Annotated in this window: 74 protein-coding genes and 2 pseudogenes (1 of these 76 running past the window's edge); 29 read left to right on the top strand and 47 right to left on the bottom strand. The window is 63.6% G+C overall.

Annotated features, from left to right (window positions below; all coding sequences use genetic code 11):
- The coding region (locus EX20_RS26040; RefSeq protein WP_231572299.1) for a LysR family transcriptional regulator at positions 1–872 on the bottom strand (872 nt) is incomplete at its 3' end.
- Positions 873–997: 125 nt separating this feature from the next.
- Between EX20_RS26040 and EX20_RS26035 the strand changes: the two genes are divergently transcribed.
- Positions 998–1,996, top strand: coding sequence for a quinone oxidoreductase family protein (locus EX20_RS26035; protein ID WP_034195218.1), 999 nt, complete (start codon positions 998–1,000; stop codon positions 1,994–1,996).
- Positions 1,997–2,354: 358 nt separating this feature from the next.
- Here EX20_RS26035 and EX20_RS26030 read toward each other — a convergent pair whose 3' ends face one another.
- Positions 2,355–3,869: an MDR family MFS transporter gene (locus EX20_RS26030; protein WP_034195217.1), complete on the bottom strand. Its 1,515-nt coding sequence runs from the start codon at positions 3,867–3,869 to the stop codon at positions 2,355–2,357.
- A gap of 233 nt (positions 3,870–4,102) precedes the next feature.
- On the opposite strand from EX20_RS26030, the gene EX20_RS26025 reads away from it, so the two are divergent.
- A complete protein-coding gene (locus EX20_RS26025) occupies positions 4,103–5,662 on the top strand; it encodes a methyl-accepting chemotaxis protein (protein WP_034195279.1) in 1,560 nt (519 codons plus the stop codon).
- 87 nt (positions 5,663–5,749) lie between these two features.
- Here the strand turns inward: EX20_RS26025 and EX20_RS26020 are convergent, their stop codons facing one another.
- The gene (locus EX20_RS26020) at positions 5,750–7,417 is read right to left on the bottom strand and encodes an ATP-binding domain-containing protein (RefSeq protein WP_034195216.1); all 1,668 of its coding nucleotides are present in this window, start codon (positions 7,415–7,417) and stop codon (positions 5,750–5,752) included.
- 111 nt (positions 7,418–7,528) lie between these two features.
- Positions 7,529–8,383: a helix-turn-helix domain-containing protein gene (locus tag EX20_RS26015; protein WP_011882463.1), complete on the bottom strand. Its 855-nt coding sequence runs from the start codon at positions 8,381–8,383 to the stop codon at positions 7,529–7,531.
- Positions 8,384–8,768: 385 nt separating this feature from the next.
- Between EX20_RS26015 and EX20_RS26010 the strand changes: the two genes are divergently transcribed.
- Together EX20_RS26010 and EX20_RS26005 are read left to right on the top strand one after the other, a co-directional pair.
- The gene (locus tag EX20_RS26010) at positions 8,769–8,978 is read left to right on the top strand and encodes a hypothetical protein (protein ID WP_034195215.1); all 210 of its coding nucleotides are present in this window, start codon (positions 8,769–8,771) and stop codon (positions 8,976–8,978) included.
- A gap of 238 nt (positions 8,979–9,216) precedes the next feature.
- Positions 9,217–9,498, top strand: coding sequence for a hypothetical protein (locus EX20_RS26005; protein WP_034195214.1), 282 nt, complete (start codon positions 9,217–9,219; stop codon positions 9,496–9,498).
- A 104-nt stretch (positions 9,499–9,602) separates the two neighbouring features.
- Here EX20_RS26005 and EX20_RS26000 read toward each other — a convergent pair whose 3' ends face one another.
- Positions 9,603–9,932 (bottom strand): hypothetical protein, encoded by a 330-nt coding sequence (locus tag EX20_RS26000; RefSeq protein WP_034195213.1) that lies wholly within the window; start codon positions 9,930–9,932, stop codon positions 9,603–9,605.
- Between the two features lie 201 nt (positions 9,933–10,133).
- On the opposite strand from EX20_RS26000, the pseudogene EX20_RS25995 reads away from it, so the two are divergent.
- The 4 genes and pseudogenes from EX20_RS25995 (at position 10,134) to EX20_RS25980 (ending at position 13,345) form a co-directional block, all read left to right on the top strand.
- A pseudogene (locus EX20_RS25995) lies at positions 10,134–10,784 on the top strand (diguanylate cyclase).
- 165 nt (positions 10,785–10,949) lie between these two features.
- Complete coding sequence (locus EX20_RS25990; RefSeq protein WP_034195278.1) at positions 10,950–11,267, top strand: co-chaperone GroES; 318 nt, start codon at positions 10,950–10,952, stop codon at positions 11,265–11,267.
- Between the two features lie 80 nt (positions 11,268–11,347).
- Complete coding sequence (gene groL, locus EX20_RS25985; protein WP_034195211.1) at positions 11,348–12,970, top strand: chaperonin GroEL; 1,623 nt, start codon at positions 11,348–11,350, stop codon at positions 12,968–12,970.
- 96 nt (positions 12,971–13,066) lie between these two features.
- A complete protein-coding gene (locus EX20_RS25980; RefSeq protein ID WP_034195210.1) occupies positions 13,067–13,345 on the top strand; it encodes a hypothetical protein in 279 nt (92 codons plus the stop codon).
- A gap of 18 nt (positions 13,346–13,363) precedes the next feature.
- On the opposite strand, the gene EX20_RS25975 is transcribed toward EX20_RS25980, so the two are convergent.
- The 4 genes from EX20_RS25975 to EX20_RS25960 form a co-directional block, all read right to left on the bottom strand.
- Positions 13,364–13,882 (bottom strand): ferritin-like domain-containing protein, encoded by a 519-nt coding sequence (locus EX20_RS25975; protein WP_011882455.1) that lies wholly within the window; start codon positions 13,880–13,882, stop codon positions 13,364–13,366.
- 68 nt (positions 13,883–13,950) lie between these two features.
- Positions 13,951–14,856, bottom strand: coding sequence for a manganese catalase family protein (locus tag EX20_RS25970; RefSeq protein WP_011882454.1), 906 nt, complete (start codon positions 14,854–14,856; stop codon positions 13,951–13,953).
- 518 nt (positions 14,857–15,374) lie between these two features.
- Entirely contained in the window at positions 15,375–15,659 is a 285-nt protein-coding gene (locus EX20_RS25965; RefSeq protein WP_014725235.1) for a hypothetical protein, read from the bottom strand.
- 373 nt (positions 15,660–16,032) lie between these two features.
- Entirely contained in the window at positions 16,033–16,680 is a 648-nt protein-coding gene (locus tag EX20_RS25960; protein WP_034195209.1) for a hypothetical protein, read from the bottom strand.
- Between the two features lie 194 nt (positions 16,681–16,874).
- On the opposite strand from EX20_RS25960, the gene EX20_RS25955 reads away from it, so the two are divergent.
- From EX20_RS25955 to EX20_RS25940, 4 genes are all read left to right on the top strand, one after another.
- A complete protein-coding gene (locus tag EX20_RS25955) occupies positions 16,875–18,209 on the top strand; it encodes an NAD(P)/FAD-dependent oxidoreductase (RefSeq protein ID WP_034195208.1) in 1,335 nt (444 codons plus the stop codon).
- Positions 18,210–18,290: 81 nt separating this feature from the next.
- Positions 18,291–19,385, top strand: a complete 1,095-nt coding sequence (locus EX20_RS25950) for a potassium channel family protein (RefSeq protein WP_011882450.1) — start codon at positions 18,291–18,293, stop codon at positions 19,383–19,385.
- Positions 19,386–19,582: 197 nt separating this feature from the next.
- A complete protein-coding gene (locus tag EX20_RS25945; RefSeq protein WP_034195207.1) occupies positions 19,583–34,057 on the top strand; it encodes a LysM peptidoglycan-binding domain-containing protein in 14,475 nt (4,824 codons plus the stop codon).
- A 29-nt stretch (positions 34,058–34,086) separates the two neighbouring features.
- On the top strand, positions 34,087–34,407 hold the full coding sequence (locus EX20_RS25940) for a hypothetical protein (protein ID WP_131929056.1): 321 nt from the start codon (positions 34,087–34,089) through the stop codon (positions 34,405–34,407).
- Between the two features lie 64 nt (positions 34,408–34,471).
- On the opposite strand, the gene EX20_RS25935 is transcribed toward EX20_RS25940, so the two are convergent.
- The 32 genes and pseudogenes from EX20_RS25935 to EX20_RS33060 all read right to left on the bottom strand — a co-directional run.
- Complete coding sequence (locus tag EX20_RS25935) at positions 34,472–34,684, bottom strand: hypothetical protein (RefSeq protein WP_034195205.1); 213 nt, start codon at positions 34,682–34,684, stop codon at positions 34,472–34,474.
- A gap of 216 nt (positions 34,685–34,900) precedes the next feature.
- Entirely contained in the window at positions 34,901–35,287 is a 387-nt protein-coding gene (gene tnpA, locus EX20_RS25930; protein WP_165927441.1) for an IS66-like element accessory protein TnpA, read from the bottom strand.
- A gap of 174 nt (positions 35,288–35,461) precedes the next feature.
- Positions 35,462–36,892 (bottom strand): glycosyltransferase family 9 protein, encoded by a 1,431-nt coding sequence (locus EX20_RS31420; RefSeq protein ID WP_081350618.1) that lies wholly within the window; start codon positions 36,890–36,892, stop codon positions 35,462–35,464.
- 27 nt (positions 36,893–36,919) lie between these two features.
- Complete coding sequence (locus EX20_RS25920; RefSeq protein WP_034195202.1) at positions 36,920–37,282, bottom strand: hypothetical protein; 363 nt, start codon at positions 37,280–37,282, stop codon at positions 36,920–36,922.
- Positions 37,283–37,299: 17 nt separating this feature from the next.
- Positions 37,300–37,872 carry a tetratricopeptide repeat protein gene (locus tag EX20_RS25915; protein ID WP_131929057.1) on the bottom strand — a complete coding sequence of 191 codons (573 nt, stop codon included), beginning with the start codon at positions 37,870–37,872 and terminating at the stop codon, positions 37,300–37,302.
- Between the two features lie 6 nt (positions 37,873–37,878).
- Positions 37,879–38,643, bottom strand: a complete 765-nt coding sequence (locus EX20_RS25910; RefSeq protein WP_231572298.1) for a sigma-70 family RNA polymerase sigma factor — start codon at positions 38,641–38,643, stop codon at positions 37,879–37,881.
- Positions 38,640–39,413 carry a flagellar type III secretion system pore protein FliP gene (fliP, locus tag EX20_RS25905; RefSeq protein ID WP_231572297.1) on the bottom strand — a complete coding sequence of 258 codons (774 nt, stop codon included), beginning with the start codon at positions 39,411–39,413 and terminating at the stop codon, positions 38,640–38,642. Before fliP ends, EX20_RS25910 begins: the two co-directional genes overlap by 4 nt.
- 1 nt (position 39,414) lies before the next feature.
- On the bottom strand, positions 39,415–39,762 hold the full coding sequence (locus EX20_RS25900; protein ID WP_034195201.1) for a hypothetical protein: 348 nt from the start codon (positions 39,760–39,762) through the stop codon (positions 39,415–39,417).
- Complete coding sequence (locus EX20_RS25895) at positions 39,759–40,091, bottom strand: FliM/FliN family flagellar motor switch protein (RefSeq protein WP_051974500.1); 333 nt, start codon at positions 40,089–40,091, stop codon at positions 39,759–39,761. Before EX20_RS25895 ends, EX20_RS25900 begins: the two co-directional genes overlap by 4 nt.
- The gene (locus EX20_RS25890) at positions 40,088–40,909 is read right to left on the bottom strand and encodes a FliM/FliN family flagellar motor C-terminal domain-containing protein (protein ID WP_034195200.1); all 822 of its coding nucleotides are present in this window, start codon (positions 40,907–40,909) and stop codon (positions 40,088–40,090) included. The genes EX20_RS25895 and EX20_RS25890 overlap by 4 nt, the downstream gene beginning before the upstream one ends.
- Positions 40,906–42,099, bottom strand: a complete 1,194-nt coding sequence (locus EX20_RS25885; protein ID WP_034195199.1) for a flagellar hook protein FlgE — start codon at positions 42,097–42,099, stop codon at positions 40,906–40,908. Before EX20_RS25885 ends, EX20_RS25890 begins: the two co-directional genes overlap by 4 nt.
- A 22-nt stretch (positions 42,100–42,121) precedes the next feature.
- A complete protein-coding gene (locus EX20_RS25880; RefSeq protein ID WP_034195198.1) occupies positions 42,122–42,529 on the bottom strand; it encodes a flagellar hook capping FlgD N-terminal domain-containing protein in 408 nt (135 codons plus the stop codon).
- Positions 42,519–43,232: a hypothetical protein gene (locus EX20_RS25875; protein ID WP_034195197.1), complete on the bottom strand. Its 714-nt coding sequence runs from the start codon at positions 43,230–43,232 to the stop codon at positions 42,519–42,521. The genes EX20_RS25880 and EX20_RS25875 overlap by 11 nt, the downstream gene beginning before the upstream one ends.
- Positions 43,229–43,678, bottom strand: coding sequence for a hypothetical protein (locus EX20_RS25870; protein ID WP_034195196.1), 450 nt, complete (start codon positions 43,676–43,678; stop codon positions 43,229–43,231). The genes EX20_RS25875 and EX20_RS25870 overlap by 4 nt, the downstream gene beginning before the upstream one ends.
- Complete coding sequence (locus tag EX20_RS25865) at positions 43,675–45,003, bottom strand: FliI/YscN family ATPase (protein WP_231572296.1); 1,329 nt, start codon at positions 45,001–45,003, stop codon at positions 43,675–43,677. Before EX20_RS25865 ends, EX20_RS25870 begins: the two co-directional genes overlap by 4 nt.
- Positions 44,990–45,709: a FliH/SctL family protein gene (locus EX20_RS25860; RefSeq protein WP_034195195.1), complete on the bottom strand. Its 720-nt coding sequence runs from the start codon at positions 45,707–45,709 to the stop codon at positions 44,990–44,992. Before EX20_RS25860 ends, EX20_RS25865 begins: the two co-directional genes overlap by 14 nt.
- Complete coding sequence (locus tag EX20_RS25855) at positions 45,706–46,230, bottom strand: hypothetical protein (RefSeq protein ID WP_074469645.1); 525 nt, start codon at positions 46,228–46,230, stop codon at positions 45,706–45,708. The genes EX20_RS25860 and EX20_RS25855 overlap by 4 nt, the downstream gene beginning before the upstream one ends.
- A complete protein-coding gene (gene fliF, locus EX20_RS25850; protein WP_034195193.1) occupies positions 46,220–47,689 on the bottom strand; it encodes a flagellar basal-body MS-ring/collar protein FliF in 1,470 nt (489 codons plus the stop codon). Before fliF ends, EX20_RS25855 begins: the two co-directional genes overlap by 11 nt.
- Positions 47,690–47,692: 3 nt before the next feature.
- Positions 47,693–47,998, bottom strand: a complete 306-nt coding sequence (gene fliE, locus EX20_RS25845) for a flagellar hook-basal body complex protein FliE (protein WP_034195192.1) — start codon at positions 47,996–47,998, stop codon at positions 47,693–47,695.
- Positions 47,995–48,384, bottom strand: a complete 390-nt coding sequence (locus EX20_RS25840) for a flagellar basal body rod protein FlgC (protein WP_231572294.1) — start codon at positions 48,382–48,384, stop codon at positions 47,995–47,997. Before EX20_RS25840 ends, fliE begins: the two co-directional genes overlap by 4 nt.
- Positions 48,385–48,444: 60 nt before the next feature.
- Positions 48,445–48,810 (bottom strand): flagellar basal body rod protein FlgB, encoded by a 366-nt coding sequence (locus tag EX20_RS25835; RefSeq protein ID WP_034195190.1) that lies wholly within the window; start codon positions 48,808–48,810, stop codon positions 48,445–48,447.
- Positions 48,811–48,822: 12 nt separating this feature from the next.
- Entirely contained in the window at positions 48,823–49,944 is a 1,122-nt protein-coding gene (locus EX20_RS25830; RefSeq protein ID WP_034195189.1) for a flagellar basal body P-ring protein FlgI, read from the bottom strand.
- Positions 49,938–50,528, bottom strand: a complete 591-nt coding sequence (locus EX20_RS25825) for a flagellar basal body L-ring protein FlgH (RefSeq protein ID WP_034195188.1) — start codon at positions 50,526–50,528, stop codon at positions 49,938–49,940. The genes EX20_RS25830 and EX20_RS25825 overlap by 7 nt, the downstream gene beginning before the upstream one ends.
- A 1-nt stretch (position 50,529) precedes the next feature.
- Positions 50,530–51,189, bottom strand: a complete 660-nt coding sequence (locus tag EX20_RS25820; protein ID WP_131929058.1) for a hypothetical protein — start codon at positions 51,187–51,189, stop codon at positions 50,530–50,532.
- A 104-nt stretch (positions 51,190–51,293) separates the two neighbouring features.
- Complete coding sequence (locus tag EX20_RS25815) at positions 51,294–52,067, bottom strand: flagellar hook-basal body protein (RefSeq protein ID WP_034195186.1); 774 nt, start codon at positions 52,065–52,067, stop codon at positions 51,294–51,296.
- A gap of 2 nt (positions 52,068–52,069) precedes the next feature.
- Positions 52,070–52,774 (bottom strand): flagellar hook-basal body protein, encoded by a 705-nt coding sequence (locus tag EX20_RS25810; RefSeq protein WP_231572293.1) that lies wholly within the window; start codon positions 52,772–52,774, stop codon positions 52,070–52,072.
- A 47-nt stretch (positions 52,775–52,821) separates the two neighbouring features.
- Entirely contained in the window at positions 52,822–54,885 is a 2,064-nt protein-coding gene (locus EX20_RS25805; protein ID WP_034195184.1) for a flagellar biosynthesis protein FlhA, read from the bottom strand.
- The gene (locus tag EX20_RS29980; protein WP_072465313.1) at positions 54,882–55,949 is read right to left on the bottom strand and encodes an EscU/YscU/HrcU family type III secretion system export apparatus switch protein; all 1,068 of its coding nucleotides are present in this window, start codon (positions 55,947–55,949) and stop codon (positions 54,882–54,884) included. Before EX20_RS29980 ends, EX20_RS25805 begins: the two co-directional genes overlap by 4 nt.
- Entirely contained in the window at positions 55,942–56,703 is a 762-nt protein-coding gene (locus tag EX20_RS25795; RefSeq protein WP_034195183.1) for a flagellar biosynthetic protein FliR, read from the bottom strand. Before EX20_RS25795 ends, EX20_RS29980 begins: the two co-directional genes overlap by 8 nt.
- Before the next feature lie 2 nt (positions 56,704–56,705).
- Positions 56,706–56,972 (bottom strand): flagellar biosynthesis protein FliQ, encoded by a 267-nt coding sequence (fliQ, locus tag EX20_RS25790; protein WP_034195182.1) that lies wholly within the window; start codon positions 56,970–56,972, stop codon positions 56,706–56,708.
- 365 nt (positions 56,973–57,337) lie between these two features.
- Positions 57,338–58,483 carry a tetratricopeptide repeat protein gene (locus tag EX20_RS29975; protein WP_051974498.1) on the bottom strand — a complete coding sequence of 382 codons (1,146 nt, stop codon included), beginning with the start codon at positions 58,481–58,483 and terminating at the stop codon, positions 57,338–57,340.
- 396 nt (positions 58,484–58,879) lie between these two features.
- Positions 58,880–59,491, bottom strand: a pseudogene (locus EX20_RS33060) (transposase); the annotation flags it as partial.
- A 462-nt stretch (positions 59,492–59,953) separates the two neighbouring features.
- On the opposite strand from EX20_RS33060, the gene EX20_RS25775 reads away from it, so the two are divergent.
- The 3 genes from EX20_RS25775 (at position 59,954) to EX20_RS25765 (ending at position 64,582) form a co-directional block, all read left to right on the top strand.
- Positions 59,954–61,144 (top strand): EAL and HDOD domain-containing protein, encoded by a 1,191-nt coding sequence (locus tag EX20_RS25775; protein WP_011882448.1) that lies wholly within the window; start codon positions 59,954–59,956, stop codon positions 61,142–61,144.
- A gap of 211 nt (positions 61,145–61,355) precedes the next feature.
- On the top strand, positions 61,356–63,053 hold the full coding sequence (locus EX20_RS25770) for a methyl-accepting chemotaxis protein (RefSeq protein ID WP_034195179.1): 1,698 nt from the start codon (positions 61,356–61,358) through the stop codon (positions 63,051–63,053).
- A gap of 653 nt (positions 63,054–63,706) precedes the next feature.
- Entirely contained in the window at positions 63,707–64,582 is an 876-nt protein-coding gene (locus tag EX20_RS25765) for a helix-turn-helix transcriptional regulator (protein ID WP_034195178.1), read from the top strand.
- 11 nt (positions 64,583–64,593) lie between these two features.
- Here the strand turns inward: EX20_RS25765 and EX20_RS25760 are convergent, their stop codons facing one another.
- The 6 genes from EX20_RS25760 to EX20_RS25735 form a co-directional block, all read right to left on the bottom strand.
- Positions 64,594–65,502: a D-aminoacyl-tRNA deacylase gene (locus EX20_RS25760; protein ID WP_231572292.1), complete on the bottom strand. Its 909-nt coding sequence runs from the start codon at positions 65,500–65,502 to the stop codon at positions 64,594–64,596.
- A gap of 79 nt (positions 65,503–65,581) precedes the next feature.
- A complete protein-coding gene (locus EX20_RS25755; protein ID WP_011882443.1) occupies positions 65,582–66,184 on the bottom strand; it encodes a LysE family translocator in 603 nt (200 codons plus the stop codon).
- Positions 66,185–66,997 (bottom strand): formyl transferase, encoded by an 813-nt coding sequence (locus EX20_RS25750; RefSeq protein ID WP_034195176.1) that lies wholly within the window; start codon positions 66,995–66,997, stop codon positions 66,185–66,187. It lies immediately after the preceding gene.
- Positions 66,994–69,576, bottom strand: a complete 2,583-nt coding sequence (locus tag EX20_RS25745; RefSeq protein WP_034195175.1) for a lyase family protein — start codon at positions 69,574–69,576, stop codon at positions 66,994–66,996. Before EX20_RS25745 ends, EX20_RS25750 begins: the two co-directional genes overlap by 4 nt.
- Before the next feature lie 3 nt (positions 69,577–69,579).
- On the bottom strand, positions 69,580–70,494 hold the full coding sequence (locus EX20_RS25740) for a PLP-dependent cysteine synthase family protein (protein ID WP_231572303.1): 915 nt from the start codon (positions 70,492–70,494) through the stop codon (positions 69,580–69,582).
- A 99-nt stretch (positions 70,495–70,593) separates the two neighbouring features.
- Complete coding sequence (locus EX20_RS25735) at positions 70,594–71,496, bottom strand: GHMP family kinase ATP-binding protein (protein WP_011882439.1); 903 nt, start codon at positions 71,494–71,496, stop codon at positions 70,594–70,596.
- A gap of 600 nt (positions 71,497–72,096) precedes the next feature.
- Between EX20_RS25735 and EX20_RS25730 the strand changes: the two genes are divergently transcribed.
- The 14 genes from EX20_RS25730 to EX20_RS25665 all read left to right on the top strand — a co-directional run.
- Entirely contained in the window at positions 72,097–72,906 is an 810-nt protein-coding gene (locus tag EX20_RS25730; protein WP_034195173.1) for a hypothetical protein, read from the top strand.
- 69 nt (positions 72,907–72,975) lie between these two features.
- Positions 72,976–73,812 carry an alpha/beta fold hydrolase gene (locus EX20_RS25725; RefSeq protein ID WP_034195172.1) on the top strand — a complete coding sequence of 279 codons (837 nt, stop codon included), beginning with the start codon at positions 72,976–72,978 and terminating at the stop codon, positions 73,810–73,812.
- Positions 73,813–73,894: 82 nt separating this feature from the next.
- Positions 73,895–75,490 carry an amino acid adenylation domain-containing protein gene (locus EX20_RS25720; protein WP_034195171.1) on the top strand — a complete coding sequence of 532 codons (1,596 nt, stop codon included), beginning with the start codon at positions 73,895–73,897 and terminating at the stop codon, positions 75,488–75,490.
- A complete protein-coding gene (locus EX20_RS25715; protein ID WP_034195170.1) occupies positions 75,423–75,680 on the top strand; it encodes an acyl carrier protein in 258 nt (85 codons plus the stop codon). Before EX20_RS25720 ends, EX20_RS25715 begins: the two co-directional genes overlap by 68 nt.
- Positions 75,681–75,709: 29 nt before the next feature.
- Positions 75,710–76,633, top strand: a complete 924-nt coding sequence (locus EX20_RS25710) for a chlorinating enzyme (protein WP_011882434.1) — start codon at positions 75,710–75,712, stop codon at positions 76,631–76,633.
- An 89-nt stretch (positions 76,634–76,722) separates the two neighbouring features.
- Entirely contained in the window at positions 76,723–76,959 is a 237-nt protein-coding gene (locus EX20_RS25705; protein WP_011882433.1) for a phosphopantetheine-binding protein, read from the top strand.
- Positions 76,956–77,861 (top strand): alpha/beta fold hydrolase, encoded by a 906-nt coding sequence (locus EX20_RS25700; RefSeq protein WP_034195169.1) that lies wholly within the window; start codon positions 76,956–76,958, stop codon positions 77,859–77,861. Before EX20_RS25705 ends, EX20_RS25700 begins: the two co-directional genes overlap by 4 nt.
- A gap of 104 nt (positions 77,862–77,965) precedes the next feature.
- A complete protein-coding gene (locus tag EX20_RS25695) occupies positions 77,966–78,436 on the top strand; it encodes a GNAT family N-acetyltransferase (protein ID WP_231572291.1) in 471 nt (156 codons plus the stop codon).
- A 65-nt stretch (positions 78,437–78,501) separates the two neighbouring features.
- A complete protein-coding gene (locus tag EX20_RS25690; protein ID WP_011882430.1) occupies positions 78,502–79,125 on the top strand; it encodes a LysE family translocator in 624 nt (207 codons plus the stop codon).
- A 21-nt stretch (positions 79,126–79,146) separates the two neighbouring features.
- A complete protein-coding gene (locus EX20_RS25685) occupies positions 79,147–79,974 on the top strand; it encodes a thioesterase II family protein (RefSeq protein WP_231572290.1) in 828 nt (275 codons plus the stop codon).
- Positions 79,941–81,545, top strand: coding sequence for a gamma-glutamyltransferase family protein (locus tag EX20_RS25680; protein WP_226111919.1), 1,605 nt, complete (start codon positions 79,941–79,943; stop codon positions 81,543–81,545). Before EX20_RS25685 ends, EX20_RS25680 begins: the two co-directional genes overlap by 34 nt.
- A 34-nt stretch (positions 81,546–81,579) precedes the next feature.
- Positions 81,580–83,103, top strand: a complete 1,524-nt coding sequence (gene ilvA / locus EX20_RS25675; RefSeq protein ID WP_014725216.1) for a threonine ammonia-lyase, biosynthetic — start codon at positions 81,580–81,582, stop codon at positions 83,101–83,103.
- A 49-nt stretch (positions 83,104–83,152) separates the two neighbouring features.
- Positions 83,153–83,731 (top strand): LysE family translocator, encoded by a 579-nt coding sequence (locus EX20_RS25670; protein WP_034195165.1) that lies wholly within the window; start codon positions 83,153–83,155, stop codon positions 83,729–83,731.
- A 363-nt stretch (positions 83,732–84,094) separates the two neighbouring features.
- Positions 84,095–84,627: the 5' portion of a transporter substrate-binding domain-containing protein gene (locus EX20_RS25665; protein WP_034195164.1), read on the top strand. 271 nt of this gene lie beyond the right edge of the window; only the first 533 of its 804 coding nucleotides appear in the window; it begins with the start codon at positions 84,095–84,097; the stop codon falls past the right edge of the window.

Genomic DNA, 84,627 nt, shown 5'->3' with positions numbered 1-84,627 from the left:
GCACCCGAAGCACCCGAAGCACCCGAAGCACCCGAAGCACCCGATGCACCCGATGCGCTCGATGCGCTCGATGCGCTCGAAGTGGTCGAGGCGGGCGGCGCAGTCGAAGTGATCAAAGTGCCAGGCGCACCCAAAATGCCCGAAGCGACCGAACCCGCCTCCATCCCCGGCAAATCGACGAGAAACCGCGGCAGCAGCGCGATGCCCGCGCCCGCCACACACGCGCGATGCAGCGCGGCGAGATCGTTCGAGATGAAAGCGAAACGGCGCCCGTCCGCGAAGCGTTCGAGCCACTGCTGCTGCGGCATTTGCGCGAGCGCGTCGTCGTAACCGACGAACGCCCACGTATCGGGCGGCGCGGCGGCCCAGTCGGGCGACGCGCACAGCGCGAAGCGCATCGTGCCGAGCCGGCGGGCGGCCAGGCCCGGCTCGCTCGGCCGCGACAGGCGCACCGCGAGGTCGGCTTCGCGCGCGTACAGGTTGGCCGCATGCATGTCGCCGATCAGGTCGATCCGTAGCGCCGGCCACGCGCGCTGCGCGCGGGCGAGCCGCGGTGCGAGGAAATGACTCGCGAACACCGGCGACGCCGACACGCGCACGACGCCGTCGAGCGTCGCCGCGCCCTGCGCGGCGCGCGCGAACGCATGCACGTCGGCCTCGACGCGCGCCGCATGCTCGGCCAGATGCAGACCTTCGTCGGTCGGCGGCCAGCCGCGCGGCAGCCGGTCGAACAGCCGGATGCCCAGCGCCGACTCCAGCGCGTCGATGCGCCGCGCGACCGTCGAATGCTGGACCTGCAGCGCGCGTGCGGCGGCGGACAAGCTGCCGCCGCGCATCACCGCGAGGAAGTAACGCAGATCGTCCCAGCTCATCGCCGGCTCGGAACCGGTTGGCAGATCGGTCGAATTTTGCACAGTGGATGGGTGAAAAACGAGAATTCCGCTCGATTATGCACGATGGGATGATCGCGTCACTTCATACGAACGCGAGGAATGCCATGACCCGAACTGAAACCGCGATCCGCATCGGAATCGACCGCTACGGCGACGCCGGTGCGCTGCGCCGCGTCGATGCGCCCGTCGCGCCGCCTGGCCCCGGCGAAGTGCGGATTCGCCAGACCGCCGTCGGCGTGAATTTCGTCGACATCTATTTCAGGACGGGCGCGCATCCGTTGCCGGCGCTGCCGGCTGCGCTGGGCGTCGAGGCCGTCGGCGTGGTGGACGCGGTCGGGCCGGGCGTGGACGCCGTCGTCGCCGGCCAGCGGGTCGCCTATGCGGGGTTGCCGACCGGCAGCTACGCGAGCCTGCGCACGCTGCCCGCCGAGCGCGTGGTGCCGGTGCCAGACGGCGTGAGCGACGAAACGGTGGCCGGCGGCCTGTTGAAGGGGATCACCGTCTACATGCTGTTGCACCGCGTGCGGCAGGTGGCGGCCGGCGATAGCGTGCTCGTCCACGCGGCAGCGGGCGGCGTCGGCCTGCTGGCGACGCAGTGGGCGCACGCGCTCGGCGCGCGCGTGATCGGCACGGTCGGCTCGGCGGCCAAGGCCGCGCTGGTGCGCGCGCATGGCGCGCAGGCGGTGGTCGATTACCGTGACGAGGATTTCGTCGCGGCCGCCCGCGCATTCGGCGGCGGCGCGGGCGTCGACTACGCGATCGACGGGATCGGCGGCGACGTGCTGACCCGCACGCTCGGCGCCATCCGCCCGTTCGGGATGGTGGCGAGCATCGGGCAGGTGGCCGCGATCGGCGCGCGACAGACGATCGATCTCGACGAGCTCGGCCCGGCGCGCTCGATCGCATTGGCGCGGCCGAGCGTGCTGGGCTTCATCGCGCGCGACGTGGCCGGCTATCGGGACGCGGCGCACGCGACGCTCGAGTGGTTCGCGCGCGGGATGCACGTGGAGGTCGGCGCGCGGCTGCCGCTAGAACAGGCTGCCGATGCGCACCGCCTGCTTGAATCGAGGCAGACGACCGGCGGCGTGGTGCTGCTGCCGTGAGCGCGGGCGGGCAGGGCTGCCGCTCGAGCAGGCCGCCGCCGCGCATCGCTTGCTCGAATCGAAGCAGACGACCGACGGCGTAGTGATGCTGCCGTGAGCGCGTGCGGCGCGACTGCCGCTCGACCAGGCCGCCGCCGCGCACCGCTTGCTCGAAATGCAGCAGACGACCGGCGGCATGGCCCTGATGCCGTGAGCGCGGCAGGCGCGGTTACCGCTCGACCAAGCCGCCGACGCGCACTGCTTGCTCGAATCGAGGCAGACGACCAGCGGCGTGGTGCTGCCGCCTCGCGCACTTTCCCGCCTCGCGCGACTGCGCCCGGCCGACAGCGCTGCCGCCTCGCGCGCCGCCACCGCCAATTCAACGCCGCGTCCGCAGCGGCGCGCGCTCGACGAACCACGCGAGCACGAACGCGATCGCGATCACGCCCGTCGCCGCGAGGTACACACCGTGCAGCGAGCCGGCGAACGCATGCAGGTACGCGTCGCGCACCGCGGCCGGCAACTGCTGGACGGCCGTCGGCCCGAGCGCGGCCGGCAGCGTCACGTTGGCCGGCAGCGCTTGCTCGAGCCGCGACTGCAGCCCGTGCGAGAACAGCGCGCCGAACGCGGCCACGCCGAGCGAGCCGCCGATCGAGCGGAACAGCGTCGCACCGGAGGTCGCGACGCCCATGTGCTGGAATTCGACGGCGTTCTGCACGGCGAGCGTCAGCACCGGCATCACCATGCCGAGCCCGATGCCGAGCAGCGCCATGTACGCGTAGATCGTATGCAGCGACGTGTCGAGCGACAGCGTCGACAGCAGCGCCATCGCGACACCGCCGAGCAGCGTTCCGGCGATCGGAAACGGCCGATAGGTGCCGAACCGCGCGATCAGCCGGCCGCTCGCCACCGACATCGTCAGCATCCCGCCCATCATCGGCAGCAGCTGCAAGCCGGCCTGCGACGGCGTCGAGCCCTTGACGACCTGCAGATAGAGCGGAATGAACGTGACGGAGCCGAACAGCGCGATGCCGACGACAAAGCCGATCAGGCTCATCAGCACGAAGGTGCGCTGACGGAACAACTCGAGCGGCATGATCGGCTCGGCCGCGAGCCGCTCCTCGTAGACGAAGCCGCCGATCGCGACCGCGCCGAGCACGAGCGTCAGCCACAGTTGCGGCGACGACCACGGCAGCAGCGAACCGCCTTCGCTGGTGAACAGGATCACGCAGGTGAGCGCCGTCGCGAGGAACGCGGCGCCCATGTAGTCGATCCGGTGCTTGACGGGCGCCGCCTGCGGGCGGAACGCGACGCCGATCACCGCGAGCGCGAGCGCGCCGAGCGGCAGGTTGATCGTGAAGATCCAGCGCCACGACAGGTGCTCGACGAGGAAGCCGCCGAGCAGCGGCCCGACGATGGTGGCGAGGCCGTAGACGCCGCCGAACATCCCCTGGTAGCGCGCACGGCGATCGGGCGGCGCCAGGTCGCCGATCGCCGCCATCGTGACGACCATCAGCCCGCCGCCGCCGAGCCCTTGCAGCGCGCGCAGCACGATCAGCTGCGGCATGTCCTGCGCGATGCCGCATAGCGCGGAGCCTGCGAGGAACAGCGCGATCGCGGCCTGCAGCACGACTTTGCGGCCGTAGAGGTCGCCGAGCTTGCCGTACAGCGGCAGCACGACCGTCGACGACAGCAGGTACGCGGTGACGACCCACGACAGCCGGTCGAGGCCGCCGAGCTCGCCGACGATGGTCGGCAGTGCGGTCGACACGATCGTCTGGTCGAGCGCGGACAGCAGCATGACGAGCAGCAGCGCGGCGACGATCGGCCCGCTCGGCGCGTCGCGGCCGGCCGCGGCGGTGGGCGGGACAGCAACGAGAGTATTGGTTTCCATTGAAATATCTGCCTTGGCAGTGAATCGGTCGAAATATAGGCGTATTCCGTTGTCCGATCAATGATCGTCGTGGCTCGAATTGTGGCAGCGGTAACGGGAGATTTCAGGTCAGATGAATTGACCGAGATCAGTGTGCAAGCACACTTCGCACTCAAGTTTTTTGCAGGGAAACCGTAATAAAGAATGCCGCGGTCCGATTGCCGCGGCATTTTTCATCGCTCACTCCCGACATGATGAACCTGAACGCCCTGTTTTCCCGCTTTTCGATCCGTACGCGGATCTTTTCCACGCTCGGCCTGGTGGCCGTGCTGCTCGTCGTGTCGGGCCTGATCGGCCTTGCCGGGATGCAGAGTTCGAACCGCGCGCTCGACGAGGCCTATACGCGTCAGCTGGTCGCGAAGACGGCGCTGTCCGCGGCGAACCTGAACCTGACGATCGTGCGCACCACGCTCGACCGCGCGCTCATGCACCCGGACGCGCCCGAGGTGCCCGAGCTCGTCGGCAAGGCCGAAGGTTATCTCGCGAAAGCCGACGCGGCGTGGCGCACCTACGCGGCGATGCCGCACGACGGCGACGAAGCTCCGCTCGCGAGCCGGCTCGACGCCGCCCGCCAGGCGCTGATCGGGCAGGCGCTGAAGCCGATGATCGACGCGATGCGCGGCGGCCGCCGCGACGACGCCGACCGGCTGCTGATGACGGTCGCGCCGCCGCTGTCGGTCGCGCTCGCGCAGGCGACCGATGCGCTGGACGCATACCAGGCGGCGCGCGGCAAGGACGTCTACGACACCGCGCAGACCTATTACGGCTGGATGCGCATCGGCGCGCTCGCCGGCATCGCGTTCGGGCTGGCCGCCTGCTTCGGCTGCGCGGTCGGGCTGCATTTCGCGATCACGCAGCCGGTGAACCGGCTGCTCGCGCATTTCCGCCGCCTGTCGGACGGCGATCTGACGGCCGAGCTGCACTGGTCGTCGCGCGACGAGATGGCCGAGCTGGTCAAGGGCGTGACGGGGATGCAGCGTAGTCTCGCCGATACGGTGCGCCAGGTCAGCCGCGGCTCCGAATCGATCTCGACCGCCACGCACCAGATCGCGGCCGGCAACACGGACCTGTCGCAGCGCACCGAGGAGCAGGCGTCGGCGTTGCAGCAGACGGCCGCGAGCATGGAACAACTGACGGCCACCGTGAAGCAGAACGCCGATCACGCGGTCGAGGCGCAGGCATGTGCGGACAACGCGAGCGAGATCGCGACGCGCGGCGCGACGGTCGTCGGCGAGGTGATCGGCACGATGAACGAGATCGACCAGAGCTCGCAGAAGGTCGCCGACATCATCGGCACCATCGAAGGCATTGCGTTCCAGACCAACATTCTCGCGCTGAACGCGGCGGTCGAAGCCGCGCGGGCGGGCGAGCAGGGCCGCGGCTTCGCCGTGGTCGCGGGCGAGGTGCGCACGCTCGCGCAGCGCTCGGCGTCGGCCGCGAAGGAAATCCGCACGCTGATCGGCGAGTCGGTCGAGCGCGTCTCGACGGGCTCGAAACTGGTCGGCGTGGCCGGTGCGACGATGCAGGACATCCAGCAGGCGATCGGCCGCGTGACCGGCATCATGACCGAGATCGCGGCAGCGTCGAACGAGCAGCGCGACGGCATCGAGCAGGTGAACCGCGCGGTGTCGCAGATGGACGAGGTGTCGCAGCAGAACGCGGCGCTGGTCGAGCAGGCCGCGGCCGCCGCGGCGTCGCTCGAAGAGCAGGCGGAAGGTCTGCGTCGGGCGGTGGGGACGTTCCGGGTCGCGTGACGCATCGGGCGCCGGCGCATGCAGCGGCCGGCGCGGCTGCCGGCGTGCCGTTGTTGGCGTCGCCGGGGTCGCCGGGGCAGCCGTGCGTCAAGCGGCCGGCAGTTGCGCAGCCGCGCGCGCCGACGCGACGAGCAGCAGCTTCATCGTCGCGCGGGTCGCGCCGACGAACAGCTTGCGGGCCGCGCGCGCATCGAGCGTGTCGAAGTCGACCTCGGTGAGGATCACGCAGGGCGCCGATTGCCCCTTGAACCGGTAGATCGAATCGAGGAGCACGTCGCCTTCGCGGTATTCAGGGTTGCCGAACAGGTCGTACTTCCCCGTGAACCGTTTCAGCCGGTGCGGGCCGAGCTGGTCGAGCCGCGCCAGCACCGAGCTCTCGCGGCCGCGATACGACAGCACGGCGATGTCCTGCTTGCGAAAGCCGAGCGACAGCGCGTGCGTGATCGCGCGCTTGGTCGCGTCGATGCACGCGTCGGCGAGCGCGTCGTCGGACGCGCCGGCTTCCCCGTATGACGACACGGCCGGATCGGAACCGTCGAACGGGCTGCCGGAGCGCAGCTCGGCCGCGAGTGGCTCCACCCGGCCGACGACGTCGCGCACGAATTCGAGCAGGTCGCGCGGGCTGCGATAGTTGGTCAACGCCTTCAGCGTGACCCAGCCCGGCAGCGCGACGGGCTCGCGCAGATACAGGTTCTGCAGCGGATCTTCCAGCCACCACCAGGCGCCGTTCGGCGCGAGCAGGCGCTCGAGGGCCGTCGCCCATGGCGCGTGGAAATCCTGACCTTCGTCGACGATCAGCACGTCGAAGCGCCAGCGCTCCGTCACGGGCGTTTCGGCGAAGCGCGCCTCGAGCCGTTCGAACGCGCCGGGCGCGTCGAAGTCGGGCGTATAGCCGCCGTCGCGGGCGACCCAGTCGCACAGCTGATGGTAGTTCGCGATCGTCGCGCCGGGCGGCGCGATGCGTGCGATGTAGTCGGCGAGCGGCCGGTTGAAGCACACGTAGAGCACGCGCTTGCCGGCCGCGAGCGCGTCGCGCATCGCCTGCACCGCGAGCTGGGTCTTGCCCGAACCGGCCGTGCCCGTCACGCGCAATCGGAACGGCGTGAACTCGAGCTGGCGCGCCCATGCGGCGAGCCCGCCCGACAGCCGCGTGACCAGCGTGCCGGCCTGGCCGACGAGCGCGCTGGTATCGGGTGTGAGCGCGAGCTCGTCCGCGAAGAAGTGATGCAGCTTCGCGGCGTTCGGCAACGGCGCGTCGTCGTCGGGGAGAATCTGCTGGATGACCTGCGCGAGCTGCGCCTTGCGCGAGGCATCGACGATGCGGTCCGCCGGGACGCCGGCGATCGCCGTGTCGCGGATCGCGTAGTCGGGGCAGTACAGCAGCGCATCGACGCCGTAGACGCCCGCGCCGAGCGCGGCCGTCAGCCGCCGGTGCAGCGTTTCCTGCGTGCACGCGAGCTGGATCGGGACGTTGCGCTCCTTCTGCAGGTAGACCTTGACGAGGCCCTTCGGCGTTTCGCGCAGGAAGCCTGCCTTCTGCTCGATCAGCAGCACGCGGCCCGCTGCGCTGACGACCACGAAGGCCGCTTCGCCGAACACCGAGAAGCCCTGGTCGGCGCGCGTCCAGTGGACGCCGTGATAGACGGTGTAGGTGTCCGGCAGCGCGTGTTCGAGCGCGGCGAGCGTCTCGCGCTCGCGTTCGGCCGCGCCGGTGGCGGCAAGGCTTTTCCAGTCGTCGGGAATCAGGCGGGCCATGAAGTCGGGCGGCGAAGGCCGGTCGTGAACGGAATCCGGCCATTGTACTGACGAACCCGTGCGCCACCGCCGAGCGGCCTGCGCCGGCTGCCCGTCAGCGCAGGCCGGCGCTCAACTGCGGGCCAGCCGCTTCGCGAGATCGGCGCTGAGAATCGCCATGCGCGCGGGCTTTTCGTAGCAGACGACGTCGAACGCGCGGATCACTTCGCTGATGTCCGCTTCGCTCGCGCGACCGGTCAGCAGGTCGCCGGTCAGCACGAAGATCGGGGCGCCTGGATTGTCGGACGTGCGCACCGCCTTGATCGCGGTGGCGGCCGTGCCGTCGTCGAACCGCCATTCGGTGACGACCGCATCGAACGCCTGGCCCTGCAGCGCGTCGACGAACGGCGCGAGGCCGTCGAACGCGGCGGTGGCGAAGCCTTGCCGTTCGAGATAGCGGCACAGTTCGGTCGCGCTGACGCGGTCGGGATCGATCACCGCGACGATCAGCTTGTCGCTTTCGGCGCGGCGCGGATATATCTCGATCTTGTGCACGTCGTACGCGTTTTGATACAGCACGCCGGTGTGGCGCAGCACGCGCCAGCGGCCGTTCTGTTCGTAGGCGACGAATTCGGGGCGGGCGCCCGCTTCGAGCGGCGCGCCGATCCACGCGGTGCATGGAATTTCGGCGACGCCCGCATAGAGCACGGCTTCCTGTGAACAGGCGCCGACCATGCCGGGGTCGAGCGTTTGCGCGCCGAACAGTTGGGCGGCGGGCTCGCCATAGGCTTCGGCGACTTTCTTGATCTGCGAGAGCGTCCAGGGGCTGCTGCCGCGCAGTTTGCGGTGACCCTGCGAAAAACTCAGGTCGAGGATGCGGCACAGCTCGGTGGTCTGCTGGCGCTTGCCGATGCCGTTGCGGGTCATCAACTCGCGCACGCGCTCGGCAACCGCGAGGGAATCCGTGGTGATTGCTTCAGTGGTCATGCTACGGGAACGGATCGTGACGTTCAGAACGACGCCTTGCGGCAGTCTCGGCGGACAGTCTTGAGGACGTCCAGGGGCGAGCCGACCGGCCACGCGCGGAAACGATAACTTTACCGCAAAACTGCGGCCATTCCGTGGCCGAAAAGATGGGTTTCTGTGAAAGGTGTGTCACGACGTTACGCGATGCGCACCGCTTCGGGGCATGCATAACGGTCGGCGCCGGGCCCGGGTGCGCCGCGTAGGCCTCGGCGCGCAGCGGCGCAGCATGCGGCCCTTTTTCGATGAAATCCTCTAGCGCAACCGATGAAGTTACAGTTGCCGGGCGCTGCGTGCACGAGCCGCACGCCATGCTACGATTTCGCTCGTCTCAAAACAGATCGAAGCGATGCAGAAAAAGTTTGTGATGCGCGGGTATGAGATGAACTGCGAGCCGCGCGTGACCGAGAACGGCAAATATGCCGCGCAAGTCGAGGTGACGAAGCTGGGTTTCAGCCGCGAGGCCGCATTCCGCAAGCTGGGCGAATTCGACACCGAAGCCGAAGCCGTCGCCTACGCGAAGAAATTCTCGGAAGAATGGTTAAGCCGCTACGCATAGCGCGCCGACGGGTTGCGGAACCCTCGGGCAGTACGCTCTCCTGACAGCCGAACGCGTTCAACGAAGCCAGCCATGCCAGGCGTGCCACGTGCGTCACCGACGCGCGCCCGCCGTATCACGCGATCGCCTTGATTCATTCCATATGGTTGCGAATGGCGACGTAAATTTGTAGATTGATCGGATGAATCGCCGGTATCGGCCGATGATTGGTAGAACGACACGCAACGGGAGACCGTCAATGTCAGCCTTGTGCATGCAGACCATCGTTCACGGCAGGACCGTCCAGGTCGTGCTCTCACCCGAGCGGCGAACCGCCAGGATCCACATCGTCGACGACGAATCGGGAAGCTATCCGCCGCGCACGATCAGCATCGAACGGTACTTGAGCGCCGGGATGACCGACGAGCAGATCGCGCGGCATGTTCTCGAAGTCGTCACGATGTCGGTCGAGCAACTCGCCAGATTGCAGCCGTTCGACCGCGCGAGCGGAAACCGCAACCGCACGCGCCATAGCCACTGATTCGGGTCGCGCCCGAATGGTGGCGTTTGCCGCCGGAGACTCCTTCCACGATTCACGCGCATCGCCGTATGCGGCACCGCATACGGCGAGCATTGCCGCGACTATCAGGTCTGCGTCTGCGGCTGCGCGCTGCCGGCATCGGCGGCCGTCGCGCCGAACCATTGACCGCACTGCGCGTATGGCTCGTTGCGGTCGTGCGCGAGCGCGGGCGGACGACCGCTCGTGCGGCGGCGGCGGGCGCCACTCGCGCCGAACGCGTCGAGCATCGCGAGCCCGCGCGGCGTCAGATGCGCGCGCCGATCGCCGTCGGCGCGATGTTCTAGCATGATCAATTGGCGTGCGAGCAGCGTGTCGATTTCGGCACGGCCGTTGTCCAGTTGATCCGGAGAATGACGGATCAGCATCAAGGTCGCAAATTCGTGTGGACTCAGCATGTTCGTCTCTCGTGTCAAAGCATCGCCTGGCGGCAACCCGATGCGCGACGAACCGGTGCGCTACCGTGCCGTTGCCTGCCTGGCCGATAACCCATCGAAGCACGCAGCGCGAGAACCGCGACTGCGTCGAGCGACACCTAAAATAGGTCACGCGTTGCGAATTTCAAGGGGCCGGCCGCTTTCGAAAGAATGGGAGGTTTCATGGACCTTTTCGACATCGTGAACGAGCAGATCGACGCCGTTCGACTGCCGCTCTATGCCGTGACCGTGACCGCCGCCGCACGTGCCGACACGCCGTTGATCGCGATCCTGCACTGGCATGGCTTGCTGCGCGAAACGCCGCTCGCGCTGCCCGGCATCGACGTGCCGCCGCGCCCGGTGCCCGGCAGCGCGATCCAGTTCGAGCGCCCGGGGCCGGCGCTCGAATCCGTCGAGGCGATGCTGCTCGATGCGGCATGGCGGTTGGGCGCATGGGAGCTCGAGCGCGTCGAGCGGCGCGCGTGCAATACGCTCGGCGCGTCGGCCGGCGAAGCGCTCGCGTGTCGCCAGGCGTTCGGCGACTACGGCGATTACGGTGCCGGCGCGTGCGTCGAGCATCATCTGGTCGACGGCGCGCCGGAGCGCGACGCGCTGATGCAAGTGGCCGCGCGCAAAGGCTACGCACGCTGGATGTTCCGTCCGGTCAAGGGCGGCCTCTGGCGCACGCTCGACGAACCCGACGACACACTCGATGCGGACGGCGGCCGACAGCCGCCGTGCCCGATCTTGCCGCGGCCATAGCGGCCGTCGCTGCAGCGCGCGGCGCCTGTTCGCTACCGGCTGGGCGAGGTGCGCCGCATCCTGATCCGTTGAAACATTTTGTTACAAACGCATCGTGCGCGCGGGTCTTGAAGCGCGTTCGCTCGCCACTATTTCGCTTTTCGCCGATCGACGGCACGACAGCGCATCGCGGTTTTCGCCGGTGGCTGCGCTGCCGGATTCCCTTATTCAGGTGATCTCATCGCTCAGGAGATGAAAATGCAGATTCGTCCCCTCTACGACCGGGTTATCGTCAAACGAATCGAACAGCAGCGGACGACGGCGTCGGGCATCGTCATTCCCGATTCCGCCGCGGAAAAGCCCGAACAGGGCGAAGTCATTGCAGTCGGCAGCGGCCGGCTGCTGCAGGACGGCTCGCAGCAGCCGTTGCAGCTCAAGGTCGGCGACCGGGTTCTATTCGGCAAATATGCAGGCCAGACCGTCAAGGTGGACGGCGAGGAACTGCTCGTCATGCGCGAAGAGGACGTGATGGGCGTGCTCGAACCGGCATCGCCGGCTGCCCGCAAGGCGGCCTGAAGCGCGATGCGTCCGCGCCGCGCCGGCAGGCGGCCGGCGAGCGCGGCATTCCGTTCAACGACTTTACCCGGAGCAACGAAATGACTGCAAAAGACGTGAAATTCCGCGACGGTGCGCGTAGCCAGATCGTCAAGGGCGTGAATGTCCTCGCCGACGCGGTGAAGGTGACGCTCGGCCCGAAGGGCCGCAACGTGGTGATCGAACGCAGCTTCGGCGCGCCCGTCATCACGAAGGACGGCGTGTCGGTCGCGAAGGAAATCGAGCTGAAGGACCGCTTCGAGAACATGGGCGCGCAGATCGTCAAGCAGGTCGCGTCGAAGACGGCCGACGTGGCCGGCGACGGCACGACGACCGCCACCGTGCTCGCCCAGGCGATCGTGCAGGAAGGGATGAAGCACGTCGCGGCCGGCATGAACCCGATGGACCTGAAACGCGGCATCGACAAGGCCGTCGGCGCGGTGCTCGATGAGCTGCGCACACTGTCGCGGCCGATCTCGACGCACAAGGAGATCGCGCAGGTCGGCGCCATTTCCGCGAACGCGGACGACGCGATCGGCAAGATCATCGCGGACGCGATGGAGAAGGTCGGCAAGGAAGGCGTGATCACGGTGGAGGACGGCAAGTCGCTCGACAACGAACTCGACGTCGTCGAAGGCATGCAGTTCGATCGCGGCTACATCAGCCCGTACTTCATCAACGATCCGGAGAAGCAGGCCGCGTATCTCGACGACGCGCTGATCCTGCTGCACGACAAGAAGATCTCGAACATTCGCGACCTGCTGCCGATCCTCGAAGCGGCGTCGAAGTCCGGCAAGCCGCTGCTGATCGTCGCCGAAGACGTCGAAGCCGAAGCGCTCGCGACGCTCGTCGTGAACGCGATGCGCGGCATCCTGAAGGTGGCCGCGGTCAAGGCGCCGGGCTTCGGCGACCGGCGCAAGGCGATGCTCGAGGACATCGCGATCCTGACCGGCGCGACGGTGATCTCGGAGGAAACCGGCAAGCAGCTCGACAAGGCGACGCTCGACGATCTCGGTAGCGCGAAACGCGTCGAGGTGCGCAAGGACGACACGATCATCATCGACGGCGCCGGCGACGCCGCGCGTATCGACGCGCGCGTGAAGTCGATCCGCGTGCAGATCGACGAAGCGACGAGCGACTACGATCGCGAGAAGCTGCAGGAGCGTGTCGCGAAGCTCGCGGGCGGCGTCGCCGTGATCAAGGTCGGCGCGGTCACCGAAGTCGAGATGAAGGAGAAGAAGGACCGCGTCGACGATGCGCTGCATGCGACGCGCGCGGCGGTCGAGGAGGGCATCGTGCCGGGCGGCGGCGTCGCGCTGCTGCGTGCGCGCGCGGCGCTGACGGACCTGAAGGGCGCGAACGGCGATCAGGATGCCGGCATCCGCATCGTGCTGCGCGCGCTCGAAGCGCCGCTGCGCGTGATCGCGTCGAACGCGGGCGACGAACCGTCGGTGGTGATCGCGAAGGTGCTGGAAGGCAGCGGCAACTTCGGGTACAACGCGGCGACCGGCGAGTACGGCGATCTGGTGGAGGCCGGCGTCGTCGATCCGACCAAGGTCACGCGCACCGCATTGCAGAACGCGGCGTCGATCGCCGGCCTCGTGCTGACGACCGATGCGACCGTCGCCGACGCACCGAAGGACGAACGCGCTGAAGCCGCGCCGTCCCCCGAGCTCGGTTACTGAACGCGCCGACACTGGCGCCGCCGCTGGCCGGCGCGGCACGGTTCGGTGCGCGCGATAGGCGCGCGCACCGTCTTTTTCATGTTGCAGAGACCGATCATGAAACTTCAGCTGTCGATCGATTCGAAGCCGCTGCACATCGAGATCGACGATGTCGTCGCGGGGCTGCTCGCCGCGCGGCTCGGCCTGCCGCCGGACGGCGACCACCGCGATGCGGTGGCCCGCTACCTCGGCGACGCGGCCGGCCCGTGGACCCTCGACGACGCGCACATGCGCAAGCGCGTGATGCGTCGCCTGATTCTCGACGTCGCGGATCCGACGCTCGTCATTCAGTACCTGATGGCCGACCAGTCCGAGCCCGGCGCAGCGGGCGCGTGATCGCGAGGCTCGGCGCCGTCAGCGTTTCGCGGGCGCGTCGGTCTCATCGCGGGCGAGATAGGTGCGCACGACGCCCGCCATGTTGTGTTCGAGCCACGCGGCCATCGCCTGCTCCTCGGGCAGGATCCGCTCGCAGATCGTCATCGTCTCGCGGTCGCCGACGAAGCGTGCCGCTTCGATCAGGTTGCGATACGCGGCGATTTCGAAATGCTCGAAGGTGTAGCTCGCCATGCCGCCCTTGACGATCTCGTCGGAGGCGAACATGCCCGCGAGGCCCTGCACCCACGCCATCGTCTTGGCGCCGACGTCCTTCATCGTCGACACCGATCCGCCGCGCCGTTCGATGCAGCCGCGTATCAGGCGTGCCTGCTCGCGCGTTTCTTCGATGTGTTGCTCGATGCGCCGCTTCAGATCCGGATAGTGGTCGATCCGACCGGCCATCGACGTGAGCATCGTCTCAGCCTGTTCTTCCATCGCGTGCGCGTCGCGCAGCCAGTCCATCAGGTTTTCCTCTGCTGCGGTCGTGTCCGTGGTCATTGCGTTCTCTCCGTTCGATTGGGTGAAGCGGCGTTCCGCTCGCAAGCGCACGTCCGTCGCGTGATGGTTCATGCGTCATCGGGTTCGTCGGCCGCGCCCGGCTGCGGCGTCGGTGCGCCAGAGCCGAGCTCCGCGCCGGTCAGCGGATCGCTGTTGCGGTCCGATGCCAGCCGTTGCGACATCGCGTCGATCGCGTCTGCCTGCTCCGGTTCCAGCATGCCCTCCGCAATGCCGGTGCCGCCGTCGACCGCAGGCTCGCCGGGACGAATCTCCAGGCCGGCGCCGTGATTCCACGGGCCGACCAGCGCGGCAGCGTCCGGCTGCATGCGGAAGTACACGCGGTCGTAGGGCTCGACCGGCGGCAGCTTGCCCGGCGGGAAGTTCGCGGTGATCGCGTACAGCGCCTTCTCGAACGACTTCTGATGCGATACCTCGCGCGTCATCAGGAAGCCGAGCGCGTCGCGGATGCCGGGATCGTCGGTCACGTTGATGAGCCGCTCGTAGATGATTTTCGCGCGCGCTTCGGCCGCGATGTTCGAGCGCAGGTCGGCGGTCGGCTCGCCGATCGTGTCGATGTACGCGGCCGTCCACGGCACGCCGCCCGAATTGGTGAGCGGCGTGCCGGCGCCGTACAGCAGCTGCGTCACGTGGCTGTCGTTGCCCGCGCCGTGCAGCTTGCGGTACAGCTCGGCCTGCTCGTCGACGGCCTCGGCGAGTTCGCCCTTCGCGCCGCGATTGAGCATCGCGACCAGCGAGCCGATCACTTCGAGGTGGCTCAGCTCCTCGGTGGCGATGTCGAACAGCATGTCCTTGCGGCCCGGATCCTCCTCGGTGACCGCCTGCGTGAAATAGCGCATCGCGGCGGCGAGTTCGCCCTGCGGGCCGCCGAACTGTTCGAGCAGCAGGTTCGCGAGCCCCGGATTGGGCGCATCGACGCGCACCGTGTACTGAAGCCGTGTGTTGTGAATGAACATGAAGTCTCCATGAAGTGGGTTGCGCGTGAAGATCCGCGATGGCCGTACAGCAGGAAGCGATCCCGCAGTCGATCGAGCGGCCGGTTCGTCGCTCGAGCGGTTGCCGCGCAGAGCGTCTGCGCTCGCTGCGCGACGAGCGGCGTGTTCGCGAACGTAGGTGCGGTTCAACGGAGCCTGAGCGGCGCGTGACGCCGCGCGAACGCGTCGTAGTGATGCGCGTAGCGATCGGACGATGACGGTGCGGTTCGGCGCAATGACCTGTGCGGGCCGGCAAACGCTTGTGCCGCTACGGCAAAGTTCGTGGCCGTTTGAGGCGCTTTCGCGATGCGGGGAAGACGAGACGCGAGCGGCGCTTTCGCGATGCGTGCAAGCGTCGGCGGATTTTTCAAGCGCTTGTCATTTCGCTTACGCGCGGCAGAAGCAGCTTTATTGGAAGAGTCGATGCGGGGTTGCGTGTGGCCGGGCACGGCAGCCGGCCGGTGGGAAGGCAAGCCCGCGGTTTTCGCAGGCTTGCGTGCTTATCGCGCCTTCAGCATTTCGTCGGCGAGCCGATAGGCGGTAACGGCGCGCTTCGATTCATAGTCGGCGATGGACGACACGTTGCGACCGGCATCGCGCGACAACAGTCCTTGCAGTGCCGCGGCTGCGAAAAAATCGCGCAGATCGGGCATCGGCTGCTGCTCCGGTTGCGGCGCAGGCACGTCGATCGGCGGCGCGGGCTTCCAGAAGGTGGGCGAAGGCTCGGCGGCTTTCGCTACGGAAGCGGGTTTTCTGATGCTCACATCCTGGGACGGCGGCGTCATTTCTTCCCCTTCGATCGGATATCAGTTCGCGAAACAACGTAAGTCCTCGTTTTGCTCGGAGAGCGGCGTATTTTTTGTGTTTTGAAGAAGTACTAACCGATGGATCGACGCGAATATTCGCCGGTTATGCCGATCTCGTCAAAGAAAATAAATGAGTCCCGGCAGGCGGTGTGGCGCAGCACGTTTCGTTCCCGGCCGCGGCAAGGACGACATACGGTGCGCCGCGCGTGATTGATGGTATGGCCGTGCGAGTGACGTCGCTGTGACACGTGCAACGTGCGATGGCGAACAGACGTGTGCGCGATTTTCGTGGTGATGTAGCGGCCGCGAGCGGATGCATCACCGTACGAACTCGCGCTACGGGACGAACGCGTCAGGACGGCAAGTACGTGAACGGCTCGCCGTCTTCGCGCTCGACGGACAGCAGCCGCCTGAGCTGATCGAGCGCGAACAATTGCTTGCCGTCGGCGGCGGCTTCGTCGATCGCGTCGTCGACCAGTTTGCGCGCACGCGCGAGTATCACCACGCGCTGTCGCGCGATCTCGAGCACCATGCGTTGTTCGAGGCTGTAGTGGCTCGATTGCCGGTCGCTCGAGCGGCGCCAGCGTTCGCGCAGTTCGGCCCACGTGACGCGCTCGAACGCCGGCATCGTGCGTACGCGTGCGCCGGCTTGCGCCGGCCCCGGTTGCGCGCGCAATGCGCAGCGCAGCGCTTCGCGAGCACGCCATTCGTCTGAAAACGGCGCATAGACGTCGCGCGAGCGGCCGATCGGATTGGCGCGTTCGATTTCCTTTTCGAGCAGGTAGGTCAGCCGCCGCAGCGCGGAGCCGTGCGCGAGCATGTCGGGATCGAGCACGCGAATCCGGCGCGATGCGTCGGCGACGTGCGCCTTCAGTTCCCACAGCGTCAGACGCAGATGCTGGACTTCCAGTATCAGGCGCTGCACGTCCGCATAGGTGCACTTCGTCCACCATTCGGTGAGGTCGTTCAGCTTCGGAGGATCGAATGGGGGGAGGATCATTGCCACTGCACAAACACTGTATGGATATACAGTTTAACGCGCGGTAACATAGCGCCGTCAAGACGAAAAAATGGGGACGGCCGCTCGCATGCCTTGCCGTGCGTTCGCGCACGATCCGACCTTCGACAGCCCGATTCGGCGGCGACCATCGCGAATGGCGATGCGCGGCCGGACACCTCACGCCACCGAGAACGATGACGACCACTTATCCGTTGCACGATGCATTGACCCGCGCCGACGCGGCGTTTCCGGCCGAAGCCGACGTGGTGATCGCCGGCGCCGGCATCATGGGCTGCGCTGCCGCTTACTACTTGGCGCTGCGCGGACTGAAGGCCGTCGTGCTCGACAAGTCGCGCATCGCCGGCCAGCAGTCGACGCGCGCATGGGGCTTCGTGCGGCAGCAAGGTCGCGAATCCGCCGAAGTGCCGTTGATGATGGCCGGCATGCGGATCTGGGAGGGGCTCGAGCAGACGCTCGGCTTCGACCTCGAGTGGCGCCAGGGCGGCTGCCTGTACATGGCGGACAACGAAGAAGACTGGGCGTCGTTCCAGGCGTGGCTCGCCGTCGCCCGCGAGCACGGGCTCGATACGCGCACCGTCACACGCGCGGAGATCGACGGGCGCGTGAGCGGACTCTCCGCGCACGTGCGCACGCTCGGCGGGCTATATACGGCGTCGGACGGCCAGGCCGAGCCGCGTCGCGTGGCCGCCGCCTTCGCCGCGCGCGCGGCCGAAGCCGGCGCGCGTTTCTTCGAAGGCTGCGGCGTGACGGCGATCGAGACGGCCGGCGGCGCGGTGGTCGGCGTCGCGACCGAGCGCGGCACGATCCGCACGCGGCGCGTGATCTGTGCGGCCGGCGCGACCAGCTTCCGGCTGCTCGACGGCGTCGGCATCCGTCTGCCGCAGCACGCCGTGCGCGGCACCTGCATGCGCACCAACGTGCTGCCCGCCGTGTCGGCGTCGACGATCTGGGGGCACGGCCTCGGGATCCGCCAACGCCGCAACGGTGCGATCAATCTCGCGGACGACATGCAGGTCGACGTCGATCTCACCGTGGGCCATCTGCGCGGCTTGAGCCTGTTCTGGCCGGAATTCTGGTCGCACCGCGAGAAATTCCGGCTGCATCTGAACGGGGCGGCGTGGCGCGACCTCAGCGCACGGGTCCGCGGCACGATCGGGCCGATCGAGCCGCGCGACCCGCAGCCGCAGCCGAATCCTGCGCATGCGCCGCGCGCGCTCGGGAAGCTGAAGGCGATCTTCCCCGCGCTGAAGGACGCGCAGATCGTCGAGGCGTGGGGCGGCCTGATCGACGTGCTGCCCGACGGGATTCCGGTGATCGATGCGCCTGAGGCGCCGTCGGGGCTCGCGATCGCGACCGGCTTCTGCGGGCATGGCTTCGCGATGGGGCCGATCGTCGGCCGGCTGCTCGCCGAATGGATCGACACGGGCGAGCCGTCGCTGGACCTGTCCGCGTTTCGTGCGCGGCGGTTCGTCGACGGAACGATGGTGCGTCCGCGCAGCATGCTGTGACGCGCGTGGGCGCGCACGCTCGCGTCGCAGCCCGTCGTAGCCCGTCGTAGAATCGAGCCCGCATTGTTCAGGAGAATCCCGTTGGCAACGCCTTCCGACCAGCGCCGTTCGTTGCGCTCACGCCTGCGTCGCGCGCGCGAGCCGTGGCAGGCGCCGCGCGTGCGCACGCTGTTCACGCGGCCCGCGACGTCGCCGCGTCGCACGCTGCTGTTTCGTCTCGGCGCGGTGGTCGTGCTGTGCATGCTGGCGTTCCTGGTGCTGTATCTCGACCGTGACGGCCTGCGCGATTCGACCAAGAGCACGCCGATGGGCGTCGCCGATCTCGTGTACTTCACGATGGTCACCGTCGCGACGGTCGGCTATGGCGACATCGTGCCGGTCACGGCGCGAGCGCGGCTGATCGATGCGTTCTTCATCGTGCCGATCCGCATCGGCATCTGGTTCATCTTTCTGGGCACGGCGTATCAGTTCGTGATCCAGCGCGTCATCGAGGAATTCCGCATGAAACGGCTGCAGAAGCAACTGTCCGATCACATCGTCGTGTGCGGATACGGACTGTCGGGTTCGATCGCCGTGCGCGAACTGCTCGAGAGCGGCGTCGACCCGGCAACGATCATCGTGATCGATTCGCAGCAGCAGGCGCTCGAAGCCGCGACGTCGCTCGGCGTGACGGGGCTGCTCGGCGATCCGGCGCACGAGGATCTGCTGCAGCAGGCACAGGTGCGTGCTGCAAAGGCGGTGATCATCTCGGTGACCGACGATCCGACCGCGATCCTGCTGACGCTGTCGGTGCGCAGCATTGCGCCCGAGACGAAGATCGTCGTCCGGATCCAGGAGAATTTGTACCAGCGTCAGTTGCGGCAGGCGGGCGCGGACGTGATCGTATCGTCGACGAAGATCGGCGCGCTGTTGCTCGCCGATGCGGTGCACAGCCGTTATATCGTGCCGTTCGTCAACGACATGCTGTCGACGCGCGGCCGGGCGACGCTGGTGGAGCGCACGGCGCTGCCGCATGAGGTGGGATGCATGACGAACGTCGTGCCGGGGGCGATCGTGGTCGGGCTCGATCGCTGCGGGAAGATCCATTCGTTTTATGAGGATCCGCCGTGCCGGATCGAGGCGGGGGATACGCTGGTCGTGATTCAGTCGGCGAGGATTCCGGAGGGGGATGGTTGAAGGAGGCGATTACCATCGCGGCTTGGTGACGATATCCGCGACGGCGACAGAATCATCAAAATCAAACGTAGCCAAATACAACTAGAAGGCCAGATCGCTAAACGAATTTCGAAAGTTTCAGATAACTCCCGTATGAACGGCTGCCTTTGACATGTCAGATCAAGCGGCCATCACACCGGATACGGGAGAACAAGCGAATGGTAGCGATCGTTACGGGCCAAGGGCTGGGTCTGCAATCATCTTCGTCCACGGCGTTGGGCAACAGAGGGGTACTGGGTAACGCTGCGTTCGGCCAGACGGGCGAACAGGTCTACGTCAATGCCGCGAATGGCAATCTGATGCTGCAGGACCGCGATCAGTTGCTGTTGGGTCAGGGAATCAACGGCGCGGTGTACCGGGCTTACAACAGCCTCGGGCAGCTCAACTGGCGTGAAGGGGCATCCCGTACCGTGGACGGGCTGGCCGGCACGCTGAACGAAGCCGACAGCACGATCACGCTGACCGACTGGGATGGTTCCCAGACGAAGTTTGCGTTCGATGCGGCGCGCAATCTCTACGTATCGACTGCGGGTGTTGGCGCGAATGTCGGCGATGCGAACCAGCCCGGCCCGACGGTCGTGGCGACAACGGGGCCGCGTGCGACGCTGCAGTTCGATGCTGCCACGAACAGCTGGATGTGGACCGATGGTAGCCAGCACGTGACGGAAACGTACGACGCGGCCCAGGGCGGGCGGCTGGTGTCCAGTCGGGACGTCGACCGCAATACCGTGAAGTACGGCTATACCGCCTCCGGCCGGCTCGCACAGATCGCGACGGCGGGCGGGGATGTCACTTATCTCGACTACGACGCGGCCGGACGGCTTTCTGCGCTGCGTTCGGTCTATCAGCAAGCGAACGGACAGCCGGCGACCGAGACTACGGTGCGCTATGCCTACGACGCGCAGGGACGACTGTCTCAGGTCGTGACGGACCTCTCGCCGGAAGACAACAGCATTGCCGACGGTAACGTGTTTACGACGACGTACGCGTATGACGGTACGAGCAACCGGATTGCGTCAGTCGGGCAGACCGACGGTTCGCGAGTCGATTTCACGTATGAGCTGCTCGATGGCGAGTATCGCGTTTCAACGATCGCGCAGTTTGCCGACAACGGTGCCGCACGGATCACGAAGCTGCAGTACGACCTCGTGAAACGCGAGACGACCGTGACCGATCCGCTTGGTTTCGTTCAGGTGATGTCGTGGGACGAGTCCGGGAAGCTCGTCGGCATCCGGACGGCACCTTCCCTGGACGGGCAATGGGAGGGGCGTGAGGCGGCTTTCGGCTACGACGACGCAGGAAACCTGCGCAGCCAGAACGATACGGTGCTCGGCGGAGCCGACCTCTATTACGACGCTGCCGGAAATCTGATTCGTCAAAGTAGTATCGGGACGGATCTGCTGCGTACGTATGGCACGCGCAACGAGTTGCTGACGGAGACGGTCAGGAGTTCGACCGGCACCTCGGAGTTCATGTCGCAGACGACGCGATATGCGTACGATGCCGTCGGCCACCTGCGTTATACCGTGACCGCTGAGGGCCGGGTGACGGAATACCGTTTCAACGCCGCCGGACAGCGCGTGTCGGAAGTCCGCTACAACAGCGAGGTGTTCGACGTCGCCGGTTTGGCTGAGTCGACGGCGCTGTCCGTCGGTTCACTCGATACGTGGGTGAGCGGCCTCGATGGTCGGCAAGATGCGTTGCGTATTGATTCGACCTACGACTGGCGCGGTAACGTGGCGGTCGAAACGCGTTACGAGCGCTTGCTGGCCGACGGCACGGGGGATATGTCTGGCGGAACTTCCCAGACGCGATACATTTACGATCCGCATGGGCGCCTGCTGCAGCGCTACGTCGGCCCGTCGGGGCAGGAGCAGGTTGAGCAATTCGCTTACGACGGCCTCGGTCGGTTGTTGAGTGCCGTAAGTTTCGATGGTGCACTGACAACGTATCAGTATGACGATGCAGGTCATGCAGTTTCGGTGACATTCGCCAATGGCCTCACGCGTACGTCGGTCTGGAATGCAGCCGGCGAGCTCGTCGCATCCAGCGATACGGTGCAAGGTCGGCTGCTTTCGAAGACGACAAATCGATACGACACCGATGGCAGGCTCCGGATTTCGACCGATGCGAACGGCCAGAATACCCACTATTTGTACAACGCCCGTAACCAGCGGGTTGCCGAGATTGCGCCGGACGGAACGCTCACGGAATACGTCTACGATGAGGCCTATGCATTCCCGACGCGGACGGTAACGTACGCAACGCGGGTGACCGCGGCGCAACTCGCACCGTTGTCCGACAATGCCGGTCGCGCGATAGAACGGTTACCGTCGGGAAGCACGCTCACCCTCGAAACGTCGGGACTCCGGCCGGCCGTAACCGCGGCGGACCGCTCGTCCTGGTTGTTCAGAATGAACAATGCATGGGTCGACCGAACCGTCGATGCGGATGGCACGTTGACGCAGCGGAGCTACGACGGATTCGGCCGTTTGACCGGCAAAACTGTATTTGCAAATCGCGTCGATCCGACTGCTATGCCGGTTTCAGGCCTTCCGCCAGTGGATCCGGCACGGGATCGGGCGACGCACTACCTGTATGACCAGGATGGGCTGCTGCGCGGCGAGCTTGACCCGCAGGGTTATCTGACGGAATACCGCTATAACGCTGCTGGCGAACGCATCGAAATCGTGCGCTATGCGACGCCAGTCAACGAACCGCTCCGCATGGCCTTCGCCAGCGGGGCGGTGCCCAAGCTTCCCGACCTTATTCCAGGCGCCAGCGCACAGGACACGTCGTCGCGCTTCGTCTACGACGCACGCGGGTTGCTTGCAGCTGAAATAGATGGTGAGGGTTACGTCACGCGCTATCAATACGATGCTCAGGGCAACGTCACGGAGCGTGTGCGAGGGCAGCGCATTGCGTTGGGTGCGTTGGGTCAGCCGCAGCAGGTGCCGGTGAAGATCGAGGCTTCGGGTCAGGTCGGCGCAAAACTCGAGGTCTGGCTGGACGGCGTGCAAGCGGGGACGGTAACGCTGACGGCGTCGGATTACACGTCTTATACGTTGACGGTATCCAATGCGATTCCGCTGGCGAGTCATACAGTCGAATTCCGCTCAGGGAGAGAAAACCCGGTCACGGTGCGTAGTGCAAGCTTCGACAATCACGTGTTCAGCCAAGTTGTTGCAACGCCGTCACTGATGGGCACCGACGGCCCGCAATGGTTCAGTGTTCGCTACACGCTCAATGCCGTCGATCTGATCGCATCGGCATCAACGCCGGACAACCTCGAGCGTACGACCTACGCGTACGACGCGATGGGACGTCTGCTCGAGCAGGTCACCTATGGCGTACTGGGCTCCAAGACGTCGAGCTTCACCTACGACGAAGTCGGCCGCGTGCTGACGGAAACACAAGGCGAGCCGCCGTTCAATCGCACGACGACGTATCGCTACGACGAGGAAGGCCGCGTGATCAGGAGGTATTCCGGAGAAGGTAGCCGGATCCTCGAACTGATCGATCTGTACGAAAAGAGCGGCGATACAGCTATGCTCGCGCAGCTTCGGAGCGGCGAGTTCTACGAAGCCTACACGTACGATTCGGCTGGCTTGCGGACATCCGCAACCGATGCTGATGGCCGCAAGACGCACTACTACTACGACGCGAACGGCAATCTTGCAGCCACGATCAACGCGGCCGGTGAAGTCGTCGAGCATAACCGCGACGCTTTCGGGGATATAGCTCAGACCACTGCTTACGCGGTTCGATTGTCGGTCGATGTACTCAAGACGCTGCAGGGCGGTCGTCTCACGGATGATGTGGCGACCGCCATTGCGTCGCTCGACAACGCCGACGCGTCGCGCACGTCCTTCAGCTATAGCACGGCGGGCCGCTTGACGAGGCACACCGATGCGATGGGGGCAACCACCGAGTATGCATACAACGCATTCGGAGAGGTGACGTCGCAATCGCAGCAGGTAGGGGGCGATACACACCGGATCACGACATACGACTATGATCGCGTCGGACATCAGGTCCAGCAAGCGACAGATCCCGGCTACCTGAATTTGATCACGAAAGCCGTGTACGACGCCTTCGGCCGAGTAGTTCAATCCGTCGATGCGAACGGTGTGTCACGCATCACGGAGTACGATCGCAACGGGCGCATTGTCGGCATGCGTGATCCGGCGGGCCGGAGCAGTACGACGTACGACGCGTTCAACAACGTGCTGACGCAAACGGATCGCCTGGGCAATACGACCACGTACAGCTACAGCTCGAAGATGCAGTGGATGATCGTCAGAACGCCTGAGGGGGTTGTGACAACCACGAAATACAACGAGTTCGGCCAGATCGACAGTGTGATTGATGGCCAGGATAACGTCGTCAAATACGAGTACGATCGCGACGGCCTCCTGAAGAACGTGAGTAGTCAAAGCCGGACTCTGCACGGCTACGACATCGACCAGTCGCACGGATACGACCGCGATCATGCCGGGAACGTATTGACTGAGTACGACGGAGATCGAAAGTCCGTCGAGTACAGCTATGACGCAGTCGGTCGCGTTTTGACGCGGAAGGAACGAACCAATCAGAGTTCGCCGGCAAGCGGCCCGGACGCCTGGGTTCCGGTTGAACTGGTCACCAAGTACGAATACGACGCAAAAGGGCAGCAGGTCCGCACGACCGACCCGTCCGGAACAATTACCGATACGCACTATGACCTGAACGGCCGCAAGATGACGGTGATCGTCGATCCGACCGGCCAGAAGCTCACGACGACCTTCACCTATGACCGCACGGGCCAGATCCTGACGGTGACTGAAGGTGCAGACAGCGCGACCGCAAAGGTCACGCAGAACACCTATGATGGCGCCGGTCGGCTGATCGAGCAGATCGTGGATCCAGCTGGTCTGAAGCTGACGACGCGCTATGCGTACGATCCGGCCGGCAACCTGGTTTCTGAGACTAATGCGGCGGGCGGCGTCACGCACCATGTCTACGATGCCGCGGGCCGGGAAATCGGGGCAGTCGGTCCGACGGGGACCATAACCGCCATCGACCGCGATGCCGAAGGGCGGATCGTCAAACGCACCGTGTATGCGACGCCGGTAGCGCTGACCGGCTTGCCGGATCAGTTGACGTCGGAACAATTGCATAGCCTGGTGCCGGCGTCGCAGCAGGACGAGATCGCTCGGAACGTTTACGGCGCGGACGGCCGGCTGCGCTTCACCGTCGATGCAGCTGGCGCCGTCACGGAATTGACGTACGACGTCAGCAACAACGTGGTTCGCAAGACGGCGTACGCGGGGTTCATCAATCCGGGTGAAGGTGAGTCGCAAGACGCTATCCGAACTGCATTGTCGCGGATCGACGCTCAGCTTCAGGCTGGCGACCGCGTGACGCGCATGGTGTATGACGGCAAGCACCGCTTGGTCGCGACGATCGACGCAGCTGGTTATGTCACGCGAAATTCGTACAACGCAACCGGGCAACTGGTCGACACGAAGTACTACGCGACGCCATATACGGGCACCGACAATCCGAACTACGCCACGTTCACCAATCTGCTGAACACGTGGGATGCGCAGGGCTCACAGAGTACGTCGCGCGAAACTCGGTGGTTCTACGACGACGCGAACCGTCCGCTGTACACGGTCGATGCCGAAGGATACGTCACCGAGAATCAATACGACAACTCCGGTCGGCTCGCGAAGACGATTCGTTACGCACGTGCTCATCCTGAAGCGGCAAGCTACAAGAAGACCTACGACATGTGGCTGGCGCTCAGGTCCGAGACGCTTGACCAGGCCGCGGTCACGACCTATCGCTACGATGGCGCCGGCCGGCTGATCGAGACGACCAACGCGCTGGGCGTCAAAACGAGCTACACGCTCGACGCCCTCGGCAGGGCCGTCGATACGACCGTGGCCGCCGGCACGAGTGACGCCTCGACGACGCATGCCGTCTACGATCCGGCGGGCAACCTGATTGCGAAAACGCAGGCGTACGGCACGGCTGTTGCCATCACGACCCGCTATACGTACGACGCAGTCGGCCGGCAAGTTGCGACGACCGACCCCCGCGGTGTCGAGCTCGCCGAACAGGACACGGCCTGGGCGCTCGCGGAGCGAGGCGCGCGAGGCCTCGTGGATGGCGCCGGCAACGCGCTGGCTGCGGCCGCACTGACCGATGACCAGAAGCGCGCCCTGTTGCAGGCTTACACCAGCACCCAGAGCTATGATGCCGCCGGTCGCGTGACCGAGAAGGCGGACGCGCTGCACAACGTGACGCGTTACCAGTACGACGCGTTCGGCAATCAGGTGACGATGACCGACCCGTTGTCGGCCACGACGGTGTCGTTCTACGACAAGCTCAATCGGGTCATTGCGCAGGTCAGTCCGGAAAACTGGGTCGTCGGCACGCAATACGATGCGTTTGGCAACGTGTCGCAAGTGACCGATTATCGGCTCGCGCGATCGGGCGCGGTCGATGACGTCTGGAAACGCGACGGCTGGAAATCGGATCTGTCGCAGGTGCTGCCGGCCGGTGATCCGGCCGATGCCGTCACGCGCATGGAGTACGACAAGCTCGGTCGAGCGATCAAGTCGACCGATGCGGAAGGGTATTTCGAAACCTACGGGTATGACGGGCTCGGCAATCGCACCAGCTATACGAACAAGCTGGGCGGCACATTCACTTATACGTACGACCATCTTGGTCGCATGACGTCCGAGACATTGCCGGTACTGTCGAAGAACAAGGCTGTCGTGAATGGCTTCAAGTACGATTCGCGCGGCAACCGCATCAAGATGACGGAGGCGCAGGGTCTCGACGAAGAGCGTATTAGCGAGTATGGCTACGATCTCCTTGACCGTCAGACCGTTATCTCGAAAGTGGTGTTCACTTCGAACGTGTTAGAGACCGCGATCGAGAAATCGGTTTATGACGCACGGGGTAATCTGGTATCGAAAGTTGGTGTGAATGGCGGCGTCACGAGCTGGTATTACGATACAGCCGGGCGCAAGACAGGGCAGGTCAGTCCCAGTGGAACGCTCTCGTTGTGGGAGTACGACGCGGCCGGTAACGTAACGCGCACACGGGTCTTTGGCGATCCCGTTACCCCCACGCAAGGTTCGCAACCACCGGCACCCGTCGACGCAACCAACGTGCGCGAAACACGTTCAGTTTATGACGCGGATGGTCGCCAGATTCAGTCGCGTGTGATGAACGTCGCGACAGGGTATTTCGACCCGAGTGCCGGCGAAGATCAGCGTGGCGAATACTTCATTACGTCCGGCAGTGACCTTGTTACTCAATGGGAATATGACGGTCGGGGCGCAGTTATTGCCAAGACGGATCCGGCCGGTGGTCGTACGCTGTACTTTTACAACGGCAGCGGCAAGAAGACGCTCGAAATCGATGCGAAAGGCTACGGAATTTCCTATACGCTCAATGCGCGCGGGGACGTCACGCAGGAAATTCGGTTCTCCAAGCCCTATCCGGACCCTGTGACGTCAAATCCCTCCCTGGGCACCACGCTGGTCAGCGTATGGCCGCGCAGTGAGGACGATCGGATCACGGACTACACGTGGGACCGGAATGGTCGAAAGACTAGCGAAACGCGAGAAAACGCCCAGTTCGCCACAGTCGACGGAAACGGAAGACTCACGCAGCAGACTGGTGCTGCTACAACGAGGTATGCATACGACGGCGATGGTCACTTGCTGAGGCAGATCGATGCCAGCGGCAGCCAATACGATTACGGATACGACGTACTCGGACGCCGTACGTCGGACATCCTGCCGCAATTCATCGATAACAAGGGGCGTCAGGTACGCGCCACGACACTGTATCAATACAATGGATTGAGTAACGTTGTCACGGAAACGCGCAAAGGTGATGTAGATCAGACGACGCTCTACACCTATAACCGTGGGCGGATAAAAGGAAAGCTCGATGCGCTGGGCATCTGGACGATGTATAGCTACGACATCGCCGGCAATCTGTTGAACACCAATTTCGGATCAGTCGACGCCGATGGCCAGGGGAAAGGGTACACCCTCCACGTTCGCTACGACGTAGAGAGCCGCGAAATCAAGCGTTACACGGGCTTTGCAGGGCAGTATGGGAGCCAGGTGGAACTGCTTTATAACGCATACGGAGAAATTGTCGGAAGGCGGATGAGCGAGGGACCGTATTCCCAAGGCGGCGCGTGGCAGGAATACACAGATTACGACAATGCGGGGCGGGTTGTTCGCACGAACTTCAACGACGGCATCTCGCATCTGTACATGTACGATCGGAACGGGAATGCGACGCTGAAGGTCGAATCGATGGAGACGGACCTGCGCGGTTTCGCGATCAAGACGGGTGACGATCTCGAGAAACTGCTTCAGAAGGCCGACATGATGCAGACCTTCACGCGCTACGACGCGCGTAATCAGGTCATCCAGATTCGTCAGCCGAAGACATCGGGCAGCGTGCCGCGTATCAGCTTCCATCCGGTTGATATTCCGATCGATGGCGGGGTGTTTGCTAATACGCAGTTGAGTATCGGTGGGTGGCTTGAAAAGCAGAATCGACCAGTAGCTGGTCCGGTGTATACGGAGCCGGCGGAAGTGAGCTTGACTACGTCAGCGGGAGCGGCAGCTACAGCCAGCGTGTCATGGAACCTGGTGTCGTCTTATATTGAAATATATAGCCTCGACATCAATCTTCCGGACCTGAAAGACGTATACGGAGCGTATCAGTATGAGGTCGTTGCGACGTATCGGGAGCAAGGCGAAAATCTCGGGACGTCACGCCCTTCCGGCGTAGATCACGATCCGGTTGACATCACCCAAACCCAAACTGTTCAAACAGCGGTCAACCAGTCCGGTAAGGTCACCTTTCCGGTCAATAGCTACGTCCGGATAGGTACGCCGAGTGGCGACTATCCCTTCAAACCGCTCCAGTTCGATTACTCGATCGAAGTATATGTCAAGCCTCAAAATGGCGCTGGCGAACGGCGTTTGCTCGGAAAGGTGGAAAAGGGGGCCGTCCTGTATGAAGCGTGGGTATCCAACGGCAACGTTGAGGCCAATGTGGCTCATACGGACGCCCTCGATTCGTCGCAGGAGCTGCAGTCGGTTTCCAATCGGTTGAGTCTGGCAAATCACACGCTGCCTCTGGGAGCGCGTGCGATGCTGTACTACCGCCCATTAGGATCGACGGAAACATTCCGGACACTCGGCAAGGATCCCAGCAGCGAACCCGGTTCATACACGATCGACGTGGGCAATTTGTCCGACGGCGATTACGAAATGATCTTCATAGCCATATCGGACGGCAGCGACGGGCGTGAGCCCGGTACGTTGCTGCGCCGCGATGGCTATAACGCACATATCGCGCGCGGTGGTAACTCTACCGTAACGTCGTCGCCGATCCCCACTTACGAGGAAAGCAGCCGTGCGGGTTTCCTGACCGATGCATCAGGCAGCTACATCTGGACATCGCCGCAAATCCTGAACATCTACTCGGCACGCGATTCGGCGCTGCATTTGGCTGACCACGTCGTCGTGAAGATACGTCCGCAAGGCGGCACCACATGGAACGAAGAACGAACGCTCTGGCGCGATCCCGATACGGGCGCATTCTCGATAGACGTGTCGGGATACGCACCGGGCAATCTTGACGTGGAGTTCGACCTGTACAACGCAGCGGGCCAGAAGCTCGATGCCGTGCTGGGGTCGGTGGGATTGCCGGGCGGGAACGGCTCGCCGTCGTTCAGCACGAACTACCTGGCCGACCTGAAATCGACGATCGTGTTCCATTCGCAGCCCGCCGACACCGATTACATCATGGTGTCGTGGGTGCAAGATGGCACGACGCGCTATTCGCGCGTCACTCGCATGGGTAACGACGAGTTCAGTTGGGACGTCCAGGGGGGCGGCCTGATCCCGCAACCAGGCCAGTCGTATGGCTACGCGATCAAGTACACAGCTTACGACGCTGCCGGTGTACCGCTGGCAATGGGCGCCGGCGACATCACTGTCGGTACGGTGGGCATGGCGCAGGTCACGTTGACGGGTAGCGAGCGACCGAGCATTTTCGAGTTCAAGCCGGTCGGTGTGGATGGCCAGCCGCTGACGAACGTCAACACCATCACGTTGTACTACCGTCAGTCTACGGCGAAAGACCAGGCATTCGATCGTCCGTTTATCGAGGTGACGTTGACGCGCGACACATTGGGGCGCTTCCTGTTCGACGCATCGGCGTTGCCTACGCGAGCCGAGTTTGAATATCGCTACCTGGCCAAGGATGTGAACGGCTCGGTGTTGGCTGAGCGCCAGAGCTATTTCCTGACCGGTACGCGCAACAACCCGGTGACGAACGTCGACATCGTCGGCGTGATAGAGGAAACGGCGAAGGACATGACGATCGACCGGTTGCAGCAGCACAACGCATTCGGCGAGGTGTCGGCCGAACGTGACGGCCGCGGAAACTGGACGACATCGTATTACAACACGCTGGGGAATCTGACGCTCAAGCATGAGCCGAAGGTCAGCGTGACGCTCGCGAATGGTGCGCAGGTCGAGGTCGAGCCGGAGACGCGGTTTTACTACGACCTCACCGGCAACCTGGTCGGGTTGAAGGATGCAAATGGCAATCTGACCGTGCAGCAGTGGAACTATGGGACTGCACAACCGACGCTCGCTAAGTCGTGGGATGCGCTCGGGTTCAGCAAAACGATGCGGTACGACGCGTTCGGCAACTTGCGAACCTCAATCGATGAACTGGGGCGACGCACAGATTACCGATACGACAGCAAGAATCGTGTGGTCGAGATCGATCACCCAGGGCTGGCCAACGGCCAGCGAAGCGTCGACCGCTACGAATATGATTCTTTTGACCGTAGGATTGCGCATACTGACGCGCTCGGCGGTCGCGAGCGCACGTTCTATGACGGTGACGGACGAATCATCAGGACCGTAAGTGCGGCCGGTCGCGAAGTGAAGTACGACTACAAGTGGGTAGCGAGCGTGAGTTCGGTCGGAACGTCGACCTCGGGTGGCTGGATCCGCACGACGACCAACGCGAACGGCATGACTATGGTCGATGAGACTGACCAGTTCGGGCGCCTGATTAAACACACGGACTTGGGTGGGCATGTTTTCCGGTACACGTATAACTGGGCTGGACTGGTTTCGAAGCAGACTGGGACAAGTGGGCAGGATGTTGATTACACGTACTACTCGAACGGGTTGGTGCGTTCGATCAAAGATAACGCGACCAAGACACAATCGCTGTACGAATATGATGGCGACGGCAACCGCACATCCGAGTTTTTCTCGAACTTCGGCGACGTCTACGTGTTTGCACAATCGAGCGTCAAGTACGACGCGTTGAATCGCGTGACGGCGATCGAGGACGACGCTTACAAGGTCTACTACGAGTACGACGCGGTTGGCAACCGCCGGCGAATGCTCGCGAAGTACACCGACATGGTCGGTTATCACGATCGAGAGCAAGAGTACTGGTACGAATACGATGCGTTGAACCGATTCACGGTATCGATGGGTAGCCTGTCGGGTGCACGGGCAACCGATCCGAACGACACTAGCGTCTCGATCGTGAAGGGGGCGCTCGGCGGTGACGGTGTGCAACTTGGCTACAACGCGGCAGGCGAACGCGTATTGGCTGTCTACGCAAAGGACGACCGAACCGAACGATACACGTACGATGCAAATGGCTATCTGGAAACGCAGAAGGTCAACGACATCGTTGTACAGGAACGTAAGAACGACCTCTTGGGCCGTGTGACCAGCTTTGTCGAGCGCGACGCGACGACGGGCCAGCAAGTGACAGGGATTGACCGTACGTGGGACGCAGATGGGATGGTCTTGCAGGAAAGGGACACTCTGCACCGAGCGACGACGGTCTACACACGGATGGCGGATGGCACGCTGACTCAGGTCGACACGACGCCCGACGATGCAAGCGAAACGCACACGACCTCTACTTACGCGTACGAGTTGTGGGACAGCGCAAAGCAGTCGCGCGTGACAGTGCAGGCGTCGAATCCCAATGCACCGGGTTGGCGGCCGGCCATGTCGTATTTCAACTACGACGAGAACGGTAACCTGAAAAGCACGTATGACGACGGCGGGAACGATCCGGGCAAGGCACGCGCCTTCCAATATTGGACTGACATGCGCGGCCAAGTGCAGCGACGTGATGAACTGACCGGCGTGAATGTCGATGCGAACAGCAGGATTACCGGTGCGGCCGGGGACCGCAAGCACAACTATTACTACCTGAATGGAAACCGGGTCGGAAACCAGGGCAACGACGGAATCGACAAGATCGACTACATGCAGGAACTTGCCGGCAAGCTTGGCAAGGGCAACGAGAATCAGTATCGGGTGTTCACGCCGATCAGTGCCGCCGACTTCGACGAGAACTACATGGCGATCAACGGCGCATATCCGGCCGCCAGCGCGGGGCAATGGACCGTGCGGGCAGGCGATACGCTGAAGTCGGTTGCATCGGCGTTATGGGGCGATTCGAGTCTGTGGTACGTACTGGCGGACGCGAATGGTCTGAAGAGTATGGATGAGCTGCGGCCCGGAGAGTTGTTGACCGTACCGAACAAGGTGACGAACGTCCACAATACGGCGACGACGTTCAAACCGTACGATCCGGGTCTCGCAATCGGCAATACGCAGCCGACGCTGCCGGCACCGCCGCCGCCGCCGGGACCGAACGGCTGCAGCGTCGTGTCGGTCATTGCGATTGTGGTGGCCGTGGTGGTGTCGGTGGTGTCCTACGGGACCTTGGCGCCTCAGGCTGCATCGTTTGCAGGAAGCGTCGCGGCGGGTGCTGCGGCAGGCACCGCGGGTGCCGTGGCTAGCCAAGGCGTGATGATTGCGGGCGGTGAACAACACGGTCTCAACTGGAATGGCGTGGCGCTGAGTGCGCTGGGTGGCGCGGTCGCCGGAGGCGTGACCAGCGCGCTGGCGCCCGCAGCGACCGGGGCCGCGACTGGCGCGGGCACGGCCACGACGAATGGATTCCAAACCGCGGTCTTGCAGGGGGCGGTGCGTTCGGCCGTGACGCAGGGGCTGGGAATCGCAACTGGGCTGCAGGACCGGTTCGACTGGAAGGGCCTGGCGGCCAGTGCGATCGCCTCGGGCGTGGGCTACAGCGCTGGGCAGGCGGCTGGGTCGGCTGCGGCTGGCGCGGGTTACAGCGCGGGAGTGAGCAAGTTCGTAAGCGGCGTGGCGGGTGGACTGAGCGCCGGCATGGCGAGTACACTGGTGCGTGGCGGGAATCTTTCGCGTAACATGGGTGGGATCGTTGCCGACACGGTGGGAAGCACCGTTGGCAATATGGTGGTTGATCGCGTCCAAGCGGCCTCTGCTGAGAAAATTACCTCAGGTCCGACGCGCTACGAAGACGCGGTGTACGGACAACTCGTGGATGCGTTCGGCAGTGCAGGTAGTGCGCCGAATCCGTACATGGCGATGCAGTTTGTTGGGCCTGGTGCACCTTCCCCGATTCGAGATTTAGGTGTTGGGCCGGAGATGCATGTCACGCCGAATGGTGCGTGGATCGATGCGGGAACTGGAGCAGCAGCGACTGGTGTCGCGTACGGCTCGGGTTATGACGGCGCGCTGTCGGCATGGTCGTCGTCGAGCTTGGGTTATGGCGGTGACGTTGACCTGAACGCAGCAGCGTTCAGGTCAACGATGAATGCCACACCGGGCTCATCGTGGGATGCGTTGACGCAGCTGGCCGATGCGCGAATTGCTGCCGGGACGTACGACCGGTTCTCGGATCTGGGTCATGCGATCGTCGATGACGGGTCGATCGGCCAGCGAGTGGAGCGATTTGCACATGCCCTGACGTACACGCGACCGGATGCTGCCGAGCAGATCGCCGCGTTCCGTGCGCCGCTGAGCCCCAAAGCAGCGGCATTTGATGCGATGCTCAGTGGTGGTCCGTTTGCGACCTTGGCAGGCAGCGCGATGTACGCATCGGGTCGATCCGATCAGGATGCTTTCTACGCGGCCACGGTAGTCGGTAGTGCAGGAGGTATTGTTGGCGGCCCGGCTGGATTCCAGATGCCACGCGCGCCACAAGCATCCAGCTTTGCCTCTGCTAGAAGCAATAGGATTGGCGGACCATTTACCCCGTCCGACATTCCGGGAACCGAGTCCCGAGTTGTTGCTTTCGGTCGCAACGAAGCGGTGTATGTTGTCGATAATGGCTCTGGTCTTCCACTGCGTGCTGACGGTCTTATTTCCGGGTCGCATGTTGGGCGCGGGAAGGGAACGTTGCCCGAACCTATTGGTGGGCGGTCGGTAGGTGAGCATCGAGGGCATATCATTCCGGAGGGTGGGGTCGACACACCGTCCTACGTGAATAACCAGTTCAACCTTATATCTGAGGCTCCAAGATCAAACCTTGGGTTGAAGAAGAGCATCGATTTGCAGGCGAGCAGACTGGCAGCAGAGAATCCGAACTCGGTGGTTCGATTTATTGGGGAGCCCGTGCGGAACATCGGTGAAACTAGACCATTTGCGATGACCTACTACATCACGAAGGATGGTCAATTGGTACAAGCGCTATCGGTGTTCAACAAGTAGCGAATATGGGATTTAGATAGGAGAAGGCAGTGAGTTCTTTGGTTGACAAGCAGGCTCCCATCGACTTCGAAATTGCGAACGCGCTGATCGTCGCTACACCGGAAGCATGGCGTGCAGCTGACATGCTCGTGGAGCGAGAGCAAGAGAAGGGGCAGGAGCGACTTCGGATTGAGATCTCAAATCCGGATGGGCGAAAGGAATTGGTTCAGCCGACGGATGAGATCGTTTCTGGACTATACAAGTTGGTTGACTTGTTTCGCGCACATGGCCCGATTTGGACAAAGGCTGCGTACTCAGTTTCGATGGCTGATGACGGGCAATGGCGCTATACCGTCAACTTCGAGTATTGAGCATTGGTGAGTTGAAAACGACAACGCCCGCTTCTGCGGGCGTTGTCGTATCTGCGCTCGAATCTCAGAAGAGCTCTCTCGCGACGCGCCGTCGCTCGTCGTCATCGAGATGCATCACGCGGATTCCGCCGATCGCGCGACGCAGCCAGTCGTCGGCAATGACGCGATGTTCGTCGTTCGTGACGGCAGTCGTCGACGCCGGCAATTGCCGAATTCCAGCGCCGTCCGTCGCGTCGTCGCCAGCCCTGTTTGCAGCGTAAATCTCGTGTTGGTCCAAAATGCACCACCCCTTGGAAATAGCACAGACATGACGCACGTACCAAACCGCGTGCGAAACGGTCGCTCAGCCAAGCGTGGCGCGGGTTTGAGGCGCACCACATTCCTGAGCGGAGAAACGAACTGCGGCGGCAGCGGATTGCGCTGAGCCAATACGGGCGGGGCCTTGCGGTGACGCCCGCCGCGATCCAGATCCGCGTGTTTTGAGGCAGACCGATCATCGTAAAATGCGATCGAGAACAGAACGCAGCACGTCCGGGTCCGGCGCGCCTTCGATGCGAATCGACGTCTTGCCATGCTGAATCTCGATCAAGCCGGACGGTATGTTGTCGGTCGCAGTCGGCACCTCGAGCGCCATCGACGGCTGAGACGGTTCGTTGACGACAACCGGCAGCATTGCGTCTGGAATCGCATCGTCCGTTAGCAGGCCTTGCGCATGGAGGCGGCGCCATGCCCACACCTGATTGGCATTGATGCCGTTCTCGCGAGCAACACGGGCGACCGACGCGCCGGGCTCGAATGTCAGCGCGACGATGGTCCGCTTCCATTCCGTGGGATGTCGGCGAGTTTGCCGTTTCGGCGGGATCCCGACTGTCTGAGTCACTCTGTCCACAACTCCTATCGTGGACACGACCGGTCATTCGTGTCCTTCGCCGGACATCATGGCACTCGCCACCGAGCGTTCACAGACGGTACTGGTCTCGTGCTTACAGGCATACCTGGCCTACGTACTGACCCAACCAAGGAATACCCGTACGCGTCGACGCTCCTTGAGCGCTCACAATAGCCTTCCAGTGCGGCACCAATTCTGGAGGACCCTGTGCGCTTCGGCAACAGTTGCGTTCCAATCACCAATAACCGGCTGCCGAACGATGCGGACGTTGGGATACCACGGTGTCGCCGTTGGCATCCGCTCGTAGCGCCAGTCCGCATGAAGTGGCGAAAGCAGAATGGTCGGCAGATTCAAACTCGCCGCAAGATGTAGTGGACCGCTGTCGACGCTGACGACAGCGTCGGAGGACGTCGAAAGCAGCATGGCCAGCGAATGCAGATCGGTCGTCGAGTCGACGTTGGTTGTCGAGCGCGACAAATTATCCGCGAGCCATCGCTGCATTTCGAGACCACGTTGCAATATGATCCAGTGAATGTCCTGATTTTCCAGCAATGGGCGTACCTGATGCAGGCGCAGGCTTCTCCACGCGAAATCTCCGTGAGCGGATTCATTCCCTGACCAAAAGAGCGCAACGCATGGGCGCCCACGCGCATCTTGACGAATACGTTTTGCCAGGTCCGCAATGGACGGAGACGGCGCCTCTTCGTACATTGCTCGTCGCGCTGGCAGATAGCCGGCCAGCGGAAAGAGGGGGGTGAACAACGAGAACGGCGTGGCCCACATTTCATCGTGCGGCGCGTGGCCTGATAGTGGTGCCAACAGTTCGCGGGCCCCCATGTCACGGTAATCGTTCAGCCAAGCAGGATTGACGTGCAGGCAAGGCCAAGGTTCATGAAGGACGAGTTCTGTCCCAGCTTGCGCGAGCAGCACGCGGTACCGGAAGAACTGGAGCCAGTCACCGAAGCCACCACCACGGACGTAATGGAGAACGCGCGGTAATGGTGTGTCACCACACCAGTAGCCAGGATCTTTGATTCCGTATATCTCCGCTACAGCTGAGCGGCTTGTATAGGTCGATGCATATTCTTTTAGGCCGGCAGAGATGCCGTAAGCCCGCATCAGCGATGTGCTGCGAATTTTCCTGAGTTGAGTGCCGGTGGCAGCCGGAATCGCACCTGCGGGGTGCGATGCATGGTACGACATGGATTGCGCGATAATTTCGTCGTCTTGACCGAAGAGATATTGAATCTCGAACTTAATCTGTTGGCGTTCCCATTCATTGAGCCCCTGCACTAGCGCTTCAAAATGTGCGTCGAGAATGTCGATTCTGCCGAGGTGAGCGCACGCATAGAACAGGATCATTCGATGGTTGGTGTATCCTGGGGCACGCTGCGTAACGGTCAAGCACAGATCAACTGCTTTTTCAAATTCGCCCAGGAAATAGTGAAACTGAGCGCATGCGTGGAAAAATATCGCGCTATCGCTATCGCTATCGCCATCGTCGGCTCTGAAACCGTCCAGCAAGCGTTGGGCTTGGTCCATCTCGCCACGTTGCACGAGACGTTGTACATCGAGCACAGGATTACTGTTGGTCATTGATCGCGTTTTGTGGCTGATAGAGCGTTATTTTCTTGAAGCGAACGTCGAGAGCAGTTCTGACCGAAGAAGATCGTCCTCCAGAATGGCTTGCGTCACCCGGTTCGCAATCGACTGAAACGTCGGATCGTTGACCTGCTCGTCACCGAATTGCCTGTGCAGCACATGCTCGACCGCGGCGCGCATCAACTGGAACTCATCCGTCACGCCCGCCGCGAGTAACTGGTCGATATGCGCCGGGAGCGTTTCGCCCAACGAGCGCGGCCCATTTTTCGGTGTCGTACTGCCGGCCGGCGTCGCGCCTGCGGCGCCAGACCGCGTGCGAGCCTTCTTGTCGAGCTCGCTGCGCAGTACCTCGGTGAGCTGGTCGAGCGTTGTGCGGGAAATCATGGCGATGGAAAAGCCTGTCAGCGGGGCGTGGAATACGCCGAATCGATTTCCGGAAGGATACCCGTCTTTTCGGATGGTGCGTGGCTGGCGGGCGCCGCACCGACGATGGACTCGACATGCTGGAGCACGTCGACAATATAACGATTGATCAGTGGGTATTTCGTGTTCGATGCGATGCCAGCTCGCAACTGCTCGCTGGCTAGCGCGAAGCGGTCGTTCACGAGATTCAGCAGGCCGGTTTTCAGCACACGCAGCGTATCGTCGGCCGGCAGCGCATCGAGTGGCCCCCATGCCTCAACTGCACGATCGACGTGACCATGAGTCAAGTGGAGAAAGCCCAGCATGAAGCCCGCGATCGGGAAATCGGGCGTCAGTCGCTGCGATACGCCGAAATCGTTTCTGGCAGCCTCGTAGTGTTGCGATCCTGCATGAACCGCGCCGCGCAGGAACCACAGGCGATAGTCGTCGGGCCAGCGCTCGAGTGCGTTGTTCAACGCGTGAAGCGCCGATTCGTCGCTGGATTGCATGGCTTCTACCAGCACGGCCATTCGGTCGTCGGGGCACAAAATCGATGACGGGTTGTTTTCCATAGCGAATCACGCAAGAAGATAGAAGTCGTCGGTGCCGATTTGCCGACGAAGCTCGTCGAGTGCCGCGCGATGCAACTGCGAAATGCGGCCTTTGGACAGGTTGAGAATGTCGGCTATGTGCTCGAAGCTCAAGCGGTGAAAATAGTGGTAGCGAATGATCTTCTGCTCGCGCGCTGGCAGGCGGTCGACCGCATCGTGCAGGCGCGAGCGTGTCTGCTGCTGCGCCAGAGTCCGGTACGGATGGTCCTGGAAGGGCTGCGCCGCGCCGGGGTCGGCACCGACCATGCCCGTATCATCGAGCATGAAACTGATTGCGAGGCCGACCGTCACGCTTGCCAGCACGCGAAACACGTCGCGCGGCTCGTCGCCGGGCGCGTCCTTCAGCGACTCCAACCGCTCGCGGCGGATGCTGGCGCGCAGCGCGGTTTGTTCCTGCCCATCGGTCAGCCGGACGACGCCGTCCAGTACGCTGCCCTTGATCCGTTGCGTCGCGAATGTCGTGAATGCGACGCCGCGGGTCCTGTCGAAACGGTCGATGGATTCGAGCAGGCCCACGCAGGAGAACTGCATGTAGTCCTGATACTCGACATCGTCCCGATGCCGCCCGCGATACAACTTGCCGGCAAGTGCGGCCGCATACGACAGATAGAAATCGAAGAGTGATTCCCTTGCATCAGCGTTGCGCGTGCGCTCGAACGCCAGCCATAGATCGTGTTCGCATCTTTCCTTCGACATGGCGTCCGTTGCGCTCGGCAGATCCGGCGGCGTCATTTGAAGCTGTCCAGGACGCCGCGCAAAATGAGACCCCAGCCGTCGACGAGCACGAACATCAGCACCTTGAGCGGTAGCGAGATCGTCGCCGGTGGCACCATCAGCATGCCCAGCGACAGCAGTACGCTGGAAACGACGAGGTCGATCAGCAGAAACGGCAGCAGAATGACGAATCCGATCTGGAACGACACGCGCAGTTCGTTCAGGATAAACGCGGGCGTCAATTGCAGCAGGCTGACGTCGGCGGGTGTCGCCGGAAGCGGCTGGTGAGACATCTCGTACATCCACTTCAGTTCGTCTTCGCGCACCTGGTGCAGCATGAAATCCCGCAGCGGCCCGCTGCTGCGCTCGAGCGCCTCTGACAATTCCAGGTGACCGCCGATGAACGGCTGAAGCGCATCGTGGTTGATCGTCTGCAACGTCGGCAGCATCGCAAAGACGGTCAGGAACAGCGCGAGGCTGATCAGTACCGGCGTCGGCGGCGTTTCGGGCATGCCGAATGCATGGCGGATCATCGACAGCACGATCGCAATCCGGATGAAGGCCGTCATCGAGACCACGAATGCCGGGAGCAGGCTGAGTACGGTCAGCAACACGGCGATTCGGACGGCTTCGGACATGCTCGCCCCGGTGCGAGCGAAGTCGGCGACGCCGAGGGCCGACAGCGGAGCTGCGGCCTGTGTCACAGGCGCTGCATGAGCCCAATTTGGGGCGCCGATCAGAAGCGCGAACAGCATGGCGGCCAGAACGCGGAGGAACGTCGAGCGCATCTCAGGGCTCCTGCGGTGACTGGTCGCGAGCATCGACGACACGGCTGCCGTTCGCATCGGACATGAGGAGAACCACACGCTGGTCATACTCGATCAGATGCAGGGTGACGCGGGAGGAAAGGCGGGCATGTTCGATTACGCGAATACGCGGTGTGCTCGCGGAATTTCGAGGCGTGCCGCGAACGGTGCGCGTCCGTATGACGAGTATGGCGACCACACCGATCGCGACGCACAACATAAATGCCAGCACGACGCGAACCCACTCGACGCCGAGGTGCGAGAAGAAGCCGATGGCCGGTGCGGCGTCTGGCGCGCGTTCGAGCCACGATGATGGTACTGGAGCGGTCATCGATCGGCTGTTCCGACGCTGACAATCCGCACGCCAAAACGGCCGTCGATGGCAACGATCTCGCCGGTCGCGATCGCCTTGCCGTTCAACGCGATTTCGACCGGCTCGCCAATCGACCGGTCCAGCTGGAGCACGCCGCCCAATTGCAGCGTCATCATGTCCTTGACGTTCATTGTCGTGCGACCGAGCAGTACGTCGACGGTGACCTTGACGCCGTCGAGCAACTCCAGCATCGGGCGCGGCGATTCTTCCGCGTTAGCATCGGCGTGCTGTTCGGGCAGATCGACATGGGCGGCGACGGCCTGTTTGGGAAACGTATGGGTAGTCATGGCGAATCGGGCGTCGCGAGCGACGTCAGTTTGAGGGAAAGCGATGTGCCGGTACGGCCGGGAGTACCGAACGCGACGGTGGAAGAGGTTTCATCGACGACCAGTGTGGCAGGCGCGTCGATTGCACGATCAAGGACGATGACGTCGCCCGGCGCCAGCGTTGTCAGTTGGGCGGCGGACAGCTCGCACCGGCCGAGCCGAACGGACAGGGCGATCGGACACGGACCCAGTGCGGTCCGGCGAGGTGTCAGCTCTGCATCGATGCGCTGGCGCGGAGTGGTCGTCGCGTCGGATGCAGCTTTGTTCCAGATGTGCCGGACGTCGCAGAACAGCAGCGCCAGCATGTCGCCATTCGACGCGACGATCGCCAGCCGAATGACACCGTAGCCGCTGAACGATGAGGCGGCGGCTGGGACGTCATTGCCGGAGGGCGCTGAAGGTGTCTGGCCCGAAACAGGCGATATACACAGCGATGCAATCAGGTCGTCGCGGATTTCGATGGCGATCGGCGCTAGGACGTCGTGGCACGTGGGGTCGTCGAATACGTGTCCTCCCGCGGCGAATGCAGCGTCGATCAGACACCGGTCGCTGCGCTGCGACATGTCGATGCGCACGCCCGGTGCGCACCAGTGACTGGTGGGCACCTGAGCGTTGGTTTCGGGTGGCTTGCCGGGCAGTGCGGTGACCTCACCGAACGAAAAGCACGACCTGCTGAACCACCGCGACTGCCAGTCGGCGAGCGCCGTCTCGAAGAGCGCCCGCGCGAGATCGGGAGCGCGGTTGTCGGCCGGGCGCCAGGTGACGGGGCCGATGCTCATCCCTGACTCCGCATTTGAAGCAGTTGCTGCATCATCTCATTCGCTGCGCTCACGACTTGGGACGAAGCCTGAAAACCGCGTTGGATCAGGATGAGCTGGCCGAACTCGGACGACAGGTCGACGTTCGACGCCTCGGTCGCACCGGAAAGCAGCTTGCCGACGCCGGCACCATTGCTCGAACGATACGCGGGCGGTGCTGCATGGCTCGCATCGAACAGTCCCTTGCCCATCTGAATCAGTTCCTGGGGATTGGAAAAACTGGCGAGGGCAACTGCGCCGAGCTTGTCGTTTTGCCCGTTGGAATAGCCGATCACGAGTTGACCGTCCTGATCGACGCTCAGCGATGACAGTGTGCCGGTCGCGTAACCGTCCTTGGACGATAAGCGCAGGGTCGATGTCGTGCCCGCCGAATAGCTCGTCACGCCATTGGAAAAGTCGAGCGATACCGTGAGCAGCGGCGCGTTGGCAGGACGCAAGGTGACATTGATCTTGTTCTGCCCCGGATCGGGAATGCCGCCAGTGAATTGCAGCGTGCTTTCCTGGAGAGGCACGCCGTTCTCGTCGCTTACGGACACTTTCCAGCGTCCGGGAAGCGGGCCGGAATCGGGTTTGAAATCGAGTTTGAGCGTGTGTTTTTCGCCGCTGGCGTCATAAACGTCGATGTTCGGGATCGAGAAGCTGGTCGACCCCGTCGACAGGTTGTCGGTGAACTTGACGACGGTCGTCGCCTGCGGCGGATTAACCTGTTTACCGGCGACCGACAGGCCCGCGAGGTCGCCAGAGGCAGTAAGCGCAGCGAGCTGCAGGCCGGTGCTCTTGTCGCGAATGGAGCCGTCGTTATCGACGATGAACTGGCCTGTTCTCGTGTAGCAGGCGTTCTTTCCGTCGAGCAGCGTCAGGAATCCGTTGCCCTGGATCGCGAGATCGAGCTGGCCATCGCTCGGCCGCGTATCGCCTTGCTTGAAATTCAGCGAAGCGTAGCCGTATTCGACACCGCTCCCCGAATAGGCGACGTTCGGATTGCCGCTGGAGCCGCGTGCGAATTGCTGTCCGTAGTAGAGGTCGGCGAACTGCGGCGTCGACGTCTTGAAGCCGGCCGTATTGAGGTTGGCCACGTTGTTGCTGATGGTCTGCAAGCCGCGCGAATACGCGGTCAGGCCGCTCATGCCGATGTAGATGCTTTCAAGCATGGATTTCTCCCGGGCAGGCCGACTATCGGACCGCGACGATCTGCGCGACGGTCGCGTTGGTCAGGAACTGGCCGCCTGCCGTTTCGATCGTCAATTGCGGCTGACCGTCCTTGAATGAAACACTCTTCACGACACCGCTCAGTTGGGCCGTGTCGGTTTGTACATCCACGTTGCGGCCGAGCAGGCCGACCGTCCTCGTGGCCGACTGGACCGTCAGCAGGCTGTCGATCTTGTCCGTCATCTGCCGGCTCTGCTCGAGCGACGTGAACTGTGCGAGTTGCGATACGAACTCGAAGTTGTCGACGGGCTTCAGCGGATCCTGGTAGGTGAGCTGCGTCAGGATGATCTGCAGCAGCGACTGCATGTTCAGGCCGAGCGAATCTGCCCGCGCGCCGAGATTGGCGGACGAGGCAATGGGATCAATCGCCATGAGTGGTTTCTCCGGGAGCGTTGCGGTCGATGCCGTTGATGACGAGCCTCGAGGCGGGGTAGCCGCTCTGCAGCAGAGCGGCACGAACATGGGAATCGAGCAGGTCGAGGTCGTCAGGATCCGCCTGCGCGATGCGAAGCGACACGAGTGGCATGCCATTCCCAGGCAGGACCGTCACGCTAAACGGTGAGGCGGCCGATGGGGGCGACACGTTGGAGGCTGGGAGGTTGCGGCTCGGGGCCGTGACGGTGATGCGTTCGGTCGAGCCGGGTGCCTTTGCGTCCGCTGGCCCGAAACGCTCGGGCAGCGGGCCAAGGCCCAGCGCTTGGTATCCGCCCGCGTGCCGGGCCACGTCCTCGCGCTGTGGCCGAGGTGCCGGAGCGCTCGTTTGCGCAAGCAAGACCGCGGGGCGGACGTCGGGCACAACCGTCGCTTGGGCTTGCGACGAGAGAGGCGACGTAATGGAGGTGGTGTACTGTTCTGCGCTGTCGGGAGCGCCCACCCGCGATTCGACCGTTGCCGTGTTGCCGGGCGTCGACGTGGCGGGGCTACCGGCCGGGAGCGCCGACACCGCGTTGCGCCACATGTCCTGCTCCATCGAGCGAAGCAACTGGCCAAACGCATTGCCGGTGCCGCCGGTCGATGCGCGTGGCCGGTCGGCCGACGCGTCGGCCGCGCGAAGCAACTGCACATCCGTTGTCATCGATTTCCTCCAGAAAGGGCCACGCGAATCTCCAGTTCAGTCATCCGTCGCTCGTCGAGCGACGCCCGATGCCGTTTCTCCGCGTGCATGGCGTACTGATCGGCGGCGTCGGCGAGGCGGTCGCGTTGCTGCAGAGTGGCGCGAATAGCGTCCAGCTCAGTCGTCCGCATGTCGACGCGCCGGGATGCGGTGTCGCGTTGCATCGAAGAGGTTTCGAGTGCGGCCGAGCAATTGGCGAGCAGCGCGGGCGACAGCCGGTCGGCCAAGGCCGCGCCTCGCCACGCTGCGAGATGGGAGTCGTGCTCGGCTTCGACTTGCTGCTGCCGGGCGCGCTCGACATCGAGCGTAGCGCGTGCCTGCGCGGCACGCGAGATCGCCTGTTGCAGTTGCAGTTGACGAACGAGCGCGATGTCGAGCGCGGCGTCCCGTTGCGAGCGGCGTGTCATGACCTCGCCCCCAGTAAGGTTTTCAGCGATGCGATCGCGTGATCGCGATCGGTAGCCTGGCCGACGTCCTGCCGGAGAAAATCGATGAGGCCGGAACGCACGCGCAGCGCGTCGTCGAGCATGGGATTACTGCCGGCGACGTAAAGACCAGCTTCGATGAGCGTGCGCGAGCGCTCGTACAGGGACAGGCCGGCAACGACGCGCGCGGCCAGATGGCGCGCGTCGTCGCTGGCGACGTGTTGCATGACACGGCTGACGCTGCGCGTTACGTCGATCGCCGGGAAATGCCCCTGTCCTGCGAGCGTTCGTGTCAGCACGAGGTGTCCGTCCAGCAGCGCGCGCATGGTCTCGGCCATCGGATCGTCGATTTCGTCGGTTTCGGCCAGCACCGTCATCAGCGCGGTGATGGCGCCGCCGCCGCGCACCGCGCCGCAGCGCTCGACGATCTTCGGCAACGCGGCGAAGACGCTCGGTGTATAGGCGCGAAGGGTCGGCGGCTCTCCCGCCGCGAGGCCGATCTCGCGCAGCGCAAGCGCATAGCGCGTGATCGAGTCGAGCAGCAGCAGCACATGCTTGCCCTGCGAACGGAAATACTCGGCGTGGGCCAGTGCGGCCGATACGCTGCGCGCGCGCAGGATCGCAGGCTGATCGGACGTGGCGACCACCATCACCGACCGCGCGCGCGATACATCCCGAAGCGACCGGTGCCAGAAATCCTCGGCTTCGCGTCCGCGTTCGCCGACGAGACACAGAACGCACACGTCCGCATCGACATGGCGAGCCAGGCCGGACAGCAGCGTCGTTTTACCAACGCCACTGCCCGAGAAGATGCCGATGCGCTGACCGACACCGAGCGTCAATAGCGTATCGATTGCCCGGATTCCGGTGTCGAGTGCACGGTCGGGCGTTGCGCGATCGAGCGGCGACGTGGGCACGCCCGCAAGCGGCCACGCATGGCGGGGGGCAATCGAGGCCCCGCCGTCGAGTGGCTGGCCAAGCGGATCGACGATCCGCCCCAGATACGCATCGCCGACGGGCAGTGTCGCGTCCGAGCCGACCGCGCGTACCGTGTCTCCGACACAGAGCGACGGGGTGGCCTGATAAGGGGCAAGCGTAATTCTCCCCACTTCCGCACGAGTGACCTCGGCATAAAGCGGCGGCGATTGTTCTCCCAGCACGCAAAGCGAACCGACCGCTACGCCGGGGCCATTTGCATCGACGAAGGTCGGCATGATGCGGGTCACGGTGCCCAGTCGCGCGACTGGGTCGAGGCGGCGCAGCGCGTCGATGTAGGGATGCACGGGGCGCCGCTCACGCATGACCATCGGTCTCCCGGATCGTCGCGGCGATGCTGGCCAACTGGCGCGGGATGCCGACGTCGAGCTTGCCGAGCGTCAAGTCGATCACGCACGCGCCGGCAGGAAGCTGCGGATCGGCGACGAGCGACACCGACGGTGCCGTGTCGAGCGTGTGCCGAACGGTGTCGAGCCGTGCCGGATCGCGGAAATCGTCAGCGGACACGCGGATTCCGACGAGCGACTCGTGCGCGATCGACGTCAGGCGATGCCGTACGGTTTCGATGACGAGTTCGGCGTGACGGGTCGGATCGCCCAGCACGCGCTCCAGTCCGACGAGCGCGACCTCTGCCGCGAGCTTCTCCAGCGACGCAAGCCGAGCAATGAACGTGTCGCGCGCTGCATCGATACCGGCTTTCAGCAACGAGAGCCGTTCGGCCTCGGCATGCGCCACCTGCCGAATACCATCTTCGACGCCACGTTCGAATGCCGTTCGAGCCGATTGTGCGAGTTCGGCCTCATGGCCGGAAGCTGCTGCTTCGAGTGCGGCAATCCGTGCAAGCAGGCGATCGCGCTCCGGCGAAAACGCATCGCCGGTGTTGTCATCGTAGTGCATAGGCTCCGCCGGGACGAGTTCTACCTGCGACGAACAAGGCTCTGTCACGGCGGACGGCGCATCGAGCGACACGCGATCGACGCTCAGCATGATTTGCGCGGCCTTGATGATCGGGCTCATGCGCGCCTCCTGCGGAGGCCGTCGAGCAGGCGCCGTCTCCACGAGCTCGGGTGGCGCTGCGAAGGCGCGGTGGCCTCGACCGCCGGCGGAAGCGCCCGAATTGCTTCGCCAGCGGCGCGCAGCAGCGCGTCGCGCGCATGCGGTGCGAGCGGCGCGACGGCATGGCGCCGCCACGCCGGATGTTCCGCGAACAGGCGCGTGCGCTGCGCGTCGTCAAAACAGCCGACCAGTTGTGCGAGCAGCGCGTCGGGCCAGTGACCAGCGAGGCGTCCGATCGCGGGAGCGTCGTGATGGGGCGCTCCGCGGTCGTCGTCTTGCGGCGGTGCGACGGACAGGACCGTCGCGAATGCGTCGGATTCGCCCGGACCGAGCGACGCCGCGTCTTTGAGCAGCGGGAGCAGTTGCTTGCGCTCGGCGTCCGACAACGCATGCCAGATTGCTTCGATGTCGTCGGCAGGCCGATGAGTGAGATCGGCTACCAGGCCGCGCAGGCGCCGGTCAATACGCGCGTTAACCTTCATGATGCTGGCGGCTCTCGGAAAGAAGGACGCGGAGGCGCGTAACGTACTCGTCCCGTTCGGTCGAAGTCATCGCGTGCAGGCCGGTCGGTCGTCTGCCGCCGGCCAGCAGGCGCCACAGCAGGGCGATTCCGATGAGCAGCGCGACGACCGTTGCATACGCGACGATGGGGCCCGGCAACCCGAGTCGCGTCCAGGTACGCTGCATGCCGCTCGGTTGCGCGGGCGCCGGGATGCGCCGATCGGTGGCGAGGTTCGACGCAGGAACCGCGCGGTCAGCGCCGTCTACGGGCACCGGCGTCGCTATGCCAGTTGATCCGTCGGTCGGCTGCGTGCGTGCAAAGATGACGACAGTGTCGCCACGGGCCCCGTCCGCGCCGATGGCCGCAGCCGTGACGGATTTCAGCTGCGCCAGTGTCTCTTCCGGCAGCGTGCCATCGATCACGACGCCGACGCTCAGATGTTTCAGCGAGCCTGGCGCCGACACGATCTGCTCCAGCTTGCGTTCCGTTCGCGTGCCGTCGGACGACGGTGTGGAAGGCAACGGCGGAAGGCCGGGTGCGCCGATACCCTTTGCGTTCATCGACGCGGGCGGCAACGGGATGCCGGTCGAGCCAGCGCTTGCGAGCGACCGGTTCAGATCGGATTCGTTGGTGACGCGCACCTGATCGAAATTCAGCGTTGCGTCGACGCTGACGGTTGCATGGCGCGCGCCGAGCAACGGGGCAATCTGCACGCCGATCTTGCGCTCGTACTCGCGTTCGAGTGCGTGCTTGAGCGCGTAGTGCGGATCGTCGACGGGCACGTCGCGCCCGGCGGCCGATTCCCCATGCTGGTCGAGCACCGTCACGTCGGCCGCCGACAGTTGCGGGACCGCGGCGGCCACGAGACGCTGAATGCCGCGCACCGTGTCGGGGCCGAGCGTATGGCCGCTGCGCATGAACAGCGCGACGGATGCCTTCGGCCGATCGTCCGCGCGCCGGAAGATCGACGAATCGGGAAACGCGAGATGGACACGCGCAAGTTCGATCTCGTCGAGCGACATGATGGTTCGCGCGAGTTCGCCCTGCAGTGCGCGCTGATAGTTGACCTTCTGTGCGAAGTCCGTGATGCCGAGATCCGAGTTGTTGAACAACTCGAAGCCGACGGCCCCCTGTAGCCGCATGTCGCTGCTCATCAGCTTGAGCCGCATCACTTGCGCATCCGCAGCTGGGACCAACACGGCCGACGACGATTCGTCGACCTGAAAGGGCACTTTCTGCCGTTCGAGTTCGGCGACGATGGTAGCTGCGTCCTGCGGTTTCAGGTCGCGGAACAGTACTTGATAGCGTGGACGCAATGCGAAATAGCCGGCCGCGATCAGCGATGCGACGATCACAACGAGTACGGCCACGCCAGCCACCTGGCGGCGCGGCGACGCGTCGGAAAACGACGCGCGAATACGTGAAAGTAACGATTCCATGGGTTACAGCTGCATCCGCATCAGTTCCTGGTAACCCTCGACGATGCGAGAGCGCACTTGCAACGCGAGCTGCAGCGACATGCGTGCTTCCTCCAGCGCGATCATGACCTGGTGTGGCGGTACGGCGCCATCAAGCGCGAAACGGGCGACGGCGTCGTCGGCAAGCCTGGCGGTCTGGTCGACACGGGTTGCGCCCGCGACGAGCCATTCCGAGAAACTCGACTGCTGTGCAAACGGCGACACGGCGAACGCTTCCGACAGCGGGGCGCCCTGCAGCATGGAGATTGATTCGACCGGATTGGCGCTCATGAGCGGGCCCCGAGTTCGAGCGCACGCATGTACATCGATCGTGCGGCGTTGAAGATCACGGTATCGGCTTCGTAGCTGCGCAGCGTCTGTACCATCAGCGCCATTTCGCCGGCGTGATCGATTCCCGGATAGGCGACCATGCCGTTGGCATCGGCATGCGGATGCGCCGGATCGTGGACGAGCCGCGGGGGCGTATCCATGCGCTCGACACCGTAGCTCTGGACACCCGTCATCCCGAAGGTCGGCGACGTATCACCGTTGTGCAGGTGATCGTCAAAGGTTGCGCCGACTCTCGGGCCGGAGACGAGACGTAACGGGTGGTACGGCTGCCCGTCCGCCGTGCGGGTCGTGCCGGCATTGGCGAGGTTCTGTGCGATGACTTCCATGCGCTGACGCTCGACGTCGAGCCCCGAGCGTGCGATTGCGAAAAGGCTGTTTCCCATCGCTTACATTCCCTTGATGGCGAGTTGGCGGATCTGCAGCGTCCGGTCGAGCATGCCGATCAGCATCGCGTAGCGCGCGGCGGTTTCGGATGCGGACGCGATTTCATCGTCGAGACGGACCGTGTTGACGTCGATCGGCAGCGGCGCACCGAACGAAGGTTCGACCGACCGGATGCGCGCGATACGCGTATCGACGGTGTCGCCCGCACGGGTGTCGGCTGCATCGCGCAATGCGTCTTCGAATGTCACGCGGACCGGCACGTACCCGACCGAATTGGCGTTCGCGATGTTCTGTGCGGTGGCTGCCTGTCGCGCGAACAGCCCGTCGAGCGCCTTGGTTGCGATCGACGCGACGAGATCGATGGACATGAATCCCTCTCCTTATTGAACGATGATGTCGGCGTGCAGCGCGCCGGCGGCTTTGATGGCCTCGAGGATCGCGATCACATCCCGCGTGCTGATCCGGCTGGCCTTGAGCGCCTGGACGAGATCGCCGACGCTGCCTTGCGGAAACGATGCGGCGACCGTCTGGCCCGGTTCGTCGACGTAGAGCTCGCTGTTGCCGACGACGAGGCTGCGCACGTTCGGGCTCGTGATCCCGATGAGGCCCGGTTGCGACGCGTTGTACTGCGTGGCGACGGTCACCTTGATGTCGCCATGCGAGATCGTGATCGGTGCGATGTGCGTATCGCCACCCGCGACGACCGTGCCGGAACGCTCGTTGATCACCACGCGCGAACGCTGGTCGGGGGCCACGGCGAGGGACTCGATGCGCGCGACGTAGCCGTTCAGTCCGCCGCCGTCCAGCGGCGCGCGGATGCGCACGGTGCGCGCATCGGTCGAGCGGGCGGTCCCGCTGCCGAACGAGCGGTTGATCTGCGACGCAATGCGTTCCGCCGTGATTGCGTCGGCGTCCTTCAGGATGAAACTGAGGTAGCCGTCGCGATTGACCAGTTCGGCCGTGACCGGTACTTCGACGGTCGCGCCCTCGGGAACGGTGCCTGCGGTAGGGTGATTCTTCATGCGCAGGTTGCCGTTCGCATCGTAGCGATAACCGCCGACGGATACCGCTCCCTGCGCGAGCGCATAGACCTTGCGATCAGGCCCGCGCAGCGGCGTCATGATCAACGTGCCGCCGGACAGGCTGCGGGCATCGCCCATCGACGTCACGTTGACGTCGAACTTGTCGCCGACGTCCGAGGTCGGCGGCAGCGACGCCGTGATCATGACCATTGCGACGTTGCGGCTCTGCAGTTGATCTTGTGTCAGATTCAGATCGAACTGCGACAGCATGTTCGTCATCGCCTGGCGGGTCGCCTGATTGCGCGGGGTGTCGCCCGAGCCCGACAGGCCGGTGACGATCCCGTATCCGACCAGCATGTTGTCACGCCAGCCGAGGAAGCGGCCGAGATCCTTGAGGCGAACGTCAGCCGTGGCCGCGCTGGCGGCGGTCGAGATCGCGCAGACCAGCCACGCGGCATGGATGAAGAAGCGCTTTACCATAGGCCGAGCCATGCGAAGAAGCGTGGAATGAGGCCGGGCCGCGAGCGATCGGTGATGAAGCCTTCGCCGGTGTAGTCGATCTTCGCATCCGCGAGTCGCGTCGACAGCACCGTGTTGTTCGCAGCGATGTCGATCGGCCGGATGCGGCCTTCGAGACGAATGCGGGTTGTTTCGCCGTTGACGTCGATGTCCTGCGTGCCGGCAACGATGAGGTCGCCGCTCGGCGTCACCCCCGTGACGTTGGCGCTCAGCTGCGCCAGCAGCCGCCCCGTGCGCTGAATCTGACCTTTGCCTCCGTAGTTGTCGCCGAGACCGACCTGTGCAGAATTCTTGCCCGCGTACAGCGTCGACACGTTGCCCTGCACACCGAAGCTGGTCTTCGTCGACGTGTCCGCGGTGTTGCTCGCGCTCGAATTCTCGTAGATGAGGATCGTGACGATGTCGCCGGGCCGCGACGCGCGTCGGTCCGCCGTCAGCGATTCATACGTCGAACCTTGATAGAGGTCGGCCGCCGGCGCGGCGGGCGTTCCGAGCAGCGACACCACAAGCGCGCCCGCGTGCATGAAGGAAAGGACGTGGCGCATGTCAGTGTCCCCGCCCGTCCGACGGCGCCCGCCAGAGCTGGACGTCCGCGTCGCCTGTCAGTACCGGTGCCGCATGCCGTGGCCCAGCGTCGGCCAGTGCCGTGCCGGAGCGCGTCACGGTCACGGCACCCACCTGGATGGTGTCGAACACGCGTCCGCCGCGATGAACGGTGGCCAGGCGCGACATGGCGGGCGCCGGCACGATCTCACCAGCGGTCATGGCGCGGGTCGCGCGTACCGCATGAAATTCCGCGTCGTAGCGCCAGGTCCGCATGGTGCCGTCGCCCGGGCAGGCCGACGGTTGAATCTGGTGTGCCGACGGGCTGGCGTCGACCGGAAGATCCGCAAGTACGGTCACGCAGGAGGACGACATCGTGTTGCCGGCCGCATTGATCCGGAGAAGCGTGATGTCGACGTTGGCGGCTGGCACGTTTGCCAGCCACGAACCGAGCATCGGCATCGCACGGCGCGCGGAGGTGGCGAGTCGGCGCGCGTCCACGCGAACGGTCGTTGCCGATCGCGCGAGCGACATCACCGGAACGGTTGCCGCGCGTTGTGCGACGGATTCAGGCAAGGCGGTCAGATCGGCGACGTCCGCCAGCATGACTGTCGGGCGATCGACGGTGACGGTGGAGCGAAAACGGATCGTGGCGTCGGGCAACGGCGCGCCGAGCACGGACGCAGGAACGAGCGCACCGAGGCAAAGTAGCCGAGCGCGCGCAGCCAACGGTGCGCGCGACCTGCTCGGACTGGAAAAACGGCGCGTCATCGCTTGAGCCCGTTGGCGATGGACATCAATTCGTCCCCGACTTGAACGAGCCGCGCATTGGCCGCGTAGGTTCGCTGGTAGAGCATTAGACCGACGAGCTCGTCGGACATCGACACGTTCGATGCCTCGCTGAATCCCTGGACCAGCACGCCGGCGTTGTCCTCGCCCGGGCGAACGCGCGTCAACGACGACGCATCGTCCCGTGCGCGATAGATGCCGCCGCCAACCGATTCGAGCGCACGCACGTCGGACGGCACCAGTACCTCGAGTTCGCCGATGTCGAGCGGGTCGGCTTGACCGGACACGGTTGCCTGAACCTGGCCGGTCTGCGAGATCGTGATCGCCGATGCATCGCGCGGCACCGAAATCATCGCCTTCAGGCGCTGGCCATCCGCGGTCGCGAGATAGCCGTCGGCCCCGACCCGCAGCGTGCCGCCGCGCCAGAGCAGCGTCTGGCCGGAATCGGAAGCGAGTTCGATGAAGCCGTTGCCACGAATCGCCAGATCGAGCGCATTGTTGGTCGGCCGTAATTCGCCCTGCGTATAGACGTGCAGCGACGGATCCGCGCTGACGCCGGCCGCGACGCTCGACGTTTCGTTCGCGTAGTCGTGCACGAGCGGCGCCGGCACGGTGGTGAGCAGTTCGGAGAATGCGACGGTGCCGCGCTTGAACGCGGGCGTGGTCATGTTGGCGATGTTGTTCGCCGTGACGTCGATGGCGGTCTGTTGCGCATTGAGGCCGGTTGCGCCGATGTAGAACACGTTGTTCACGATTACATTTCTCCGAGACGTTGCAGGACGTTGCCCATCATGTCGTCGTACGCATGAACGAGCTTCTGCCCGGACTCGACGCGTCGCATCGCGGCCATCATCCGGATCATTTCGTCGGCGTTCGATACGTTCGACGCTTCCAGATAACCCTGCATTACGCGCGGATCGGCGAGTTCGACGGGCCGGGCGCCGTTGGCGCGATACACGCCGTCGTTGGTGCGGGCCAGTTGATTTGGATCGGCGAACGACGCAGTGCCGATCACGGCGACCGGCTGACCGTCGTCGAGCACGGTTCCGTCGGCGAGGACGCGCCAGTTCTGCGAACGCACGACGATGTCGCCGCCGCCGCTGCCTTGCAGTGGCCACCCCTGTCGCGTGACGAGCCGGCTGTCCGCGTCGAGCCGGAACGATCCGCCGCGCAGATAGGCGGTGCCATCGGGAGCGGAAACCGCGAAGAAGCCGCCGCTCGACAGCGCGAGGTCGAGCGGATTGCCGGTGTGAACCATTCGGCCAGGTGTGAAATCTGTTGCGACGTCGCGCGTCGATGCGCGTGGCGCTGCCGTTTGCGCGGACGACTCGGCTTGCGAAAACGCGTCGGCGAACGTGATCATCCGCTTGTAGCCCGGCGTCGCGAGATTCGCGACGTTCTGGGCGGCGGTCTCGACCTGGCGCGTCTCGGATGAGATCAGGCCGACTGCGGTTGTCATTAGGTTATCCATGGGCGGGGCAGGTATCGTTCATGAAAGCGCGGCGATCATGCCGCGGAAGCGAGACGGTCGATACCGACCATCCCGAATGAACGCAGATTGATCGCGTGCGGGATCTCGTTCATCGACAGAACTGCAAGCCGAGGGGCGATGCGGCGAGAAAAGATCTTCAGGTGCCGGCGAAGCTCGGGCCGGCACAGCAACGCGGGGGCGAGATTCTGTCGAAGCATCGCGTCGACTTGTTCAGCGAGCCGCGTGAGGAACGATTCGGCCAGCGCCGGATCGAGGACGAACGCGCCGCTGCCGTCGGCGCCCTGCAAGTTGTGTGCAATCGTGTTCTCGAGCATGGGATCGAGCGTCAGCACCGCGAGCGCTTCCTTCTCGCCGATCAGGCGCTGGCAGATGCTGTGTCCGAGCTTCTGACGTACGCGTTCCCCGAGCATTGCCGGATCTTTCTCGTGCCGGCCGGCGTCGGCTAGCACCTCGACGATCTGTTCGATGTTCCGAATCGGGACATGCTCGGACAGCAAGCCCTGCAACACGGCCTGCACGTCGCCGACCGACAGGATGTTGGGCACCAGTTCTTCAACGAGTCCGGGCGAGCGCGTGCGAACGCCTTCGAGCAATGCGACGACATCGCTGCGGGACAGGAGCGTCGAGATGTTTGCGCGGACGACCTCGGTGACGTGCGTGACGAGTACCGTCATCGGGTCGACGGCCGTATAGCCGAGCGACGCTGCGCGAGAAACCTGCGCTTCGTCGATCCACAGCGCGGCCAGACCAAATGCGGGATCGCGCGTTGCAATGCCAGTCAGATCACCGGATTTTCCACTCGGATGGATCGCGAGTGTTTTGTCTGCATGCAGCGTGGACTGGCCGAAGCGATTGCCATACAGCGAGATCCGGTAGTCGTTCGAGCCCACTTGCGCGGCATCTCGGAACGTTACGGCCGGAATCGTGACGCCCATCTCCTCGGCGTACTGCTTCCGGAACGCGGCAATCCGTTCGGCCAGTACGCCTTGCAGCGGGATCCATGCACGCGCGAGTTCCGGGCCGAAGCCGATTTCGACAGGTGCAGCGGGCAAGGCCTGTCCGTCGCTCGCGGCAGCGGACGGGGCAGGGGTGTCGGCGCCGGCCATTGCCGTCGCGGCTTCGACCGACGTGCCGCGCGCGAACCACCACGCGAAGAAGACCACCGGCGCGAGAATCAGGATCGGCCATTTCGGCATGCCCGGCAGGATCAGCAGGCCGATTAGCGCGCCGGTCACGAGAAACCGGATCTTCGGGAACTGAGCGAGTTGGCGGAACACTTCGTTGCTCAGTTCGCCGTCGGACGCCGAGCGCGTGACGATGATCCCCGTCGCCACCGAGATGACGAGCGCGGGTACCTGCGTGACGATACCGTCGCCGATCGTCAGCAGCGTGAATTTCTGCAGTGCATGCCCGAGCGACATGCCCATCTGTGCGACACCGACCGCCCAGCCACCGAGGATGTCGATGAGCATGATGATTATGCCGGCGATAGCGTCGCCCTTGACGAACTTGCTCGCACCGTCCATCGAGCCATAGAACGCGGCTTCCTTTTCCAGCGACTTTCTGCGTGCCCGCGCTTCATCCTGGTCAATCAGGCCCATGTTCAGGTCCGCATCGATACTCATCTGCTGACCGGGCATTGCGTCGAGCACGAAGCGGGCCGCCACCTCGGAGACTCGCTGCGCACCGTTCGTCACGACCACATACTGGACGACGATCAGGATGAAAAAGATGATCAGGCCGATGACGAAATTGCCTTGCACGACGAATTCGCCGATCGCGCCGATCACCTGACCGGCTTCGGCGCCCGACAGGATGAGTCTCGTCGCCGCGATGTTCAACGACAGCCGGAACAGCGTCGCGATCAGCAGCAGCGACGGGAAGGTCGAAAAGTCGACGGGCCGGACAACGTAGATCGTCAGCAGCAGGATCGTGAACGCGAACGCGAAGTTCGTGATGATCAGCAAGTCGAGCGCGGCGGACGGGATCGGCGCAAAGAGGATCAGCAGGATCGCCATGACGGCGAGTACGAGCGCGAGATCCTGCTGCCTGCCGAGGCGGGAGACGAGTGCGTTCATGCGGCGACCTCGCCAACGCGGCGGCGAATGCGCAGGTAGACCGATGCGGCGTCGCGATACGAGCCGGCGGAAATTTCCTGATCGACTCGCGTTTCACGAAAAATCCGTCGAGCCAGCGCTGGCGATTCGACGACAGGAATGCCGTACACGAACGCAACCTTCTTGAGCCGTTGCGCAAAATCGCCGGCGCCCCGTGCAATCACCTGGGGTGCCGCCATGTGCGCCGGCACGTACCTCAGTCCGACCGCATAGTGCGTTGGATTCGTAATCACGACGTCCGCTTCGCGGACGTTACGAAGGCTGCGCGCATTCTGGGTCAGTTCGCGGCGAATCTTGCGCCGCTGATTTTTGATCCGCGGATCGCCTTCGCGCTGTTTGTATTCCTGTTTGATTTCGTGACGGCTCATGCGCATCTTTTTTGCGAAGACGCGATGGACGATCACAAAGTCGAGCGCTGCGAACACCGCGGCGGCAGTCAGTAGCTTCGCGAAGAAGCTGAGGCCGGACGTCTGCATCAATTCGCTCAAGCGGCGCGGATTGAGTGGCGTGTGTGCGACGCTTTCGATCACCGACGTGATGCAGAACCATGCGATCAGGCTGTAAACAGCCATTTTGATCAGTGTGCGGGCTGAATCGAGGAGCGTCTGTAACGAAAAGACGCGCTTGAATCCAGGGACGGGATTGAGCCGCGACATGTCGGCCTTGACGGCAGCCGGCGCAAAAAGGAAGCGGGTTTGCAGCACGGCGACCAGCAGCCCGGCGCCCATCGACAGCAGCGCCATCGGTGCAATCAGGCGAAAGGCGTCTAGCACCGCCGTCATCAGCCACGCCGCCATCGTGCCGGGCGTATGTGCGACGGCAGGAATCTCTGCTAGCAGGCGAACGCTGCGGTTGGCGATGGCGGCCGCGAGGTGTGCGCCGTCGGTCCACAAATAGCCTGCGCAGGCGGCTAGGCTGGCGAGCATGCCGAGTTCCTGACTTTTGGCCGTCATGCCCTTCTTGCGGGCCTGCTCGAGACGGTAAGCAGTGGCGGCTTCGGACCGATTTTCGTCTTGTTCAGCCATATTGTCGGAACGAGGTCGGGACGAAGTCGAGCGCAAGTCGCACCAGCCGCAATGCGACCGGTGCGAGCGTGCCGGCTGCCAATGCCATTGCGGCGAGCGTCACGAACGCCTTGACCTGGAATCCGAGCATCAATGCATTCATCTGCGGGAGCGCGCGGGCCAGGAATGCAATCGCAAGGTCCGTCAGGAACAGCGTCAGCATGACGGCGGCGGTCGCGCCCAGTGCGATGGCAGTCAGCGAGCCGAAGTACGACGTGAACGATGCTGGGTCGCCGATGACGTGGACAGACGCAGGCGGAAATGATTGCGTGAGTTCGAACAGTAGGGCGAGGAGATCCCGATGCCCGTTGGACGTGAAAAAAATGACGCCGGCCGTCATGGTCAGGATGGAACCGAGGAGTGGCGCCTGGCTCCGCGAGCCGGGATCGATGACCATCGCCAGACCATAGCCGGCCTGAACGTCCAGAACGCGTCCGACAAACGACAACGCCGCGAAACTGGCCTGGAATGCGAAGGCGATCGCGAACCCGAGCAGGCACTCCCATGCGGCCACGGGAATCATGCCTGCATCGACCGGCCCCTGATAGATGACGGTAGTAGCAAGACAGGCGGACAACGTCAGTGTCGCGGCGATCTTGACTCGCATCGGCGTAACCATTTGCGAGAAGGGCGGGGCGAGCGTGAACACTGGGCCGATGCGCAACGACAGCAATAGTGTCGCAGCACCCCATCCGATAGTCGGATTGGAGATCATGGTTAACCCAGTGTTGGAATGAGATTAAAGAGGGATTGGGTAAAGCCGGTCAATCGGGCCAACATCCAGGAACCGAGCATGACAATGACGAAGCCGACGACAACGAGTTTCGGCACGTAGGAGAGACTCATTTCCTGAAGTTGCGTGACGACTTGAAACACGCTGATGACTAGGCCCGTTACTAAAGCGGCGAGAAGCATAGGGCCCGCGACAAGCAAACCCGTCCACATTAGTTGAGCCATAAGGCCCAAGGCGTTGTCGCTAGACATTGTCTCGTTTTCCCCGGAATCTTACTGGTTACTGCGATTATTTAGTTATGTTGAATTGCAATCGTAATGTTGTCAACAAGGCTGAAAGGTTTTAATCGATGGCGAAAATTAACTCCCAGTTGTTAATCTATGTTGTTGCGTGGGATGTAAATAGTTAATATTTGTTAAATATTAACTTCGCGAAAATACTATTTCGTCTCGATATTCAATGTGGTGCTGAAGAAGCGGCGGTGTGAGCGGCGCGACCGACAGACCATCTGATTAGGAAACCCTGCAAGGATCTGATCGGCACGATGGAGCCACGCCTCCCAGATCACACGCCGCCGTGGCGGCGATCGGGGAGAAGAAGGGGCGTGGAGCGCGCGTTACGCTCGATTGTGCGGGCGTTTCAGGCCGAATGCGGTCAATGACTGTGCCAGCGTGCGACCGGTCGACCCAAGGGGACGATTCAGCACGACTTCCTTCAGCGCGTTCGCAGAATCGATTTTGTTTTCCGCTTCGAGTTCCAGCGACTTTGCAAGGGCGCCGGACATGGAGGACGGGTCAAGTCGCAGTGCAACTTCTGCGTTGCGTCGCGCGTCGTCGTGACGCCCCCCGAGCCACAACGCGACGGCCAGTGAGCCATGTGCCTCGGCAAACCCTCGATCAAGGGCTGTCGCACGCTGAAAGCGATCGATTGCCGCGTTCGGGTTGCCGTCGAAGAGCCACGCCCAACCTGCGGCCAACCAGGAACCCGCGTGCCTGGCGAGCCGTTCCGCGGCTTCATCGAGCGCCGTTGCCGCATCCTGGTATCGCTCCTGAGTAAGCAGGCAAAGGCCGCGCCCCAGCATGGCTCGTGCCTCTAGCGGGTTGCTGTCTGCCGCTTGCTCAAGCAGTTCGGCAGCGCGGAGGATGTTGCCCGATTCGAGCTCCGCCAACCCCATGATCACGAGGCTGTCGGCAGATTCTGGCGAGCGTGCTGCAAGACGACGCGCATTCGTCAGGTCCCCCAAGTCGAACAATAGCGCGGCATAGGCGCCGGCAAACCCGGGAGGCGGTGCATCCTGCTCTGCGAGTTGAGCGCCCATCCGAACGGCTTCGTCGAAACGGCCGAAGTGATGAAGCGCGCGCAACTGCAAAAGCGCGGCGCCGGGAACCTCGTCCAGACACGTCGGCTGCATGTTGGCCGCAGGTTCGAACGAGCCACACATGGCGCTTGCGTAGGATAGGTTGTATTCAAGCACCGGACTCGCGTCATGTTTGGCGAGTGCCTGGAAATCGGCTCGTGCAGCTTCAAACCGGCCTTCCGCCATGGCGGACAAACCTCTGACATTGACGAGCGACGGCGTGAGCGGCTGAATCGTCGCGTATCGCTCCAGCAGTTCGTTGCAGAGGCGAAACTGACCGGCTTCTAATGCGGCAGTGGCGGTATCGGCGAGCAAATTGAGATTGTTCGAATCCTCGCCCAGGAAACTCAAAAGACGATCGAGATGTGCTCGAAGGGACTGGTACGTCTGCAGATCGGCTGCCATAAATCTGAAATCCTTTGGTCCGGGCGGACAATGTGTGGGTGCCTTCAGAATTCCGTGTATTCGGAATCAACTAATCCTGAGTTGATCGATTCCGCACCTTTGGGAACTAATTCGTGTGGCTCACGGTAAATACCGGACAGTGTAGCAAACCGGCTCAGCGTTCAAGAGGGTTTCGACTCATGCACAACGGCTGCATATGCTATGTCGGCCGGGAGCCGTCTGTAACGAATACCTCTACCGCCTTCGCAGCCGAGCATGCCGTCGATCTTCACGAGGCGATGGCGTTTATCTGCCGCATCCGCGGACATTGGGGCGTGCGGAAGAACGGCCCTTGGATTTTTAGAGCCGCTAACACACGTTGTCTACGAAGCGTGAACAAATGATAACGGCGGCGCAGGCGATTCGAGCCGTGATACCGCGTCGGAGAAAATAATTGCGACACCGACGGCAGTTGCAACCCTTGTCGGCATGCAGTTTGGCCTGAAGCTTGCGGGATCGTCCGTCGAGGCGCGGCACTGGCGGGATAGCGTTCAACGTCGACTCGAAAGCCCGCGAATCATGACGGTCCCTCTCGTCACGGCGATCGCCAACGGGATACCTGGCGCATCAACGATGAGGTGTCATTTGCTGCCTAGCTTGCCCCGGTCGGTCGGGTTCCGGCTGGTTTCTCGGCTCCCCGAACCGTCCGTGCTCGCGCGACCCCAATCGATTTGGTCATGTTCGTGCAGGCGGCGCAGCATGGCCAAATGCAACTTCTCCCATACACCCGCTGCCTGCCAATCGCGTAACCGCCGCCAACATGTCGTCCGCTTCCGCAGCCAAGCTCTTTGAGGAAAATCGTCTCAAGGAACACCGTGTGCAGCACATATAAGATGCCGCTCGACGCTGCTTGGTCGTCAACAGACCGGCGCCGACCACCCTCGGGCGAATGCTCCAATGCCGTATCAAGGGCTCAAGAGCCGTCCGCAACTCGTTGCTGATTTTTCTCCTTGCCGTGCGCCGCCCGATACAAGCCGCCGCCAGCCGTGTCCGATTGTGTTAGCGGCCTCCAATTTCATCTGACGATTTAAACATTTCTCATTACGCCCAACACAATATTTTTCTCATCAGCCAATAAAAAAATTAATTCGCAGTTGATCGTTTGCGAGGGCTGGCAGTCACGCTGACGCGTCCGCGTGGCAGGGCAAGCGAGCCGATTTATTCGGCCATCTTGAGAAATGTCTCCTTGGCCGGCGAGGGCATCAATTACAGTAAGTTTGCAATGTGCCGACATACCGGTAAGAAGCGGAAGAAGAGCACGGGCGGGCGTGAACCTGGGTATCGAGCGACCGGCGATTGTCCGGAACATTTCGTACACATGGCGCGCACCGCAACGCATCCGAACCGCCCATCGATACGTATACGTTGCAGGAACCGCGCAGCGCAGCCAGCGACAGCAATAAGAGACGAAAAAAAACGGGGAATCAGGGAATGATCCAGGCTTGGCAACGGGTACTCAATCAGGGCGCATCGACGTTCGTCGCACGCCAGCCTATCGTCGACCGGGACGGCCGGACCGTCGCCTACGAACTGCTGTTCAGGAACGGCCACACGGCCACCGCCGATGTCGTCGACGGCTTCGGCAGCACCGCACATGTCGTCGAGCGTACCGTGGGTGCGTTGGGCCTCGATACGGTGCTCGCGGGCCTCGACGGATACCTGAATTGCACGTCGCATTTCCTGCACTCCGATGTGCCGCAGATCTTGACCGGTCCGCGATTCGTGCTCGAAGTCCTCGAATCGTGTGAACTCGACGAGTCGCTGAAAAAGCGCTGCAATGCATTGCGCGCAGCCGGCTTTCGCGTGGCGCTCGACGATGTCGCGAAGCTCACGCCCGACATCGTCGCGTTTCTGCCGGCAGTCGACATCGTCAAGCTCGAGTGGCCGGCATTCGACGCGCCGAGCGCGCGCGCGATGGTGGGCGATCTGAAACGCGCCGGCAAGATCGTGGTTGCCGAGAAGATCGATAGCCACGAACAGTGGCATGCCGCAATTGGCAGCGGCTGCGACATGGTCCAGGGCTTTTACTTCAGCAGACCGCAGGTGATGGAGGCGCGCCGTCTGGTGCCCGACCTGGGGCAACTGGTGGATCTGCTCAACCTGCTGATCGAAGACGCTGGCGATCATCGCGTCATTCACGCGCTATCCGACATGCCCGTGCTGGTGGCGCAGGTTCTGCGCCTCGCCAACTGCTCCGGCAACGTGAACCCGAAGCGCACGGCCATCGCTTCGCTGCATCACGCACTCGCTGCGATCGGCACTACACGGCTATTCCAATGGTGCAGCCTGCTGCTCTACAACCATCCCGATCCGGAGACGGTTTGTCGAGATCCGCTGATCGCGCTAGCGAGACAACGTGCTTCCTTCATGCTAGACGTCGCGCTCTTCGAGTCCCCGAACGAGACGGCCTTCGCACAGACCGCTTACCTGACCGGCATGCTGTCGCTGTTGCACGTCGTCTACGGCCGGCAACAGGATGAGTTCGCAGAAGAACTGCCGCTCGAGCCGGGTATGAAAGCGGCCCTTACCGGGCGGTCCGGCAAGCTCGGAGAGCTGCTCGGCGCTGCTGAGATATTCGAGCGCGGACGGGATTCCACATCGGAGGGGCAAGGACAGAGATAGCCGATGGCGCTTCCTTTGCCCGGCAAGTCTGCGAAGGCCGAATGCGTCTCGCGGACCCATCGCCGGCCGAAGGAAGTCGCCGGGCGACCCGGAATACCGAGCGCAACCGCAGTGATTTCGATGGCGATCGGATGCGTCGATTTTGCGCTCGATCGCCGGTCGGCTTGATGAGACTAAGTCGTTATATGGAACGTCAAATGGAGAATGGCTTATGAAGTACTTAGTTAACCTGCGCATTGGAACTCGCCTCAGAGTGGGTTTTGGCATTACGTTGCTGCTGCTGATGGTGACGGGCGGACTCGCCATGTTGCAGGCATCGCGAATTTATGAGGGCACCCGCGAGATCGCCGACAACTGGCTCGTCAGCGTTCAGACATTGGGTGAAATCAGGGCGCTCGCCAACGGCGTCCGGCGGGCTACCCTCCGGTCCGTGCTGGAAAGTGAGGCTTCGGCGAAGAATAGCCAGCGTAGTCAGCACGATGCCGCGCTGGCATCCATGAAAGCTGCGATGGCCAGCTATGAGAAGCTCGTTTCTTCGCCCGAGGAGCGACAGCTTTTCGACAGTATGGGTAAAGCATGGAGCGCATTCCTGGCCTCCGACGCTAAACTTCTGGCGCTGTCGGAATCGGGCGATGCCGGATTTGCTGCGGCCAGATCGCTTGCGACAGGGGAGTCTGCAATGCTGTTCGCGCAGGCATTGGACCTCGTCGAGCAAGATGTGAAGCTGAACCGCGCGGGCGCGGGCGTCGCGACGGCCGAAGCGGCAACCAACTATCACTCGACGATCCTGTTGACCGGTGTGTTGTGCGGCACGGCGCTACTGCTGTCGGTCGCTGTCGCATGGTTGATTACCCGTTCCATCGTCACACCGCTCGGTCGCGCAGTCGGCATCGCGGAGACGGTCGCGCGCGGCGATCTCACGTCCAATATCGAAGTATCCGGTCGCGACGAGACGAGCCAGCTTCTGCTGGCGCTGCGGAATATGAACGCGCGGCTGCAGGACGTGGTGGGGCGCGTGCGCTCGAGCAGCGAAAGCATCGCGTCGGGCTCCGCGCAGATCGCTGCCGGCAACACCGATCTCAGCCAGCGTACCGAGGAGCAGGCGGCCTCGCTCGAGGAAACCGCGGCCAGCATGGAGCAGTTGACGGCGACGGTCAAACAGAACACGGAAAACGCGCGGCAGGGGAACACGCTTGCCGGCAATGCTTCTGAGGTCGCGGTCCGAGGCGGGCAGGTGGTGGCGAAGGTCGTCGACACGATGCACGACATTTCCCACAGCTCGGCAAAGGTCGCTGAAATCATCGCCGTCATCGAGGGTATCGCCTTCCAGACGAACATCCTCGCACTGAACGCCGCCGTCGAGGCAGCGCGGGCGGGCGAGCAAGGTCGCGGCTTCGCGGTGGTGGCGAGCGAAGTGCGGGCGCTTGCGCAGCGAAGCGCATCGGCGGCCAAGGAGATCAAGGAGCTGATCAGTCAGTCGGTGGCCAAAGTGGAGGCCGGCACGTCTCTCGTCGACAACGCCGGCGCCACGATGAACGAGGTCGTCGTCGCGGTAAAGCGTGTCACCGACCTCATGGGCGAAATTGCGTCGGCGTCGGTCGAGCAGCATACCGGCATCGAGCAGGTCAACCAGGCGGTCATGCAGATGGACGAGGTCACGCAACAGAACGCCGCGCTCGTGGAGGAGGCTTCCGCCGCGGCGCAGTCGATGGCATCGCAGTCGAACGCGTTACGCGAACTGGTTTCGATCTTCCGCCTGCCGGACGGGATGGCGGTCGCGGCAAGCCAACCGGAGCGCGCGGCAGAGGTCCAGCCGCGCCCGAAGCCGGCCGTGCGAAAGACGGTTCAACGCAAAACCGAGGCCGCAGTCGTGGCCAATGAAAGCGCCGCGAGCTGGCAGTCGTTCTAGTCCGTGATACGTTCTGATTTTTGATGGACCGCCGGCGGGCATGCGCCCGCGGGCGTCGTTTCTTGTTGAACGGGTCGCTGTGACTCAGTCCGGTAAAAATTGCCGACTTCAAAATCGAAATTTCCGGCGTGACGTTGTCATCGGGACGAGTAATCACGCGGTGAAGGCGGGCAAGTTCACCGAAGAGCAAATCCGCTGCGCGTATTACCGCCAAAGCAATGCCCGGCCATGGCCGCTTAGTTTCTGCTTCTGAACCCCACGTAAAGCGGGGATTATCACGCCAGTTTCATCGGGGACAGCATTCATCGAATCCCGCTGGCTTCGTGCGCTGCGTGCATTTTCCGACAAATCCCGCCGAGATGGCGTTTCTGGCTTTGCGATTCAGTCCAATCATCGGTCCCGCGACGAATTCGCGACATATATCCCCATGCAGTCCGGCACGAATTCGCGACGCATCGTTCGACCATTTGAGGCGCACTTAAGGTAATCTAACGACGCATGACTGCACTCGCCGGTGAGGATAGAACGGCTTCGCGCGTCACTGGCGGGTGCTTTCCCGGCGTGGTGCAACGTGCTTCAGAACGCGCGTGCGGTATCTCTCCAGCAGGAAAGCCGTCGTTTCGCATCAGATTCCCAACCTACGATTGCGACACATGTCTTCTTCAAACTCGATTACGGTTCGAGGCGCGCTGAATTCGGCTGGCGCCGAAGTCGTTCGATCCATGCAATTGCCGTCGGGCATCATCCTGTCAGAATGGACAGGTCATAACACGCTGACCGAATATAAGAGTTCGTCCGAGAACGTGCTGAGCGTCTATTTGTCCGGTGGCGAGAATTGTGCGCAGGTCGATGGCCGGCACATCGTACGCCGAGGCTTTAAAAGCGCGGTCTGTCTGTTCCCGGTCGGCGAAGGCGAATCGCAGTGGCGGATTACCGAGCGCCTCAATTTCCTGCATATTTATTTCGATTTGCCCAATCTGGAGCCCAGTCTGATCCGGTCCTTGCGCCAGCCGGCGGAGGCTTACCGGTTCCGCGAGGTATTCCAGGAGGCGTCCCCCGTCATCAGCGCGGCCGCGACCAGCATCGCGCAGGCCGACTGGAACGACGACACGCTGTCGCTCGGCATCGATAGCCTGATGAGCTGGATTCTGCTGAATGCGATCAGCCGTTACGCGATGGCCGACCTGGAGCGCGTGGATGCGCGCGGCCGGCTGTCGGCGAAGCAGGCCGAGCAGATCCGCGAATATTGCAACGCCAATCTCGGTGAGGCCGTGCGGCTCGAGCATCTTGCCGATCTGGTCAATCTCAGCCGCTATCACTTCCTGCGCAAATTCAAGAACACGTTCGACCGGTCTCCGCACGCATTCTTGACCGAATTGCGGATGCTTCGCGCGCACGACCTGCTGAAACATACCGATCACAAGATCATGAGCATCGCACTCGAGTGCGGCTACGCCCAGCACAGCCGGTTCTCCACCGCGTTCAAGCGGCATTACGGCTATTCTCCCGGCGCGGTGCGCGGCAAGTGACAACGCCGACGTCAAGCGACGGTTTTCGCATCGTTGATCAGGCCGGCCAGATCGGGTGACCTCAATTTTCGATGCGAGAGCGCGGGAACGCCAAGTTCGCTCGCGAGACTACGCACCTGCTGCTTGTGCGCGCCCTTAAGGTTGTCATGAAACGCGATCGCATCGACACCGCCCTTGATCGATCGGGCACACGCGAGCAGGTCCGCCAGGCGTTCGGGCGAATCGTAACCGTACGCGACCAGCCAGTGATTGGGCAGCACGTGCGATAGCGCGAGTCCTTGCGTGTCGCCGTAATCGCGCAGCAGTTGCGTGAAGCCGGGCTCGAAGTGGACGCCGCCGATACAGAGCAGCGAGATCGCCGGTCGAGCGATTCGCTCGCCTACCGTCAGCAACGCGCGTGCCAGCACGTCGACGGCATCGGGGCACGCCCAAGCGTCCGCGGTGCTGCCGATTTCCAGATCGATGACTGACGGCTCGACGGCGGAGACCAGGCAACCGGACTGCGCGCCGTAGAGCGGGCCGGACCAGTGCGTGGCTTCCATCCAGGTCGAATACGAATCCAGGCCCGCTTGCCGGCGCGCGTGCTCGACAGCCAGAAACAGGCCGCGTGTGACGGCTGGGTCCACCGGGCTGAACGTTCCGCTTTCCATGTCGCCGGTGGTCTGGATCGTGAAGATCCGGTCGGGCGCGTTCTTCCCTTCATGCCAGTTGACGATCACGATCGCGTCGGCGTCGGCGAAGACGCTGTTCGCCAGCGGAGCGTAGCGCCGATAGTCGTGGCTGAACACGTTGTCGAGCTGCAGCAGGCTGTAGCGCACCGCGCCGGATTGCATGTGCAGGATGGGGCGTCCGTCCACGACGCCATCGGCGTGCCAGTCGATGCCCGATGCCAGAAGTCGCGCGAGCACGCGCGACGACACCGGGTCCTTGTCGAGATCGGTACAGAATGCCAGGACGATGTGATTCACGGTCGAGCGTTTCCTTGAGGGGCGAGCGAGTTCAGAACAGCAGGAACACGATCGAAGAGGCGGACAGCAGCGCCATGATGCGCTGGAGCGTCTTGCCGTGCAGCATGCGGTGCATCATGAGACCGCATACCGCCCAGATCGAGTTGCACGGGAAGAAAACGATCCCGAGCGTGAGCGACAGGAGCGTCGCGTCGACGTAGGCGTTCCCCGTCAACGGCAGGAACGTCGACGCCGCGCTGGCGCCGAGCAGCCAGATTTTCGGATTGACGATCTGGAGCAGGGCTGCCTCGCCGAACGTGATGGGACGCTCGATCGAGCGGCGTTCGGCGTGTTCGGACTGAGCCGTGTAGAGCTTGTAGGCGAGGTACAGGATGTACGCGGAGCCGACCACCTTGAGTGCGTGTTGCAGCAACGGGTGACGGCTCATCACGCTGAACAGCCCGAGCGCGACGACCATGAACAGGACGACCACGCCGACCGAGATGCCGGTCAGCGATGGCAGCGTGCGCCGATAGCCGAATTGCGCGCAGTTGGCGGTCGTCATCAAGTTGTTCGGCCCCGGCGAAATGATCAGCGGGGTCGAGAACAGGATGATCTGCAGCAACTTGCCGACAAGTGCATCGTCAACGTTCATCTAACTGGTCTCCTTGCCGCGATTCGGGCCTGCCGCCAGCCGGCGGCGAATGGCGCCGAGGTGATGCACGAGTTCGACGAGCGGGCCGCGGTCGCGCATGCGATAGGTGGAGCCGACGTTCGGCTGCGGCTCGCTGCTCCATGCGGCGATGTCGGGTTCGCGCTTCAGGCGCGCCACGAGGCTGTCGATTGCGGCTCGTTCGGCGCGCGAATAGAGCGTTTCCGAATTGTCGTCCGCGCAGAACCGAACCGAATGGCGGCTGATGATGGCGCCGGTATCGAGGCCCGCCGACACGCGGTGGATCGTCGTGCTCAGCTTGTCGAGTTCGCCGTGGTGCAGCGCAAAGAAGAAGCAGTGATTGCCTCGGTAGTACGGCAGGTGGCCACCATGGATGTTGATGATGCGGTCGGCCGGGACGAGCGACAGCAAGGCCTCGCCGATCTTCTTGGTGCCCATCACGATATAGACGTCGGAAAGGTCGTCGCGCAGCGCATCGAGCACGGTCGTATCGTTGATCCATGACGTTTCCAGATACCGCACGCCCGCATGACGTCGAAGCGCGTCCCATGTGCGCGGTTCCCGCTCGCGAACGAAGTAGCGCCGCCGGTACGCGTCATAGCCGAACAGCCTGCGTCGCCATTCGTGATAGCGCGTCCACAGATACGCGCGATAGTGGCCGTTGCGCAGCAGGCGCGATGCCTGTTCTCGCCCGGGCTCGACGATGACGCGAACGCGTCCGAACGCGTCGAGGATTTCCGCGGCGAGATACAGATGATGCGGGCCGTCCGAACAAAGCAGTGTGATGTCCGTCATGCTTGCACACTCATGAAGCACCGATCGAGCGCCTGCCTTACCGCTGTCTCGCGCGATTCGCACGATCGCTGGCGTCGGCGCTGCTCCAGCAGGCGGGCGGCGAGTATCGTCAGCGCGGCGTGCGTGTTGCGCGTCGACGGTCCGCCGCCGCCGTCGAGCCGGTCGAACACGTGCGCCCCTTCGAATTCGTCATGGAGACGCCCGAGCAACGCGGCCGCGGCGGAGCCGAGCGGATCCGCTGTGGCATCCGGCGCGGCATCCGGCGGGCTCGACAGTGCACGACCGACCGCCGCGTGGGCGTCCCTGAACGAGGCCATGCGTTGCTGCACCAGCGATTCCGCAACGAGCGTTGCGCCTGCGTTGCCCATGTCGATCGCGCGGCGCGCGGCGCCGGCGTCGAAGCGGATGCCGTCGATCGAATAGACGAGCACGCTCAGCATGTCGATGACGAGTCCGCTCATCTCGCTGACGGTTTCCACCGCAGTGCGACTTGCCTGATAGGAGTTGCCGGTCGGCAGATGCGATAGCGAAGAGAGCGCCGTGGCGCAATGTCCGGCGATGCGATCGTGGCCGAGGCGCAGCCATTCGAGCAGATACGGATTGCGTTTTTGCGGCATGTTGGACGAGCCGCCGTACATGCCGTCGGGCAGCGTGACGATCGCGATTTCGCGCATCGACCAGAGCTGAAGATCCGTCGCGATACGGTTCAGATTGCTGCTCAACTCGGTCAGCAGGCAGGCGCAGCGCAGCGCCGGATTCTTGTCGGTGATCGCGCTCAGCGAGTTGAGCGGCCCCGTCGAGAAGCCGAGCAAAACCGCCGTGCGCCGCGGGTCGGTGACGAACGTGGTGCCCGCACCGGCGCACGCGCCGAGCGCAGAAGAGCCAAGACCGTCGCGCAGCGACGCCAACGCATCGAGCGTGCCGAGCAATATCTCGCACTGCGCGACGAGATAGTGGCCCGCCGACCCCGGCATCGCGGTCTGGTATTGACTGTAGATCGGCAGCAGGACCTCGGCCGAATCCGCGGCGCGTCGTGCGAGCGTCTCGCCGAGATCGACGACGCGCCGCGTGACATGCGACAGCGCCTGACGCACGGTCAGCAGGAGGTGCGTGGCATTGATGTCATTGCGTGAGCGCGCGGCCTGAATCATGCCGCCCGTGTCTCGTCCGCAGCGGTCGATCACGTACTGCTCGTAGTCGAAGTAGTCTCCGCGACCGGAAACATGTTCGCTCAACAATGCCGGATTCGCCTCCAGCGTCGTTACCGCTTCTCGCAGCGAGCGAAACTGTTCCGCGCTGAGAATCCCTTGTTCCCGCAGCATGATCAGATGGGCCTTCTCGATCGCGAGCAGATTGACCGTGAGCTTGCCGAAGCATGGGGGAGAGGATTCGTAGACGATGTCGTGAATCGCGTCGCGGTCGGGAGTCGTCCGCTCCGGATCGTCGTACAGCACGCGCGAACGCTTCCGCAGCGACAGCGCTTTCCGGAGCACCGAGGACGCGCTGCGGCCGACCGAAATCACGTAGCCGGCGCGATCCGAAAAGTCGAACTTGCCGCCGTTGACGCCTTCGTCGCGAAACAGCCCGGCATCCGCGCAATCTTCCGGAAAATCGATGCCGACGTAGCGGCGCCCGACTTCCGGCACGACGAACGCAACGGCGCTGTACAGCGCGGGTGTCGGTACGACGAACTGGCTGCGACGCGACAGATGGCTGCGCACGTACAGGTCGGCGATCGACCATCCATACGCACGTTCCATCAAACGGGGAATCATGCCGCCGGCCAGGCGCGCATTGATCTCGATGATGGTGATCGTGTCGCCGTGGACCTTCAGTTCCGTGTGCGCGGGACCGAACGCGTAGCCGACCGCATCGAGCGCGCGCCGCACGGTATCGACGATGCGGGCCTGGGTCGCCGCGTCGAGGTCGGCGGGCAGGACGTGCGCCAGCTCCAGGAAATGGGGCGGTTTGGTCAGGAACTTGCGTGTGACTGCGAGCACATGGTGTCCGTCGGCGTCGCTGAACGATTCGACTGAGAACTCCGCGCCCGGAATGAAGCGCTGGCAAATGAACGCGCCGCCCGATGTGTCCGGAAAGTCCTGCTCGCGTTCGACAAGGCGCACGCCGATGCTTCCGGTGCCCTGCCTGGGCTTCACGATGACCGGATAGGTCAGCTTGCGCGCGGCATCCGCCGATTCGATCGCCGTCGTGTACGGGTACGGGACGCCATGGTCGCGCAGCGTATCCTGAAGCCGCAACTTGTCCCGGCATAAGGCGACGGCCTCCGCGGGCGTGCCAGGCAGGCCCAGGCGCTGCGACAGTCGTGCGGCGTTCTCGATGAACGCGTCGCTCGTCGACGCGATATAACGCACGTCCGGAATCTCGCCGACGACGCGCTCGAGCGCGTCGACAGACTGCGTGTCGCAATCGATCACCCGAACCGCAGGCGACAGTCTCGCGAGAAAGGGGTAGCGCGCGCGGTCGCGCACGAGAAAGCAGGTTTCGTCATGGTTCAGCGACGCGTCGAGCAGGCTTTGCCCGAACCCGGTGGTGTTCGATTCGATGTAGACGATCGCCATGATTCATTGAAACCGGTGAATGTCGGAGCGATCCCATTTCATCCACGCCCATTCCGTATTCGCGTCGTACGCGGTGGGGTGCCCGATCTCCACGGGTCGCAGCTGATCGTAGGCCGGGCTGTCGTCGTTGCTGGCGAAGGTCGTGTCGACATAGCGGGAGCCATCGTCCGGGCTGAGGAATACGATGGGTGCATCCGGATATCGGTTGCGCACGAAGCGGACGACGGCAAACGCGGCGCCGGTCGTCGGCCCGCGAAAATGGCCGGTGGCCTTGTAGAGTTTGCGCGTGAAGTGATCGGCGAGTTCGGAGCTGACCCAATGCACGTCGTCGAACAGCGTGTGCTTCAGGTTGCCGGGCATGATGGTATTGCCGAGCCCGCGCAACTTGCGCGGGCCGTCGATCTGGCCGAACAGGACGCTGTTGAATGTGTCTACGCCGACGAGCGTGCAATCCGCACCGCCGGCGCGCAGCGCGGCCGCGATCCCGCAGCTCGATCCGCCGGAACCGACCGGTGCGACGAGAATCAGGCGACGGCCGACGATTTCGAGCAGCTCGCGCGCGATGTTTGCATAAGCGAGCCCGTTGTTCTCGTTGTCGTACTGGCGGCACCAGAAGGCACCTTGCTCGGCGGCGAGAATCTCTTGCAGCCGGTCAAGTCGTGCCTTTTGGTATCCCTGGCTGCCCTTCTTGTCCGTGACGATTTCAACCCGGCCGCCCAGCATTTCGAGCTGGCGTTTGAACGCCGGATCGATCGCGGGATCGCCGATCGCCACGAACGGATGGTTCAGGCGGTTGCATACGATGGCCATCCCGAGCGCAAAGTTGCCGCTCGACGTTTCCACCACGGTCTTGCCCGGCTGCAGGTCGCCGCGATCGCGCGCCTTGCTGATGATGTAATGGGCCGGCACGATCTTCATCGCTTTGAACGACACCATGTGCAAGGCTTGCCCGATCGGAAACAGCACGGCGTCCCGCATCGCATCCAGCGACGATTCGTATTGAAGCATGTACGATTCCTATACCGTTGTGTATTGAATGGATTCGATTCGACGGACCTGCAGGCGCGCTTGGGCATAGGCGGCCGCGGTCGCCGTTTCGGGAGCGTTCGCGTCGTAGAGCAGCCCGACGCACGTGCCGGAATGGGTCGCGACGAGGCCGAGCGCGTCGGTCTCGGCGCGCAGCTTGCGCAGGACGTCGATGTGCGGATGAGGATTGAATGCCTGCGACAACTGGCAGCTGCGCGTCGCGATCTCGCCGAGCTCGCGCAGGTCCTGGGCGCGAACCGCCGCTTTCATCCGCATCAGCATGCCGCGATATTCGTCGCGCACTTCCGCGGACGGATCGCGTTTCTTCCGGTTGAACTCGATCGTGTCGCATTCGCCGCCGCGATCGGCGCTGACGATCACGAGCGCGGGGGTCTTGCCGAGTCGCTCGTCGAGCTTTACCTCGCGGTGATAGAACGACACGACGCCGTCGTACATCACGCCGTCCGTCGGTTCGATGGCGCGCAGGATCGACTCGATGGTCTCGGGCGCCGGTGTTCGGCCGTACGCGTATGCGGCCGCACGGATCGCCGCGACCATGTCGGCGGACGAACTCGCCAGCCCCTTGCCGACCGCGAACATCGACTTGAAATGCAGCATGCCGCCCGGTGGCAGCCCGTGCAGGCGCAGATAGTCCTGAACCGCGCGACATGCCTTGGTCTTGAATCCGACATCCACGGCAACGCGATCGGCGCCGGTGATCTCGAACTCGACGACGCTCTTCAGGTTGACCGGCAACGTGACCAGGAAATGTCGATTGTCCGGCAACACGCCCTGCATCAGCTCGCCGAACGTTCCGTGACATTCGCCTCTGGGGAAAAGCGACAGGAACGCGTCGTTTCGTAGCGCATCGTCTTGCTCTGACAGAACGGCCATTTTCTCCTCTCGGAATGAAGGCAAATCGTGATGTCGAGCCCAGAGCATAGCGATGGCCGCTCGTCCGCTTCTTTATGAAAATTGCGCACTAGTATCGAAATGTTGCTCAGCCGCGCGTGGCGGCGCGAGCCGGATCGATTGAAAAACGCGTGCGGCCGGAGCGGATTCCGTCTCGCCAAAAGCGCCGACGAAGCGCTTCGGATCCTTGCTGGGTATGGGTTTGAGGCCGGGTGAGCGGTGCAGCGTCAGGGACGCTGAGATCGCGCGGCGATGCCGGTGGCGTGGCGAGCTCGAGCGAGTCGACCACTCTTTACGTACGCGGCCGGTGCGGGATAGAGTGTTTCCACCACGGAAGACGGCGTGCCCACTCTCGTTGCAACGAGCCGGTGCGCACGGCATCCGTCGTTGCCCGAGTTTCGTCGAAGTCGACATCGCACGATCGAACATGGATCGGACCGCCGTGTCGATGCGTAGTTATCCGATTCAATTCAATCGAAGCTTCGTTTGCGGCGTCGACGCGTCGACGGGTTTTGACTTTCGAGTCAGGACGCGTCGGTTCGCGGGCACGCGAAAATCACTCAACCATTCTGGAAACGTGAAATGGAAACGGTATTCGCTGGCCGGTTTATGACATTCGACGGGCATGGAGTCGACAGGCGCATGACGCTGCGCGAGGCCGCCGAGTGCGTGCGGGATCGGGAAGTTGCCGTGGCATTGCTGGATGTGGTCGGCCCCGACGAAATCGATGCATGGTGGAACGATCGCGGCTTCCCCGATTTGCGCAACCACCAGTACCACCGCGCGCTGAACGCAACCGGGATAACGCTCGGTCAGCTTCAGCGCTCCCGTCCCGAATCGTTGGTGAGCAATATCGCCGAGTACTTCGGCCATGCCGGCGTCGCGAATATCCCGATGCGCGATACGCGCTTCATTCAGTTGTTCATGAAGGAGCTGGGCGCGGAAACGCTCCAGTTCGGCAACTGGAGTCAATTCATGTTGGCGACGAAGCGCGAATATCCGCCTTTCGAAGGCGATCCGTTCAGCTTCGCGCCGCACTGCGACTGCATCGACTTCGGGCGCGATGTCGAACGGTGGCCGTTCCGGCTCAATCTCGAGCAGTTGGGCGCCTTCATCACGATACAGAAGGCCGAGAACGAAGCGGGCTTCGTTCTCTGGAACATCCGTCCGGAATCGCGTCGGCAGCTCGACCAGTGGGCCGACGAGTATGCGCAGCACAAGACGCTGGGCGTGCTCGACGGAGTCGATGCGCTGACGGTGCGGCCACGCAGCGGTCAGCTGTGTGTCTTCAATAGCCGCAATCTGCATGCGGTCGAGCGCTGCTCGTCGCTGCGCCGAACGATCGGCACGTTCCTCGTGTATCACGAGGCGGGCTGGAAACTACTGCACTAGTCCGGTCGACGTCCATCACGCCCGCTCGTCCATCGCAAGATGCATCCAGTCTCGACGAAAACCCTGTCTATGTACGAATCGTTCATTGCCGCGTCCGATGGAAAGCAGCTGCGCGTACTGCATGGCGACTGGCTTGAAACGAGGCCGTTCCTGACGTTGATACTTCCGTTCGGGCTTCGCGTCGATGCCGCGCGCACGCTGTTCGCGCTGTTGGCGAGCGAATTCAATGTGCTCACCTGGCAAGGGCGCTCGTTGTGCGATCGGCCCCTCGCGCCGCACGAGAGCGGAATGACGCCGGAGGCGCATGTTCGGGACATGTGCTCGGTGCTGGACGCATTTGACGTGCGCAAGACGGACGTCGTCGGGTTTTGCTCGGGCGCCGGCATCGCGCTCGTCGCCGCAACCATCGAGGGACATCGCATCGATCGTCTCGCGCTGGTTTGCGGAGAGTACATGCTGAGCCCCACGGTCTGCCCGCAATCGAATTTTCAACGGGAAGTCGACAGCCTGTTGCCGCTGGCGGCGCAAAGCCTGAATCATGCGGCCGCCTTGTGCGAGAAGCTCACGGCGAGCCGCGTGCGCGCGCCGGCCAGGACCGAATTCGACGAGGAGGTTCTCGTGCCGTTCTCGTCGGCTGCACGTCTGCATCGCCACGGGTTGAATTACCTGACGTATCGCGGCACCGATTTCATGGCGTTGGCCGGCGGCGTACCGCACCCGACGCGGCTGATCTCGACCGACCGCGACGAACAGGTGAGCGCCGCCAGCTCGCGAGTCATTGCGGCGTTGTTGCGCAATGCCGAGCAACACGTCGTGGTGCCGGGCGACCACTACGAAATCCTGCGTGGCAGGAACGCGGTCAACGATTCGATCGTCGAGTTCCTTGGCGGCAGGGGAGCGGCATGACGACGTACGCCTTGGTTCGCTACGGACGGTCCGTCGGTCCCGAAGCGAGTGTCTGTTTGATGTCGAGCCGGCAGGACTGGAGATGAGCATACTCGAGCGATTCGGACAGATGGTCCGGCGTCATGCCGAGCACACCGCGCTTGCCGCGGAAAGTGCGCGGTACACCTATGCGCAACTTGACGCGCTGTCCGATCGGTTGGCGGCGCGCCTCGCCCTATCCGGCGTTACCGCGGGTTCGCCGGTCGTGCTGCTGTTGCCGCGTTCGCCCGGCGCAGTGATTGCGATGATTGCCGTGCTGAAGGCCGGCGCCTACTACGTTCCGGTCGATCCGGCCGGCCCGGCCTCGGTGCTGAACGAGCAATTGCGCGAACTCGGTGCGCGCGTCGCACTGACGTTGCCCGAGTCCGTCGCGCAGGTGCGGTCCGATCTGGATCTCGCCGGCATCGCGCTTGTCGAGATCGGGCGCGACGGGGTCTTGCCGGACCGGAGCGACGGTGCGCAGACGAGCGCACCCGCGCAGGCGCCGATCTCGCCGGCCTACGCGATGTTTACCTCCGGCAGCACGGGCAAGCCGAAGGGCGTACTGGTGCCGCATCAAGCGGTTCACCGTCTGGTCGTCGAGACGAACTACATCGCGCTGAGTCCGCACGATCGTGTGCTGCAGATGGCGCCGATCACGTTCGACGCATCGACGTTCGAAATATGGGGGGCGCTGCTCAACGGCGCGACGCTGGTGGTCGAGGAATCGCCGGTGCTCGATCTGAACGCGCTGGGCCGTCTGTTGCGCGACGAGCGCGTGACGGTCATGTGGTTGACGGCTGCGCTGTTCCATCTGGTGGTGCGCAATCGGCTGCCGCTGCTATCGGAACTTCGCGTGCTCCTCGCGGGCGGCGACGTGGTCCAGGCCGACGCGGTCGCACGCGTGCTCGCCGCATTTCCGTCGCTGACCGTGATCAACGGATACGGACCGACGGAAAACACGACATTTACCTGCTGCCATGTGATGACGGCCGCTGCACCGCCGGTCGCGACGGTGCCCATCGGCAGGCCGGTCACCGGTACCACGGTGTGCGTGCTCGACGCGAGCGGGCAGCCGGTACGCCCGGGCGAGGTGGGCGAGCTCTATGCGGGCGGTATCGGCCTCGCGCTCGGTTATCTGAACGATCCGGAGAAAACGAGGGCCGTGTTCGTCGACGATCCGCACGACCGGGATCGCAAGCTTTACCGGACGGGCGATCTCGTGCGGGAAGGCCACGACGGCGCCTACGAATTCATCGGTCGCGTCGACAGGCAAGTGAAGATACGCGGCTATCGCGTATCGGTCGAACAGGTGCAGCAGGTGCTCGCGACGGCCGACGACGTGGAGGACGCGATCGTCGACGTCGGACGCGACGAGCTGGGAGAAAAGCGTCTCGTCGCGTTCGTGCAGTCGTCGCGGGATCCCGCCGAGGTCAGGGCGGCCGTCCGGCGCCACCTCGGGCGACATCTGGCGAGCTACATGATTCCCGACGTAATCGAAGTGCAAGTGGCGCTGCCGTTGACCGTCAATGGCAAGGTCAACCGGCGGAGCCTGATGAGTTCGCAGGAGAACCGCAATACCGGAGATGAACATGAGCGAATCGCTGCAATTCAAGGAACCCATTCGGAAACGACTGGCCGAGTTGTTGAAGGATCGTGAGATCGGCGACGACGACGACTTTTTCGACCTGGGCGCCAGTTCGCTGTCGATCGTCGAGCTGCAAGTCAAGATCGAGGAGGATCTGGGCGTGACCGTACCCACGGCCAAGCTGATGCTAGCGCCGACGCTGGCCGGCTGGACCGGGCTTTATCGAGCGGCAGCCGTTGCCGCAACCGCCGTAGAGAAATAGCGCAAAGCGACTCAACCGAGAGGATCGACATGACGCAGTTTTCACTGACTCCAGACGAACTTGCCCGATTCCGTGCACAGGGCTTTTTCGGGCCGTTTCGCGTGTACTCGCCCGACGAGGCGCGCGAGCGCTACAGGGCGATTCGCGCCGAGCTGTTCGACAGGGAACACGCCATCTACGATCTGCCGGCGACGAGCCCGATCGCCAATTACGATCGTCACCTCGACGTGAACCTGCTCAGCGAGCACATCGGCCGGCGCGAGATCGTCGATCGCGTCGCGAGCATGCTCGGGCCGGACCTGTTGTGCTGGCGATCGGAGATGTTTCCGAAGTACCCGGGCGACGAGGGGACGGACTGGCATCAGGCCGATACGTTCGCGCATGCATCGGGCGCGCCGCAGATAGTCTGGCCCGGCGAAAGCCGTTTCGGCGGGGCGATTACCGCCTGGACCGCGTTCACCGATGCGACCGAGGAGAACGGCTGTCTGCGCTTCATTCCCGGCACGCACGAGGAAATGTTCTACGACGAGTCGAAGAAGATGGCCTACGACGCTTCGAAGATCAATACCCAGGAGAAGGACGGGATCAAGCGCGGGTTTTTCGGTTACGACTACCGCTCCCTTCAGAAGGATCCGTCGTGGAAGCCGGATGAGTCGCAGGCGGTGTCGATCACGATGCAGGCCGGCGAGTGCGTGATCTTCTGGTCCACGCTGATGCATTCGTCGTTTCCGAATTCGACGGCCGACGTGACGCGGCTCGGCTACGCGAGCCGCTACGTTCCGACCGGCGTGAAGGTGTATCCGGATACGAACGTCGTCGAGGAGTACGGCAGCGCCATTTCGCTCGACAAGTATGGCGTCGTGCTGGTCTCGGGTGAGGACCATTACGGTCACAACCGGCGCGCGCTCAGCAATGCGCGAGGGCGGGCGTTTGCTTTCGACGACCGCGGCTGACGGCCGACGGCCCGATACCAGCGATATCCGGATCGTCGCCGCGCGCGCGGCGACGGCGGTGGCGATCCGATTCACGTGATGGAGTGGACATGCAGACAACCAGGGCACTCGTGAAGCGCCTGTTTTCCGAAGCGCTCGGCGTCGAGCACGTCGCGGCCGATGCGGACTTCTTCGTGCTCGGCGGCGGGTCGCTGGCCGCGGCGGTGCTGGTCACGAAGGTCGAGCAGGCGTGCGGTATCGAAGTGTCGTTGCTGGACTTCATGAATCATTCGACGGTCGACGGTTTCGCCGCGGTCGTCGAACAACGGCTGAGCAACGTCGCATGAGTCACGCAGCCTGCTTGTCGAACCCGATGGACGTAACGCGCGGCGCGATCGACGCGAACGGCATCGAGATTCATTATCTGCGGCAAGGCAGCGGTCCGCTGGTCATCTGCTCGCACGGCTTTCCGGACCATGCGCGCTCGTTCCTGCCTTTGCTCGCCGAGCTGGCGCACGCGGGTTTCACGGCCGTCGCACCGTACCTGCGCGGCTACGCGCCGTCCGGCACCGCCCCGGCGGATCAGTACCACACCTGCTACATGGCGCATGACCTGCGCGCGTTGATCGACGCGCTGGGTGTCGAACAGGCGATCCTGGTCGGGCACGACTGGGGCGCACAGGCGTCCATTGCGGCGGCCATTCTGTTTCCGGAGCGCGTCACGAAGCTGGTGGCGCTCGGATGGAGCCGTCCCGACGCGGCGCAGCGGCTGCACTACGACTACCTGAAAGGCATCTGGCACACGTTCTTCTTTCAGTCGCCGTCGGCCGAGCAGGTGCTGGCCCACGACGATTTCGCGTTCATCGAGGCGTGGTGGCGCGATGCTTCGCGCAACTGGGACGTGCCGCGGGACATCATCGACGCGGTCAAGACCACGTTTCGCCAGCCAGGCGTGCTCGACGCGGCGCTCGCGCAATACCGCTGTCGCCATGTCGCGCTGCGCGACCCGGAGCGTCGTGAACAGCAGGCCCGCATCGCCGCCGGGCCGGTCACCGTGCCGACGCTCCTGATGCACGGCACTCACGATCGCGAAGGGCGTCTCGAAGCATTTTCCGGTGACGGCGTGCCGGAATATTTTTCAGCGGCGCTCACGCGCGAGATCGTCGACGGGGCCGGGCATTTCCTTCACCTTGAAAAGCCGGCCGACGTAAACCGATCGATCATCGACTTCATTGTGGCGCGATCATGAACAGGATTCATTTGCCGGATATCCGCGTCGACGATTTCGCCGAGCAAGACATCGGCCCTTGTCTCGACTACTGGTATCGGTCGCCGCCGGCGCTGATGGAGTCGATGAACGTCGACGTCGACAAGCTGCCGAGCGAGCGACGCATGCGCGAGTTGCTGACGATTCTGGTACGGCGGGCATGCGGCGGTGTCGCGCCTGCGCCGATATTGACGATCCGTCACATGGGTGAGGCGATCGGCGTCCACGAGCTGACGCACCTCGACCCGGGGCGCAGTGCCGTGATGCACGCCCATATCTGGCAGGCCCGATACCGCGGCGCCGGCATCGGACCGGTGTCGTATCTGGCAGCCATGCGCATCTTCTTCGATCGATTCGATCTGGAGAGCATCCGCTTCGAGACGCCTGCCGAAAACGTTTCGGCGCAGCGCGTCAAAAGCAAGCTCGGGATCGAGCCGCACGGCGAGGGCGTCATCGACATGCCGATGCTGCGCAATCCCGTTAAAACGGTCAGCTATCGCGTGCTGCGCGCAGAACTCGACGCCATCGAGAAATTCGTCAGATCGACCGCACGCTGATCTCGATTCGCCGGCAGCGCGTGCTGTCTTCGTAACGCCGTTGAAATGTCCGTCAGGGGGACCTCATGTCGTTTGCTCTTGCATCAGGAATCGAACAATTCAAGCCGCTGGCCGTCGCCGCGTATATTCTCGCGCTCTCGATTACGCCTGGCCCGAACAACGTGATGCTTGCCGCGTCCGGCGCGAACTTCGGATTCGTGCGCACGTTACCGCATTTGCTGGGCATTACGGTGGGCGCAACCGTTCTGGTCGCGCTGAGTGCGACCGGGCTCGGGGTCGTGTTCACCGAATATCCGGCGGCAAGACTGGCGTTGTTCGTGGTTGGCGCGCTCTATCTGGCATACCTCGCGTTCAAGATCGCGAACGCCGGGCGGCCCGCGGCCAAGGACGCGCAAACGAAGCCCTTTTCGTTCGTTCAGGCCGCGACGTTCCAGTTCGTCAATCCGAAAACCTGGCTGATGGCCGCGAACCTGATCATTCTGTTCTCGGTCGACGGTCAGGGCTTCATTTCATCGGTAATCGGAATCTGCATATTGATGGTGGCGATCAATTTTCCGGCCGTGTCCGTGTGGGCCGCGCTCGGCGTCGGGATGCAGAAGCTGCTGCATACCGATCGTGCGCGCGTGATCTATAACCGCACGATGGCGCTGCTGCTGCTCGCATGCGTGCCGTTGCTGTTCTGGAAATAGGCGCGCGCGGATATGCCCGTCATGCCCGAAACCACGCGGCTTCCCCGCGGTATCGTGTCCTTTCCCACCGACGGGCACGCGGACGCCCGGATTTTCTGTCTGCCCTACGCGGGCGGCAGTGCCTCGATCTTCGCCGGCTGGCGACACGCGCTGCCCGCGAGCCTCGAAGTCTGTGCGATCGAATTGCCCGGGCGCGGCAGCCGATTTGCCGAACCGGCGCTGACGCATATGGATGCCGTGGTCGACGAGCTGGTTCGCATGGTCGGCGACTGTCCGCCTGCGCCGTTCGCGTTGTTCGGCCACAGCATGGGGGCCGTCGTGGCGGCTGAGCTGGCACGTCGGCTGGCCGAGCTCGGGCGGCCTCCGATCGCCCTCGTCGCGTCGGCATGTGCCGCGCCGCACCTGCCGATTCGGCGTGAGCACGTGCTGCATTTGCTGCCGCGCGACGCGCTGATCGAAGCGTTGATCCATCTCGACGGGCTGCCGCCCATTGCGCGCGAGCGCAGGGATTTCCTCGATACATTCATGCCGACGATTCGCGCCGACCTGCAGTGCCGGGAAACCTGGCGCAGCACGCCGCACGATCTGCGCATACCGGTCCACGTGCTGACCGGCGCGGACGACGGGCTGGTATCGGAAGCGGATGCGCTGGCGTGGCACGCCTTCACGTCGACGGAGTTTTCGATACGTCGTTTCGACGGCGGACATTTTTTTATCCATTCGGCAATGCAAGCCGTACTGGATCACCTGGCTGCGATCGTCCAGCATTCGCTGGCGCTTCGTCACGGCGAATCCGTTGCGCCGGCACGCCATGCGTGTGCGCCCGATCACGACAGAGGGATGAAGTGACGCATCTAGAAAATTGGCAGATCCGCAAGGCCGCGATTTCCGCATCGGGCGGCATCGTCGTGAGCCAGCACTACAAGGCATCGAGCATCGGCGCGGCGGTGCTGGAGGACGGCGGCAACGCGGTCGATGCCGCGATAGCCGCGAGTTTCGCGATCGGCGTGCTCGAACCGTGGCAAAGCGGGTTGGGCGGCGTCGGGCATATGGTCGTTGCGCCGGCCGGCCGAACTGCATTCAGCATCGACTTCGCAGCGAGAGCGCCGTTGGCGCTCGAAGCCGACGACTATCGCCTGACCGGAGAACCGGCGCGGGGCATGTTCGGGTGGCCCGCGGTCGTCGACGACCGCAATCTGGAAGGTCCGTTCTCGATCGGCGTTCCGGGGCAGGTCGCCGGCATGACGCTGGCACATCGCGAATGCGGCTCGTTGCCGTGGCGGCGGCTGGTGGAGCCGGCGGTTCGTTGCGCGCGGGAAGGACTCGAAATCGATTGGTACTTGACCTTGAAGATCGCGTCCGTTGCCGCGGGGCTCGCACGTTATCCGGGAAGCAGTGCATGCTATCTGCGGGACGGACACGCGCCTGCGTCGGACTGGGCGGGCGCGGCGTCGCCGATCGTGCTGGAGGATCAGGCGGCCACGCTGGAGGCGATTGCCGAGCGCGGCGGCGACGATTTCTATCGTGGTGCGCTCGCTCACCGAATCGCCGCCGATTTCGCAACCGTGGGGTCGCGTCTGAGCTTCGACGATCTCGCCGCGTATCGGGCCGAAATCACGCCGATCGAAGCGCTGCGCTACCGCGATGCATCCATCCTGACCTCATCGGCGCTCACGGCAGGACCGGCGCTGACGCGCGCGCTGTCCCTGTTCGCGCGGCAAGCGGACGCCGACGGGACGGCACGTCCGGACGCGCGATTCTTCTCGCGCATCGCCGACGCGCTGACGCAGACCTATGCCGAGCGGATCGGCGGCGCGGCGCCGGGCGACGATGCGCGACGCGGGACGTGCACGACGCATATCAGTGTCGTCGATCGACACGGCAACGCGGTCGCGCTGACCCAGACGCTGTTGTCGATGTTCGGCTCCAAGGTGACGTTGCCGCAAACGGGGATCGTCATGAACAACGCCGTCATGTGGTTCGATCCGCGACCGGGAAAGGCCAACTCGATCATGCCGGGCGCCGTGCCGCTGTCGAACATGTGCCCGACGGTGGTCAAGCGCGCGACCGGAGACGTACTGGCGCTCGGTGCGTCGGGCGGCCGACGGATAATGCCGGCCGTCATGCAACTCGTCGCGTATCTGGTCGATTGCGGCATGTCGATCGAGGACGCGATTCACTTCCCGCGTCTCGATGCGAGCGGCGACCCGTGGGTCACGATCGACGATCGCTTCGACGCATCGGTTGCGCAGGCCATCGGAGCGGCTCACGAAGTCAGGCGGGCCGCCAATCTCGTCGCACCCAATCTGTTCGGTTGCCCCAACGTCGTCCTGCGCGATGGCCAAACCCGCCAGCTGACCGGGGGCGCCTTCGTCTCGTCCCCGTGGTCGGCGGCGGTGGCCGAGCGCGACGCACATTGAGGCGGCCGCGATTCAGTTCACGTCCGATCACACCATGCACGAAGACTTCAATTATCTGACCAGTATCCTGAACGCTCCCGTCTACGACGTGGCCGTCAAGACCCCGCTCGAATCCCTGTCGCGGCTGTCCGAACGCCTGGGCAGTCGCGTCTTGCTCAAGCGGGAAGACATGCAGCCGAGCTTCAGCTTCAAGGTCCGGGGCGCCTATACGCTGATGGCGCGGCTGTCCGCGGAGGCGCTCGCCCGCGGGGTGGTGACGGCCTCCGCCGGCAATCATGCGCAGGGCGTGGCGCTCGCGGCACACACGCTCGGGTGCCGCGCGCGCGTGTTCATGCCGCACACCACACCCGACATCAAGGTCCAGGCCGTCGCCCGCTATGGCGCCGAGGTCGTGCTGTACGGCGACAATTTCGACGATGCCTGCGATGCCGCGCTGGCCGATGCGCGCGAGCGCGACAGCACCTTCGTGCCGCCGTTCGATCATCCTCACGTGATTGCCGGCCAGGGGACCGTCGGGATGGAAATTCTCCAGCAGACGACCCAACTCGATGCGATTTTCGTGCCGGTCGGCGGAGGAGGGCTGGCCGCCGGCATTTGCGCGTACGTCAAGCGCGTGAAGCCGCAGATCAGGATTTTCGGTGTGGAGCCGAGCGACGCCGACAGCATGTATCAGGCGCTCGAGGGCGGCGCGCCGGTGCGGCTCGCGCACGTTGGCCGATTCTGCGACGGCGTGGCGGTGCGTCAGGTCGGCGCCCACAGCTTCGAGCTGTGCAGGCAGTATCTCGACGGCGTCGTGCGCGTCGACAACGACGAGGTTTGCGCAGCGATCAAGGACGTCTTCGTCGATACGCGCTCGATTCTCGAGCCGTCGGGCGCTCTGGCGCTCGCCGGATTGAAGGCGTGGCAACGACGCGAGCAGAAGGGCGGGACGCTGGTCGCGATTGCATCCGGGGCCAACATGAATTTCGATCAGCTGCGCTACATCGCCGAGCGTTCGACGCTCGGCGAAAACCGTGAGGCGCGCTTCGCTGTTTCGATCGCCGAGCGTCCCGGGAGCTTTCGCGCGCTCATCGAGCAACTCGGCGATTGTGTCGTGACCGCGTTCGACTATCGCCGCGCAACGGGCGGCGACGCGCAGGTTTTCGTCGGCGTGCGGACGCCGGGAGCCGAGGGCGCGCGCAAGATCGTACAGGATCTGGCGGCGGCCGGATACCGGGCCACCGATCTCGGCGGGAGTACGCTTTGGCGCACGCATGGTCATCAGCTCGTCGGCGCGGAGGCGTTCCGCATCGACGACGAGAAGCTCTTTCAGGTGATGTTCCCCGAGCGCCGCGGCGCCTTGCTGGAGTTTCTGCGCAAGCTCGACGATGCGTGGGACATCAGCCTGTTTCACTATCGTAACGAAGGGTTCGACTACGGGCGCGTACTGATCGGCATTCGCTGCGGCGAGGCGGATTCGGCCCGCCTGTACGGTGCACTGGAGGCGACGAATTTCGAGTTCAGTGAGCAAGCCGACGCGTCGCCGTATCTGGCTTCGCTGCAGGGCGAGCGACGCTGAAAGACCGGTCACTATCGCGGGCGAGGCTACGTTGAACTCCCATCAATTGATGACGATGTGCTTCTACACGATCCTGGTATTGATCGTTCCGGGGCCGACCAACACGCTGTTGTTTTCGTCGGGAATCAGCGTGGGCCTGGCGCGCACGCTGCCGCTCGTGCTTGCGGAAGCGGCCGGGTACGTCATCGCCATTTCCGTCTGGGGCGTTTCGCTGCTGGCGTTCGCGGCGCAGCATCCTCACGTCCTGAGCGTGATCAAGCTCGCCTGTTCGTCGTACCTGCTGCTGTTGGCCGCCAAGATGTGGACGCGAGGCAGGCTGGAGGAAGATCAACGTGCGAAAGCGGTGACGTGGCGGAACCTGCTCGTCGCCACCTTGCTGAATCCGAAAGCCTTTCTGCTCGCAAGCACGGCGTTTCCATGGCAGACGTTTCACGATTCGAGCAGCGCGGCCCAGGCATTCGGCGTGTTTCTGCTCGTGCTCATACCGGTTGGGACCGGATGGGCCAGCCTGGGGCGCGCAACGCGCATGCTGGCGTCCGGCTCACACCATGTCACTGCCGTGCTTCGCTTTTCATCGATGGTACTGGTGCTGTTTTCAGGGACCCTGCTGTATTCGCTCGTCAAATGAGTTGCTGACGTTGCAACACGATGATGAACGGCGGGACGGGGCCGGCGGTGATCGAACACGGCTGCTATTGGCGAGGCGGTGTCGAACGGCGCGGTCGTGGGCAACGTGAAGATCCAGGAAGTTGCGGTGGGTGCCGGCCGAGCGGGCTTTCTGCCGACGTTCAACGGCCACTGCCGACGGTGTCGGCGCAGCGCCGAACGGCTTGCTCGTAGCCCCCGCGCGATGCTCGACTCGCCACATATCGTCCGAACAGATATTCATCGAAAAAATAACCATTTGGTACACGCGTCGGCACGCATTACAGTCTCGCCTCGTGCCGGCTGCGGCGCCGGTTGTTCCGACGTTTTTCTAGAAATTCGCCACATGAATCGTTCGATGCTCTCTCCGGTCCGCCGTGCCGCGGCCGCGCTGTTCGTGCTCGGCCTCGTGCCGGTTTCCCATGCAGCCCAGCCGACGCTGCGCGTCGGCATCGATGCCGAGTCGTATCCGCCGTTCTTTTCGAAGGACGCTGCCGGCAAGTGGAAAGGCTGGGAGATCGACCTGCTCGATGCCGCCTGCGGCAAACTGAACGTTCGGTGCGAGCTGACCGACATTGCGTGGGACGGTCTGATTCCCGCATTGCAGAACCGTAAGATCGACGTGATCTGGTCGTCGATGACGATCACCGGCGAGCGGCAGAAAGCGATCGATTTCAGTCGTGCATATTACGAATCGCCGACGGTGTTCGTCGGCGCGAAAAGCGACCGGCGTCGCGTCGACTGCGCGGTGCCCGCGACTTTCAAGGGACGCGTGATCGGCGTCGAGGCCGGTACGAACTTCTCGGCGTTCCTCGATGCCCGCTTCAAGCAGGACGCGCAGATCAAGGCGTTCGACAAGTTCGACAACGCGCTCGCGGA

Origin of the sequence: Burkholderia sp. WP42, assembly GCF_000745665.1 — a bacterium.
Taxonomy (GTDB): Bacteria; Pseudomonadota; Gammaproteobacteria; order Burkholderiales; family Burkholderiaceae; genus Burkholderia; species Burkholderia vietnamiensis.
This window is presented reverse-complemented; position numbering and strand designations above follow the sequence as displayed.

Coding starts and splice junctions, on each gene's coding strand:
- EX20_RS25855 (WP_074469645.1), bottom strand. CDS start 46,230: ATGAAGGTTAACGCGCGTATTGACCGGCGCCTGCGCGGCCTGGTAGCC.
- EX20_RS25695 (WP_231572291.1), top strand. CDS start 77,966: ATGAACGTCGACGTCGACAAGCTGCCGAGCGAGCGACGCATGCGCGAG.
- EX20_RS26000 (WP_034195213.1), bottom strand. CDS start 9,932: ATGCTGAGTCCACACGAATTTGCGACCTTGATGCTGATCCGTCATTCT.
- EX20_RS25860 (WP_034195195.1), bottom strand. CDS start 45,709: ATGAGCCCGATCATCAAGGCCGCGCAAATCATGCTGAGCGTCGATCGC.
- EX20_RS25775 (WP_011882448.1), top strand. CDS start 59,954: ATGATCCAGGCTTGGCAACGGGTACTCAATCAGGGCGCATCGACGTTC.
- EX20_RS25955 (WP_034195208.1), top strand. CDS start 16,875: ATGACGACCACTTATCCGTTGCACGATGCATTGACCCGCGCCGACGCG.
- EX20_RS25880 (WP_034195198.1), bottom strand. CDS start 42,529: ATGGCGATTGATCCCATTGCCTCGTCCGCCAATCTCGGCGCGCGGGCA.
- EX20_RS25730 (WP_034195173.1), top strand. CDS start 72,097: ATGGAAACGGTATTCGCTGGCCGGTTTATGACATTCGACGGGCATGGA.
- EX20_RS25840 (WP_231572294.1), bottom strand. CDS start 48,384: ATGGAAGTCATCGCACAGAACCTCGCCAATGCCGGCACGACCCGCACG.
- EX20_RS25980 (WP_034195210.1), top strand. CDS start 13,067: ATGAAACTTCAGCTGTCGATCGATTCGAAGCCGCTGCACATCGAGATC.
- EX20_RS25685 (WP_231572290.1), top strand. CDS start 79,147: ATGCCCGAAACCACGCGGCTTCCCCGCGGTATCGTGTCCTTTCCCACC.
- EX20_RS25900 (WP_034195201.1), bottom strand. CDS start 39,762: ATGACCGCTCCAGTACCATCATCGTGGCTCGAACGCGCGCCAGACGCC.
- EX20_RS25915 (WP_131929057.1), bottom strand. CDS start 37,872: ATGGAAAACAACCCGTCATCGATTTTGTGCCCCGACGACCGAATGGCC.
- fliE (WP_034195192.1), bottom strand. CDS start 47,998: ATGAGCGCCAATCCGGTCGAATCAATCTCCATGCTGCAGGGCGCCCCG.
- EX20_RS25910 (WP_231572298.1), bottom strand. CDS start 38,643: ATGACGCCGCCGGATCTGCCGAGCGCAACGGACGCCATGTCGAAGGAA.
- EX20_RS25975 (WP_011882455.1), bottom strand. CDS start 13,882: ATGACCACGGACACGACCGCAGCAGAGGAAAACCTGATGGACTGGCTG.
- EX20_RS29980 (WP_072465313.1), bottom strand. CDS start 55,949: ATGGCTGAACAAGACGAAAATCGGTCCGAAGCCGCCACTGCTTACCGT.
- EX20_RS25875 (WP_034195197.1), bottom strand. CDS start 43,232: ATGACAACGGATGTGCAGTTGCTTCGCGCGGCCGACGCGTCGGCCGAC.
- EX20_RS25890 (WP_034195200.1), bottom strand. CDS start 40,909: ATGAGCATCGGCCCCGTCACCTGGCGCCCGGCCGACAACCGCGCTCCC.
- EX20_RS25870 (WP_034195196.1), bottom strand. CDS start 43,678: ATGACACGCCGCTCGCAACGGGACGCCGCGCTCGACATCGCGCTCGTT.
- EX20_RS25770 (WP_034195179.1), top strand. CDS start 61,356: ATGAAGTACTTAGTTAACCTGCGCATTGGAACTCGCCTCAGAGTGGGT.
- EX20_RS26025 (WP_034195279.1), top strand. CDS start 4,103: ATGAACCTGAACGCCCTGTTTTCCCGCTTTTCGATCCGTACGCGGATC.
- EX20_RS25750 (WP_034195176.1), bottom strand. CDS start 66,997: ATGACGGACATCACACTGCTTTGTTCGGACGGCCCGCATCATCTGTAT.
- EX20_RS25755 (WP_011882443.1), bottom strand. CDS start 66,184: ATGAACGTTGACGATGCACTTGTCGGCAAGTTGCTGCAGATCATCCTG.
- EX20_RS25960 (WP_034195209.1), bottom strand. CDS start 16,680: ATGATCCTCCCCCCATTCGATCCTCCGAAGCTGAACGACCTCACCGAA.
- EX20_RS25990 (WP_034195278.1), top strand. CDS start 10,950: ATGCAGATTCGTCCCCTCTACGACCGGGTTATCGTCAAACGAATCGAA.
- ilvA (WP_014725216.1), top strand. CDS start 81,580: ATGCACGAAGACTTCAATTATCTGACCAGTATCCTGAACGCTCCCGTC.
- fliP (WP_231572297.1), bottom strand. CDS start 39,413: ATGCGCTCGACGTTCCTCCGCGTTCTGGCCGCCATGCTGTTCGCGCTT.
- EX20_RS25670 (WP_034195165.1), top strand. CDS start 83,153: ATGACGATGTGCTTCTACACGATCCTGGTATTGATCGTTCCGGGGCCG.
- EX20_RS25945 (WP_034195207.1), top strand. CDS start 19,583: ATGGTAGCGATCGTTACGGGCCAAGGGCTGGGTCTGCAATCATCTTCG.
- EX20_RS25795 (WP_034195183.1), bottom strand. CDS start 56,703: ATGATCTCCAATCCGACTATCGGATGGGGTGCTGCGACACTATTGCTG.
- EX20_RS25725 (WP_034195172.1), top strand. CDS start 72,976: ATGTACGAATCGTTCATTGCCGCGTCCGATGGAAAGCAGCTGCGCGTA.
- EX20_RS26010 (WP_034195215.1), top strand. CDS start 8,769: ATGCAGAAAAAGTTTGTGATGCGCGGGTATGAGATGAACTGCGAGCCG.
- EX20_RS25765 (WP_034195178.1), top strand. CDS start 63,707: ATGTCTTCTTCAAACTCGATTACGGTTCGAGGCGCGCTGAATTCGGCT.
- fliF (WP_034195193.1), bottom strand. CDS start 47,689: ATGGAATCGTTACTTTCACGTATTCGCGCGTCGTTTTCCGACGCGTCG.
- EX20_RS25690 (WP_011882430.1), top strand. CDS start 78,502: ATGTCGTTTGCTCTTGCATCAGGAATCGAACAATTCAAGCCGCTGGCC.
- groL (WP_034195211.1), top strand. CDS start 11,348: ATGACTGCAAAAGACGTGAAATTCCGCGACGGTGCGCGTAGCCAGATC.
- EX20_RS25710 (WP_011882434.1), top strand. CDS start 75,710: ATGACGCAGTTTTCACTGACTCCAGACGAACTTGCCCGATTCCGTGCA.
- EX20_RS25735 (WP_011882439.1), bottom strand. CDS start 71,496: ATGGCCGTTCTGTCAGAGCAAGACGATGCGCTACGAAACGACGCGTTC.
- EX20_RS25965 (WP_014725235.1), bottom strand. CDS start 15,659: ATGACGCCGCCGTCCCAGGATGTGAGCATCAGAAAACCCGCTTCCGTA.
- EX20_RS25865 (WP_231572296.1), bottom strand. CDS start 45,003: ATGGTCATGCGTGAGCGGCGCCCCGTGCATCCCTACATCGACGCGCTG.
- fliQ (WP_034195182.1), bottom strand. CDS start 56,972: ATGTCTAGCGACAACGCCTTGGGCCTTATGGCTCAACTAATGTGGACG.
- EX20_RS25825 (WP_034195188.1), bottom strand. CDS start 50,528: ATGCGCCACGTCCTTTCCTTCATGCACGCGGGCGCGCTTGTGGTGTCG.
- EX20_RS26035 (WP_034195218.1), top strand. CDS start 998: ATGACCCGAACTGAAACCGCGATCCGCATCGGAATCGACCGCTACGGC.
- EX20_RS25810 (WP_231572293.1), bottom strand. CDS start 52,774: ATGACAACCGCAGTCGGCCTGATCTCATCCGAGACGCGCCAGGTCGAG.
- EX20_RS25895 (WP_051974500.1), bottom strand. CDS start 40,091: ATGACTACCCATACGTTTCCCAAACAGGCCGTCGCCGCCCATGTCGAT.
- EX20_RS31420 (WP_081350618.1), bottom strand. CDS start 36,892: ATGACCAACAGTAATCCTGTGCTCGATGTACAACGTCTCGTGCAACGT.
- EX20_RS25740 (WP_231572303.1), bottom strand. CDS start 70,494: ATGAAGATCGTGCCGGCCCATTACATCATCAGCAAGGCGCGCGATCGC.
- EX20_RS26015 (WP_011882463.1), bottom strand. CDS start 8,383: ATGACCACTGAAGCAATCACCACGGATTCCCTCGCGGTTGCCGAGCGC.
- EX20_RS25805 (WP_034195184.1), bottom strand. CDS start 54,885: ATGAACGCACTCGTCTCCCGCCTCGGCAGGCAGCAGGATCTCGCGCTC.
- EX20_RS25715 (WP_034195170.1), top strand. CDS start 75,423: ATGAGCGAATCGCTGCAATTCAAGGAACCCATTCGGAAACGACTGGCC.
- EX20_RS25745 (WP_034195175.1), bottom strand. CDS start 69,576: ATGGCGATCGTCTACATCGAATCGAACACCACCGGGTTCGGGCAAAGC.
- EX20_RS25700 (WP_034195169.1), top strand. CDS start 76,956: ATGAGTCACGCAGCCTGCTTGTCGAACCCGATGGACGTAACGCGCGGC.
- EX20_RS29975 (WP_051974498.1), bottom strand. CDS start 58,483: ATGGCAGCCGATCTGCAGACGTACCAGTCCCTTCGAGCACATCTCGAT.
- EX20_RS25920 (WP_034195202.1), bottom strand. CDS start 37,282: ATGATTTCCCGCACAACGCTCGACCAGCTCACCGAGGTACTGCGCAGC.
- EX20_RS25885 (WP_034195199.1), bottom strand. CDS start 42,099: ATGCTTGAAAGCATCTACATCGGCATGAGCGGCCTGACCGCGTATTCG.
- EX20_RS25705 (WP_011882433.1), top strand. CDS start 76,723: ATGCAGACAACCAGGGCACTCGTGAAGCGCCTGTTTTCCGAAGCGCTC.
- EX20_RS26030 (WP_034195217.1), bottom strand. CDS start 3,869: ATGGAAACCAATACTCTCGTTGCTGTCCCGCCCACCGCCGCGGCCGGC.
- EX20_RS26005 (WP_034195214.1), top strand. CDS start 9,217: ATGTCAGCCTTGTGCATGCAGACCATCGTTCACGGCAGGACCGTCCAG.
- EX20_RS25970 (WP_011882454.1), bottom strand. CDS start 14,856: ATGTTCATTCACAACACACGGCTTCAGTACACGGTGCGCGTCGATGCG.
- EX20_RS25720 (WP_034195171.1), top strand. CDS start 73,895: ATGAGCATACTCGAGCGATTCGGACAGATGGTCCGGCGTCATGCCGAG.
- EX20_RS25835 (WP_034195190.1), bottom strand. CDS start 48,810: ATGTCCATCGATCTCGTCGCGTCGATCGCAACCAAGGCGCTCGACGGG.
- EX20_RS26020 (WP_034195216.1), bottom strand. CDS start 7,417: ATGGCCCGCCTGATTCCCGACGACTGGAAAAGCCTTGCCGCCACCGGC.
- EX20_RS25830 (WP_034195189.1), bottom strand. CDS start 49,944: ATGGTAAAGCGCTTCTTCATCCATGCCGCGTGGCTGGTCTGCGCGATC.